Origin of the sequence: Mycobacterium terramassiliense (assembly GCF_900157385.1) — a bacterium.
Classification (GTDB): domain Bacteria; phylum Actinomycetota; class Actinomycetes; order Mycobacteriales; family Mycobacteriaceae; genus Mycobacterium; species Mycobacterium terramassiliense.
The window spans coordinates 1-113,084 of sequence record NZ_LT717698.1; the positions used below are offsets into that span (position 1 = coordinate 1).

Genomic DNA, 113,084 nt, shown 5'->3' on the forward strand with positions numbered 1-113,084 from the left:
CCGTCCGGCGGCACCGCGCCCGGATCGACCGTCGGCGGAGAGATCGCCGACGCGGGCGGTAAACCGGCTAGTGCACCTGAAGCGAGCAGGAGCGCGGCGACGGTCGCGCGCGACGCGCGACCGTGCCACCCCCTGCTTTTAGCGGTAACGGATCGCCGCATAAACATTCATCAGCCAGAATGCCAACGGGAAGATGGGCATCAGGCACAGGTACTCGACGTATTCCACCAACTTACGGAACAGCGGGCTGTAGATGGTGTTGGGCACGACCGCCGCGGCCGTCATGCCCAGCGCCGGCAGCACAACCAGGATCGCCACGCAGATCGACACCGCCAGCGGGGACTGCAGCCCCAGGGCGTAGCGCACCACTACCGCGGCGACGATGAGCACCGCCGTCGCGGCAAGGGTGATGGCCTGCCAGCGGTCGACGTACGAACGGCCACGCAGCATCAGGAAGCCGGCGCTGAATCCGGCCAGCAGGAGCGGCAGCCAGCGCTGGAAGGTGTGCGGGTCGGACAGGGAGGCCAGCGAGACCACCATCAGCACGCCCAGCCCCAGCAGCAGACCCGTCAGGAACGACCGGGCACGCTCGGCCTGCAGCACCACATCCCGGACGGACGCCGGACCCTCCAGGACGGGGGCGCCACCGTCGGGCCGCACCACCGTGGTGGGCAGATCCGGGCGCGCCTCAAACACCCACCGGCTGGTGGCCGACGGGAAGACGGGCAGCCGGATGCCGGCCAACCGGCGCGACAAGGCCGGCGCGGCCTGGTAGGTCAGCACGCAGACCAGCACCACGCAGGTGAAATTCGTGACCGCGCTGGTGTTTGCGACCATGCGCGCCAGGCTGGCGATGGCCGCCACCGCGCTGATGGTGACGATCGCGGTGTAGATGCCCAGCCGGCGACCGGTGAAGCGCAGCGTGAGCGCCGCGGCAGTCGCGAGCACGCCGAAGCCCAGCACCGCCTGCGGGGAGCCGACGCCGCCCGGCGGCGCCGAGGCCGCGGCCACCGTCAGCGGCGCGAGGCCGCTCAGCAGCAGGATGTCGGCGACCAATCGCTCGGAGTGCGTCTTCGCCCGCATCGCCAGCAGGATGGCCACCGTCAACACGAGCGCGGCGATGACCGCGGAGTAGACCGTGGGCAGCCATGAGTTGTGGTGCCAACGCCACCACCCCAGCAAACCGGCCGCCGCGGTCACGCCGATCGCGACCATCGACGCGCCGACCTGGACGGCGACGACCGGGTCGATCGCGGCGAAGCGCTTGCTCAGGTTTGCCGAGACCGCGGTCGAGATGTGCTCGATGACCTGCGACCGGTGCTCGGTGTCCGGCAGGAACCGGATCCACAACCGGTCACCGTCGTAGACGTCCTGCTCGGTCAGGGACTGGGTGGCGCGCAGCGGGGTGCCGTCGACCAGGCACAGCGCCCACCGGCCGCGGCCGGTGGCCTCCAGCGGGGTCTCGCCGAGTTCCCTGAGGCGGCTGTTGACCACCTTCAGCAGCGGATCGGTCATCACCGAGACCGGGGCGTTGGCGTCCAGCAGAACGCCGATTTGCACGCCCTCGCCGGCCATGATGCCGACGACTACCGCGCGAGGCTGCGCGATCCCCTCGATTTCCGCCTGTAAGGCGTCAGATACTCCTGCGGATGTCATCGCCCTGCACCCCCTGCCATGGTGAATGTGTAACCCCGTGTCGCCAGGCGCGCGTGAGCCTCGGTCGCTTCACTCGCCGCGGCGCTGCGGTCCCCTGAGAGGTACAGCTCGACTAATTCGAATTTCATCTGCCTCGCCTTGCGCTAAGGAGTTGTGGTGACAGTGCTTTGGAGATTTGCTGATGATTCTAGAGAAGTATGCCGTCTTCGCATCCCGGCCGCATGTTGTCGGCAAAAGCGTTGGTAAAGTTTGTGTTTCACGCGGATGTCAAACCCTGCTGTGCGTTTTCCACTCGCCGTAGGGCAAGGTGTCCAGCACCGTTTTGATGCCCACCTGCACCAATTGCGGGGTCGCGGGGCAGATCGCCAGCCACGCCTCCCCCGAGCCCGCCGTCCGCGCCTGTTGATAGAGCGCGATGCGGCCACCCGAGCCATCCTTCAGCGACAACACCGAGGCGCTCGGGCCCTTGGCGTCGTCCCGGTACTGGCGCGCGTACACGGCTACCTCGGCGGCCGGGTCCGACAGGGCCTGGCCCAGTGCGGCGACCGTGGCGGCGCTGATGCCCATCCGCCGCAGATCACCGCCGGAAAACACGTTGAACCCGGATTCCTGCCACGACTTCGTCGCTTCCAGCATCTCCTCCAGCGGAACGTTGACCGCGTTGATCGCCGCCGGCTCGGCGTGGTGAATCGACTCCAGGCCGTCCAACACCAGCGACGCGATCGAAGCGCTGTCCGCGACGGCGACGTCGTCGACGGTGATGTCGCTGCCGACCCGCACCGCCGACACCCAGTGCTGGCCGCGGCGGGCCAGCACCACCCGGAACTCGTTGTCGGGGATGTCGCGCGAACCGGGCGGCTGGTTCTCGTCGTCGACGACGCCATAGAGCAGCTTGCCCCGCGACAGCAGGGCGACGACCTCGAGGTCGGGTGCAGCGAGGACCCGCATCCGAGCGGCGACTTGCTCCTGCACCTCGTCGCCGACGACGATGCCCTGCTCGCGCATCACCGCCATGCCCGGATGTTCGTTGAGCCAATCGCTCGAGTCGGTGGACACGAACGGCCGGCACCGCAATTCGGGCGCCACGTGCCGGATATCGAGCAACGCCTGAAGCATCCAGAAGCCGTCGACGTTGACGGTGATGTCGGTGCGGGTGCTCTGTTGATCCATCAATAGCCTCAGAAGTCGAAGTGGTCGAAGTGGTCGAAGTGGTCGAAGTTTACTGAAACCGCAGGACGCGGCAGCACACCGATGTGTGGTGTGCTGCCGCGCCCGAAGTTGCGAGTTAGGCCCAGCTGGACCCGACGGCGCTGTCGGTGCTGGCCATGTTGCTGCCGGCGCTTTGCACCTTCTGGCCGTGGGAGTTGGCCTGCTCGTAGATCACCTGGAAGTTGCGACCCAACTGGGTGATGAACTCCTGGCAGGCCACCGAACCGGAGCCGCCCCAGAAGTCACCAGCGGCCAGCACATCGCGAACGATGGACTGGTGCTCGGCCTCCAACGACGCGGCCTGGGCGCGAATCGTCGCGCCGTGGGCGTCCACATCGCCAAACTGGTAATTGATTGTCATATCGGTGTTCTCCTAACGTCTCAAAGGGTACGCAGCCTGCGCTTTTCGCGCTAGCTGCCGAGGATTTGCTGCGAAGCCTGCTCTTGCTGCTCGTAGTTGTTGGCGTCGCGGATCAGCCCGTCGCGCACACCGTGCAGCATGTTCACGATGTTGCGGAAGGCCTGATTCATCTGACCCATGGTGTCGTAGGAGGTCGCCTGCGCCTGGCCACTCCAGCCGGCACCGGCGATGTTCATCGACGACGCCCACATCTTGCGAGCCTCGTCCTCAACGGTCTGCGCGTGGACCTCAAAACGGCCCGCCATCGCCCGCATCTCGTGCGGGTCGGTCATAAAACGTGTTGCCATGTTGGCTTTCTCCTTAATTCTGAGTGACTTGTTTTCAGTTGTGATGAGCAACGACCCGGCGGTTACGCGCTACCGCACCGCAGAATCGCATACAGAAAGTTGGTCCCCCCGGAAAAGCTGCTTAGGCCCAGCCGTCAGGCCCCGGCGCCATGGACACCGGATGATCGCCGTGGAACCCGCACCGTCGCGGGTTCCGTCGAAGGCGTTAACCGCTGGACCCGATCAGCCCGCCGACGCCGCGTTGGCGACTTCGGTCGCGGCGTAGGACGCCGAACTGATGCCCAGGGTGCTCACGAACTGCTCGTGAATGGCGGCCGCCTGCGCGCTGACGGCCTGGTACATCTGCGCGTGCGCGGCGAACTGGGCCGCGGTCAGCGCCGACACCTCGTCGGCCGCAGCGGGCACCACCCCGGTCGTCGGGGCCGCCGCGGCGGCGTTCTGGGCGCTCAGCGCCGAGCCGATGCCCTGCAGGCTTCCGGCGGCCGCGGCCAGGGCCTCCGGCTGTGTGGTAACGAACGACATAGGTTTTCCCTCCTCGAATTCCTCCGCACCGCTTTGTGCAAGAGAGTAGATGACAACATCCGGTTCAAGCTCGCTCCGAGGCCACCCGTTCTCCATTGTTCACTGGATGGCACGGCAAATTCACTTTTGGTAACGACACAGTAACAGCGCACGGCCCCTACCGCTGGGGTTCACAGGACCGTCACAGCAAACCATCAGAGCCGACGCCCCGTTAGTGCTGTAGAAGGCCTGCTGGCCAGCACGTATGGAGCTTATCACCGACGGGGCTAAAACGCGCGGGAGCAAATTCAGCACGGCGGGCCGGTCCGCCTATCCGGCCGCGGGCGGGCGGGCCATCACGACCGGCTTGAATCCGTAACGCGGCCCCGCGTTGGCCCCGCCGGTCCCCGCGCCCGCCAGCGGCATGCCGCCCAGCAGGTTTCCGGCGCCCGCATCGGGTGCCTCCCTGACGTTGCTGACGGGTATGGCGGTGGCATGGCTCGGCGCCGTGACGGGCCCCGACCACGACGCCGGCACCGACAGCTTGCCGAGCGATGTCGCGCTCCCCAGATGCGCCGCCACGGGTGCGCCTCCGCCGAGCAACCCGCCCAGCCCGGGCAAGCCCTTGGGGACCGCGGCCGCGGCCGCCGGCGCCGCCGCACCCAACGCCCCTGTCGTTTTCGCGATCTGGGTCATGAAGTTGCCCATACCGATGCTGAAGTAGGGCAGGCCCTCGGTGTTGTAGAAAACCCCGGCGTACGGCGAGATCGCGGACATGAATGCCGACAGGCTGCTGCCGGGGAAGGTGGGGCTTCCGAACAACACCTGCCACACCGCGGACAGCGGGCCGGTGCCCGACGCGAAGTACCACCATTCCTGTTGCAATGGCGAGTAGTAGGGCGACGCCAGGCTCGTCAGCTGCGCGGTGATCTGGCTGATGGCGCTGTTGATCTGATTCTGTATCGAGCCGACCGAAGTCGTCGCCGCCGCGGCCCCCTGGGTGGTCGACGCCGCCGGATTGGCGACCGCCGGCGCCTCGGTGAACGGCGTGACGGTGGAGGCCGACGCCGAATTGCCGGCATAGCTGTACATGGTCGCGGCGTCCTGGGCCCAGAATTCGCCGTACTGCGCCTCCAATTGCGCGATGATCCCGGTGTTCTGACCAAGCACGTTGGTCTGCACCGCCTGGGCCAACTCGGCTCGGTTCGCCGCGATGAGCGGCGGAGGCACTATCGCGGCAAACGCCGCCTCGTAGGCGGCCGCCGCCGCGCTGGCCTGGGTGGCGGCCTGCTCAGCCTGGGCTGCCGTCGTACTCACCCAGTCCACGTAGGGTTGCGCCGCCGCGGCCATCGATCCGGAGGCCGGCCCCAGCCACTCCTCGCTGGCGAGCTGGGTCACCACGTTCTCGTAGCCCAGTGCGGCGGCATTCAGCTCGGCGGCCAGCGAATTCCAGGCCGAGGCCGCAGTGACCAGCGGAGTCGAACCCGCACCGGAATACAGGCGCGCCGAGTTGATCTCCGGCGGTAGTGCACCAAAATCGATTGCCATTTCCTGACTCCTTAACCAGTCGCGGCCGCGTTGGCCGCCTCCGTAGCCGACTCGATCGCTTCGAAATCGCTTGCCGCGCTTTGCCATATCGCACTCGTCGGCGCCAACCGGATCGCGTGGGATTCGGTCGGTCGGGTGCGCCCTTGGTGACTGCAGTGGGACATCTGCGTCATCCGGCCGATGGTGGACGGGCGAGCACGCTGCGTCTGAAGCCGTATTCGCGGGGCGGCCAGGCGGAGCCGGCCCGTCGGCCGCCGGTGCCCATCGGCATGCCGCGCAGCAGCCCGTTGGGGCCGGCGCCCTGCGGGTCGGTGGCGTAGTCGACGGCGATCGCCTGGGCGGCTTGCTGCTCCACCGCGGCGGGAGATCCGGTCCACGCCTGCGGCACCGACAGCCCCCCGATCTTGGTGGCCGAGGACAAATTCGCCGCCACGCCGCCATGGCCGCTGAGGCCGCCGGCCACGCTGCCCAGGTGCAGGCCGGCGAACTGGGGCGTCGCATACCAGGCTCCGCCCGCGCCTGCCGTCGCCCCGCCCGGGCCGAAAGTCGACTGCTGCGCGATCGAGCCGAAGAAGCTCATGATCCCGGTCGAGAAGTAGGCGAGCCCCACGGTGGCGCGGGACAACGCCGTCCGGTTCGTCACGTTGAGGTTGGCGAATTGCTGGACGATCCACCAGTTGTAGGGGTTCAGTGGCGACGCCAACGCCCCCGTCGAAAGTTGTTGCAGCGCTTCGTTGATCGACGAGAAGATGGATGTGACGGAGATCGCGTCCGGGGTGAACGACAGTGCAGGGGTCGCGGCGGCCGCTTGCGGTGCGCTGGTTCCCGCGGGCGTGGCGATGGCCTGGCTGACCGCGGCCGCCTGCGCCGCCAGTCCGCTTTGGTCGGTGGTCTGCGCCGGCTCGCTGAAGGCGTTCAACTGCGTGGCGACCGCCGAGGCGCCCGCGTAGCCGTACATCGCGGTGGCGTCTTGGGCCCACATCTCCGCGTACTGGGCCTCGGTCGCGGCGATCGCCGGGAAATTCTGCCCGAAGAAATTGGTCGCCACCAGCGTCATCAACAACACCCGGTTGGCCGTGACGACCGGAGGGGGGACCGTCAGCGCAAACGCGGTTTCGAAGGCCGCCGCGGCCGCCCTGGCTTGGTTGGCGGTCTGTTCTGCCAGCGCCGCCGCGCTACTGAGCCAGGAGATATACGGGGTGGCCGCGGCCACCATGGCCTGCGCCGCCGGGCCCAGCCACGGCGAGCTGGTCAGCTCGGTGACCGCCGACGTGTAGCCGGTCGCGGTCAGGCTCAATTCGGTGGCCAGCCCATCCCAGGCCGACGCCGCGGCCATCATCGACCCGGCACCCGGGCCGGCATACATCCGGCCCGAGTTGATCTCTGGCGGTAGTGCCCCGAAGTCGAGCACTTACGAACCGTCGGACTCAAAGGGCATGTTTTCTCCGCAAGCTCGGATCTAACGTCGCGATTGTTCACGAAGTTGTAATGGATTGAGGCTAAACGGCGCGGCCCCACCTCCGCCGCCACCGGACCTGGCGGGCACCTCGGGACGGTGCCGGCTCGTCTGGTGAGCAGAGAGCGAAGTGGGTCTCGAGCCCGGCGGGTGGTGCCGCGCGGACAGTTCCTCTACCTGCGGGGATGCATCGATATCCCCGCCGTAGCCGTTCGGTGGCGCGCGGTGGCGGGGCCCGTTCGAGGGAGCTTCGGCGGCGCAAACGCCGTCGGGGCAGTTAAAAATCCGGCCGCGGAAAAAACCGCAATCGATCCCGTCTGGAGCGCAGGCCACCGGCCGCGACAAGTCGTCGGCGAGAGGAAGGACCCAGGCCGTAGCAACCTGCGATCGCGAACCGGCCAGCCCGGGCCTTGCGGAGGTTGGGCTTTACGCACAAACGACCGTGGGCGCAGGCATGCTGCCTGCGCCCACGACGCCGAAGCTTCTGAAGCCGGCTACCCGCCGAGGGGCGGCCGCGCCATGACGGTGGGACGGAACCCGTATCGTGGTCCGGCACCGCTGGACGCCCCGGCGCCCGCACCGGCCAGCGGCATGCCGCCGAGCAGGTTGCCGGGTCCCGCTGCGGCCTCCGGAGCGGCGCTGATGCTGCTGACCGGTATGGCCGACGCGTGGGGCGCAACCGCCCCGGTGGCGCCGGTCCAGGAGACCGGGACCGACAGCTTGCCGATCGACGTCGCGCTGCCCAAGTGCGCCGCCGCACCGGCGCCGCCGCCCAGCAGGCCGCCCAGCCCGGGGAGGCCCTTGGGCACCGCGGCCGCGGCCGGGGCCGCGGCCCCACCGATCGCCCCGACGGTCTTGGCCATCTGCACGCCGAAGTTGCCCATACCAACGCTGAAGTACGGCAGACCCTCGGTGTTGTAGAAGAAGCTCGCGTAGTTCGAGTAGCCGCCCAGGAAGGTCCCCATGTTGGTCGGCAACACCGTCTGGCCGCTGACGAGGAACCAGAGTTCCTGCAGCAGCGGGTTGGACGCCTGGAACTGCGACACCAGCGTGCTCGTCCCGGTCGGTGTGGAGAGCAGGCCCAGCGTGCTTTGAATCTGCGTGAGGTAGCTCTGCAGGGTCTGCTGGATCGAGGCGGCCGGCGCCGCGGACTGCGTGACGGCGGCGGCGGCCGGATTGGCGACCGCCGGCGCGTTCTGATACGGCGTCACCTTGGCAGCCGCCGCGGACTGACCGGCGTAGCTGTACATCGCCGCGGCATTCTGCGCCCAGAATTCTTGGTACTGGGCCTCCAACTGCGAAATGATCCCGTTGTTCTGACCCAGCACGTTGGTCGCCATGGCCTGTGACAACTCGGTGCGGTTGAGCGCGATCAGCGGCGGGGGCACCACCGAGGCGAGCACGGTCTCGTAGGCCGCCGCGGCGTTCTGGGCCTGGGCGGCGGCTTCCTCGGCCTGACCGGCGGTGGTCGTCATCCACTGCACGTAGGGCTGCGCCGCCGACGCCATCGAGGCCGAGGCGGGCCCCATCCACTCCTCGCTGGACAGCTGGGTGATGATCTGGTCGTAGCCCAAAGCGGCCGAAGTCAGTTCGGCGGCAATCCCGTTCCAGGCCGCCGCCGCCGCCATCATCGATCCGGAGCCCGGGCCCGCGTAGATCATCGCGGAGGTGACCTCCGGGGGCAACATACCCAACTCGCTCATGATTGACCTCCTAGCCGGCCGCGGCCGCGTTGGCCGCCTCGGTCGCTGCGTACGACCCCGAGCTGATGCCCAGGGTGCTGACGAACTGTTCGTGAATCGCCGCAGCCTGCGCGCTGACGGCCTGGTACATCTGGGCGTGCGCGGCGAACTGGGCCGCGGTCAGCGCCGACACCTCGTCGGCCGCCGCCGGCACCACCCCCGTCGTGGGGGCGGCCGCCGCGGCGTTCTGGGCGCTCAACGCCGAACCGATGCCCTGCAGGCTGCCCGCGGCCGCCGCCAGCGCTTCCGGCTGTGTGGTCACAAAGGACATTTGGTTTCCTCCTCAACTTTCAGGCTCGATGACCTTCGGGGAAAGATTTGCTGCTGAAGTGCACTTCAGACATGGCTTGCTAGCGAGACTATTTGGATCCCTTCGGGTCGCGCCTCCTTAGCGCCAACTGTTCACTGGTGGACAACTGCTGTTCATTTCGGGCAAGCCGTGGCCGGATTGCCGGCTGAAAGGTCAAGGTCGCCGCTCCTCGTCATCCGGCCGACGGCGGGCGGGTCAGCACGCTATATCGGAACCCGTATTTGTTGGTGTAGCCGTAGCCCGCGGTGCGCCGGCCCGCGCCCGTCATCGGAATGCCGCGCAATATGCCGTTCCCGGGCACGGCGTTCGCGCCCGCCTGCACGGGGGTCTCCTCGGAAGCGGCGAGCGTGACGGCCGCCTCGGATGTCGGCGTGCTCCAGTTGGCCGGAACCGACATCATGCCGACCTTGCCCGCCGCGCCGGTGCTCGCCGACACCGCCCCGGCGGGGTGGACGCCGCCAAGCCCGCCCACTGCGCCCAGGTGCAGGCCGCCGAACTGCGGCGTCGGGAACCAGGCACCGCCGGCGCCGGCCGTCGCACCACCGGGGCCGAAGGTCAGCTGCTGGCCGATCGACCAACCGAAGTTTCCGAGGCCGACCCCGAAGTAGGCCTGCAGGAACTGCCTGCCCTCGTTGTACAGCGGACTTATGCCGGTGGCGGGGAACGCCAACCCGTTGTTCCTGATCCCGAACCAGTCGTTGGCCACGGTGGGAAGCCCGTACTTGATCAGGTCCTGCAGCTGGTTCTGGAACATCGAGAACGGCCAGTTCGTGAATTGGAAGCTCGACAGTTGCTGCAGCGCCAGTTGTTGCAAGGTCTGGGGGATCGATGCGGCCTGGATCGCCTGCGCCGCGGTCTGCGCGGAGTTGCCTGCCGGCTGGGCGGTGGCCTGGGCGACGGCGGCGCCCTGCTCGGCCGGCGCGTCCGGCGTGCTGGTGTTGGGCGGCGCCTGGTACGGGGTCAACACCGTGGCGGCCGCCGAGGAGGCTGCGTAGCCGTACATGGCGGCGGCATCCTGGGCCCACATCTCCATGTACTGCGCCTCGGTGGCCATGATCGCCGGCGTGTTCTGCCCGAAGAAATTCGTCGCGACCAGCGTTGTCAACAGCACCCGGTTGGCCACGATCACCGGCGGGGGCACCGTCATCGCGAACGCGGCCTCGAAGGCGCCCGCGGCGGCGCGCGCCTGGCTGGCGCTCTCCTCGGCCAGGCCCGCCGCCGTGCCGAGCCAGCTCACGTAGGGCACGACCGCCGACACCATCGCCGTCGACGAGGGACCAATCCAGGGAGCGCTGGTGAGCTCGGTGATCACCGAGTTGTAGCCGCTCGCCGCCGTGCTCAGCTCCGCAGCCAGCGCGTCCCAGGCCGTCGCGGCAACCATTATCGACTCGGCTCCCGGACCCGCATACATCCGACCGGAATTGATTTCGGGCGGTAACGCTCCGAAGTCGAACACCCCGTGTCCTCCTCAGTCGGCCGTGATCGTGTTGGCGATCGCGGCGGTCAGATTGAAATCGTGGTGAGTGCGGTCACGACTTTGTGGACCAGCAAACTCGGGTCCGCGGGATCCAAGCGCACGGCGACGCACCCGACCCCTGTGTCCAGATAGGTGCTGTGCCACCAGGATTACCGGACTTCCGGTCAGCAATGACATCCACAATGTGTGCCTCGATCAGCCCGCGGTCAGCAACCGAGCGACAGCTCCTCGTGCCCGAACTGCCGCTCGCCAGAGACATTAGCGGCTGATAAAGGGCGCGCCGACCGGCGATGCCAACTGTTCATTCCGAGCCAATTAATGTTCACTCCCAGCCAACCGGAGTTCACCGACGGCCGCCAATCGTTCACCAGCCGTTTGCTTTTGGTTCGGCCGTTGCGCCGCTAATTTTCCTCGAGGATCAGTGCCATTTCCGGGCACGAGGCCACGCCGTCGCGGGTCACCTGTTCGTCCTCGGGCCGCACCTCGTGCTCTTCGAGGGTCGAATAGCCCGAAGCGTCGATGGGGAACAGCTCGGGATCGACGGCGTAGCACTGGGCGTGGCCCACGCATCTGGACTTTTCGAGACGAACCTTCACCGGGTTTCCTTCTTCGACGGTAGGCACATTGGTCGGTCGATAAAGTCTAAGAGATGGTTGCCGATCGGGGCCGCGCCAAATTGGTGCCCTTGTCCCCCACATGCGATATTGGTGTGCCATTGGGATCCGGGCGGGCCCGCTGCGCGGGAACTGTCACCACAACACACGAAAAACACACGGACAAGCGGAGATCGAGCGCATGAGCACTCTTGGCGAAGGCCAGCCAGGCAGCTTCTACCTTCCGCGGCTCGAATACACCAAGTTGCCGATGGCCGACGATCGTGGTGTCGGGTGGAAGACGTTGCGGGACGCCGGGCCGGTGGTGTTCATGAACGGCCACTACTACCTGACCCGGCGGGAGGACGTGCTCGCCGCGCTGCGCAATCCCAAGGTCTTTTCATCGCGGCTGGCGCTGCAGCCCCCGGGCAGCCCGTTACCGGTGATTCCGCTCGCGTTCGACCCGCCGGAGCACACCCGCTACCGCAAGATCCTGCAGCCGTATTTCAGCCCGCAGGGATTGAGTAAGTCGCGGCCGGTGCTGGAGCGCCACGCCGCGGAGATGATCGCCGAGCTGGCCGGGCGCGGCAAGTGCGACGCCATGGCGGATTTCGCGAGGCTGTATCCCTTCCAGGTTTTCCTCGATCTGTACGGTCTGCCGGTGGAGGACCGCGACCGCGTCATCGACTGGAAAGACGCGATCATCGGTGACAAGCCCTACATGACGCAGGACGACTTCGCCAAGGCGCACGAGCTGTTGGCGTACCTCACCGAGGCGATCGCCCAGCGCCGGGAAAACCCGGGCTCGGACATGTTGTCGCAAGTGATGACGGGCGAGGGTGACTTCAGCGATCTCGAGCTGCTGGGTATGAGTCACCTGCTCATTCTGGCGGGCCTGGACACGGTGACCGCGGCGATCGGATTCTCGTTGTTCGAACTCGCGCGCAGGCCGCAGCTCCGCGAGGAGCTGCGCGACAATCCCAGGCAAATCCGGGTTTTCATCGAGGAGATCGTGCGGCTGGAGCCATCGGCACCGGTGGCGCCCCGGGTCACGACGGAGATCGTCACCGTGGGTGGCATGACGCTGCCCGCGGGTACACCGGTGCGGCTGTGCATGGCGGCGGTGAACCGCGACGGCAGCGACGCGATGTCCACCGACGACCTGGTCCTGGACGGTAAGGTGCACCGGCACTGGGGATTTGGCGGTGGACCGCACCGCTGCCTGGGTTCGCACCTGGCGAGAATCGAGCTGACCATCATCGTCGCGGAATGGCTGCGGCAGATACCCGATTTCGAGGTGCCGGTCGATTACAAGCCCGAAATCAAATTCCCGTCAAAGACGTTCGCGCTCAAGGAATTGCCGCTGCACTGGAGTTGATCCCCGGTCGATCGGGGTCAACCCCAGCGCAGCGGTATAACGGTCCCTATTGGCGGAACTCGGTGGCCGCCACCTGCACGAAGATGCCGGTGTCCTCGGCCATCAGCAGGCCTCGGCCACGGGGCAGCGGGCCGCCCTTCATCTTGCCGCGGATGAAGCCCTCGTCGGGGTCGGCGTCCATCACCAGCAGCGGCGCGTTCGCCTGGTGCAGCGCCCGCAGCATCGGGTCGCTGCCCGCCGACGACCACCCACCGAACGTGCGGGTCACGATCACGTGCAAGCCCACGTCGGCGGCCCTGGTCACCCAGGCGGCGGCCTTGTGCAGCGGCGAATCGAAGCCCGCCGGCAGCTGCTGGATGTCGTCGACGATCAAGAAGATCTCCGGGCCGCTCCACCAGGAGTGGGCCAACAGCTCCTGCGCCGACAGGCCGGGCGGTGGCTCGCGACTGGCCAGCAGCGCCGACATCTCGTTCATCATCTCCTGCACGCCGTCGAGGTTGTAGGCGAATTTCTCGACGTACTCGGAGCCCAGCACCGTCAGCAGCTGACGCCGCGGGTCGACCAGCCACACCTGCGCCGACGGCCGTCCCGCCGGTGGCGTGGGTGCGCTGCTGGATCCCGGCGCATACAGCCGGCCGATCTCGGACATGATGGTGGCCAGCGTCGTGGTGCGCCCACACTCGCGCCGGCCCGTCACCATCAGGTGCGCGTTCTCGGCGAAGTTGAGGTACACCGGCGCCAGGTCCAATTCCGAAATGGCCCAGGTGATTCCGCCGGCGCCCACCCCTTGGCGGGTGTCGCGGGCGGCCAGCTCGCGCACCTGCTCCACGCCGAAGCGTGCCGGCAGCCGGCGCACCGGCGGCGCCTGGCCGCTCGCGAGCCTGCTGACGGCCTCGATGATGCTGTCGGAGTGAAACACGTTGTCGGGCGTGCTGGCCAGCGCGGGCCGGGCCACCAGGGTGTGCAGACCGGCCTGTGGGTCGGAGTCCAGGCGGACGTAGTTGACCGCGACCATGCCGCGCCCCGGCTTGACCGGAACCTCCTTGGCGAACCGGGAACGCACCAGCTTGGCGTCCTCCACCGCGGCCAGGCGCAACTCGATCCGAGAACCGAAACCGCTGCGCACAGGTGGCCGCAGCTCCGACTCGCGGTCGGCCGTCACGATCACGTGCACCCCGAACGAGGGGCCCTGGTTGATGATCAGGTTCACCTGCTCGATCAGCACCTCGTTTTCCTCGGCCAGCGCCCGGTAGTTGTCGATCACGAGGTAGACGTCGCCGAACCCGTCGTTGGGCACCGGGCCGGCCTCACCGGCGAACTTGCGCCGCCGGAACACGTCCATCGAGGCGATGCCGTATTCGAGGAAGGTGCGCTTGCGCTCACGCACCAGCGCCAGCAGTTCGGCCACGGTACGGCGCACGCCGTAGGGATCCGTCGGACCGGCCACCTCACCGACGTGCGGCAGGCGCGCGACGGTGGTCAGGGCGGTGCCGCTGTAGGCCAGGCAGTAGAACTGCACCTGCTCGGGCGTGTGCGTCAGCGCCGCCGAGCAGATCAGCGTCTGCAACGCCGTCGTCTTGCCCGAACCGCCGGCGCCCAGGATCAGGACGTTGGCACCGGGCCCCGAGGTGTCGACCGTCCACGGCGGCTGGTCGTGCTTGAAGGGGCGGTCGATGATCCCGATCGGGAACACCAGGTTCTGGGCGGTGCCGTAGTCCTGCTGCCACGGGTGGCCGATGAACCGGTTGACCAGCTCGTCGATCGCGACCGGGTGGCTCAGCGGCGGCTGCCAGAGTCGGTAGGGCTCGAAGTCGATTCTTCGCAGCTGATCGATGATCACCGTGCCGACCTTCGGCACCCGGATCCCTTCCTCGTCCTCCTCGCCCTCGGCTTCGGCCGCCTCGAGCGCCTCACCGTTCGAGTGGACCGCCTCGAGTTCGGGTCCCCCTACGCTCACCTCGAGCGGGGTGAACGAGTTGGTGAACAGTTGCGGGCGAACGTAGTCGATGCTGTGCACCAACGCCGGGGCTTCCTCGCCGTCGATGGTGACGCCCCGCGAGATGTAGTCCCGCCACAGGAACTCGGCCTGGAACCGGACGATGTCCTCGAGGCTGCGACGGAAATAGCCCAGACCGGCCTGGGCGGGCAGGTTCACCGCGTTCGGCACGCCGGCCGCCTGGGCCGCGCCCGCGGTGCGGGCCTTCAGCACCAGCCGGTAACCCATGTTCTCCATGAGCTTTTCGGCCCGGCTCTCAATGGTCTGCGACGCCATCATCAGGTGGATCCAGTAGGCGCGTCCCTGACGTCCGATCGAGTCCAGCACGTCCACCGCGGTCGGCATGATGCGGAACCACTCGTAGAACTCGTCGATGACGACCACCAGCATCGGCAGCGGCGGCATGTCCTGACCGCGCGCCCGCATCCGCAGGCGCACGGAGTTGTACTCCTTGGCGTCGTCGACGCCGGCGCTGTCACAGATCGCCTTCCGGCGGGCGATTTCACCCCACAGCGCATCCAGGAAGCGCTCCATGAGCGCCTGGTCTTCCTCCAGGTCGGTGATGATGCGCGACACGTGCGGCACGCCCGCGAACGGCTTGACCGCCGACCCACCCTTGAGGTCGGCCAGCACAAACTGCAGCTCCTCCGGCGGGTGGCCGAGCATCAGCGATTCGATCACGGTGCGCACCAGGGTCGACTTACCCGAACCGGTCGTTCCCGACATGACCCCGTGCGGGCCGTCGCCGCCTTCGTCCAGCGACTTCATGTCCAAGAACAGCAACTCGCCGTTGTCGGAGCGGTTGCCGAACGGCGCCCGCAGCCGCGACCGGCCCATCGAGTCGGTGCGGCTGCCCCACAGCGCGTCGAAGTCGATGTCGGCGGGATCGTCGATCCCGTAGTACGCCATGATGTCTCGCGCACCGATGTGGGCAACCCGTTGACCGATCTCTTCGTATGCCTCGGCCAGGCGCCAGCGCGCCAGCTTCTGCGAGAACTCCTCTGACTCCGCGACGCTGAGGTGGTCGGTCAGGGCGAAGAACCACGCGTTTTCGTCGATGACCATCCAGGTGTCGCGGTCGCGGGGCAGCGCCTCGATCACACCCCGCTCGTCGAACTTCAGGGTCCGTTCGGGGACGGCCGACCACATCGATCCGCCGGTCAGGTCGAAGAACGTCACGCCATCGATACCCTCGGCGCTGATGACGAACTCCCACTGCGGGTCCGCGACATCGGCGATGATCACCGTGTGCGGGGTCGGGGTCTGCGCCGACGAACTGGCATGCCGGGGCGTGAAAGATCCACGGCCGGCGAACAATTCGGCCTGCTCCGCGGCGAACTCGCGCACCGAGCTGTAGACCATGCGCGCGTTGCCGGCCGCGTCCTGACGGCGCGGGTCGCCAAAGTGCGGCAGCCACTTGACCCAGTCCCATTGCTCCAGCTCGGAGCTGACCACGATCATCTGCACGTGGTCCGGCCCGTGGGAGAACGCCAGCTGGCAGACGATCGCCCGCATCAGGCCCAGCACCTGCTCGCGGTCGCCGATGAGCGAGTACCACGGCTCCACCAGCAGGGAGATCATCTTGGGCAGGTTGTAGACGACGCTCTGGTACCGCCCGAATTCCTGCAACGCCTTGCCCGTCACGGGCTCGAGCTCGATGTCGGTCGGCATGTTCTGCGGCTCGCCCCAGGTCACCTCGGGCCGCGTCATGCCCACCCCGACGCGCACCACACCGAAGTTGAGGTCCTTGCCGTCGGGCTTGCGCTCCCACATCCGCGACGACCCGACGGCCGCGGCCAGGGTGTCGGGCGCCGGGTGGAACCAGCGGTAGTTGGCGTCCATGCTGTCGGCCGACTCGTGGGCCGTCTCGCGCAGCATGTCGAGCATCAACATGAACTGGGCGCGCATCGCGTCCAGCTTCGGCCGGCTCATCTGCTGCTGGCCACCGAACCGGCCGCCGAACATCATCATCGCCATGCCGCCGATCATGAAGATCGGGAAGATAGCGCCGACGCCGCCGAACACGTGCGAGCCGCTGGCGAAGGTCATGGCGACCATGCCGCCCAGCAGGCCGATCACCACGACGCCGACCACCACGATCCACCACGGCTTGCCCTCGGGTGGCGGGATGCTCAGCGGGGTCGGGAGGACAATGTTCTCCGGCTTGATGACCGGGGGCTTCTCCGGCGTTGGCCGGGCAAATCCGCGTTTCACTTAGGTACCACCAAATCTCCAGGGGACATGTCCATCGGTAGCGTGTCGTGCTCCACCAAGGCGTCTGCTCTCGACAGGGTCGGGCCTTGCGGCAGCAGTCGCAGCGCCACCCACGGCGCCAGGCTCGGCGTGGTCTTCAGGCCCAACGCCTCGCGGGCCTCGCGGGTGTCGTCGACGCCGAACCGGGCGCCCGCGTCCGTCAGCCACCACAGCGATTCCGTGGTCTTGGCGCCGGCGTCGTTGCCGGTGACGGCCACGAAGTTCGCGTGGTCGGATGCGAAGTACACCTGGTCGGCCTCGCGGCCGGTGGTGTCGGCCTTCACCAGGGACACGACCTTGTTCATTTCCTTGGTCGGGATGGGCAGGGTCGAGCCGGACACGACCTGGATGCGGGCCCGGTTCTCGCCGGAGGTCTTCTGCCACCACCAGCAGGTCGCCGGGTTCTCCCGCATATCCATCACGTTCAGCGGGTTGTCGGGGTACGACGACAGGTCCAGCTTGTTGACCACCGGCATCTTCGCCAGCGCCGACGGTTCCACCGTGACCGGTTTGGTGTTACCGCCCGGGCCGCCCGCGTTCTGCAGGATCTGGGCCACCAGCGGCGGCAGCGTCTGGACGCCGTCGGCCAACACCAGCGAATACTGTTGCGGCCCGCTGATTTGCGGCGTGACGATCACGGTTCCCACCGGGCCGGGCGCACCGGCGAACGTCGCCGGGGAACCCGCATTCGGTATCTCGGGCACCGTCAGCTCGGGCCCCACCGGCAGCGCGTCGTAGAGGGCGCGGCTCATCGGCTTGGCCATGCTCACCTGCTCGGGAGTCAGGCCCAGCGGCAGCAGTACCGAGCGGTTCGTCGCGTCGATCTTCGACCGGCGGCCCTGCCGGACCACCCAGGCCTCGTCGCCGTACCGCAGCACCACGGCGTCCGACCCGTTGAGCACCTGGCGGTGGCCGCTGAGGTCCGGGGCGCCGTCGATCACCGTCACCGTCACCCCGGACGGAGCGCCCGTCCCGGTGGAACCGGCCACCGTGTCGCACACCAGCCACGACGACGCGGAAGGAGTCTTGGGCGCGAAGTTCGACGGCGCGCCCGGGATGCCCACCAGGGGCCCGCGGGGCAGGTTGGCGATCTGGCTCGACCGGACCAGGTGCGGGTTGTCGGGGCGCCCGGTGATCAGCCGCGCCGAGGCGAGGTTCAGCGCCGGATACAACTTGTCGCCCACGCGGACGTACAGCGCGCCGGAGTCACGGTCGGCGATGATCGGCGACTCGTTGATCTGACCGGACGGGCTGAGGAAGGACCAGAGCAGCGCGCCCAGGCAAATCACCAGCGACGCGGACACGGAGGCCACCACGGCCAGCGTCTGGCGCCGGCCCGGCTCGATCTCCATGCGGACCCGCCAGCGGGTCAGCGCCATCGCGGTCCGGCGAGCCAGGAATTGATAGCCCGTCACCTGGGTGCGGGTCGACAACCCGAGGCCGTACCCCGACCCCCGCTGCCCGCGACTCTCTTCCGCCACGTTATTTCACCATCCGGTCTGCTAGAACGCCCTGGATATTGTCCGTCGAAAATATCCGCTGCGCGAATTGCTTCGTACAACCGTGACAACCGTAAGGGACCGGCGCGGGGCCCGCCACGCGTTGCCCTGCGCTTCACCTTCTATTTACATCTCGCTGAGTGGCCGGTGCCGGCACTCTTGCTGTTCCCCACTCATCCCCCGGCTGGATTGTGCACGTCTTCACTGCGCATGTTAACCGTGGATGGCCAACCAGTCCTGTCGAACGCCCACTTCCAGCAAAAGCCTCCGACCCCGCCCGAGCCGGGTCCCGACATCCTCAAGCAAGATGGGCGGCATGCCTGAGCTCGCGCCCTCGCTGGTCGAACTGGCCCGTCGGTTCGGCATCGCTACCGAATACGAGGACTGGACCGGACGGCCGGTGCTGGTCCCCGCGGAGACGCTGGTGGCGGTGCTTGCCGCGCTGGGCGTCGCGGCCGGCACCGAACAAGAGCGCAACACCGCCCTCACGGCGCAGCGGCGGGCGTATTGGCGGCGTCGAATGCCGGCGACCATCGTCGGGCGCACCGGCGAGCAGATCCGGTTCTGGGCGCATGTCACCCACGGTGACCCCGCCGAGGTGTGGCTGCAGCTCGAGGACGGCACGGTGCGCGGCGGGGTGCAGCAGGTTGACAACTTCACGCCGCCATTCGAGCTGGACGGACGCTGGATCGGCGAGGCCAGCTTCGCCTTGCCCGCGCACCTGCCACTGGGCTACCACCGGGTGCACCTGCGGTCCGGTGACTCCGAGACGAGCACCGCGCTGATCGTGACTCCCGACTGGCTGGGTCTGCCGGAGCAGCTCGGGGCCCGGCGCGCGTGGGGGCTGGCCGCCCAGCTCTACAGCGTGCGGTCCCGCCAGTCCTGGGGCGTAGGCGACCTCACCGACCTGACCGACCTCGCGGTGTGGTCGGCGTCCCGCCACGGCGCCGACTACGTGCTGATCAATCCGCTGCATGCGGCCGGCGTCGGACCGACCGGCCGCATGGAACCATCGCCGTACCTGCCCACCTCGCGCCGCTTCGTCAACCCGATCTATCTCCGCGTCGAGGCAATCCCGGAATACGCCGACCTCACCAAGCGCGGCCGGGTGCGTCGGCTGCGTTCGGACGTGCAGCGGCGGGCCGGCCAGCTCGACGCCATCGACCGCGACGGCGCCTGGGCGGCCAAACGCGCGGCGCTCAAGCTGCTGCACGAGGTGCCGCGGTCGGCGGGCCGCGAGCTGGCCTACGCCGCGTTCCGCGACCGGGAGGGAACCCCACTCGAGAACTTCGCCACCTGGTGCGCGCTGGCCGACGAATACGGCGGCGATTGGCACCGCTGGCCGGATTCGCTGCGGCATCCCGACGCCGCCGGGGTCGCCGGTTTTGCCGAAAGACATTCGGACGCAATCGATTTTCACCGATGGCTGCAGTGGCAACTGGACGAACAGCTCGCCTCGGCGCAGTCCCAGGCGATCCGGGCCGGGATGGCGCTGGGTGTTATGCACGACCTGGCCGTCGGCGTGCACCCCGACGGCGCCGACGCCTGGGCCCTGCAGGATGCGATGGCGCTGGGCGTGACCGCCGGCGCGCCGCCGGACGAGTTCAACCAACTCGGCCAGGACTGGTCGCAGCCGCCGTGGCGCCCGGATCGGCTGGACGAGCTGGAGTACCTGCCCTTTCGCGCACTGATCCGGGCGCAGCTGCGGCACGCCGGCGGTGTCCGCATCGACCACATCATCGGGTTGTTCCGGCTGTGGTGGATCCCGCGGGGCGCACCGCCCACCCAGGGCACCTACGTGCGCTACGACCACGAAGCGATGATCGGCATCGTCGCCCTGGAGGCGCACCGGGCCGGCGCGCTGGTCGTCGGCGAGGACCTCGGCACCGTCGAGCCCTGGGTGCGCGACTACCTCTTGTTGCGCGGTGTGCTGGGCACCTCGATCCTGTGGTTCGAATTGGATCGGGACGGAAACGGCGGCCCACTGCCCGCCGAGCGCTGGCGCGAGTATTGCCTGTCGTCGGTCACCACCCACGATCTGCCGCCGACGGCCGGCTACCTGGCGGGCGAACACGTGCGGCTGCGGGAGTCCCTGGGGTTGCTCACCCGGCCGGTGGAGGCCGAGCTCGAATCCGACCGGGCCGAGCTGGCGGCATGGCTGGCCGAGTTGCGCCGGGTCGGGCTACTGGCCGCCGGCGAGGACGACCCCGAACGCGTCGTCCTGGCGCTGTACCGGTACCTGGGCCGAACGCCGTCACGCCTGCTGGGCGTCGCGCTGACCGATGCGGTCGGCGACCGCCGCACCCAGAATCAGCCGGGCACCACCGATGAATATCCCAACTGGCGGGTCCCGCTGGCCGGCCCCGACGGCCGGCCGGTGACGCTCGAGGACGTCTTCACCGATCCGCGGACCGCAACCCTGGCCGAGGCCGTCCGCGAGGCGATCGCGCCCCCCACGTAGCTGGCCTGTTAGCTTCGGGTCCCATGACGGCTTCCCTGAAAGTCGGGGTGGTGGCCCCGGTCGCCGACGGTGTGACCGCGGATCCCGAGTGGATGGCGAGCTTCGCGGGCCACCTGGAGCGCTGCGGGTTCGAATCGATCGTTGTCGTCGAGCACACCGTCCTGGTCACCCGCTACGACAGCGTCTATCCCTACGACAGCTCCGGACGCGTCGGCCTCACCGCCGACTGCCCCATCCCCGACCCGCTCGACCTGCTGGCCTTCCTGGCCGGCCACACCAGCCGCCTCCGGCTGGCCACCGGGGTGTTGGTGTTGCCCAACCACCACCCGGTGGTGCTGGCCAAACGGGCCGCGACCGTCGATGCGCTGTCGGGCGGGCGCCTGCGGCTGTGCGTGGGCGTGGGCTGGCTCAGGGAGGAGCTGGCTGCGTGCGGCGCGGAGTTCGACAGCCGCGGCCGTCTTGTCGACGAGCAGTTGAGCGTGCTGCGGGCGCTGTGGGCCGACCGCCCGCTAGGGGCCTCGCACCACGGCGAATTCTTCGACTTCGACGACGTCATGTGCTACCCGAAACCCGTTGCAGCCGAGCGGCTTCCGGTTCACATCGGTGGGCACAGCCGGGCGGCCGCCCGCCGTGCGGGCCGGTTGGGCGACGGCTTCCAACCGCTGGGCGTGGCGGGGCCGCAACTCGCATCGCTGATCGCGCTGATGCGTGACGAGGCATCCGCGGCGGGCCGCGATCCCGCGGCCCTCGAAGTGTCGCTGGGCCACGCGGTGAACAAGATCGACGCCGAACGTGCGGGCGGCCTCGTCGATCAGGGCGCCGACCGGATCGTGTTGTCGATGCCGCCGACGGCAGGCATCGAGGAGGCCAAGGACATGCTGTCGGCATGTGCGCAACGGCTGTCCCTGGCCTCATGACCCTTTCCGTCGGCGACCGGATGGCGCTCAGCGATGTGGTGCACCGTTACGCCGCCAACGTCGATGACGGTCAATTCGATTCCGTCGTAACGCTTTTCACCGAAGATGCCGAGCTGGTACTGCCCGAGCCGCCGGCCGCGCTGGAGCCCATCCGCTCGCACCGGGGCCGGGCGGCCATCGCCGGCGCGGTGGCCGCCGTCGCCGCCGTCACCCGCACCGAGCACGCCATCATCGGTGAGGTCTATGACGACGGCCCGGGCCCCGGCGCCGCGAGCGGGCGCGTCGCGTGCGTCGCACACCACTGGAGCCGGCGGGAGGACGAGGTGCTCGACTCGGTGTGGCACCTGCGCTACGACGACGACTACCGACTGACGGACACGGGCTGGCGGATCGCCCGCCGGGCCCTGACCATCAACGCCATTGAGACCCGTACGGCGCGAAAATTGCTGCCTCGAGACCGGGCTTAGCCGATGCCCAGAAGGTTATGCCCAAACTCACAGTGACCACCAAGGAACCGAGGTTGCGGCGAAAACTGCCAATCTGATCGGCAGTTGCGGCTACCGTGATCGGTGCCGGTGCGGATTTTGCCCGCCGGCAACTGTTGCCGACGACCGCGCAACCCAACGGGGCCCACCGGGGCGCCTTTGTTTCCGATCCAGTCCAATTTATCCAAGCCGACTCGGGTATTTTCGGCCGCGTGACGAACACCGAACATCGGGACCCGCCCGTTGACTCCGCCGGGACCGCCGGGGGGCGGGCGGCACCGGACGGCTCTGTATCGACACTGGCAGTAGGCACGCCGCTGACGGAAGCCCCGGACTACCGCAACGAGATACACACCGCCGAGGACACCATCGACGTGGAGGCCTACGGTGGCGGCTTCGACCTCACCAGGCGGGCGACGGCTCCCAAGCTGCGCGTCGGGCGGGACAAGTGGTTCAACCTGCTGTGGCTCATTCCGATCGGCTTTGCCCTGCTGGTCGTGGGGGTCGCGATCGGCAAAGGCCTGCACAACATGCCGGCGGTGCAGTCGTTCATCCAGCGGTACCCGGGGACGGACGCCCATACCGGTGTCAGCCCGGGCCTGCCCGCCTGGATCGGGTGGACCCACTTCTTCAACCTGTTCATGATGATGTTCATCATCCGGACGGGCATCCAGATCCTTTGCGACCATCCCCGGCTTTACTTCAGCCGCAACGCCACGCCGGGCAAGGACGAATGGCTGCGCGTCGGGCCGCCGGTGCCGGACGACGAGCTGTGGACCGCCAACGCCGACACGGTCGCGCTGCCACCGCAATTCGGGTTGCCGGGATTCCGGCACTCCATCGGGCTGGCCCGGTGGTGGCACCTGGGCATCGACGTGCTGTGGCTCGTCAACGGGTTGGTCTTCTACGTGCTGTTGTTCGTCACCGGTCAGTGGCGCCACATCGTGCCCACCAGCTGGGACGTTTTCGGGAACGCCTTGTCGGTCGCGGTGCAGTACCTGTCGCTGGACTGGCCGAAGGACAACGGGTGGGTCGCCTACAACGGCCTGCAGCTGCTCGCGTACTTCACCACGGTCTTCGTCGCCGCGCCCGCGGCGTTGATCACCGGCCTGGGGATGTCGCCGGCGCTGTCGCAGCGCGTCCACTGGCTCAGCAAGCGGCTGAGCATTCAGCACGCGCGGTCCCTGCATTTCGTTGTGCTGGTGTACTTTTTGTTCTTCATCCTGGTGCACGTGACGATGGTTTTGACCACCGGCGCGCTGCGGAACCTCAACCACATGTTCGCGTCGCGCGACGACGACAGCTGGGTGGGTTTCTGGATCTTCGCCGCGGCGATGGTGGTGACGGCCGTCGCGTGGGTGTGGGCCACCCCCTTCACCATTCGGCATCCCCGGGTGATCCAGCGGGTCGGCTATGCGCTGGTCGGCCCTTTCCAGCGCATGCTCGAACAGCTCGACCCCAAGCCCGGTGCGTTCACCGAAAAGGACATCTCGCCGCACCACTGGCGCAACGGCCGCCTGCCGGAGACCGTCGAGTACAAAGAGTTGGAGGCCAACGACTTTCGTGATTGGCGGCTGAAGGTCTATGGGCTCGTCGAGCACCCGATGGAATTCTCGCTGGACGACCTGAAGGCGCTGCCCTACCACGAGCAGATCAGCCAGCACTTCTGCATCCAGGCCTGGTCGGGTGTGGCCAAGTGGGGCGGCGTGCAGATGAAGGCGATCATGGATCTCGTCAAACCGCTGCCCGAGGCGAAATGGGCGGTGTTCTATTCGATGGGCCTCGGCGCCACCGGTGGCATCTACTACAACGCCCACCACATCGGCCAGATGGACCATCACATGACGATGCTGGCCTACAACATGAACGACCAGCCCCTTCCCTACATGCACGGCAAGCCGCTGCGGCTGCGCAACGAGTTGCAACACGGATTCAAGCTGGTGAAGTGGATCAAGGGCATCGAGTTCGTCGCCGACTACCGCGACATCGGCAGCGGTTACGGGGGCTACAGCGAGGATCACAAGTACTTCGGACGACACCAGACGCTGTAGGGCACCGGTCCGGGAGTCGTTTCCTCAGAGGGCGTTTCGCCTAGCCGCCAAAACGCACCGACGACGCGATCACTGCAGCGACGCGAGATTGCCGACCGACTTGCGGATGTCGGATCGCAGCACCCGGGCGACCAGTCCCCCGACCGGCCCGCTGAGCACTCCGCCGTTGAGGTCCGCGGTGAGGTGAAAATTTGAGCCGGGGTGGTCGTCGGAGATGGTCACCCCGACCGCAATCCGAATCCCACCTCGGCCACGGCCTTGCAGCTCGATCGCTTCCGGCGCGTCGTAACAGGTGACTTCCCAGTGGATGACATTGCGGAATCCCTTGACCTTGATGCACGAGGAAACGCAGGTCCCCTTCTCGATGGTCGAGGGAACGGGCCCGCGCCAGCCCCCGAAGATCGTCAGCCACTCGTCGAATCGACGCAGATCGGACGCGAGCTTCCAGGCGGTTTCCGGTTCCACCTCGGAGGACATCGAAACATCTACTCGTGCCACGTTTTCTCGCTCCATCGTGCGGCGGTCGCTGTTGGGACCCGCATACCCGGCTCCGACGAAGGGGTAAACGCGATCGCGGCCTTTTTAGGGCCAGGCCTCCTGCAACTGGTGGGCCACGTCGATGACTTGCGCGGCCTGGGACTGCGGTGAGTCGATTTCCTCGGCGACATAGGCGGCGATGAAGCGGCGGATCTCCCCGTCGACGCCGGCCAGGATGCGCAGCACCTCCCCGCGGAAGGACTTGGACGACACGTTGACCGTGATGTCGGATGGCCGCGGCTTCGCCACGTCGACGATCAGGAGAAGGGGCTCGGCGGCGCGCGCCGTGGCGCGCAACGCGATGTCTCCGGAGACCACAAACCGCTGCTTGTCGAGTCGCAGGTCCAACAGCAGATCGATGGACAACGGGATATGGATGACGAATGTGATGTCGTCACCCAGCCGCCGGGTGACCTTTGGGTCCTGGATCTTGACGTTGGCGCTGACCTTGGCAATACCGCCGGGGCCCTGGGCGATCGGCTCCATGGCGAACTCGTTGCCCGCGATGTCGGCGAAAGCGGCGGCGACACGCTCGGGGGTGACGGCGACCTCGAAGAACCTGCGTCCGAACTCTTCGTAGGTGACATACTCGCGATTTTGCATAGGCTTATACCGTCTCACGTCCCCTGCCGGAACGGTCGCTGATCTGCCCGCGTCGCAGCAATTTCGCGGCGGCGGCGGCCGGGGATCAGGGTTGAGCGGACCCGATGGGTATCACGAGGATGTGATCCGCATCCACCCTGTCTTCTGTGAAGAGCACCACAGGCGTGGCACTTCGATTCGGTGTGAGGGCCGGCGGCCTGGGAGGCTTGAGCCACTGGGAGGTGTTTGGAGCTGATGTGCGCCCAACAAAATGCCGAGGCGTCGACTGAGCCTCGCTCGTTCGCGTCGCGGATCGAGGGGCCGCTCACGTGGCTCGGCGGCGGCCATTGGGGAGAACTGGCCGAGCGCCACGAGCGGTCCACCCATGCGGTGGCCGGCGCGGTCGTGCTGCTCGGGGCCGTGCTGGCGTCGCTGGTCGCCGGCTTGGCCCTGAGTGAGGCGGCCCGGTGGCCGATGCTCGTCGTCGTGCCTCTCGCGCTGGTTTTCGGCCTGCTCGTGGGCGCGGCGGTGCGCGGCACCGCCGGCGGGCCCGACGGGAGTCGCGCCAGCGTCGCCGGACGCGGGGCGGTCGCGGCGGCGGTCGGCGGCGTCGTCGGCGAGCTCGCGGCGCTGGTCATCTTTGCCGGCTCGATCGACCACCGCCTCGACGAACGGGCCCTAGCCGGCGCCGAGTCGTCGCCGCCGGTCGCGCAGGCCGCCGCGGCCCTGCAACAGGCCAAGGAGGCGCGCGGTGCGCTCGACCGGGCCGTCGAGCGGGCCCGCGAACACCAGGACCAGGCCTTGGTCGTCGCGCGCTGCGAATACCATCCGACCCCGACTTGCCCGCAGACCCGGATCACGGGCGTTCCCGGGTCCGGGCCCGAAACGCGAACGGCAAACGAGCTTCTCGCCGACGCGCAGCATGAGCTGGACAACGCGCTGGCGACCCGCGATCGCCAGGCGCCCGAATTGGACGCTCGGATCTCCCGCGGGGAGCTGAGCCTGACCCACGCGCGGCAGGACGCGGTCGCGGACTCCGGTCGGGGTCTGGGGGCGCGCTGGGTGGCGATGAACGAGCTGACGCTGGCCAGCCCGGGGGCTTTGGTGCTGCGGGTGGCGACGATCGCTTTCTTCGCGCTGCTGTGCCTGCTGCCGCTGATCCTGCGGCAGTGGCGTGGCGAGACGACCCACGACCGCCACGTGACGGCGCGCGCGGAGCAGGAGCGCGCCGAACTCGAGGCGGACACCGCGATCGCGATCAAGCGCGCTCAGGTCCGCCGCGAGGCCGAGATCATGTGGGCCGAGCACCAACTCACTCAGGCCCGGCTCGCCATCGAGGCCCAGACCGAGATCGATCGCGAAAACCAGCGCCGGCGGGTGCTGGAGGCTCTCGATCCCCCGGCGCGCACGTCGTCACGACGCGCGTTCGAGCCGGCGGAGGACGACATCTACCTGCCGATTGCCGCGGAGGCCGAGGCCGCCAGCCTGGCGATCGCCCCCCTGCCGCCTGCCGAGACCGCCCCCGAGAACTTGCCGGCGCACGTTGAGGCGCCCGGCGAGGTCGAACCGCGGCATGAGGAGCGTGCGGCGCCCTTGATCCCGTCCATTCCCGACGCCACCAAGGCCGCGGCCCGCTGGATTCGCCCGTTGGTGCCGCCGTTCGTCGCGCGGGTGATCGACAACACGACTGCGCCCCTGCGCACCGCGCGCCAGGTGTTCGAAGAGGTCGAGGAGATCCGGTTTTCGCTGAGGCGCACCCACAGGGTGACGTTCGATGCGGAGAGCACCGACAACAGCGGGCAGTCCTCGCATCAATCGGAGAGCTCCCCCGCGGCGCGGATCGCGTCGTCGCGCCCACAGCGCGGCCCCGCGACCCACGAGCGGTACTCATCGGTGCGGCGGGTGGCCGCAGGGGAGGCCACGACGCTGGGGCCGGCCGAGGACGACCGCAACGCCGAGCTGGTCCAGCGCGACGGCCCGCGCGAATTGCGGTCTCCCGACGGGCCGCGCCAGCTGCCGCCCGGGAAGTGATCGGGCGCGGCGCTGCGAGCGGCGTTGGCGGACAGCGTCATTCGAATCACCCGGATTTCATCGGGTGGTCAGCTTTCGTTAAATTTCCGTTCGGCCGCAAAGGATGCATCCGTACCGTCGCTTTGCAACAATCACCGAACTATGAGACTCCTGCTGTTGATGGCAAGCGCCGCCGTGGTGCTCGGTACGGCCGCCCCGGCCTACGCCGACCCCGCCCCCAACGACCAAGCCTTCCTGACCGCGCTTTCGCAAGCCGGGCTGACCTACCTGAACGCCGACCGCGCGATCACGGCCGGCAAACAGGTGTGCAGCCTGGCCGACGGCGGGATGACGGGCGAGGAGATCGTCAAGAACCTGCAGGACCGCAACCCGGGGTTCCAGGGTCCCGGTGCCGCGAAGTTTGCGGCGATCGCGGCCTCGGCTTACTGCCCCGAGAAGCTGTCGCAAGCCGAGGAGCCCGGCCCGGCGCCGAAGCCCAGCGGCGCCTAGCCAAAAGACCGTCGCCCGCTGAACTGCCGCGCGCATGCGGGGCCGCAGCGGCCGATCCGCGCGAAGGTATGATCCTCCCGACAGGGGGACGGATCGCGTGGATCTCGTGAGGCGGCGGCAATGGCAGGGCAGGATCTTGCGGTGAGCACCGGAAGAGCGATCGTGGCTCCGGCCGGCGCATGAAGATCACCCTGTTCCTCGCGGACGCGGCGCAGGCCGACGCCCAATCGGGAAAGGTCCATGCCCTCGGGCTGGGCTGGCGGCAATGCCAAACGCCCACGCCCCCTTTCGCTTTGGTGCTGTTCCTGGACATCGACTGGGACGAGACCAACAAGCCGCACAAGCTGACCTGCCAGCTGTTGACCACCGACGGCGACCCGGTGGTGGTGATGGGGACGCAGGGGCCCCAGCGCATCTCCTTCGAAGCGTCCGCGGAGGCCGGGCGCCCGCCGGGGGCTATCCACGGCACGTCGGTTCGCATGCCGCTCACGCTTAACATTCCGGCCGGCATACCGTTGGAACCGGGACTCTACGAGTGGCGGGTGGAGGTCGATGGTTTCGAGCAGGCGACCGCGGTCGCCTGCTCGAAACCATCGACCTCCACCCGCCACTCGTNGGTGGAGGTCGATGGTTTCGAGCAGGCGACCGCGGTCGAGGCGTTCGTTGTCATCGGCGCCGCGCCCCCGCCGGCGACACCCGCCTAGGCCCGAGAGTGCGGTTACCGACGCGGCCATCCGGGAAATGCGTCGCCAGTTGCACTTTCGCGTGACCCGCGGCGCGGCGCGCCCTGGCCTGGCAGGGGGCTACTCGCCGCCGAAGGCCGCGTAGAGCTCGGGCAAGAAACCCGCCAGGTGGTTCATCTCCTGGGCGCAGTGCACCAGCAGATTGCGGCCGCTGGCCACCGGGTCGCCCAGTATCCGCGACGCGATGGGGCGTACCGCCTTGGACGCGACGCCGGGCGCCTTGCGCACGGCGATGTGCGGCCCGCCCATCCAGAATCGCGACCGCATCTCGGCGCCGTTCGGCGTCGACCTGATGTGGTGGATGAACCATCCGATATCCACCGGAGCGTCGCTGGATCCCAACCGCGCGCAGATCGCCACCGCGTCCTCGCCGTCGGGTGGACAGCCCAGCTCCTCCGGCGCGACGAATTGGATCGCGCCGTTGAGCATCGTGGAGCCGATGTACTCGCTGATGATCGACCAGCGGCCGATGTAGCGCTGGGCGCCCTGCCGACCGGCATCGTCACCGTCCTTCCACGCGGCCGACAGATGGGCGCGCGGATGCCACAGCTTGTAGCGCCGGCTGTCGCAGCCGTGCCAGCCGAACCACCATGACCACATCGCCGGGGTGACCCCGGGCATGTCGGTGCGCACGGATACCTGGTAGCTGCCGTCCTCGAGAACGCCGTAGCCGTTCTCGGTCTGCTGGTAGCCCTGCTCGGCGACGCGGGCGGCGTCTCCGAACGCCGACAACGCCATCCCCCCTTGCGGGCCATGCTGTAGCGCCTCGACGACATGCGTTGGAAGCGAAGCCATCTCGGGCTTGAAGAACTTGCCGAACGGCGTATTCGCATCGTCGTTGCGGTAGCCGAGGTAAAGGTCGCCGGTCATCTACAGTCGCCCCATCCATGAGTTGAACAGGCCGTCGGGGTCATACGTGGCGCGCGCCTTGTCGAGCCGCGCCATCGCCTCGTCGCTGGCGAACTTCGCCGGGCGCTGGCCGAGGTTCTCGTCGGCGAGCTGGATCCCGGTGGCCAGGCCGGACATGGCGGCCATGTTGGATCCCGCCCAGTTGCCGTACCTGTCGTCGTCGGCGGCGTCCGTCCAGGAGCCGTAGAGGGCCAGGTAGACCTCGTCTTCGATGCTGTAGGCCATGTCCTGGCGCGCCGGCGACGGCCCCCAGTTCAGCCAGAGGAAGTGGGATGGGGCCGGCGGCATCGTGTCGAGGATCTTATGGATGCCCGGCAGCAGCTCGTCCGCCGACGCCGAGGTCCACATGTTGTCCGCCGTGTAGCGGTGGTCGTCCAGATAGTGGGTCATCACCGCGGTGTACCAGGTGGGCAAATCACTTGGCATGTAGGGAACTTTCAGCACCGCGCGATCGACGACCGGGCAGGTTTCGAAGATCGCGAGGGCCTTTTCGGCCTCCGCCTCGGAGTCGGCGAACGCCGGCGAGGCGAACACGATGCCGGGGCCGTCGATGCCCATCTCCGGCAGACTGCGAGTCGCGATGGCCTGCATCTCGACCCGTCGGTCCACCTCGGCGCTGATCCCGCGGGCCCACGTGTAAACCTCATCGGCGACGTCCCAGGGATAGGCGTACACGCTGGTGCCGCAGGCGGCCGGGCGCGGGTACAACTTCAGATAAAACGACGTGACGACGCCGAAAAAGCCAGGACCGGCCCCGCGCGCGGCGAAGTAGAGGTCGGGGTGATTTTCCGCGTCGCAGTGGATCTGTTCCCCGTCGGCGGTGATGACATCGAGCCCGATGACGCTCTCACAGGCCGGGCCGTAGATCCGGCTGTTCCAGCCGTAGCCGCCTTGCAACAGGTAACCGCCGAGGCAGACTCCCTTGCAATGGCCACCCGGGAAGAACAGGTTCTGCGCCTCCAGGTCCGCCATGAGCAGGCTGCCGCCCTTGCCCGGCCCCACGACGGCGGTCTTGTTGTCGGCGTCGATCGTCGCGTGATCGAGGCGGCTGAGGTCCAGCAGCACCGCGCCGTCGCGCAGGTGGCTGGCCGCAAAGCTGTGCCCACCCGACACGATGTTGACCTGGTGGCCGTTGGCCTTGGCGTAGCGCAGGCCCGCGACGATGTCCTCGGCGTCGACGGCCTGCACGATCATCTCGGGATACCGGTCGGGCACCTTTTGGTGCCACACGGTGCCCTGGCGGGCGACCTCGTAGCCGTCATCGCCGCGGAAGAAATGTCGCCCGGCCGGTAGCGCGTCCATGGGAGCTCCTTTGATCCACAATACGGCTCTTGGTAGACCGCAATGCGGAACACTATAGTGTCATCGTGGCTGCCCCGGAAGAAAATTTGCCGACTGGTCGCGACGAAGGCATCCAGGTGTTACGTCGCGCCGCCGCCGCCCTGGACGAAATCGCCGCCGAGCCGGGACGCCTCCGCCTGGTCGACCTCGGCGAGCGGCTTGGACTGGCCAAGTCGACGGCTCGTCGACTGCTGGTGGGCCTGGTTGAGGTCGGATTGGCCAATGTCGACGCGCAGGGCCACTTTTCCCTCGGTGAGCGCCTGCTGGGGTTCGGGAGGGCCGATGGGGCGCAGATCGCCAGGATCTTCCGCCCGACGATCGAGAGAGTGGCGCGGGCGACCGGCGACGAGACCGTCGACCTGTCGGTCCTGCGGGGGCACCGGATGTGGTTCGTCGACCAGATCGAATCGTCGCACCGCCTGCGGGCGGTCTCGGCCGTCGGCGTGCGCTTCCCCCTCGAGTCGACCGCCAACGGAAAGGCGGCCCTCGCCGCGCTCCAGCCGGCCGACGCGGAGGCCGCCCTCTCTCGCTTCGGCCCCGAAGTCGCCGGCTCGCTGCGCGCCGAGGTCGCCGAGATCAGGCGCACCGGGATCGCTTTCGACCGCGACGAACACACCGCTGGGATCTCGGCCGCCGCGATCGCGCGGCGCACGGCGGGCGACAACGTGGTCGCGATCTCGGTTCCGGCTCCCACCGAACGGTTTCGCGAGAAGCAGGGGCGCATCGTCGACGCGTTGCGCGCGGCGGCCGACTCGCCGGCCTGGGCGCGTTGAAGCTCGGTGGATGCTGGCGACGGCCGCGGTACCCCCCAGGACCCCGGCCGCGCCAAGTCCTAACCCTTCCTCAGCAGCTCACCGCGCCCGACCTGGCGAACAGCGAGCCCCATTCCCGACGGGCCGCCGACTGCGCGTCGACGAAGCTGGGTGTCTTCTCCCCTTCGCCGGCCAGGTGGACAAGCGCCCAGGCCATGGCGAACACCGGAACCTTGTGACGCAGTGCCGCACTGTGCAATTCATCGAAAGCCGCTTGCGAAGGGCAGCGACGCAGGCCGATGAGGATGCCGCGCGCGGTGTCGAGAATGCGGCCGGAATTCGGGCCATACGAAGTCTGGGCGGGAACCCAGTTCGCCATCATGCTGTCGATACCTCCTGTTGCGCCCGAACGCAATCCGCTACGCGCATGGCGGAAGAGAATCCGTTCGGTTCGCATCGTCGCGCCAGTGATTCTCGAAAGGCGCCCTGTGCAATGATTTGCGGATTGAACGAGTTTGTGCCAGAGCGCCGTCCGTATCGATATGCGCTTGTGACCCTTTCGGGATCGAGCGAATCAGCCTGCGAGGGCTAATACTTCGTCGAAGCCGGCGACCAGGGCTTCATAGAAGACGTCGTAGTCGGGTATGGCGGCGGTATCGACGTCGATGCCCAGGGCGCACGTGTCGACGTAGGTGAGCAGTGTGACGTTGACCGCCGAGCCGATCGTGGGGCCAAACGCGTACTGCGCGCGCACCGGCGCGCCGCCCAGGAAGACCGGCACCGGCACGCCGGGCACATCGCTGGCGAGGAAATCGACGTGGCGCAGCACGGAACCGATGTACCAGCGCGGCATCAAGTTCAAAGCGCCGGCGATCAGTTGGGTGTACGGCAGGGACCGTTCGGCGCGCACCGCGCCGGCGCGCTCGTGGATCGCCCGAATTCGCGCCGTCGGCTCGATCTCGCCCGCGGGAACGTCGAACCGCATCAGCGTGATCCGGTTGCCGCCCATGCCGTCGGACTCCGTCCGCAAGCTGATGGGCATCGTGAGGTGCAGGTCGCCGATCTCGACGCCGTGCTTTTCGTGGTAGCGCCGTAGGCCGCCGGCGACTCCGGCGACGAACGCATCGTTGAGGGCCCCGCCGGATCGGTGGGCCGCCTCGCGCAGTTGCTGCAGCGGCACCTGGTGCACCAGCAGACGACGGATCAGGCCGCGTTCGGTGAGCAGCGGAGAACCGGTGCGACCTATCGGCCGAACGGTCCGATAGAACGATGCGGCGGTGGCCGCCGCCGACCGGGCCGTCGCGAGGGGCCGGCGCACGCCGCCGTAGAGCAGTCGCGGAGCCGCGGTGATTGCCCCGGCGACGGCGGTCGCAAGCAGCCCGGCGTCGTATCGCCAGGTATCCCGATAGCCCGCGAGCCACGACGGCGTCGACACCTCAGGTTCGGGCGGAAGCGGTTCTCGCCGGCACAACTCCTCGGAGAGGTTGAACAGATGCATCGCGATCTGCACGCCGCCGATCCCGTCGGTGAGGGCATGATGGAACTTGCAAATCACCGCCGCGCCACCGTCTTCCAGACCATCGATGAGGGTCGTCTCCCACAGCGGCCGGGCCCTGTCGAAGTCCTGCATCTCGGCCAGCCGGGCCAGCTCGAGAACGTCGTCGAGCGTGCCGGCCCCCGGGGCGGCGGCCCGCCGGACGTGGTAGTCGAGGTCGAAATCGGGGGCGTACTCCCAGTGCGGCGGGGCCGGCGGCGGCGACGGCGCCACCCGTTGCCGAAACATCGGCAGTTTGCGGCTGATCAAATCGAAGCGTTCGCGCACTTCGTCCCAGTCGGGCGAGCGCTTGAGCATCACGACGCTGACCACGGTCGACCTCAACCGTGGATCGCTTTCCATCGCCCAGGTGAAGGCGTCGCTGTTGCGCAGGAATCCGGTCATCAAATGCTCCGGGCATTAACCTACGACGCGGGGCGGCAAAGGTCAGCAGATCCTTGGCAGCCAATGACTTTGGTCCTTCGATATCGGGTCCTTCGTCGGCGGCACCGCGACTATGACGACTTGGCGGCCTCGGCGTCGGCGAATTCGCAGAACGCCGTGTAGGCGCGCGCGCCGTAAATGGTGGCCGGGCCGCCGTGCATGAGGAAGGTGACGCCGATGGCCTCGGCGGCCTCCTCCCGGGTGGCGCCGGCGCGCGCGGCTCCCTGCGCATGGGAGGCGATGCAGCCGTCGCAACCCTCGACGACCCCGATCGCCAGCGCCATGAGTTCCTTGACCTTGCGGCTCAGCGCACCATCGGTGAGGGCCGCGCCGCTCAGGGCCGCGAACCCTTGGTAAACCTCGGGGATCTGCTTGCGAAGCGCGCGGTGCTGCGGCAACAGGTCCTGCAGTACTTCGTGATGATGCTGCTGATCCGACATTGCCCGGCCCCCTCTCAGCGGTGAACTGCGGGCTTGAGGGAGTCGATGGCCGCCTGCAGCCTGTCCGTGACCTCCTCGGCGACCGGACGCAGTTCCGGCTCACCGGTGACCTCGACCAGCAGGCCGGGATTCATGGCCTCGACGAGCACCGTGCCGGCGTGGTCGGGGTCGGCCCGCACGACGACGTTGCAGGGCAGCAGCAGGCCGATCTGGCGTCGTGCGTCCAGGGCCCGACGCGCCAGCGGTGGGTTGCAGGCGCCGAGGATCAGGTAGTCCTCCATGTCATGGCCGAGTTTCGCCTTCAGCGTGGCCTTCACGTCGATCTCGGTGAGCACACCGAAGCCCTGCTCGGCGAGCGCCTCGCGGGTCTTGGCGACCGCGTCCTCGAACGAGGTCTGCAGCGGTGTCGAAATGGCGAGATTCATCGTGGCTTCCTTTCGTTCGTTCACCGCCCTGGCGCTCAGGCGAGCGCCAGGAACAGCTTCTCCAGCTCGGCCTCGCTCAGCGGCGTCGCGCCGTCCGCGGTGGTTCCCGTGACGCATTCCTTCAACCCGGTCGCGACGATCTTGAAACCGGCGCGGTCGAGGGCACGCGAAACCGCGGCGAGCTGGGTGACGACGTCCTTGCAGTCGCGGCCCTGTTCGATCATCGAGATCACCCCGGCAAGCTGGCCCTGGGCCCGCCGCAGCCGGTTGAGCACCGCGGCGATGCTGTCTTGATCACCAATCACTGGATCCTCCGTCTCGTTGTCGCTACGAACAGGGTACCCGCCGGGGTATCAATCGATCCAGAGTGGAATATACCCCATAGGGTATTAGTTGTCACGCGCGAACATGCGAAAGAGAGGAAGCGGCATGTCCACCTCGGCCGGCACCCGCCAGACCTTCAAATCGACGATCGTCGACAACCCTCTTGTGCTGGTTGATTTTTGGGCCGCGTACTGCCGCCCTTGTCAGGCCTTCGCGCCCGTCTACGACCGCTCGGCGCAGGCACACCCCGACGTCGTGCACGCCAAGGTCGACACTCAGGCCGAGCCGGAGCCGGCCGCCGCGCTCGGCATCCGCTCCGCCCCGACATCATGGCGTTTCGTGACGGCGTCCCGGTCTACAGCCAACCGGCGCGATGCCCGCGGGCATGCTGGAAGACCTGATCAGCCGGGTGAGATCGCTCGACATGAACGCGGTGCGGGCCAAGATCCCGGCTCGCCAGGCCGCGGTGGCCGGCTAATCCGGGAGCCGCGCCGCGGGCCCACCTCAGAGGATCGCCCGGCGATCCTTCGCCCGGGCGATGTCGTCCCAGTCGACGCCGAGCTCCAGCAGAATCTCCTCGGTGTGCTGGCCGTGCTCCGGGGCGCGGGCGGGCGCCGGTGGGGTTTCGTCGAACTGAACGGGCGCCGCGACGATGCGGTACTTCTCCCCGTGGTCGTCGACGTTGGTCACCACGTAACCGTTGGGTTCGACCTGTGGGTCGTTGAGGGTCTCGCGCGGCGTTGCCAGCGCGCCCCACACGCCGGGTTCGTCCGCGAGAACCCGTTGCCAGTGCGCAAGGTCATGGCGGGCAAAGGCGTTCGCCACGAGCTCGGTCGCCGCGGCGGCGTTGGCGATCAGGTTGCTTGACGGCACAAACCGCTCGTCGGTGGCCAACTCGGGCAGCCCCATCCGCGCACAGAAGCCGGCCCAGAATTTGTCGGGCTGCAGGAAAACCAACTGAATCCACCTGCCGTCCTTGGTTTTGTACCGATTCACGAGCGGGTTGATGGCCAGCCCGGGTGGCGCACCGGGAATGCCGTCGATGTCGAAGAAATCGGCCGCCGAGATCGACGGAGCGATCGCCCACATCGCCTGCGCCAGCAGCGAGGAGTCCACGATCGTCGGTTCGCCGGTCCGTTCCCGGTGAAACAGCGCCGCGCACACGCCGCCGGCCAGCGTTGCGCCGCCTTGCAGGTCCCCGAACGCGGGCCCCTGGACCGCGGGCGTGTCGGTGCCGAACGGTGTGAGCGTGTACGCCACCCCGCCGCGCGCCAGGTAGGTGGCGGCGTCGAACCCGCCGCGATCGCGATCGGGGCCCCGGACCCCCAGCCCGGTGCCGCGGGCGATGATGATCTTCGGGTTGAACCGGCGGACGTCGTCCACGGTCAGCCGCGCCCGCTCGAGCGCGCCGGGCAGCCAATTGGTCAGGAACACATCCGCACTGGCCAACAGGCGGCCGAAAAGCTCGCGGCCCAGTTCGGACTTGATGTCGATGGCGATGCTGCGCTTGCCGCGGTTGCCCAATTCGAGGATGAAATCGGCGTCGGGGCGGGCCGCTTCGCGGGTGAAGCCGCCGACGACGAGCGCGCGCCCGGGGTCCCCCGAGGCGACGCCTTCCACCTTGATCACTTCGGCGCCCCAGTCGGCGAGGGCGGCACCGGCCGAGGGCACGTAGGTCCACGACGCCAACTCGACCACCCGGACACCACTGAGCACGCCGGACAAGGCAACCCCCTCGGTCGTCTTTCTTGCTATTTTAAGTATTCTAGCTACTCTAAGGGATATCGAGAGCCCGGCTGCGGCCACGCGCAGTTTTCGTGGAAGCCATGTGAAGGAGCCGACCAGTGGGTCGCTCCGCCTCCGCGATGCGGTGAGTACGCGTATTCCCGGCTCTTTGGCACCCAATAGCTTTGGCCCCCAACGCGGGTCGCTGGTGTAGGCACCGGGGCAAAGGACGGAATATGGGCAGGGTGACGGGCAAGGTGGCCGTGATCAGCGGGGCGGCGCGCGGCCAGGGCCGTTCCCATGCGCGCCTGCTGGCCGCGGAGGGTGCCGACATCATCGCGGTGGACCTGTGCGCGGACATCGAAACGAACGAGTACCCGCTGGCGCGACCCGAGGATCTCGACGAGACGGCGCGGCTGGTCGAAAAGGAGGGGCAGCGCGCCTTCACGGCGATCGCCGACGTCCGCGACCGGGTGGCCTTGGCCGCCGCGATCGATCAGGGTGTGGCCGAGTTCGGCCATCTCGACATCGTGGTGGCCAACGCGGGCATCTGCCCGCTCACCGCGGGCCTTCCGCCGCAGGCGTTCGCCGACGCCGTCGATGTCGACCTGGTCGGCGTGCTGAACCTGGTGCACACGAGCCTGAAGCATCTGCACGCCGGCGCATCGATCATTGTGATCGGGTCGAACGCGGCGTTCATGTCGTCTCTGAACACCACAGGAATCGACGGCGGCCCCGGCGGAGCGGGCTACGCGTTCGCGAAACTCGCTGCCGCGCACTACGTCAACGACTTCGCGTTGGCACTGGCCAAGTTCTCCATCCGGATGAACGCGGTGCACCCGACGAATGTCAACACCGACATGCTGCACAGCGCACCGATGTACCGGGCGTTCCGGCCCGATCTGAAGGAGCCCAAACGCGAGGACGCCGAACCGGTCTTCCCGGTGGTTCAGGCGATGCCCATCCCCTACGTCGAACCCGAGGACATCAGCGAGGCCGTGCTGTTTTTGGCGTCGGACGCGGCGCGCTACATCACCGGGCAGCAGCTCCGCGTGGACGGGGGCGGCTTCCTCAAGGTTAAGCCCTGGTCGGGCGGCTGACGGCGGCGTCACCAAACATGTTGGGGTGCAAAATGACTGGAGGGTATGGGTGAGCGACGGTCAGGCCACCACGGACGTCGAACGTCGCCTCTACGAATTGATGATCCTGATGAAGGCCGCCGACGACCGGCTGTCCAAGGGCATCGGCACCGGCGAATTCATGTGCGTCTATTGGCCTTCACGTGGGCAGGAGGCGATCGCCGCGGCGATGGGGGTGGCGCTGCGGCCCGACGACCAGCTGGTGACGACCTACCGCGGGCTGCACGACCTGATCGGCAAGGGCGTCCCGCTCGAGGAGATCTACGGCGAGATGATGGGCCGCACCGTCGGCGCGAGCCGGGGCAAGGGCGGCACCATGCACATCGCCAAGCCCGACAAGGGCGTCATGCTCTCGACCGGGATCGTTGGGGCCGGACCTCCGGTGGCCGTCGGGTTGGCGATGGCCGGCAAGCGCAAGGGCCTCGACCGGGTCACGGTGGTCAGCTTCGGCGACGGAGCGACCAACACCGGATCCTTCCACGAGGCGGCCAACATGGCCGCGCTGTGGGACCTGCCGCTGGTGTTCGTATGCCAGAACAATCTGTTCGCCGAGATGACGCCGACGTCGGACACGATGAAGCTCGAGCACGTCGCCCAGCGGGCGGCCGGGTACGGCATGCCGGGCGTCCGCGTCGACGGCAATGACCCGCTGGCGGTGAAATCCGCGCTCGACGACGCCCTGAGCCGTGCCCGCGCCGGCCAGGGCCCCACCTTCATCGAGTGCGTGACGTTCCGCTTCCGCGGCCACTACTTCGGTGACCGGATGCCTTACATCCCCAAGGAACAACTGGCCGCGGCGATGGCGGCCGATCCCGTACCGCGGTTCCGCGAGCACCTCGGGCAGGCCGGAATCTGCGGCCCGGGCGAACTCGACCGCATCGACGACGAGGCGCTTGCCAGGGTGGAAGAGGCCCTGGCGACGGTCATGGGCGCGCCGTCGCCCTCGAGCGACGAGCTCGACCACGACGTGTACGCGAGGCCGATCGGGTTTCCGGTATGACGGACGAAAAGGAGATGACGATGCGCGAGGCGCTGAACCTCGCGCTCGACGAGGCGCTGGGCGCCGACGAACGAGTGTTCCTGCTCGGTGAGGACATCGCCGATCCCGGCGCCTCGGGGCCCACGGCGGGGTTGTCCACCAAGTACGGCCACGACCGGGTCGTGGATACGCCCATCTCGGAGGCCGCGATCGTGGGAGCCGCGATCGGTGCCGCGATCGACGGGATGCTGCCCGTGGCCGAGATCATGATCATGGACTTCATCGGCATCGCCGCCGACCAGCTCATCAACAACGCGGCCAAGTTGCGGTTCATGACCGCGGGCCGGACGACGGCCCCGATCACCATCCGCACCCAGGTTTATGCGGGGCTGGCCACCGGGGCCACGCACTCGCAAAGCCTGGAGGCGTGGTTCATGCACATCCCGGGGATGAAGGTCATCGTGCCGTCCACTCCGCGCGACGGCAAAGGCCTTCTGACGGCGGCGATCTTCGATCCCGACCCGTGCCTGTTCATCGAGACGATCCGGCTGCAGGGCAAGAAGGGACCCGTCCCCGTCGAGCCCGGGTTCTCAATCCCCCTGGGACAGGCCGACATCAAGCGGCGCGGCACCGACGTGACGCTGATCGCATACGGTCGGCCCGTGCACGACGCGCTCGCGGCGGCGGACACGCTGGCCGAACAGGGCGTCAGCGCCGAGGTGGTAGATCTGCGCACCCTGGTGCCGCTCGATGTCGAGACCATCGTGGAGTCGGCCCGCCGCACCAAACGGGTCGTGATCGCGCACGACGCGGTCCAATTCGCCGGCCCCGGAGCGGAAATCGCGGCGATCCTGCAATCCGAACTGTTCGGCGTGCTGGCGGCACCGATCGAACGGGTGGGCGCCAGGTTCGTCCCCAACCCGGCCGCGGCCGCGCTCGAGGCGCAGATGTACCCGTCGCCGCCGCGCATCGTTGCGGCCGCCCACCGCACTCTCGAACGCGCGGCGAAGGCCAAAGTGCATGGCTGACTTCATCATCCGCATCCCCCGCGTGTCGGTGGCCGTCTCGGAAGCCGAGCTCACCGATCTTCTCGTGGAGGCGGGTGAGCACGTCGAGGAGGGCACACCGATCTATGTGATCGCCACCGAGAAGGTGGAACAGGAAGTCGAAGCCGGCGCGTCGGGCGTTGTGCAATGGACCGGACAGGTCGGGACGACCTACGACATCGGCGCCGAAATCGGCGTCATCACTGCATAATTCGAGATAATGAAAGGTTAGCCTACATGGATCTCAACGAGACCCGCGAGAGAATCGTCTACGAAAAGGAAGGCCCGATCGCCCGCGTCACGCTCAACTGGCCGGAGAAGGCGAACGCCCAGGACCAGAAGCTGGCCGAGGAAGTCGACGCCGCGCTGCTGGACGCCGATCGCGACTACGACATCAAGGTGCTGATCCTCAAGGCCAACGGCAAGGGCTTCTGCTCCGGGCATGCCATCGGCAACAACGCGGTCGACTATCCGGCATTCGTCGAGGCCGCCAAGGTGATGGGCACGCCGTGGAAGCCACAGACCGACCTGTTCGTCAAGCCGATTCTGAACCTGTGGGAGTTCTCCAAGCCGACCATCGCGGCCGTGCACGGTTACTGCGTCGGCGGGGGCACCCACTACGGGCTGACGACCGACATCGTCATCGCCGCCGAGGATGCGTACTTCTCCTATCCGCCCCTGCAGGGATTCGGGATGCCGTCGGGTGAATGCTCGATCGAGCCGTGGGTTTTCATGAACTGGCGGCGCGCGGCGTACTACCTGTACCTGGCCGAGGTCATCGACGCGAAAAAGGCGCTGGAGGTCGGTCTGGTCAACGAGGTGGTGCCGCGCGACCAATTGGAAGCGCGCGCCGACGCCATCGCCCGCCACATCGCCCAGGCGCCGATGACGACGCTCTTGGCGACCAAGGCCAATCTCAAGCGGGCCTGGGAGTTGATGGGCATGCGGGTGCACTGGCAGAGCTCCAACGACCTCGTCGCGCTCGCGTCGATCAGCAAGGACGTGCAGGAGCTGATCCAGACGGTGTTCAAGGACAAGGTGCTGCCCTCCGAGCAGGCCCGCCGCCAGGCGGCGGCAGCCGCCGCGCAGGACGGCGCTTCGCCGGCGTGACGACGCCACCGCCCGTCACGGCTTGACGGGACGTTAGCCACTCGCACAGGCGACGTTCGGCCCTGGTGACGCCGCGTCGTGGTGAACGACGCTGCTCCAGATGAATCGACGCGCCGCCGCGCTGGTAATTCCCGGCAATCGACACCGGTCGAATTACGATCTGCGTGTGTCCGCCGACACCCGCCGGGGATCGACCATCGGATCGCGGTCGGCTAAGGGGTAGTGAGGTGTTGGATTTCGGGGTGCTCCCACCCGAAATCAATTCCGGTCGAATGTATTCGGGCCCGGGCTCGGAGTCGATGACGGCAGCCGCGACGGCCTGGGACGAGTTGGCGGCCGAATTGGGCGCGGCGGCGAGCGGGTACGGCTCGGTGATCGCTGAACTGACCAGCTCACCCTGGGTGGGGCCCTCGTCGGCCGCGATGGTGTCCGCCGTTGCGCCGCATGTGAGTTGGCTCAGCGCGGCGGCCGCCCAGGCCGAGCAGACCGCGAGCCAGGCCCGCGCGGCCGCGGCCGCCTTCGAGACCGCATTCGTGATGACGGTGCCGCCACCCGTGATCGTGGCCAATCGGCTGTTGCTGATGACGCTGATCGCCACCAATTTCTTCGGGCAGAACACCCCGGCGATCGCCGCCACCGAAGCCCAGTACGCCGAGATGTGGGCCCAGGATGCGACCGCCATGTATGGCTATGCGGCCTCCTCGGCGACGGCCGCCCAGCTGACCCCCTACCAATCTCCGCCCAACATCACCACCCCGGACGCGGTGGCCCGGCAGGGCGCCGCGGTTGCTCAAGCCGTCGTTCCCCAAGCACTGCAACAACTTTCGTCTCCGGCCGCGGGATCGGCCGCGCAGGGGCTCCTTGGGAACACCATCCAAGATTTGCTGATGTACGGGCTGCCGACTCCGGCCAACAACTGGCTCGGGCTCACCCCGCCCAACTACATCACGGTTTTCAAGCAAACCTTGCAGGCGTATTTCGGCATGGGCGTCGCAAACTTCGCTTACAGCATCGGACAGCAGTTGACATTCGGCTCCGGAACAACGGCCGGTTCGGCCGGCGCCTGGTACCCGACGCCACAATTTTTCGGCCTGCACATCGAGGGACTGGGCGGCGCGGGTGCCCACAGCGCCGGAGCGGTGTCGGCGAGCGCGGGCCAGGCCGGCAAGGTCGGGCCGTTGTCCGTCCCGCCGAATTGGACGACGCCGACATCGGAACTGGCACTTGCCGGCACAGCGATGGATGAGAGCGCCGCTTCGCAGGCCGCCGCAAGCGGAACGGGCAATGCGCTGCTGCGCGGAATACCGACCGGGGCCGTGGGACGGCGCACGGCCGCGTACGGACACACCAACGTCTACGGGGCCCGCCACAGCGTGGTCGTCCGCCCGCCCTCGGCCGGATGACGCCCACCAAGGAGCTCAGATGTCACTCGAGAAGACGCAACAAGAGGCCGACCCGGCCAGGCCGACTGAGGAGTCATGATGATTGATTTTGGCGCATTGCCCCCGGAGATCAACTCTGCGCGGATTTATGCGGGTCCCGGCTCGTCGTCGTTGACCGCAGCGGCGTCGGCCTGGAACGGGCTTGCCGCCGAGTTGAATTCGGCTGCGGCGGGTTATGACACGGTGGTCACCACGCTGTCCGGCGAAGAATGGCTGGGGCCGGCCTCGGCGTCCATGGCGGCCGCGGTGCGGCCGTACGTGGAGTGGATGAACACGACTGCCGCGCAAGCCGAACAGGCGGCCGCGCGGGCCCGAGCGGCCGCGGCGGCCTACGAAGCGGCACTCGCCGCCGTCGTGCCCCCGCCGATGATCGCGGCCAACCGCGCCCAGCTCGCCCAGGCGACCGCGGTCAACGTGCTGGGTCAAAACAACGCGATCATCGCGCAACTCGAAGCCCAATACGCCGAATTCTGGGCGCAAGACGCCGCGGCCATGTACGACTACGCGGGTTCCTCGGCCAGCGCCACGAAGGTCGCGCCGTTCACCGCGGCACCCCAGATCGCCAACCCGGCCGCCCAAGCCGCCCAGACGGCCGCGGCCACCTCGGGCGGCGGCCAGTCCACGCTGGCACGGCTGATCGCCAACTTGCCGAGCCAGCTGCAGGGCCTGGCGTCGCCCACCTCGGCGGCCTCGGCCGCCGCCTCGATGCCGGTCCTCACCGAAGTCTGGTTCCTGCTGACCGGCCAGACGGTTTTGCCGACCAACCTGGGCACCTTCCTCAACGGCATCGCCCCCTATACGAGCTTCTTCTACAACACCGAGGGTCTGCCCTACTTCAGTGTCGGCATGGGCAACTTCGGGGTTCAGATATCCAAGACGCTGGGCTGGATCGGTGGGGCGGCAGGACCGGGCGTCGCTACCGTGCCCAAGGGCCTGCCCGGACTGGGCGGGCTGATCGGCGGTGGTGCCGGCGCGGCGGCGCAGCTGGGCAGCGCGACCTCGATCGGCAAGCTGTCGGTACCTGCCGCCTGGGCGGCGGCCGCCCCGGCGGCACAGCATGCTGGGACCGAGCTGGTCAGCGCGATCCGGCCTACCGCGGAGGCCGGCGCCGGACCCGGCAACCTACTCGGCGGCATGCCGCTGGCGGGCATGGGTTCGGGCACCGCCGGCGGCGCCGGACCGCGATACGGCTTCCGGCCGACCGTCATGGCCCGTCCGCCCCTGGGTGGATAGCCGGCCCGCGGTGGCCCGGTATCGTCACGACAGGAGTCCACCGACGGCTAGTAAACACTGACGGCTCAAAGGGGAGCGCGGGTGAACATCGCCGAGCATGCGAGCACAGCCGCGGACTCGCCTGCGTTGATCACCGAAGGCGGCCCGATAACGTTCGGCGAGCTGCACTCCAGGAGCCGGCGCGTCGCCGCCGTGCTGCACGACGCCGGCTTGCGGCGCGGCGACGGCGTGGCGCTGGTGCTTCCGAACCGACCCGAATTCTTCGAAATCACCTGGGGCTGCCAGCTTTCCGGGCTCTACTACACCGCGGTCAACACCCACTTCACCCCCGAGGAGGTCGCCTACGTCATCGACGACTCCGACGCGAAGGCGGTGTTTGTCGACGCGTCGATGGACGACCTCGCCGCGCACGTGCTGAAGGCCAATGCACGCGTCGGTGTCCGCGTGGCCGTCGGGGGGGCGCTGCCGGGCTGGCAGTCGTACGACGACGCCCTGGCCGCGGCGGGCGCCGCACCGCCGGCCTCGGACGGATCGGAAATGCTGTATTCGTCGGGCACCACGGGCCGGCCCAAGGCCGTGCGGCGGTCGCTGCCGGCCGACGGCAACGGGTCGTGGGCCCAGTCGGTGCTGGAGATGGCGCTGATCCACAAGTACGGGATGGACCGGTCCAGCGTGTACCTCTCCCCCGCACCGCTGTATCACGCGGCGGGGGTGAACTACACCATGGCGGTGCACCGCGTCGGTGCCGCCTCGATCCTGATGCGCAAGTTCGACGCCGAGGCCGTGCTGCGCTTGATCGAGACCCACCGCGTCAGCCACGCCCAGTTCGTGCCCACGATGTTCGTGCGAATGCTCAAGCTGCCCGAGGCGGTCCGGCGGAAATACGACGTGTCCAGCCTCCGGTGCGTGATCCACGCGGCCGCCCCGTGCCCGGTGGACGTCAAGCACCGGATGATGGAGTGGTTCGGTCCCATCATTCACGAATATTACGGGGGCACCGAGGGATTCGCGGGCACCACGATCGGACCCGAGGAGTGGCTCGCCCACCCCGGTTCGGTGGGCAAGCCGTTCAGCCCCGTTCACGTGCTCGGCGACGACGGGGTGGAACTTCCGGTGGGCGAGTCCGGCGAGTTGTTCTTCGAAGGCGGGCCCGATTTCGAGTACTTCAAGGACCCGGCCAAGACCGCGTCGGTCGCCAACGACCGGGGCTGGCGGTCGCTGGGCGACATGGGCTACGTCGACGCCGACGGATACCTCTATCTCACCGACCGGTCGACGTTCATGATCGTCTCGGGTGGGGTGAACATTTACCCGCAGGAGGCGGAGAACCTGTTGGTCATGCACCCCAAGCTCGTCGACGCGGCCGTGTTCGGCGTCCCCAACGACGAGTTCGGCGAGGAGGTGAAGGCCGTCGTGCAACCGGTCGACGGCGTGGCGCCCGGTCCCGACCTGGAAGCCGAGCTCATCGCGTACTGCCGGGCTCACCTGGCCGGCTATAAGTGCCCGCGCACAGTCGAATTCGATCCCGAGTTGCCCCGCGACCCTAACGGCAAGCTCTACAAGCGTCGCATCCGCGAACGTTACTGGCAGGGACGCCCGTCACGGATCCTGTGATCGCCGGTGGGTAGTCACGCGCTAAGGGGACCCGGCCCCGCCGGCTCCTCCGGTGCCGCCGCTCCCGCCGCTACCCCCGCCGGAGAGGACGGGGGCGTTGCCCGCGTCGCCCGGGGTGCCACCGCCGCCGCCCGCGCCGGGATTGTCGCTGGAGCCGGCGGCGATGGGGGCACCGGAGGCACCGGCACGGGCGGCAACGTCGGCGGCACCGGAGGCACCGGTGGCGGCGGCNGCACGTCGATGGTGGTGTTGGTCTTCTGGATCGCGGGCACCAGCGCCTCATAGGGCAGGCCGGCCAAAAACCCGTCGACGACGCGCTCGAAGTTGGAGATCAGCCCCTCGATCTGGTCCGACAGCCGCATGAACTCAAACCCCTTGGAGTGCAGCCCTTTCTGCTGCCGCGGCAGGTTGGAGAAATCCTGAGCGGGGATGGGCGGCCAGCGCGGGTCGTCGGGCGCCATCGGCTCCGGCGGCTGCGGCTTTCCCGCGGAGATGTCCGAGGGAAACCGGGTGAGGGACCATATCTCGAACAATGTTTCCTCGGGCCCCATCCGCGCCATTTCCGATCAGCGGACGTCCCAACAAAAGGTCCGTGGGCGCATTGATCACACCCAGCGCTTGTTGCTCGACGGTTTGCAGCGGCGACGCATTTGCCGCCTCCGCCAGCGCGTAGGAGCCGGCCGCCCCGGCCAACGCCGCCACAAACCGGTCATGAAACGCCGTCGCTTGTGCGCTGAGCGCCTGGTACTCCTGCCCATAGCTGCCAAACAACGCCGCGATCGCCGCCGATACCTCGTCGGAGCCCGCGGCCAGTAGTTGCGTCGTCGGCGCCCGCGCCGCGGAGGTGGCCGCGCTCACCGCCGATCCGAGCCCGGCCAAGTCCGCCGACGCCGCGGCGAGCACCTCCGGCGCTGCGATCACATACGATGACACCTTCTGCTCCCGTCGCTCGGGAGGCACCGACCTCACGACAACGCCAAAACACTCGCGCGCGTAGTTAGGTGCTCGGCCGGTTTTCGCTTTGGCGGGACTGTGAGAATTCGGGTAGCGGGCGGTCTGGCCGCTCTCGGCCCGTCGCGACTCGACACGGCCTGGGCATCGAAACCTGTTGTCGCCGCCAGCCTTTGGGAAACGCCGCGGACGGCCCGCGCGCACGCCCGTGCACTCGATCGCACGCCGGCGTCGGTGCTCACACCGCCGCGTCGAACCTGTCCGGTAAACCGCCCGCGACCTGGGGCTGACGAAAAGAATATAGTTCTGGGATTGGGCGGTTTATCGCGACTTCACCGAACGCGCAGGCTGAAAGGTGAGCAGGTTGACCAGCAAATTGAGTGATGCGAAATGGACGCCCCTTCCGGTGCCGTGGGCGGTCCAGACGCCCGATCGCATCCCCAAGCAGCGGTATTACGACGCGGAGTTCTACGCCCTCGAGAACGAGATGTTCTGGCCACGGGTGTGGCAGATGGCCTGTCGCCTCGAGGAGATCCCCAAGGCCGGCGACTTCGTGGAGTACGAGATCCTCGACGAGTCGATCATCGTGGTTCGAGTCGACAGTCAGACGGTGCGGGCCTACCACAACGCCTGCCGCCATCGCGGGGTAAAGCTGGTGGAGGGCAACGGGAATCGGCGTACGTTTGTCTGCCCGTTCCACGGCTGGTGCTGGGGCATCGACGGACGGAACACCTTTGTGCTGAGACCCGAGGCGTTCGCCGGGGACAACCTGTGCCCGGACGATCTGCAGCTCGTGGCGGTCCGGTGCGAGCTGTGGGGCGGGTGCGCGTGGATCAACCTCGACGACGACGCGCCCGCGTTGCGGGACTGCCTCGAGCCGTTCGCGTCGATCTACGACGCGTGGAACGTCGAAGCGCTGCGCACCGAGTGGTGGCAGTCGTGCCGGCTTCCGGTGAACTGGAAGCTGGCCACGGCGGCGTTCATGGAGGGCTATCACGTCCCCCAAACCCATCCCCAGCTGCTGCCGAGCGCGCAGACCGCTAACCCGTCGGAAGCGGTGCATCCCGTGGTCGCGAGCAGCCTGTACTTCATGCGCACGCTCGGAGAAGGCATGGGCGGCATGACCCATGAGAACGACATCCGCATCGCCGAGGGCCTGCAGACCATCGCGCTGCCGACCGACCCGGCCGAGGCGATGGCGGCCTGGCGCAGCGCCCTCAACGACGCGGTGGTCGGCTGGCATAGGGCCCGCGGCAGCACGATCCCCGACCTCAACGACCTGGTGCGCCGCGGGATCACCGACGCGATCGGATTCTGCTTCCCGCACCACTTCATCCTGCCCACTTACAGCAGCGCGTCGTCGTACCGGATTCGCCCACTGGGGCCCGAGGAAACATTGTTCGAGATATGGTCCCTCACCCGGTTTCCCTCGGACATCTCCGCGGGAAAGCCGCAGCCGCCGGAGCCGATGGCGCCCGACGACCCGCGCTGGCCGCCCATCCCCGCTCAGGATTTCTCCAACCTGCCGCGGCAGCAGAAAGGGCTGCACTCCAAGGGGTTTGAGTTCATGCGGCTGTCGGACCAGATCGAGGGGCTGATCTCCAACTTCGAGCGCGTCGTCGACGGGTTTTTGGCCGGCCTGCCCTATGAGGCGCTGGTGCCCGCGATCCAGAAGACCAACACCACCATCGACGTGCCGGTCGCCGACCTGGGATTCGGGGAGGGGCCCCGATGACGACTCAGTGGGACCGCTCGGTCGACCTGCTCATCGCGGGCAGCGGCGGCGGCGGCATGGTGGCCGGGCTGGCCGCACTCGACTGCGGGCTGGAACCGTTGATCATCGAGAAGCAGGCGCTGGTAGGCGGATCGACGGGGCTGTCGGGCGGCATCGTCTGGCTACCCAACAACCCCCTGATGCGCGCCGAGGGCGTCGCGGACTCGCACGAGGACGGCTTGGCCTACCTGGCCGACGTGGTCGGCGACATCGGTGCGGCGTCGTCGCCCGCGCGCCGCGAGATGTTCCTGACCGCCGGCTACGAAATGGTCAATTTCCTTGTTCGCAAGGGCATCCGGTTGATCCGCTGCGCCGGATGGAGCGATTACTACCCGAATCACAAGGGCGGCAACGAGGCCGGGCGCGCGATCGAGGGCATTCCCTTCGACGCCGCGGAGCTGGGCGCCTGGAGCGGCAAAGTGCAGCCTCCGCTGGCCAAGAACTACGGATTCGTGGTGCTGACGAACGAACTGCGCTCGGTTCAGTACTACAACCGTTCGCCGCGCGCGTTCGCCGTTGCGACCCGCGTGTTCCTGCGCACCGCGGCGGCGCGGGCGCGCCGCCGCCAGATCCTCACCAACGGAGCGTCGCTCATCGGTCAAATGCTCAAGGCGCTCATCGATCTCAGCGACGGACAGCCGCCGCTGTGGACCGACGCGGCGATGGACGATCTCATCGTGGAGGACGGCCGCGTCGTCGGCGCTCGCGTCCGCAGGGGCGAGGAATCTCTGAACGTGGAGGCCCGGCGCGGCGTGCTGCTGGCGGCGGGCGGGTTCGGCCACAACAAGGAGATGCGCCGCCAGTACAGCGGCGATCAACCCAATGAGGCGCAGTGGTCGATCGCCAACGCCGGGGACACCGGCGAGGTGCTGCAGGCGGCGATGCGGCTGGGGGCCAAAACCGACCTGCTTGACGAAGCCTGGTGGTTGCCTTCCGTTTTCATCGCCAACGGCGGTGCGGTGGCGGCCTCGCTCGGCTCCGGCCGGCAGCGCCCCGGCGCCATTTACGTCGACTCGACCGGCCGGCGATTCTGCAACGAGTCGAACTCCTACGTCGAGGTCGGCAAGGCGATGTACGCCAACAAGGCGGTGCCGTGCTGGATGATCTTCGACGAGGGTTATCTGCACCGATACGTCACCAGCAGCAACCCGCTCAAGCGAAACCAGCACCTGCCACCGGAGCTCATCGAGAGCGGCGCGGTCAAGCGCGGCGACACCATCGCCCACCTCGCCCACCAGATCGACCTTCCCGCAGACGAATTGGCGCGGACGATCCAGCGGTTCAACCGATTCGCCGCCAAGGGCCTGGACCCCGACTTCGGGCGCGGGCAGTCGGCTTACAACGACTGCCTCGGCGATCCCGGCTACCGGCCGAACGCCGCCGTCGGCCCGCTCGACCGCGCACCGTACTACGCCACGCGGGTGCTGCCCGCGGACGTCGGGACGTGTGGCGGGGTGGTCACCAACGAGCACGCGCAGGTCCTCGACGAGCAGGACCTGGTGATCGAGGGACTCTACGCGACCGGAAACACCACGGCGACGGTGATGGGCCGCACGTATCCGGGCGCCGGCGCGAGCATCGCCAGCTCGATGGTGTTCGGCTATGTCGCCGCCCGGCACGCCGCCGGACGCAGGATCGCCGGCGAAAAAACCCGTTGAGGCCGGCCTCTTCTCGGCGAGCGTGACGCTGCGGTCACGCTCGGCTTCGAATGTGACCGCAGCGTCACGCTGGCGGCGGATCTGATTGGTCGACGAAATCGCGTGGCTTCATGCCGGATTGGATGAGTTCGGCCCGTCGCGCCTGCACATCGGTGGCGGCGCCCACCATGTTGGTCAGGATGTGGCTGACCTGGAGGTGGACCCGCATGCCCATCAATTCCCAGGCCCGCTTCACGTTGTTCTTCACCGCCATCAGCGTGGTCAAGGGGATTTGGGAGATCTTGCGGGCCATCTCCTCCACGGTGTCTTCCAGGTCGTCACGCGGCACGACCTTGTTGAGCAGACCCCAGTCGAGCGCCTGTTGCGCGGACAGGGTGGGCGCCAGCAACAACCAGTCCATGGTGCGGTGCCAGTTCATCAACAACCACGGTTCGATCATGGTGTGCCCGCCGGGTTCCCCGAGGCTTTGGGCAAGCGGCATTTGGAAATACGCGTCGTCGGACGCCACGCAGAAATCGGTCAGCAGACCGAGGTAGATCCCGCCGCCCATGCAGTAGCCATGGATCTGCGAGATAGTCGGCTTGGGAAATTCCCACAGATACAGGGTGGGCCACAAAAACAGGTCCGCGGTCCCCTTGTACAGCTCCTCGAAGGTATTTCCGAAGTCGGGGTAAGGGTTTTCGTCTGGGCCCCAGCGCGCCACGTGTCCGCCGCAGAAGCCGTTGCCGTTGGCCTTGAGGATCACGACCTTGATCTCGTTGTCGCGGTCGGCCTCGTGCAGGCAGTTGTCGACTTCGGTGACCAACACCGCGTCCTTGGTGTTGGCCTTGTCGACCCGGTTGAGGATGATCCGCGCAATCGGCGGTTCGCGTTCATAGATGATCGCTTCGAGCACGCGCCGCTCCATCGTCGTGACATTACCCGGTTTCCAATCCGCGCCAACCCCGCTCGACCGGTCATCGGGCGCGCCGCGCCAGCAGCCACGCGTGGCCGTCGCCCTCGCCGCCGGCGATCCGTTCGAGCGGGGCGAACGCGGCCGGCAGCTCGCCGGGCGCTGCGCGGAACGGCCCCGGCGTCGCCCCCACTTCGCTCAGCGCCGCGATCGCGAGCAGCCCGCCCGGCGCCAGCCGGTCGATGATCGCGCCGTCGAGGCGGCGGTCCCGGAATTTGTGGCAGAGAATGACGTCCACGGGCGGGCCGGGCGGCAGACCGTCGTCGAGGTCGTACACCTCGAAATGGCAGCGCTCGGCGACGCCGGCGAGCCGGGCCACCTCGCGGGCCTGGTCGATGGCGACCGCGGAGACGTCGAACCCCCGGACGTCCAGGCCGCGCCGGGCCAGCCACACCGCGCCGGCCCCCTGACCGCAGGCCAGGTCGAGGGCGCGCCCCGCCGCCGGAAACTCCTTCGCATGGCGCGCCAGGAGGTCGGGCGGGTCGACCGCGCTCACCGGCGGCGCTCCCCGGGCGGTGTATCGCTCGTCCCAGCGGCGCCGGTCGCCCTCGGCCATAGGCGCCACCCTAGAGCGCTCGCAAGCGCGGCGTAGCCGGGCGCTGCGGGACGCGACCGTCCGAGCAGGCCGCGCGGGCCGTTTCTACACTGGACCGGTGTCTAGGGAAGCGGTTTCTCCGGCCGCCACCACACCGCGCCGCTCGGACCGGCGGCCGGCGCAGACGATTCGCAAGGTCCTCGACGCCGGGCTGGAAGAGCTGCACAAATCGTCGTACGCGAACCTGACCATGCGGGCGGTCGCGACCCGTGCCGGGGTCTCCCCGGCCAGCGCATACACCTACTTTCCGTCGAAGAGCGCGCTGGTGGCGGCGGTCTACCTCCGCTTTCTGCGCGACCTCCCCCTGCACACCGACGCCAACGACACCACCGCGGCCCGGGTCGGCGCGACGCTGCGCGACATGGCGCTGATGGTTGCCGACGAGCCCGAACTGATGACGGCCTGCGGGGCCGCCCTGATGGCCGACGATCCCGCGGTCAAGCCGCTGCGCGAGGAGATCGGCGCCGAGGTGTCGAGGCGGATCGGTGCCGCGCTGGGCCCGGGTTGGCCGCGCGCGGTGAAATCTGCGCTGCAGATGACGTTCGCGGGGGCGCTCCTGACGGCACGGTTCGTCAGCTACCAGGAGATCGCGGGGCAGCTGGACGAGGCCGTCGAGCTGATCCTTGGCGCCTCCCGCACGTAAAGGGTTGCGGTGGAACGGGATCCAGCGAGCCGGGCGTTCCGCGCGTGCGACCCACGATAGAGGTTATGATCCAGCGATGGGGATGACCGCCCGCTAAGCATGCGCAGTCACGGCTGGGCAGGGAACACGCCCGCCTCCGACGAGGAGGCGATCGAGCGCATCCTGGATGCCGCGGAGAAGATCATCGACGAACGCGGCCCGGCGACGCGGATCGCCGACGTGGCGCGCGCCCTCGGCGTGACCCGGCAGACCGTTTACCGGTACTTCCCCGGAACCCAGGCGTTGCTGGTAGCAACCGCGATGCGATCGGCCGACGGCTTCCTGGACCGTCTGGCGGCCCATCTCGACGGCGTGACCGACCCGGTGGTGGCGATGACCGGGGGAATGGCATTCGCCATCGAACAACTGGCGTCGGACAAGCAGGTCGAATTCGTGTTGAATCGGCGCCATCGCGGCGGCCAGGCCGCCTCCATCATCTCCGATACCGCTTTGGCGTTCGGGCGCTCGATGTTGCATCGCTACGACATCGATTGGGAGCACTACGGTTTCGACGAGGCGGCCCTGGACGAACTGAACGAATTCTGCCTGCGGGTGCTGCACTCCTTCCTCGCCGACCCCGGTCGTCCGGCCCGCGGTGGCGACGATCTCCGGCGCTATCTCATCCGCTGGATCGGGCCCGCGATCGCCTATCCGCAAATGGTGCGGGCGATGGACGCGCTGCGGGGCCCGGATGCGGTGCCGGTCCGGGGACGCCCCTCCAAGGCGTCCTGACGCCCCCGGCCGACCGCCCCCGGCCGGGTGGTTGATCCGTTCGGCGAGTTCGGCGATCCTCAACGAACCGACGTTGACGACGGCAGAGGAGCGGACGTGGTGGGTCTGGGACAAGTCGCGCTCAACAGCGCACCGGTGTTTGGTGGTGTGATGCTGGCCGTTGCGGCCGGCCAATTCAGGGGCCCGAACTATCGCGAGCTGATCAAACAGGACATGGATTTGCTGGATCGCCTCCCGCCGGAGGCCAGCGCGCGGCGCGCCGACCTGCAACGCACCATCGATGACCGCATCGATGACCTCGTCGATGTCGCCGACAGGAACCGCGCGCTGCGCAAGGCCGCGCTGTCGTACCGGGGTAACTGGCGCGACGTGGTGCTGTTGCTGTGCGTGGTGTTGTTCACCATCATCTGGTGGGAAGTCGATCACAGCCGCGGCAACTGGCTGCCGATGTTCATCCTGCTGATCGTGCTGTCGGTGGTGACCGCGGCGTACGCATTTCGGGGAGCGCTGCGCGCGGCCACCTCCCTCCTGCGCGGGCGGGACACCGCGGAGTAGCGCCGCCGTTACTGGCCCTGAACTGCGCTTTTGCCGGTCGCGGGGGCACCGGGCGCCTCCGGGCCGGGACGCTCGCCGAGCATCCGCTCCCGCGTTATGCCAAAATTTTGACGTGAAGTACCCTCCCCTCCTCAAACTGATTTGTGCTGCGCTGGCGCCGATTTGGGTGTCGGCGATCGCGCCCGTTCCCGCGGCATCGGCGGACCCGTGCCCGGACGTCGAGGTGGTCTTCGCCCGGGGCACCAGCGAGCCCCCCGGCGTCGGCGGCATCGGCCAGAATTTCGTCGACACGCTGCGCTCGCGGGTTGGCGGCAAATCGCTGGGCGTGTATCCGGTCAACTACCCCGCCACCACGGACTTCCCCACCGCCATTGACGGCATCAACGACGCCGGCCACCACGTCGAGTCCATGGCGGCGAGCTGTCCCAGAACCAAAATGGTGCTGGGCGGATATTCCCAGGGCGCGGCCGTGATGGGTTTCGTCACCGCGAACAAGGTGCCGGACGGAGCGAATCTGGCGCAACCACCCCAGCCGATGCCCCCCGACGTCGCCAACCACGTCGCCGCGGTCGCGCTGTTCGGCAAGCCGTCGGGCCAGTTCATGAGCATCATCAACGAGCCGCCGGTCACGGTCGGCCCGCTGTATGCGCCCAAAACCATCGACCTGTGCGTCCCCAACGATCCGGTCTGTTCGGGATCGGGATTCCCGGCCGCGCACCGGCAATACGTCGACGCCGGGATGGTGGATCAGGCGGCCGATTTCGCCGCGAGCCGCCTCTAGGCGCGCCCGAACGGGCCGACGGTGACCGAGGAGGTCCAGTGGCGATGAACGGGCCGCTCGAGGATGTCGGGAGCGTCGCGTTCGACGTCGCGGACAGGCTGGCCATCATCAACTTGTTGGGCGCCTACGCCTACACCTACGACGAGAATCGGCTCGACGACTTTCGTGCGTTGTTCACCGAGTCACCCGAGCTCGTCCTGTGGCATGAGGGACGCCCGCTCTCGGCGGACATCGATACGGTCATGAGCCTGCTCGCGGTCCGGAAGACGGGGTTCAAGGCCGAAAACAATCAGCGACGCCACGCGCTGAATTCGTTTTGGTTCTCCAGCCAGGGCGACACCAAGGCGACGGGGCACTGCTACGTCCAGGTTTTTGCCGTCAAAGACGGCGGCCCGCCCGTCCCCGATCTGACCGGACGCTACGAGTTCACGGCGACCAAACAAGACGGCGCCTGGCGGTTCAGCCGGTGGGTGGTGGCGATCGATCAGACTCAACACGGCAACGGCGAGTGAGAGTCGGTCAGAAACGGGGCGTGCTCTCGAGAACTTCAAGGGCCGCATCGATGTTCGGAACGATCGTCGGGCCGTAACCGCTCACCAATTGTCCGAGCGCGCGGGCGACGTGCGGACCGACGGCGCCGGCGGCCAGCACCTCCTCGGCCAGCACGATGCCGTTCACCACGTGAGCGGCGCTGAGCCGGCCGTCAGCGGTGAGTTCGTAGCGCCAGTCGCCGATTTGGATCCGCTCGGGCTGGGAGCGGAAAAAGCCCCGCCGCGCCGGCACCAGGACCACTCCGGGAACACCGCAGAACACCTTGACCACCAACGCGACTCCCCCGGGCCCGGCCAGGGCCGACCCGATGGCGTGACTGACCCGCTCGTGATCGAACGCCGCCATCAATCACTCATCGACAGGACGAACGACGGCGTCAGGGTTTGCGCCTCGCCGCTACGACGCACGGCCGTACCCGCCACGTAAAACTCCACCGTGTGGTGGCCCCACGCATAGTTGGAGATGGCGAAGTGCACACCGACGACGCCGTTTGCGCCGTCCCGCTCGGCCTCGCCCTGCATGCGCGACATCGCCAGCTCCCGGGCTTGGTAGCTGCCCTGCGTCCACTGCGGCATCTCCGTGTTGCGGCCGGCCTGCTTCATCATCGCCAAAAACCCTTGCACGGCAACGTGGAACACGCAGTTACCCATCACGAAGGCAACCGGGGTGTAGCCGGACCGCAGCAGGGTCGTCAGGTCTTGGCCGGACAGGTGGCTGGTGAACGCCTGCCCGCTGGGACGCCGGTATGCCCCGGGCTTGGCCGTGTACCGGACGGCGGTGCCGACCGCGATGAACTCGAGGTGCTCGCCCTCCCCCTGATGACGCCATTCGAGGCGAACCCCGACCACCCCGTCGGCGCCGAGTGAATCGGCCTCGGCCTGCATCCGTGACATCGCGTTCCACCGCGCGCGGTAGGTCGCCTCGGTGAGCACGGGCAACTCGGATTGCTGTCTGATGCCGGTGAACTGATAACCCACGTGATAGACCGAGACGCCCATGACGAGTTCGATCGGTTCGAACCCGGCACCGTGCAGCAGGGCGAATTCGTTGATCGACAGGTCGGAGGTGAAGACCTTGCCTGCGTGCGACAGGCGTTCGCTGGCGACTGGGTCGAGCGGATTCGGTTGCATTGGCAAGTACCTTCCTGCGGTCCGGAGGACAGCGTAGGACGCGGATCGGCGTTTCACATCCAGAACGTGCCGGGCGCCCTCTCGAGGGCCTCGATGAACCGTGCGCCGCGCGGCACCGTGTCTGAAGTACCAGCGCTATTCGGGATGTGGCAGGCGCGCGGGAGGATCATGTTCGGACGGATCGACACCGGCGGTACTCCGCAGCGCAAAGCGCTGACGATCGAGCTCCGCGACGTGGTGCGCGAATACCGGGTCGGCGGTCAATCGGTGCGGGCCCTCGACCAGATCAGCCTGCGCCTCGAGGGCGGGCAGTTCATTTCGGTGGTCGGGCCGTCGGGGGCGGGCAAGAGCACCCTGCTGCATTTGCTGGGTGCCCTCGACTCACCCGATTCCGGCTCGATCGAATTCGACGGCGACGAGATCGGCCGGCTCGGCGATGAACAGCAGTCCGAGTTTCGCCACCATCGCGTCGGCTTCATATTTCAGTTCTTCAACCTGCTGCCGACGTTGTCGGCGTGGGAGAACGTCGCGGTGCCGAAGCTGCTCGACGGCGTCCGGCTGGGCAAGGCCAAACCCGACGCGATTCGGCTGTTGGACCGCGTCGGGCTCGGCAACCGGACCGAGCACCGGCCCGCCGAGTTATCCGGCGGCCAGATGCAGCGGGTCGCCGTCGCGCGCGCATTGATGATGGACCCCCCGCTGATTCTCGCCGACGAACCGACCGGGAACCTCGATTCCGCGACGGGTGGGTCGATCCTGGCGCTGCTCGCCGAGGTGGCCCGCGACCCGGGCCGCGGCCGGCTGGTGGTGATGGTGACCCACAATTCGGAGGCCGCGGCGGCGACCGGCCGGGTGATCACGCTGCAGGACGGTCGGGTCGGCTCCGACCAGCGCTCGCAGGTCATGGTGTGACAGCGGGCTCGGGGATCGGCGCCGCGGCCAGCCGGCTGCGCCTGTTTTGCCTGCGCGAACTGGCGGTGCATCGCCGGCGCACCAGCGCTTCCGTCGCCGTAATGGCGGTGTCGGCAATGTATCTGGTCGCGGTGTTCGGCATCTTCGGTTCGATCAGCGGCTCGGTCGATCGGCTCGCCGACGGCATCGCGGGCATCGCCTCCGTCGAGGTGTCGGGCATCACCGACGCGGGCTTTCCCGAGACGATCACCGCCGACGTGGCCGCGGTTCCCGGCGTCGCGACGGCGGCACCCATGATCCGGACGCCGGCGTCCACGTCGTCGGGCCCGGTCCTGCTGTTCGGCGCCGACGAGCGCCTGGGCGCCCTGGGCGGCGCCCTCAAGGACGCGCTGGACAAATCATCGCCCGCGGCGCTCCCCGACCCCGCCGGCCCGATGGGCCCGGCGGACGCCGTGCGCGTCGGACCGGGTGTGGGCCACACCAAGGGCGAGCGGTTCCAGCTGGGGTCGAGGTCGGTGACCGTCGGCGAGGTCCTCGCGGGCAAGCAGGTCGCCGCGCTCAATGGTGGGCACTACGTGCTTGCCCCACTTGCCTTGGCGCAGAACATCACCGGGCGCCAGGGCCAGCTCGACTCCATCCTGATCACCGTCAAACCTGGCGCCGATCCCGCACGGGTTCGCGCCGCGATCACCAGCGCCGTGAACGGCCGGGCGATCGTCGCCGAACCCAGCATGCGGGCCACCCGCGCCGGCGAAGGCGTCAAGCTGATGAACTACATGGCGTTGATGGGGGCGATGGTTGCCCTGATGGTCGGCGCGTTCCTGATCTACACCACCATGACCATGGCGATCACCCAGCGGCGACCGGTCATTTCGATGCTGCGGGCGATCGGCGGCCGCCGCGCAACCATCGTCCGGGACATGCTCGCGGAGGCGGCGGCCCTCGGCATTATCGGCGGCGCACTCGGCTCGGCCCTCGGGATTCTCCTGGGCCGCATCGCGATCGGCCGATTGCCGCCGGCCATGACCCAGGGCCTGGAGGCTCGCATCGAGTACTGGCTGCCCGGCTACGCGATACCGGCCGCCGTCGCGGCGACCGCCATCACGTGCGTCGCGGCATCGGCGATGGCCGCCCGGCAGGTGTACAAGGTCGCACCCATCGAGGCGCTGGCGCCCGTAGGGGTTTCGGCCGCCGACCGCGTGCCGCGGTGGCTGCGTGTCGCGAGCGGGGTCGGTGCGCTCGCGGTCTTCGCCGGGTCCGTCGCGGTCGTCGTCACCCAGCGCGGCGTCTGGGCGTTTGTCGCGATGGCGGCGGTGTTCTCCGCCGAGATAGCGCTCGGCTTCGCGCTCACCGCGCCCATCGTCAAAGCCACCGCCGCGGCGGCCCGGGTGTTCGGCTCCGTCGGGGCCCTTGCGGCGGCGACCGTCGAGCGTGCGCCGCGTCGGGTGTGGGCCACGGTAATGACGGTGCTCATCGCGGTGGTCACCACCGTCACCATCACCGGCACCAATGCCGACATGATCGATTCGGCGCGGGGCATCTTCGCGCCGGTCGCCGGCGTGCCGATCTGGGTGAGCGCGAACTCGCCGGACAGCTACCCCACTGATCCTCTGCCGCAAGGCCTTTCGGAGAAGCTGGCCGCGTTGCCGGGGGTCGGGCGAGTCACCGCGGGTGCGCTCGGGTTCGCCGAAGTGGGCGGCACCCGCGTGATGCTCGACGGCTTTTCCGCCGGCACGGCCGATCCGCTGTACCGCGCGCTCGACCGACGGGTCCGCGACCAGGTGCTCGCCGGCCGCGGCGTGGTGCTCTCCCAGAACCTGGGCACGGCGCTGCACGTTCGGGTCGGCGGGCCGTTGCGGATGCAAACACCGCACGGCGTGCGGGAGACGACGGTGCTGGCCCTGGTGCCGTACTTCTCGACCGTGATCGGCACCGTCGGGATGGGCCTCGATCAACTGCGCGCGTGGTTCGACCGCCCGGTCACGACCACGCTGGAGATCGCGGCCGCACCTGGCGCGGACGCCGGTCGCCTCCTCGCCGACGTGCGCCGCGCGGTGCCCGCGCCGAATTACGTGTATGACGGCCGCGCCAAGCTGGAAGGGCTCGAGGCCCCGATGCACCAGAGCATGTTCATCGCAAACGCCGTGTGGATCATCGTCGTGCTGGTGGCCGCGGTCGCCCTGCTCAACACGCTGACGCTGTCGGTGCTGGAGCGGCGCCGCGAAATCGGCGTGCTGCGGGCGATGGGATCCAGCCGGCGATTCACGCTGCGGATGGTGCTCGCCGAGGCGACCGCCATCGGCGTGCTGGGCGGGGCGCTGGGCCTGGCGGTCGGGATGGCGGACCAATGGCTGTTCAGCCTGGTCAGCGGGGACATGATGAACTTCCAGGTGACCTTCCGGCCCAGCTGGATGGCGTGCGCGTTCACGCTCGGCGCGTTGGCGATCAGCCTGCTCGGCTCGGTGCCGCCCGCCCGGCGCGCGGCCCGGCTCAACATCATCGAGGCCGTCAGCGTCCAGTAGGGATTCGCGTCAAGGGGCACAGGTGGCTGAGTGCGGCGGCGACCGGAGCGACGAGGGCGGCCGGGCAGGCCCGGGCGGTGGCCGGCGCGTTCGGGGCCGCGCGGGCCGCGAAGGTGCATCCGCTGCAGGTGGCATACGGGGCCGCCGCGGCCGCCATCGCCGCCGACGCCGGACCCTGCCACGCCAGGCCCATCAGGCCCGACGTGACCGAGGAAAAGGACGACGACGCGGACCCCAACTCGGAGGTCAACGCGTCCCAAGCGGCGGCCGCTCCCAACATAGGAGCAGAACCGACCCCGGCGAACATCCGCGCCGATCTCGGGCGCCAACACCGAAAAATTCATCACCATGGTCCCTTCCCTCAGGGCGGCGACGATCGTGCCGGCGCAGTCGTCACCGACAACAGGCCGCGTGTACCCATACACGAGTGGAAACCCGGACAGTTCAATGCGTCACGCGCCGTCCTCCAGGGCGGTGGCGAAGCCCTGCAGGTGCGGTTTGCACGGGAACGGCACCGGGGTACGGACGCGGCGCAGCGCCGTCGTATCGAAGCCGGCCGCGGCGATGGCGTCGACGGTTCGGCGGTTTGGATGGCAGCCGGAGGCAAACCACGACCACGGCCCCGCCACCAGGTCCTGAAACCGGCCCGTCGCGCCCTCTCCGCGAACATGCTCGAGCACGACCAACCTGCCCCGCGGGACCAACACCCGCCGGATCTCCCCCAGCGTCGCGGCCACGTCGTCGACCGAGCACAGCACCAGCCCGACGTGGACCGAGTCAAAACTGCTGTCCGGGAAGGGGATCCGCTCGCCTGTGCCGCCGACGATGTCGACGGCGACGCCGTGGCGCTCGGCGAGACGCGACGCCGTTCGCCGGAACGCGGCCACCGGTTCCACGGCCGCGACCGACGTCACCGCCGGCGGCACGAACTTGAGGTCGGTCCCCGGGCCCAGGCCGACCATCAGCAGCCGGCCGGTCGCGTGTGCCATCGCCGCGCGCCGGTACCGGTTATAGAAGAGCCGGTCGAAAACCGGCTGTCCAAACCGATAAATGCATGGGAACAAGGGATTTTCGCGCGTCACCGACCACCTAGATCCAGTCGGAACGGTGGATATTCGTCCGACATCAACGAGACGTAGACCGCCACCCGGTAACGCCACCGAACGATTCCCATCAGGAGGTCGAACATGCCGGGATGGACGGACCCCGTGCACAGCAACCACGCCGCCGAGATGACGCACAGCGCCTGCAGCAGGGGCTCCATCGCCCAACACAGCACTATCTGCGGGAATCCCAGCAGCCACCACTTCACCAGCACGCCCCACTTGGTCAGCCGCTCCGGGTAGTCGACCCCCAGATCGCCGGGATACCCGGGCCGGGGCGCCAGCGTGAACGGGGGGTACTTGTCGGTGCTGTTCATCGGAAATCGGTAGTTCATCACCCGCCACGACCAGCGCAGCACCCCCACGTTGAAGTCGAAGATCGGGCGCGGATAGCGCCCGGTGAACAGGATCGCAACACCCGCCACGATCGTCAGCAGCGGATACACCGCATACAGAAATATCAATATGGGGTAGTGCGGAACGGCGAGCACGCACCATTTGACGAGCCATCGCCAGCGCGACGGTGCGTCGAGATCGCCGCGCACCCGCACGGGCCCGTCGGCTTCGGGCGCATTCACGGCCGCGCCAACGCGATGGGGGTTGCGGCGGCGAGGCCCCGCTCGATCTCCGCCGACATCCGGCGGTGACTCGTCCAGGCCAAAAAAGTGGTCAGGATCCGGGTATGTAGCCGATCCGGCAGCAACCCCGCCGGCCGCAGCACGGACTCGCCGTGAGCCAGCTGCAGCGCCGCCACCCGAGATACGGCCGAGACGCGGCGCCGCCGGGTCTTCTCGTATCGGCGCAGCGCGCGGGAAATCTCCGTTGCTTCGTTGCGGACCCCCGACAGCGCGTTGCACAACACCATGGTGTCGAGCAGCGCCTGGTTGGTTCCCTGGGCCAGGGTGGGCGGCATGGTGTGCGCGGCGTCGCCGAGCAGCGTCAGCGGCGCGGCAGGCAGGGCGGCGGCAATGGGATGCCGGAAGTGCGGATACGGCGAGCCCGCCAGGTCGTCGTTGGTCAGCCTCGCCAGGACGAGGTCGACCGTCTCGGACCAGCCGGTGAAGTTGGACCGAAGCACGTCGAGCGGGCGCGGCGGCCTGGCGAAGTCGCAGGACCACGGCAAGTCGAACCACCACTGCACTTCGCAACCGCCCGCGGGCCACACGCCGGCGTTTCCCACCGCACCGACGGCGATCATCGCCACGCGCGAGTCGGCGAGCTCGGGAATGGCGACGAGTCCCTGCCAGCTGCACCAGCCGGTCGGTTTGGCGGCGGGAGCACCGACCACGTTTCGCAGGATCGAGTGCAGACCATCGGCACCGATCACCACGTCGCCTCGGGCCACGCTGCCGTCCTCGAATTCGACCGCCGCGCCGCGGCCGGTGGCGACCACCCCTACCGCTCGCGCGTTGCACCGGATGCGCTCGATCGGAAAACCTTCCAGCAATCGTTCCAGCAGGAGGCGACGGGGAACCATGCGAACCGGAGCCCCCAGCCGGTCCGCCATCGCGGTGACGTTCAAGGTCGCGAGCCGCCGCCCTCGGGAGGTCACGACGCGCACGCGGGAAAGCAGTTGGCCGGCCCCGTTCATGTCGACGCCGAGCTGCCGCAGCACCGCGGCACCGTTGGACCAGATGGTCACCGCGCCGCCGCCGGCGCGGTTGTCGTCGCGCTGCTCGAAGACCGTGACGTCATGCCCGTCCCGCAGCAGTCCCCGCGCAACCGCGATGCCGCTCACTCCGGCGCCGATCACCAGGATGCGAAGCGGCGGTGGCGTTCCCAAGGCCCGCCCCGGGCGCTGCGGACCCCCATAACCGGACGCACTGGCTTCGCCGCTCGTCACACCAGTGGATACGTAGCCGTCGGCCAATCGGTTCAGGCGGCGCGCGGGTCAGGTAGGGGCGGGCGAGCCGAGCATCTTGTGCAGGTCCTCGACCGACCAGGGCTCGGCGTCGTGGTGGTCGCGATACGCCAGCACGCGCGGCGTCGGGCGATCGAAGCTACCGACGAAACCGCCCGCGGTGACAAGGATCTGACCGGTCACGTCGTGCGACAAGTCGCTGGCGAGATAGGCATAGAGCGGCGCCACAAACGCGGCCGGAGCGCTGTCGAGGGAGGCCCGCATTGTCATCTCGTCGAGCAATCCGCGGCGGTGGAGGTCCTCGATGTGGCGTTCGTACTCGCTGCCGGTGGATAGTCGCGTCCGCGCGCCGGGACACACCACGTTGGCCCGCACACCATAGGGCTTCAGCTCCGCCGCGATAGCCATCGTCAGCGCGTTGACGGCGCCCTTGCCCGCCGGGTAGCCGGTTCCGCCGTAGTCCCCGAGGAACGCCACAGAGCCGGTGTTGACGATCGCCCCGTGCCCTTGCGCGGCCATGACACGGGAGGCCACCCGGCAGGTGTGAAAAGTCGTACCGAGGTGCGCGCCGATCAGGCGGTCGAATTCAGCAGGTGAGACGTTCAGGATCGACGAGCCGGCAGGCTCGGCGATCCCGGCGCAGTTGACCAGGGCGTCTAACCGCCCGAACGAACTCATGCATTGGTCGACGAGCGCGGCGGCCACACGTTCGTTGTCCGCGGCGCCGATCACGGCCGTGGCGCGGCCCCCCGATCCGGTGATCGCCGCGACGGTCTCCTCCACGGCGTCGGCGTCGCGCCCGTTGACGACCACACCGGCGCCGAGAGCGCACATCAGTTCGGTAACCGCCCGCCCGATACCGCGGCTGCCCCCGGATACCACCACTCCGCGGCCGCCCAGAAGGCGCGGGCTACGCATCGGCAGGTGCCGCGGTGGTCAGACACATGAGGCGAACAGTACTCAGCGCGACACCGGAGCAAGAATGCCTTGCCGGAACCAGCCGTCCGCCTTCGTACCGTGCCGCAAGCGGGATCGCGGGTTCGCGCAATCGAGGGTATAGTCGCTAGTGAAGTCCGTTCTGGACATGTCGCCGTTTAGCTCAAAGCGGTCAATCAGCCCGCACGGTTGTTGGGCTTGACGGGGCGCCGGCGATATCCGCACCGTCATCCCTCCCGTTGTTGCTGCGTGCGCTGATCATCGACGCGTCCACGGATAAAGGTGCGGGAGGCGGCTGCGCACACAGCTGCGGTGCTTCGCCGCACGTGACCCATAGGAAGTGGGCCAAATGCAAACCTGTTCGTACGCTTACCTTTTGACTGCGAGTTTGGTCGGCAAGACGCGCGTCAGCCTATGAGCAACGTCGCGACTCCACCCCGGCCTGCCCGGTCGGCGAACGCGAAATCGGACGACTCATACGACGACGTTGTCGAGATGTTCGTCGCGCTGCGCCAGATGCCGGGCGAATCCCATGAGTACTACCGGCAGCGCGAACGCATCGTCGCGCGATGCCTGCCCCTGGCGGACCATGTGGCCAGCCACTTCGCCCGTCGCGGCGAAGGTCTCGACGACCTGATTCAGGTCGCCCGCCTGGGGCTGATGAACGCCATCAACCGATTCGACCCCGACAAAGGACCCAGCTTCATCGGGTTCGCGGTCCCCACGATGATGGGCGAAGTTCGACGTTACTTCCGCGACTACAGCTGGGGCATGCGGGTGCCGCGCCGGTTGCGCGAGCTGCACGTCCAAATCAGCAGGACGACAAGCGATTTGGCGCAGAAGCTGGGCCGCGCGCCCACGGCCGGCGAGCTGTCTCAGGTGCTGGAGGTGCCGCGGGAGGAAATCATCGAATGCCTCGTCGCGGGCGACGCCTATCGCCTCGACTCGCTGGACGCGCCCCTCGGCGCCGACGACTCGGGCAAACCCCGATTGGTGGCCGACGCGGTGGGCGGCATCGATCCGCAAATCGAGCACATCACCAACCGCGAGGCGGTGCGCGCCCTGGTGGGCGCGCTCCCCGAGCGCGAACGCCAGGTGTTGTACATGCGGTTCTTCGAATCGATGACCCAAAGCCAGATCGCCGAGCGAATCGGCGTGTCGCAGATGCAAGTCTCTCGCATCCTGGCCAACACCCTGCGCTGCCTGCGCGACCAGCTGGAGTAGTGGCGATCGCCAGCGCGGGGTAGCCGGGCGCTGCGGGTCGCCACCATCGACCCCCGTGGCGATCGCCAGCGCGGGGTAGCCGGGCGCTGCGGGTCGCCACCATCGACCCCCGTGGCGATCGCCAGCGCGGGGTAGCCGGGCGCTGCGGGTCGCCACCATCGACCCCCGTGGCGATCGCCAGCGCGGCGTAGCCGGGCGCTGCCTTCGGCGGCGCCCGGCGATGTACTGTGCGATTCGGAAACGAGTCGACGGTATCGCCGGAGTCAGCCTGGAAGGAGCGCGATGCGATGAGGGTTTCTCGGACGGTGATCGCGAGCCTCGCGGCGGCGACGGCGCTGACGCTATCGGTGGCCGGTTGCGGCCATAAGCCGGCTCCCTCGACCTCTCAGACGTCGCAGTCGACCTCGTCCAGCCCGGCGGCGAAACCGTCGGCGCCCGCGCAAGCGGGCGACTACGCCTCGCTGTTGATCCAGGCCACCGACATCGACGCACCGATCCAGTTCGCGGGCAGCCCGCCGACGAATAACCCCAACGGACAGCCGGGCGTCGCGACGATATTCAGCACCCAGGACAACAGCCACGCCATCAAGGACACGATCCAGGTCCTCCCGGACCCGGCGGCGGCCACGAACGCGCTGAACGCGGCGAAGGGCAATCAGGGCGACAACGTCAAGAATCCGAAGACCGAACCCTTCAACGTCGGAACCGGCGGGACGACGCTGACCGGCAACTCGCCGGACAACTCCAAGGGTGTCCTGATACTGATGTTCACCGAGGGCAGGGCGTTCGTCACGCTGGAGTTCGACGGACCGGTCGACTCGCTGCCACCGCAGGACTTCGTCACCGACGTGGCGCAGAAGCAGGACGCGGCCGTGAAGAAGGGCCTCGGCGGCTGAGCCGCGTGCCTGACGCGAGCAGCCGAGGGGATTTATGAACGTTGTCAACGGCCTGCCGGCCCACGCGCTGTGGCTGCATCTGGTGGTGGTGTTCGTGCCGCTCACGGCCGCGCTGGAAATCGTCTGCGGCCTGTGGCCGGCCGCCCGGCGTGGCCACCTGCTGTGGCTCACGCTGTTGATGGCCACCGCCACGATGGTGATAACGCCCATCACCATCAACGCCGGCGAGTGGCTCTACGACCTGAGGAAAACGCCCAGCCCCATCCTGCAAGAACACGCCGAACGCGGCAGCACGATGGTGTACTTCGCCGCCGCCCTGCTGGTGGTCGCGATCGGGCTGGTCGCGCTGCGCTTCGTCGAACGCCGGTCCGACAAGCGCCGGGCGACCAGCCGCGTCGTCGTCGCGATAATCGTTCTCGCCGTGAGCGTCTCGTCGATGGTGCAGGTCTACCGCACCGGTGATGCAGGGGCCCAATCGGTATGGGGAGGCGAGATCGCCCGCCTCAAGAAGTCCAACGGGACCTAGCCAACGCGCGTCATTGCACGTTCAATGCGACGCGCGCCCATGCGTTGTTCCCGTAGCCCCGCGGGTTCCACAGCGACGCCGCGGATTCCGGCTGCGCGGCACCGGCCTCGTCCCAGGCGCGGGCGGTGATGCGCAACGGTCCGGGCGCGACGTCGACGACCAGCGACCACGGTCGCCATGACCATTTGCTGGGGGCCGGATGCAAATGGGCTTGCCGCCAGGTAAGCCCGTCATCGAGCGACACGTCGACGCGCTCGACGCCGCGGCCGTCACCGGCGATGCCGTAGCCGCGGATGGTCAACCGACCGGGTGGAACCCGGTCGTCGTCGGTGGGGTCCAGGATGTCGCAGTTGAGCGCCAGGGACGACAGCGAGATGCCCTCCCCCGCGGCGACGGCGTCGGGGTCGGCGTCCGCCGGCAGGATGCGGTAGTCGCGCGACTGGAAGTAGTTCTCCGAGGGGCCCGCCTGCACGGTAATCGCGGAGATCCACTTGACGCTGCGCGCGCCGATGTAGCCGGGCACTACCACCCGCACCGGACCGCCGTGGACGCGCGGGAGGGGTTCGGAGTTCATCTGCCAGGCGAGCAGGACTTCCTGCGACATGGCCTTGGTCAGCGGGATGGAGCCGCCATAGGGCTGCGCCGGCGTCGCCTCCTCGGCGATGTCCGATCCTTCGAAGGCGACGTGCAGCCCGTCGTCGTGATGCGCTCCCGCGGCCGCGAGGACGTCGGCCAGCCGGACGCCTCGCCACTGCGCGGTGGAGATCGCCCCGTGCGCCCAGGCCTCTTTCCCGGGTATGGGCCGCACCCGCAGCAGTTCGGCGCGCCGATTGCCGGCGCATGCCAGCGTCGCGACCACCTCGTGCTGATCGAACTCGGTGGTCAGCTGGTCATACGTCAAGGTGAGCGGCCTTTTCACCCGTCCGTTCACCGCTAGTCGCCAGTGTTGCGGCGCCGTGTCGGGGAACCGCCCGTGATTGCGGGCGTAGAACGCGTCGATCGGGGTGATGCCGCCGTCGGCCAGCACCGCGGGCGGCGGTTCGGCGTTGTAGGGAAGGTGGGCACGCACGATCATGTCGTCGCGCTTACCCCACAATGCCGCGGTCGGCGTCATCGCGCTTATTGTCACGCTTCCTCCTCTGCCTGCGATATCAGCAATCGTTCCTCCGGTGCGGGGCTACGGCTAGAGGGGTGAGTTTTGTGGGGCCACAAGCTTTACTTGTGAGTAGCCCCAAGGCCGCCTTGTACCCGAAGGATCGTCATGCCGCTGAGCAGTCACATACCGCAGCTGTCCGCGTTCGAGATTTTCTTGGCGATCGCCCGAACCGGCAGCCTCGCCGCCGCAGGCCGGGAATACGGGCTGACACAGCAAGCGGTTTCGGCGCGGCTTGCCTCGATCGAGGCCCAGACCGGGATCGCGCTGGTCATTCGGACACCACGCGGTTCGCAACTCACACCCGCGGGAGTCGTCGTCGCGGAGTGGGCGGATCGCTTGCTCGACGTCGCCCAGTACGTGGATGCCGGGTTGGCCTCACTGCGAGCCGAAAGGCGCAAGCGGGTCAGGGTGGCGGCCAGCCTCACGATCGCCGAACAACTCATGCCGCGCTGGCTGGTATCCCTGCAGGTCGCGGCCCGCCGGCTCGGAGCCACAACTCCCGAGGTCATCATGACCGCCACAAACAGCGATCAGGCGATCACCGCCGTGCGCGACGGGAAAGCCGATCTCGGCTTCATCGAGACGCCCCACCTGCCCAAGGAGTTACGCAGCAAGGTGGTCGCGCACGACGAGCTCGTGCTGATCGTGCCCCCGGACCACAAATGGGCAGCCCGCCATCGATCGATAACCGCGGTCGAACTGAGTCAGACGCCGTTGGTGACTCGCGAGCAGGGATCGGGGACGCGCGATGCGCTGACCGCCGCGCTGCGCCAAGCGCTGGGCGAGTCCGCCCAGCAGGCGCATCCGGTTCTCGAGCTGTCCTCCGCCGCCGCGGTGCGCGCCGCGGTCGCGGCGGGAGCGGGCCCCGCGGTAATGAGCAGGCTGGCGGTCGCCGACGACCTGGCAATCGGACGGCTGCGGACGGCGCCGATCACCCAATTGGACCTGAGACGCCAGCTGCGGGCCATCTGGGTCGGTGGGCGCACACCGTCCGCCGGAGTCGCGCGGGACCTGCTCACGCACATTGCCGGCCACGCGGCTCGTTAGCTCCCTTGCCCGCCGCCCGTTCGTCCCCTATGTTTCGCTCGTGGTGACGGACGTCACATCGGGGGCGCACGGCGAAACGGAGCTGATCAGGTGGACGTCATTGGACACTGCGACGCGCGTTTCGACGGGGTCCGGGCGGCATTGGCCGAAAACCTCGCCTCCGGCGAAGAGGTGGGCGCGTGCATCGCCATCGACATCGGCGGCGAAAGCGTCGTCGACATCTGGGGCGGGTATTCGGACGCCGCGTGCACCAGGCCCTGGGCCGAGGACACCATCGTCAACGTGTGGTCGTCCACGAAGACGGTCACCAGCCTGGCCGCGCTGATGCTCATCGACCGCGGCCTGGTCGAACCCAACGCGCCGGTGGCCGCTTACTGGCCCGAATTTGCTGCTAATGGCAAGCAGGACATCCAGATTCGCCACATTTTGTCGCATACGTCCGGGGTGTCCGGCTGGGACTTACCGTTCGCCACCGAGGACATGTACGACTGGGACAGGGCCACCGCGGCCCTGGCGGCCCAAGCGCCGTGGTGGGAACCGGGTACCGCCTCGGGCTATCACGCGCACAATCAGGGCCACCTCATCGGCGAGGTGATACGCCGCGTCACCGGGCGTTCGCTCAAGGAGTTCGTCCGTGACGAAATAGCCGGACCGTTGGGCGCCGACTTCCAAATCGGTGCGGTGCCCGCCGATTACGACCGCATCGCCGAAATCGTCCCGCCACCTCCCCTCGAGCTGCCCGTTGACCAGCTTCCCGAGGACAGCCCGATGCGCAAAACTTTCAGCGGTCCACCGCCCAACGCCGACGCCGCGAACACGCCGGCCTGGCGCGACGCCGACATGGGCGCGCTGAACGGCCACGGCAACGCCCGTTCCCTGGCGGCGATCCTGTCGGTGGTTTCGTTGGGCGGCAAGGCTCGTGGAGTTCGACTGCTCGAACCCGAGACCGTCGAGAAGATCTTCGAGGAACAGGCATGCGGCGTCGACCTCGTGCTGCCCGCACCGCTGCGCTGGGGCCTCGGATATGGCCTTCCGCAGAAGGAGGCGCTCCCCTATGTCCCCGACGAGAGGATCTGCTTCTGGGGTGGCTGGGGCGGATCGATGGTGTTGGCGTGGCCCGACCGCCGAACCACCGTCTCCTACGTGATGAACAAGATGGGGCCCGGTGTCCTCGGTTCGGACCGGATGGCGACCTACGGCGAACTGATCTTCGACGCGCTCGGATCGGCCCCCTGATGGCATCCGCCGCCGCCCGGCGTCTTCCGGCCGTCATCGCGGCGGTCGGTCTGACGCTGTCGGTGGCGTCGCCGGGGGCCCTCGCCCAGCCGCCCGACTACACCGAATTGTTGATCCGGGCAACCGATCTCGCGGCTCCGCAGACCTTCATGGCCGCGCCCCCGATCAACAACCCGAACGGTCAGCCCGGCGCCACGGCGACATTCCGCGACCGGGACCGCACCCATGTCATCGTCGACAGCGTCCAGATCCTGCCGGACCCCACCGCGGCGGCCCGCGCGCTGGAATCGGCGAAGGCGACAACCGACGGTTACGTCCACGGCATACCCGAAGCGAACGCCGTCGGCACCGGCGGCACCACGATCTCGGGACCCTCGCCCGACGGATCCAAGTCGGTCACCGTGCTGATGTTCACGGAGGGCAGGGCGTTCGCCGAGCTGGAATTCGACGGCCCGCCTGATGACCTCGTGGCGCCGGACTTCGTGGCCGACGTCGGCACAAAGCAGGACGCGGCGATCAAAAGGGGCCTCACCGGCTGAGCGCTTACGAATTCGGTATGAGAAGGAACAGCCGAAACGTGCGGCCGCCGGCGCGGTCCTGGGCGATCTGATAATTGGGCCAGTGCCTGAGCACTGTGGCCCAGGCCGTGGCGCGTTCTTCACCGGTGAGCAGGCGCACCTTCGCGGTGAATCGGTGGCCACGCCTGCGAACGGTGACCCGTTCTGCCGCTTTGAGATTGGCGGACCACGACGGGTGGCGGGGCAGACCCCAGTTGGAGCCGACTACCAGCAGCCCGTCCTCGGTGGGCACACATTGCACGGTGGCGGTGCGGGCAAGACCCGTTTTGCGCCCCGACGTGGTGACTTGCACGTTGGGCACCCCGGTCAGGTCCAGGACACCGAGGCGTCCGTTGCTTGCGAAGCGGAGCAGCGCTTCGGCCCCTTGGGTGACCGGTCGGCCCCGGAGCACCAACCAGCGGTAGGCGGTCGGGTTGCGCGCCACCCGCTGCAGCGGATTCACAGCCGTACTCTATTCCCGACCGGTCCGCCCGGGCATCCCAACCGCGTAATGATCCCGCCCAGTAGGGATTTCGCCTGCGGCGGCGCGTCCGGTCTGCGCCCTCGGGCGGCCCCTCTGGTCGCGGTTAAATAAATTGTTTGATTTAATCTCGTCGGCAGTGTTCACTGAGGCGATGACCGCCGAGCGGATGGCTCGCTCCGAGAGGTCGACGGGCACCCGAGAGGCGATCTTGTCGGCCGCCGAGGTGCTGTTCGCCGAGCGTGGCATGTACGCGGTGTCCAACCGGCAGATCAGCGAGGCGGCCGGGCAAGGTAACAACGCCGCGGCTTGCTACCACTTCGGTACGAGGACCGACCTGCTCAGGGCCATCGAAAGCAAGCATCGCGAGCCGATCGAGGAACTGCGCGCGCAAATGCTCGCCGACGTGGGCGATTCGACCGAGCTTCGGGATTGGGTGGGCACCTTGGTGCGCCCCCTCACCGATCACCTGGCCGCGCTGGGCACCCCGAGCTGGTACGCACGGTTTGCCGCCCAGGCGATGGCGGATCCCACCTATCGCCAGGTCGTCACCAAGGACGCGCTCACGTCGCCGCGGTTGGTGCAGACGATCGACGGGATCACCCGGTGCCTGCCCGAGCTGCCCAAGCGCGTGCGTTTCGAGCGAATCGTGATGGTCCGCAACCTCCTGATGCATACCTGCGCCGAGCACGAGGGCGCCCTGGCCGAACACGGGCCGCGGTCGCGGTCCAGCTGGCCGGTTGCCGGCGAGGGACTGATCGACGCGATCGTCGGTCTGTGGCGCGCGCCGGTCCATGTCGGCGCGGCAGATGAGAACCGAGGAGGACGATGACCGAGATCTCGACCGCCACCGATGTTCCCGATTTTCCGATGACGCGGGCGCCGGGTTGCCCCTTCGCGCCCCCGCCGGAGGCGTTGGCGCTCAACGCCGACAAGCAGCTGAGCCGGGTGCGGATCTGGGACGGCAGCACGCCCTGGCTGATCCACGGCTACGACGCGATACGGGCGTTGTTCACCGACTCGCGCACCAGCGTCGACGACCGCCTGCCGGGTTATCCGCACTGGAACGAAGGAATGGTCGCGACGGTCCACAAAAGGCCGCGCTCGGTGTTCACGTCCGACGCCGAAGAGCACACCCGGTTCCGCCGGATGCTGTCCAAGCCGTTCACCTTCAAGCGCGTCGAAGGGCTGCGGCCGGCGGTGCAGAAAATCGCCGACGATCGCATCGACGCCCTGTTGGCCGGCCCCAACCCCGGCGACGTGGTGAGCACCGTTGCGCTGCCGGTCCCCTCGCTCGTCATCAGCCAACTGCTGGGCGTGCCCTACGAGGACGCGGATTTCTTCCAGGAACAGGCGCAACGCGGCACCGGGCGCTACGCGACCGAGGAGGACACCGCCCAGGGCGCCGCCTCGTTGGCGAAATACATCGCCAAGCTGATCCGCGCCAAGATGGAAGACCCCTCGGAGGACTTGGTGTCCGATCTGGCGGAGCGGGTCAACGCCGAAGAGCTCAGCGTGCGCGAGGCCACCCAGCTGGCCCTCGGCGTGCTGATCGCCGGGCACGAAACCACCGCGAACATGCTCAGCCTGAGCGTGGCGGCACTGCTCGAGCACCCCGATCAGGCGGCGGTGCTGCGTGACGCCGAGGACCCGAAGACGGTCGCCACCGCGGTCGAGGAATTGATGCGCTACCTGAGCATCATCCAGACCGGCCAGCGTCGCATCGCCGTCGAGGACATCGAGGTCGGCGGGGAGACCATCCGGGCCGGCGAGGGCATCATCCTCGACGTCGCACCGGCGAACTGGGATCCCCGCCAGTTCCCCGACCCGGATCGGCTGGACTTGGGCCGCGAGGATGGCGCGCACGTCGGTTTCGGCTACGGCCGCCACCAATGCGTGGGTCAGCAACTGGCCCGGATGGAACTGCAGATCGTGCTGCCCACCCTGCTGCGCCGCGTCCCGACGCTGCGTCTGGCGGTCCCGCTCGAGGAGCTGCCGTTCAAACACGACTCGTTGGCGTACGGCGTCTACGAGCTTCCCGTCGCATGGTGAAGCCCGATCTGAGCCTCGAGGTGCCGGACCTGTCCGGCAGGTTCGCGGTCGTGACCGGAGCCAACAGCGGTCTGGGACTGGGTCTGGCGAAACGGCTGGCGGCCGCGGGCGCCGACGTCGTCCTCGCGATCCGCTGCCGGACGAAGGGCGAGGCCGCGATCGCCGAGATCCGCCGGCAGGCACCGGCGGCCAAGCTGGCCATCAGGCATCTGGACCTGTCGTCCCTGAAGAGCGTGGCGGCGTTCGCCGAGGAGCTGACGGCGGAGGGCCGCCCGATCGACATCCTGATCAACAACGCCGGCGTCATGACACCGCCAGAGCGCCAAGAAACACACGACGGCTTCGAATTGCAATTCGGCACAAACCATCTGGGCCATTTCGCGCTGACCGGGCACCTGCTGCCCCTGCTGCGCGCGGCGACCTCCGCGCGCGTGGTCACCGTCAGCAGCATCGCCGCAACGCAGCGCGGCCTCGACTTCAACGATCCCAACGCGCAGCATGGCTACAGACCGATGCGCTCCTACGGCATGGCCAAGCTGGCGCAACTCATGTTCGCGGTCGAGTTGGATCGGCGCAGCCGCCTCGGCGGCTGGGGGGTGATGTCCAACGCCGCGCACCCGGGGTTGAGCAAGACCAATTTGTTGAGCGGCGCGTCCTACGGCCGAGACAAGCCGACGCTGCAGGCGCGGCTGACCAGGCTGACCTGGCGCCTGCTGCCCTTCATGTGGCTCGACGTCGACGAGGGCATCAAGCCGTCGCTGTACGCCGCGGTTTCGCACGGCGCCGAAGGTGGCAGGTATTACGGCCCGCGCGGCTTCTACGAAACCGCCGGGGGCGGAGTCACCTTCGCCGCGATCCCCAGCTTGGCGCGCAGCGCGGTGGACAGGGATCGCCTGTGGCAGCTTTCCGAACAGTCCACCGGGGTCAGGTACTCGCAATGAAGGGACGATGATGTCAGGTCAAGCCCGCACGCTGTACCCGGAGGGCGTGATCGGGGCGCCCAAGCACCGCCGCGGTCACGCCATGGACAACCCCGCGCCGGCAACGCGCCTGCCGGCCGGCACGGAGGTGTTCTCGGCCGATAACCACATCTCGGTGGCCGACGATATCTTCTACGAGCACTTCCCGGACGACCTGAAGGACTACGCGCCGCGGATCTGGTACGAGGACGGCGCCTACCTGCTCGGCCGTCCGGGACAATCGATGGTGGTCGGCGATTTCAGCGCCGTGCTCATGCAATACGACGACCTGGCCGGGGCGGTCTCCAACAACATCGACGCCCGCGTCCGCGAACTCGCCGAAGACGGGGTCGACAAGGAATTGGTGTTCCCCAACGCGGTGCTGGCCTTGTTCCACTATCCCGATAAGGACCTGCGCGAACGGATTCTACGCATCTACAACGAACACATCGCCGCGGTACAGGAGCGCTCGAACGGCCACTCCTATGGAGTCGGCCTGATCAACTGGTGGGACCCGCGCGGCGCCCGCCGCACCCTGGCCGAGCTGAAGTTGCTGGGGCTCAAGACTTTTCTGATGCCGTTGAACCCCGGCAACGACGACAGCGGACACGTCATCGACTACTCGAGCGCGGCGATGAGCGCCGTGTGGGACGAGGTCGAGGAGGCGGGCCTGCCGGTCACCCACCACATCGGCGAAAGCCAGCCCAAGTGCCCGAGCGAGGTCAACAGCGTGGCGGTCGCCATGATGGTCAACATCGACTCCTTCCGGGAGATGTTCTCCAAGTACATCTTCGGCGGCATCCTGGACCGGCATCCCTCGCTGCGCGTCGGCTGGTTCGAAGGCGGAATCGCCTGGGTGCCGCCGGCTCTGCAGGACGCCGAGCACGTGCTGGCCTCCTACCGGCACATGCTCACACAGCATCCCGAGCACGACATACGCTACTACTGGGACCAGCACATGTGCGCGTCGTTCATGGTCGACGGGCTGGGCCTCGCCCAAATCGAGGAGATCGGAATCGACAAAGTGATGTGGTCATCGGATTACCCGCACAACGAAAGCACTTTCGGCTACTCGGAGCGGTCGCTGGCCGCGGTGGTCGACGCCGTCGGCCCCGAGGACGCCGTCCGCGTCGTCAGCGGCAACGTCAAGGCGTTTCTGGGCGTTTAGGATGACGAACTCACTCACCGCCCGCGGCTCGGTCTTCGACATTCCCGACGAGCCGAACTGGGAGCGCATGCGCGCCGAGACCGGCGCGCGCCTGCGGGCCGCGATGTCTGACCACGGCGTCGACGCGCTCATCCTGCTGATGAACGGATACGTCGGGTACGCGACGGGCACCAGCTGGCCGCTGCTCGACGCGGGCCTCTCGCACGTTGAGCGCCCGGTGGCCGTCGTGCTGGCCGACGACGAATACCCGCACCTGTTCCTGCCATTGGGTGGCGGGGCGTTCCCCGAATCATCCGGTCGACCGGTTCCCGAGGACCACCTGCACGGGCCGGTGTATCTCGAATTCGACCAGGGAGTGCGGGATTTCGCGCGCGAGCTGGCCAACCTGATCCCGCCGGGCGCGACCGTGGCCGTCGACGAGCTCACGGGCGCGATGCGGCGGGCGGGCGACGCGCTGTTTCCCTCCGGCCCGCCATCGGACGCGGCGATCGTGCTCGGCGCGGCGCAGCTGGTTAAGACGCGCGACGAAATCTCCTGCCTGCGGCGCGCCTGCCGCATCACCGAGCGGGCCATGGCCGACGTGCAGACGGCATTGGCACCCGGCGTTCGGCAGATCGACCTGTCGGCCAGGCTGGTCCGGCGCGCCTTCGAGCTGGGCGCCACCACCAACATGCTCGAGGCCATCTGGCAGGTGATGCCCAGTTCCCGGGAAGCCGGGGTGTGGACCACGCACGGTGATCTCGCGTTGCCCTTGCTTCCCACCGCGCGGGAGCTGGCCGCGGGCGACGTGCTGTGGACCGACATCAGCATCAGCTACGCCGGATACTGCTCGGACTTCGGGCGAACCTGGCTCGTCGGCGACAAGCCCTCGCCGCGGCAACAGGAGCAATTCCGCCGGTGGCGAGCCATCCTCGACGAAGTGCTCGCCGTGACCAAAGCCGGCGTCACGTCGGGGGATCTGGCGCGGGCGGCGATCGCCGCCAACGGCGGCCGCAAGCCGTGGCTACCGCACTTTTATCTCGGACACGGCATCGGCACCTACCCCGCCGAAGCCCCGATGATCGGAACGGATCTCGGCGAGGAATTCGACGACAACTTTGTCTTTCCACCCGGCATGGTGCTCGTGCTCGAACCGGTGGTGTGGGAGGACGGAACCGGCGGCTACCGCAGTGAGGAGATCGTGGTGATCACCGAAGACGGCTACACGCCGATCACCGACTACCCCTACTCCCCCTATGGCGACTGAAGTTTTGCCCGACCCCCCGTCGTTGCGCACGGGGCGTCGCGAGCGGGCGCTGGCGCAAATGGAGGCGCACGACCTCGACATCCTGGTGCTGGGACGGCAGGCCAACATTCGCTACGTCACCGGCGCCCCGCAACTGTGGATAGCCGGGACGCGACCGTTCGGTCCGATGTGCGTCGTGGTGCGCGCCACCGGGGCGATCTACCTCAACAGCACCGACGACGAGGGGGTCCCTGACGAGATCGGCCGCGATCACCTGTATGGCCTGGCCTGGAACCCGATGACCCTCGTCGAGGTGCTCAAGCACATCGACGGCGCCGCGACGGCGCGCCGCGTCGGAACGGATGCCATCACACCGACTTTCGCGGCGTTGCTGCCCGAGGCCTTCCCCCGCGCCGAACTCGTCGACGGCGAGCCGGCCATGCGAACCGCGCGCCGCGTCAAGACAGCCGATGAGATCGCAGCTATGGGCCCGGCGCTGCGCGTGGCGGACAGGGGACTCGCCGCCGCCCTGGCGGAGTTGCGGCCGGGAGTGTCCGAGCGGACGCTGGCCGGGGCCGCGCTGGAGGCCATGGCCGCCGGCGGGGTGAGCACGCCGGCCACCCAGGACGTCGCCTGGGTGACTTCGCGGGAGCACCCGTGGCGGCGCTGCCACGGCGACGTTCGGGCCGGTGACCTGGTGGCGTTGGCCGTCGGCGCGCTAGCTGACGGGTATGTCGCCGAGGTGGCCAGGACTTTCCAGGTCGGCGACCCCGCGAACGGCGCGGCCCGGCAGCTCTTCGGGCGCTCGGAGGCGTTGTGCGACAAGATGATTGCCGCCTGCCGCCCCGGCGCGCCCACCGTCGGGCTGCTCGCCGCCTACGAGGCGGTCGGCGAGCCGCTCCCGCCCATTCCCGTTGCGCACGGCTTGGGACTCGGTTTCGACCCACCCGTCGTGTCCGAAACACTCTCGGCCGCAGGCGAATTCGACCGGCTCGAAGCCGGGATGGTGCTGGCCGTCAGCGGCTACGTGTGGCAGGAGGGCATCGGCGGGGTGTTCCGCCGCGACACCGTCCACATCACCGACGGCGGCGCCGAGGTGCTGACCGGCGATCCCAGCTGACACTAGGACGCTGCCCGCTCTCTCTCGCCGTCTTCGTCGTCGTCTTCGTGGTGGAGGAGTTTTTCGGGGTGATGGAACGTGTTGGTTCTGGGTTGCCCGCGGTCCAGGTGGGGTGGGGGTATCCATTCGGTTTCGCCGCGGGCGTTGGTGCGGGTGGTCCAGCCTTGTTCGGCGAGTCGGTTGTCGGGGCCGCACGCCAGCGTTAGGTCGTCGATGTCGGTACGGCGGGTGGCCGCCCATCCCCGGATGTGGTGGACCTGGCTGTGGTAGGCGGGGGCGTCGCAGCCGGGCTTGGTGCAGCCGCGATCCCTCGCGTAGAGCACAATTCGCTGCGCGGGTGAGGCCAGCCGCTTGGTGTGATGCAGCGCCAGGGCCTTGCCGTTGTCGAAAATCGCCAGGTAGTGGTGGGCGTGGCCGGCCCAGCGGATCACATCGGAGATGGGGACCAGGGTGCCGCCGGCGGTGAGGGCTTTGCCGGCGGCGGCCTCCAACTCTTTGAGCGTTGTGGTCACCACGATCGACACCGGTAACCCATTGTGTTGGCCGAGCCGGCCCGAAGCGAACAGGCCGCGCAGGCCGGCCAGGAATCCGTCATGGTTGCGCTGGGCTTGGGATCGCCTGTCGCGCCGCACGGCGTCCTCGTCGGGCGCCTCATCGACCACGGGTGTCTCGTCTTCGGGATTGCAGGCCCCGGGGGCGGCCAGCTTGGCCAAACAGGCTTCGATGGCGGCGCGCAATTCCGGCGTCACCAGGCCGCTGATGCGCGACATCCCGTCGAATTGCTGCTCGCCCAGCGTGATGCCGCGCTGTCGGGCCCGCTCGGCGTCACTGAATTCCCCGTCGGGGTCGAGGCAGGCCATGATTCGCCTGGCGTATTTGGCCAACTCGTCGGGGCGGTATTCGCGGGCCTTCTCGGCCAGGTCTGCTTCGGCGGCTTGCCGGGTGAACAGGTCCACCTCGGTGGGCAGATGGGCGAAAAAGCTGCGGATCACCTTCACATGGCCATCGCCGATCAACCCCTCACGCTGGCCGGCCGCGGTCGCGCTCAGTTGCGGCGCCAGCGGCTCACCGGTCAGCGAGCGGCGCTCGCCTAAATCTTCGGCTTCATCGACGCGCCGCCCCGCCTCGGCCCTGGTGATGCGCAACCGGTCGGCCAGCGCCGAGCGCAGGGTGCCGCCCAACTCTTCCTTGCTGGCCCGCGCCCCGAGTTCGTTGATCAACGCGTGCTCGGGTGTGCGCAGCCGGCGTGCCACGCGCTCCAGGTGCTCCAGGGCCCGTAACCGTTCCGGTGTGGTGAACACGTCAAAGGACAACGCGCACAGGCGCTCCGCATCGTGGTCGAGCGCGCGAAAGACCTCGACGATCTCCTCACGACTGCTCGTACCCATGCCCCAAACTTTACGAACACCCACCGACAACAATGCCCGCTTTGTGACCACTGAAACAGCTGTGACACAAGGGATCTCCGAACTTCCGCGACTTACCGCGCCGCCGGCCGCATGGTGAGGCGATGTGCTGACCAAAGTTTCGGAATTGGGATCGGTAGCGAAGCAGACGGCAAGAATTTCGCAAGTGATCGGCCGTAGGTTTCGGCCTGACGTAGCGCAAGGAACCACGATGGACGATTCGCTGTTCGATCCAGCTCGGGCGAGCAGGACCTGGCGTGGACCCCAGTGGCAACAGCGTGTACGTCACCGATCACGTCGGTTCCCGGGCGACCGGGGGCGGCCTCCCCTGGATGGGGGATGACGCGCAGGGATTCGGGCTCAAGCTGCCGGCGGGCTGACGGAACCGTCCTCGGCCAGGGCCTCATCGAGCAGGTTGCCGATGCCGTGCCGTTCCCAGAGGTTCAGCAGGTTGGACAGCATCTGCAGCGGCGCGCGCACGCTTTCGTCGTTCCTGACCCGCGGATCGGTGCGGCCTCCGGGGGCGGCGGCTCCAAATCGCTTGTGCACCAACGCCGGCACGTCCAGCAACCAGGCGACGCCCATCACCGCCGCATAGAGCAGCGTGTGCCGGCGCAATCGGTCGGGATCGAGTCGCGGCCCGCCGCACCGCCGCGTTTCCGCGACGAACAGTTCGAGCAATTCGCCGAAATGACCGTCCCATAAGCCGGTTTCGGCGCCGGACATGGCCCCCCAGAGCGCCATGCCCATGTTCATCTGCCCGACGCATCCCCAGTCCAGCAGGCCGCAGCGCAGGGCGCCGCTGGCATCCCGCCAAAACCAGGCGTTGTCGACGTTGGCGTTCCAGTGGCACAGCGCGACGTAGTCAGCGTCGGCGGCCAGCTGTCGCATGATTGTGTGCTCGTGGCCTGCGACCCGCGGGACGTCTTCGCGCAAGCGCGCCAAGAACTCCGGTGAGCGGACGTTGGCGGGCACCAGCCCGGGCCGGGTTTCGACGAAGTGGAGGAGCTGGGCCAGGCGCCGCTCCGAGCTCGCGGCGTCGTGCGGGGCTCGTTTTCCCACGGTCGCGCCCTGCACGTTGAGCGGGAAATACGCGGCCAGCGCGCCCGGCAGGGATGCCGATCCGTAGCTGCCCGCGAGGCGGCCCAGCGCGGTCAGCAGAGCACGGTAGTGCTCGACGGGATCGGGCATTTCGTAGTCGAGGCATTTGTGATATTGCCGCTCGATTCCGTCGCGGCCGAACGGGATTCGCTCGGTGATCAGGATGCCGGTCCCGCTTGGGCGATCGTAGTCGGCGAATTGCACGACGGGTACCGCGATAGGAAATCCGGGCATGCGCGACAGCGTGGCGAACCGGACCTCCGGCTCCATCTGGGTCTTGCCCCTGTCGCGTAGCGGATCCTCGAGGTCGCGGGAGAACTTGACGAACAGCTCGGTGTGCACGCCGGGCTGCGGCCTGCCGTATTCGACCGACAGGACGAGCTTGCGCCCGGTGCTGCCTCCGGCGACCTCGCGGCACTCGGTGATGCTCGTGACGGCGTTGTCGACCGAGAGCGCGCCGGACGCCCGGAAGGCCTCGGTGAGAAACCGCTCACCGCCGCCGCGTAGCGCCGCCGGGTCGGCCGGGATGGGAAGGCCGAACTGGGCGCCGGTCACCATGTCTGCTCGGCCGCACGCACCAGCATGTGGTTGACCGCAACCCGGCGGTCCCGCGTCACCATGTAGAGCACCGCGTCGGCAATGTCTTCCGGCCGCAACTTGACCATGCCGGCGGTCTGTCGCTCGACCGCCGCTCGCGCGGGTTCGGCCAGATGGGCAAAGATTTCGGTGTCGACGGTGCCGGGGCTGACGACGCCGACGCGCACCCGCTTGCCCAGCATCTCCTGGCGGATGCCCTCGCTGAACGCGTTCACGCCGAATTTCGTCAGCGAGTAGACCGCGGTGTTCGGTCGCGCTACCCAGCCGCCGGTGGATCCGATCGTGACCAGGTCGGCGACGCCGCGTGGCGAGCTGGTGGCCGCGTCGACTAGGTGAGGAAGCGCTGCGCGGGCGACATACAGCACCCCGCGCACGTTGACCGCGACCATGTCGTCCCAGTCCTGCAGGCTGGCCTCGGCCGCCGGCCCCGAGCGCATCAGCCCGGCATTGTTCACCACGGCGTCCAGCCGGCCCAGCTCGTCGACGACTCGTTGCACCGCCGCCGCCACCTCCCCGGCATCGGTGACATCGGCGGTCACGGCCAGCGCTATGCCCCCGTCGGATTCGATCTCGCTTTTCAGATCGGCCAGTCGGTCGGCGCGGCGCGCGAGTAGGGCCACCGCTGCGCCTTCGGCGGCCAGCGCTTTCGCCGTTGCCGCTCCGATGCCGCTGCTGGCGCCGGTCACCAGCGCCGCCGTGCCCGCCAGCCGATCCGTCAAGGTTGGCCTCCCGTCCGTGTTGCGGTGCCCAGGATCTCACGCAGAACGTACTCGGTGTCCTCGCCCAGATCCGGTGCGCCGCGCTCGATCCAAGTCGGGGCGCGCGACATCCGCCACGACGGCCCCAGTATCGGGCGCTGGCCCTCCCGGTGATCGGAAACGAACCGATACAACTCGCGATCCCACAATCGTTGATCGGCAATCACGTCGAGCGCGGTGGCGCTCTTGCTTGCCGGCACGCCCACCGCGCGCAGCCGGTGCGCGAGCTGCTCGGCATCGTGGTTTCGGGTAAGCCGCGCGAGCTCGGCGTCGAGCGCCTCGGCGTGCCGGTGTCGTTCGTTCATGGTCGCGTACCGTGCGTCGTCACAGAGCGCCGCGGCGCCGAGCGCTGCGCACACGCCGCGCCATTCGGCGTCGCTGGCCACGGCCAGCGTGACCCAGGACTCGTTCAAGCAGGGGTAGCAGCCGTGCGGACACAGGTCGGGATGCCCGTTGCCGTTGGGGCCCAGGCCTTTCCCGGTGAGGCTTTGCTCCAGCAGGCAGTCCCCGATCATCGACGAGAGGGTTTCCACCGCCGACACGTCGACGAATTGTCCCTCGCCGCTGAGCTCCCGGTGCAGCAACGCCACCACGGCTGCGTAGGCGGCGGCCGCGCCGACCGTGGAATCCCCATAGCGCATGCTCGTCCCGAGCGGCGGGCCACCCGGGTAGCCGACCAGCGAGGCGAGCCCGGCCAGCGCGGCGAAGCATGGCGCGTACCCGGTTTGATGGCCGAGCGGTCCGTCGTTGCCCCACATCTTGATCGACACCGAAATGATGTCCGGCTTGATCGCCGTCATTTGTTCATAGCCCAAGCCCTGGCGCTCCATGGCGCCCGGTCGCAAATTGTTGATCACGACGTCGCTGCGGGCGATCAGCTCCCGCAGCCGCGCCATGCCTTCAGCCGACTTGATATCGAGGTCCACGCTGAGGATTTCGGGGTTGATGCTGAGGAAGTAGGGCGCGTGGTTGATGTCGGTGCCGCCGTAGGCCCGCATCTCCTCTGGCGCGGTCGCCGTCTCGATCTTGATCACCTCGGCGCCCAGCATCGCCAGCAGCTTGCCCGCGTACGGGCCGGCCCATACCTTGGTGAGCGCGACGACGCGCACGCCTTCCAGCGGGCCCCCGCGGGGGCTTTTGGGCGGCTTGAGTTGCGGCGTCTTGACCGGCGGTGGTGTGCGCGGCCCCTCGGCCCGGCCCAGGATTTCGGCGGTGTGCTGGCCGAGAGTGGGTGCGGCGGAAGCGATTCGGGCCGGTGAAGCGCTGAGCGCGTACGGGACGGTGGGGTATGCCGCGTCGCCCAGCACGGGGTGGTGGATGCGCTGGAAGAAGCCGCGGTGGCGGTACTGCGGCGAGCGGTGCAGATCGGCGACATCGTTGACGGGAACCAGCGGCACCCCCAACCGCTGCGCCCGGTCGGCGGTGGACTCCTTGTCGAGGTCCCTGACCCATGCGGCGAATCCGCGTTGAAACGCGGCGACCTTCTCCGCCGTGACGGAGAACTCCAGCCAGTCGTCATCGAAGGCGGTCAGCCAGTCCGGATGCCCCATGAGTTCCCGCACGCCAAGCCAGTGGGCGCGGCTGGTCATGTAGAGGTAGACGAACCCGTCGGCGCAGGCGAAAAACGCCGCCGGGCCCGCCTGGTCGTAATCGCCGCGGTGACCCTCGGCGGGAACCTCCCCGGTGACCAATCGGCCCAGGATGCAGTCGGCCCGGGCGACCAGCACGGCGTGCTGCGACACGTCGATGAATTCGCCCTGCCCGGTGTGCAGGCGCCGGAACAGCGCTGACGCGACACACAGGGCCGCGTCGAGTCCCGCCTCGTAATCGACCAGGAACCGGCCCGGGCCCTGCAGCGGCGGCCTGCCGGGATCGGCGTGGCTGGGCGTGTGATACCCCCAGCCGCTGGCGTGGAACACGTTGATGCTCTTCGCATTGTCGAACTCCGCTGACGCGCCGTGGCCGAAAGGCGTGATCGAGCAGAACACGACGGACGGATGCCTTTCGGACCAGCCCGAGGCGCGGTCTTCGATGACCGCGTCGGCCGTCCCGATCAGCTCGTGCAGGCGCTCGATGCCGGACGCCGAGGCGACGTCGAGGGCCACGGACCGCTTGTTCGTGTTGAGGTAGGCGAACAGCGCGCCGCCTTCGCGCCCCTCGGCGAGCAGGGGCGCCATCGTGCGGGTGGGGCTGCCGCGTTCCGGCGCCTCGACCTTGATCACCTCGGCGCCGAAATCGGCCAGCAGCTTCCCGCAGTACTCCCCCGCGACGGTTCCGGCCAATTCGAGCACCCGGATGCCCGTCAGTGCCGGCATGGGCGCCCTCTCAAAGCCGTCAGGGCTTCTTTCGGCCCGAGCGGCTGAGGCGCCATTCCGGCGGGAAGTTCAGGTCGTTGTCCTTGACCACGTTGTTGAGCCCCTTCTCGAAGGTGCCCTCGGTGAGGTCGACCTCCTGCGCGTCGTTTTGGATCAGCGGCAACATGCCCTCCACCATGCCGGTGAGCAGGCTGCCGAAGTATTCGCCCTTGTGCTGTTTGTACAGCTCCAGGAACGTCTTTTGCACCGCGACGGTGTCCGTCGGACGAGACCGGGAACAGGCCATCGCGTACTTCAGCGTCTCGTCCTCGAGCTTCTCGCGGGGCACCACGCTGTTGACGAAGCCGCAGTCGTACATTTCCTTTGCGCTGAACGGTCGCCCGGTGAACAGCATTTCGGAGAACTTCCGCAGGCCCATCGTCTCCGCCCACCACCACAGGCGTGGGCCCCAGCCCACATAGCGGAACGCCGGGTGCCCGAACAGGGCGTCATCGGAGGAGACCACCAGATCGGCGTCGCCTGCCTGATAGAAATGCCACCCGTAGCAGTACCCCTTGGCCTCGATGATGCTGATCTTCCGAAGCTCCTGCAGCGGACGGTTTCCCGCGCGGGCCTTGGCGTAGAAGTCCGTGACGGTGGACAGGTAGCGGTACGACCCGCCCGGCGGGTACTTGACGTCGTCGTCGTTGATCGCGAGCTCGTGCAGCAGCGGCAGGCCGGGGTTCTCCAGCATCGGGCGCTGCTCGGGGAGGTCCCCGCCGCTGCCGAAATCCTCGCCCTCGCCGCGGATCACGACGACCTTGACGTCGTCGTCGACGTTGCACTTGTGGATCAGGTCGGCGTAGTTCTGTCGCATGCCCAAAGTGGTGGCATTTTGCGCGTCGGGACGGTCGAAGGTGATGTAGGCGATCCGGTTCTTCTTGTCCTTCTCGAACTTGATGTACTGCTCGGCTTCCTTCTTCAGCTTCTCGTAGTCGTACTCGGGCATCGGTTCTTCTCCACTTCTCTACTTGAGCAAGGCACCCGCGTCGACGGGCAGGGAAACGCCGGTGACATAACGGGATTCGTCAGAGGCGAGGAACAGGACGGCGTTGCTGATGTCGGCGGCTTCCACCCAGGGCACCGGCAGCGTGTGGGTCATCTGCGAGAAGGGCGCGAAGTCGTCGGGTCCGGGATTCTCCAGGTCCGGTCGGAACAGGCGAAACGTCACGTCGTTCATCGTCATCGGCGTGTTCACCTGGCTCGGGTGCACCGAATTCACCCGGATCATGTGCTGGCCCAGCTCGACCGCGAACGCGCGCATCAGCCCCATCACCCCGTGCTTCGCGGCGATGTAGTGGCCGGTGTACGCCATCGCCTTGTGCGATCCGACCGAGCCGGTGAGCACGATCGAGCCGCCTCGCTGGCCGGCGATGATATGCGGCACACCGGCTTTCACGGTGTGCCAGACGCCGGACAGGTTCACGTCGATCATGTCCTGCCAGACGTCCTCGCGAATCTTGTGCAGCTTGTTGCCGAACGTGCCGATGCCCGCGTTCGCGACGATGATGTCGAGGCGGCCGAGCTGTTCGACGCCGCCGTCCACCGCGGCCTTGAGCGCGTCGTAGTCACGCACGTCCACCTGTGCGGTCACGATGCGGCGGTTGTGGCCCTTCACCAGGTCGGCCGTTTCGGCGAGATCCTCGGGGGTCGAGTGCGGGTAGGCGAGGTTCTCGATGGGTCCGCAGACGTCGACCGCGATGATGTCGGCCCCCTCCTGCGCCAGGCGCACCGCGTGACTGCGGCCCTGCCCCCGGGCCGCGCCGGTGATGAAGGCGACCTTCCCTGATACCCGCCCATTCACCCGACTTGTCATCAGGGCACCGTGGTGGGCAGGGTTTCCCAGCCGCGCACCGACGACGTCGGGCTGAGCGTGGCGTTGGCCAGGTCGGGCTCCCACTCGGGGAAGCGCTTGAGGATTTCCTCCAGGGCGACCCGGCCCTCCAGCCGGGCCAGCGCCGAACCCAGGCAGAAGTGGGTGCCCACGCTGAACGTGAGGTGCGGCCGCGGCTCGCGGTGGATGTCGAATTGCCCGGCGTCGGGACCGAACTGGCGCTCGTCGCGGCACGCCGACCCGAGCAGCATCATCATCACGCTGCCTTCGGGCACCGTTTGGTCGTACAGGCTGACGTCGCGGGTCACGTAGCGCGCCATGTGCGGGGCGGGCGGCTCGTAGCGCAGCAGCTCCTCGATCGCCTGCGGGATGAGCGCGGGGTTCTCGACAAGTTCGCGACGCTGATCGGGGTGCTCCGCGAGCACCTTGCCCGCCCAACCGATCAACCGCGTCGTGGTTTCGTTTCCCGCGCCGGCGACGACGTTGAGGTACACGAGGATCTCCTCGCGGGTGAGGCGCCGGGTCGTGCCCTTTTCGTCGACGAATTCGACGTTGAGCAGTTCGGTCATGATGTCGTCCGACGGATGCTCGGCGCGCCAGTCGATGTAGGCCGCGAATTGTTCGCCCACCGACAGGCCGTGCTCGGCGGCGCTCATCGGCTTGCCGGGCTCGGTGCGCAGTTGGGCGTTGCCCCGATCGCGGATGTACTCCTGATCTTCTTCGGGAATCCCGAGCAGCATGCTGATGACCTTCATCGGCATGATTGCGCCCAGGTCGGTCACGAAGTCGAACCGCCCCGACCCCACCAGGGGATCGAGGAGTTGGGCGCAGAAGTCCCGGATCATCGGCTCCAGCGCGTTGATCTTGCGCGGCGTGAACATTCGCGACAACAGTTTGCGGTGCACGTCGTGGATCGGCGGGTCCTCGAAGATCAGCATCCCCGAAGGAATTTCGAGGTTGGCCTTGATCAACTCGAGGATCACGCCGCGGGCGGAGCTGTAGGTGCCGTGGTCGACCAGGGCCTTGTTGACGTCGGCGTAGCGGCTCAGCGCGTAGAAGTCGTATTCGGCGTTGTAGTAAAGCGGCGCCTCGTCGCGCAGGCGGGCGAACATCGGATACGGGTCGGCGATCAGCTCGACATCGTACGGGTCGAAATGAACATCGCTGTCCGTGCTCGCCGTCACGAAATCTCTCCTGCCGCTGCCATTTCCGGAATCGGTCCGGACGATTTATACATTCCGCTTAATTGCGCCCTGGCACCCTCGCGAGCGATTGGCCATAAAGCCTCTCTATTCTCGTAGAGAACCATACGGCGGGTGCCCTGGCAAGAGTCGGCGGGGCGAAACATCGTCGGCGCGCTCAACCCGACGCGACCGCCCGCCGGCGGCCCACCGGGGCGTTGCCGGTCCGGGTGAGCCCCCCTTTGCCCGAACTCTTCAGAACGCCGGTCGAGATCGCCGTCAGGATCCCGTCGAGTTGCTCGGGACTGTCGATGATGCGGTCGCCGTGGGCGAACCGCAGCAGCAGGCCGTTGATGAAGGTGAGCGTGATGTTGCTCAGGTCCTCGACCACGGCCGGCTCCAGTTCCCCGCCTCGCGGCATGAGCTGCACCAGGATCTCCCGGTGGAGCTTGGTGAAGGCGTCCGTGGCCTGTTGCAGGATCGCGGCCAGCGCGGGATCGCGGGCGGCCTGCATCGTCAGCTCGTATCGGGCCTTCGTCCGCGACAATTGCGGCTCGGTGCCGGCCTGGATCACCACCTGCGACAAGCGCGACGGCGACGGCTGGTGCGGGCGTGCGGTGGAGCCGTCGTCGGCGACCGACTGCAGGGTGGCGAGGTCCAGCTCGGCCAGCCGCTCGGCCACCGCGCGCAGCAGCGCCGAGCGGGTCCGGAAGTAGAACGACGTGGTGCCGTCCGGCACACCGGCCCGGCGGTCGACCTTGAGATGACTCAAGCCCTTGGCCCCGTCGTGGGCCAACAGGTGGATCGCCGCATCGCACAGGTCGCGGCGGCGCTCGGCGGGGTTGGGCTTTCGTCGTTTGTCCATGCGTTTTTCTCAGACGGTGAGGCTACTCTATATTCGTAGTGCCCGTACAGGGATGACCGCCTCTGGCCCGGCACCGTCCGCGAATCGCGCGCGGGTCAACCTTTTCTGCGATAAATGTGTGGTGGAATGGCGTGATGGGCACCCGCAGGCTCACGAGCGTCCTTTTGCTCGGCGCGGTGATGTGTGGCTGCCACTCAACGCAACACCGGCCACCGCCGAGCAACCCGACCGGCGGCGCGTCGCCCAGGAGCGCATCCCCCACGACGACCCCGTCGGCGGCACCCGCGGCGAACATCCAGCCGTTACCGGTTCGACCCGTGCAGAAGTCCCAGCCGGCATCGCCCACCAAGTGCCCCGCGACGGATCCGGCCGCGCCCGCCGCACCGGCCAGCGTTCTGGTCACCTGCGACCTCGCCAAAACCACCGTGTATACGTTGGGCCCCGAGACGATGCGTCTGACGCTCACACGCGTGGACCGGCCCGAGTCGCTGACGTCGGGTTTCTATGAGGTGAGTCTGACGATGGACTCGTCGTCGGCGGCGGCGTGGGCGGCATACACCGCCGCGCACCTGAAAGACCACGTGGCCTTCGTTCGCGACGACATCGTTCTGGAAGCGCCGATCATTGAAGAACAGGTGACCTCCGGCAAGATCGCGCTGACCACCCAAACCGCCCAGGCCGCCGACCAGTTGGCCCAGCTGGCGGGCCGGGGCGCCTGACGTGGAGCGGCTCGGCATCGGCTTCCTGTGCGGATTCGGCCTTCCCCCAGTGGAATTCGTCGACCTGACCGCGGACCTCGGCTGCCGGTACATGTCGGCGGTGGTGCGGGGGCTGCCTTTGGTGCAGCTCGGCTACCCGCCCTTCTCCTTGAAGGACGCGAGCCTGCGGCGAGAGGTGATCGCCGCCATGGATCACCGAGGCGTGGCGATCTCGCTCGGCGACGGATTCCTGATCACGCCCGACACACAGATACATTCGTTCGCAACCGATCTCGACGCGCTGGCCGAGCTTGCCGTTCCCCGGATCAACGTCGTCAGCCTCGACCCCGACCTCGGCCGCACCTTCGACCAGTTCGCGATGCTGACCGAACTGGCCGCGCAACGCGGCATCCAGACGGTCGTCGAACCGGTGCCGGGGCTGACCGTCGGCGACGTGCCGACCGCGCTGGCCGCCCGACAGCACGTTGGCCGGCCCGACTTCGGCTTGTTGATCGACACCATGCACCTGGTGCGATCCGGCTCCGGTGCGGCCGACGTCGCCGCCATCGATCCGGGGCACATCGGCTATGCCCAGCTCAACGACGCGACGCTGCGGCCGCGTGCCGACAACTACATGGAGGAGGCCATGTTTGAGCGCCTGGTTCCCGGAGAAGGCGAATTGCCGCTGCGCGATATCCTGGCAGCGCTTCCGCCCGACATCGTGATCGAGATCGAAGTGCCACGACGATCGCTGGCGCTGGAAGGCGTCAGCCCGATCGATCGCCTCCGCCCGTGTGTCGAGGCGGCGCGGCGGTTGTTGTCCGCGTAAGCGCCCGGGCCAACGGCTTAGCGCCTCAGCTCGGTTCGCGCAGGGGAAGGCCGGCGGCGCGATAGATCGCGTCGATGACGGTCATGTTCTCGATCGCGTCCTCAGGGGTCGTCTCGAACGGCTCGCCGCGTAGCACCGCCGCGGCGAAAGCGTCGAGCTGATAGGCGTAGGAGGGGCGGCGCGGAAACCGCTCCACGCGTTTGCCGGAGGGCGTTCGGACGCTCAGCCGGTTGATGAGGTGGGGCAGCACCGGATTCAGCACCCGCACCTCACCGCGTTCGCCGACCACGCGGGCACTGATCTGCAGCAACCGCGACGACCACATCGAGCAGCGCACCCGGCCGGTGTGCCCGCCGGCGAATTTCACCTCGGCCGTCATGGCCCGGTCGACGCGCGGGTCTCTCAATTTCGCCTGCGCCGAAACGACTTCGGGGGTGGAACCGCCGAAAGTGCGGACCATGTGCACGGCGTAGCAGCCGGCGTCCATCGTCGCCCCGCCGGCCAGCGAGTAGTTGTAGCGGATGTCGGCGAATTTCGGCAGCGGAAAGCACAGTGCGGCCTCCACCCGCTGGAGCTCGCCGAGCTCGCCCGAGGCGATGATCTCCTCGACGCGCCGACTCAGCGGGTGATAGCGATAGTGGAAGGCCTCCATCACCACCCGATCCGAATTCGCGGCCACGGAGGCGATTTCGCGCGCCTCGGCGGTGTTGGCGGTGAAAGGCTTTTCACACAAGACATGCTTACCGGCGGCCACGGCGGCCCGGGTCCACTTGCCGTGCAGCCCGTTCGGCAGCGGGATGTAGATCGCGTCGAGGTTCGGGTCGGCGATCAGTGAGTCGTAGCTCTCGTGCACGCGGGCGATGCCGTGTTTAGCGGCGAAGGCCCGCCCACGCGCAGCATCGCGCGCCGCGACGGCGGCCACCTCGACCTCGCCGTTGCCCTTCGCCGGGTTGACGAGCGCCAGGGGCGCGATGCTGGCCGCGCCCAGGATCCCGAACCGGATCGGCTTTGCGTGTCCAGACACGGCCCTGACGCTAGCACCCGGCCACGCCCGCTTCCGCGTTTAGCGACGGGCGAAAGCCGGTGCGTGCTCGGGACGAACCCCGACGCCGATGAAGTACGCGGGCACCACCGACAACCACGGAAGCCGCTCCACCAGGCCGAACAGCGCCGCTGGCGGCGTGGGGTCCGCGCCGCGCAGCAGCGGGCCGAGCAGCCTGCTGGCCAATACCCGTTGCACCGCCTGGGTCACCGCCGTGGGAACCACACGGCGTCGGCGGACGGCCGCCAGGTCGCGATCGGTGACGCGGTGCCGCCGGAGCGGCTCGGCCAAGATGGTCGCGGCCGCCACGGCGTCTTGGATCGCCAGGTTAATGCCGACACCGCCCAGTGGGGACATCGCGTGCGCGGCATCGCCGATGCACAGCAGCCCGTCAACGTGCCAGCGGCGCAACCGATTCACGTGGACGTCGAGATGCTTGACGTCGTCCATGGAATTCAGCGTCGCCACCGAGGCGGCCGCTTCGGGCATCAGCGCGCTCACGTCGCGCCGGAACGCCTCGATGCCCCGCGCGCGCAGCTGGGCGTCCGTGCCCTTGGGTCCCAGGTACGCGATCTGGTTGTAGCCCTCGCGCGGGATCACGCCGAGACCCTTGCCGGGCGCGAAGCGGGGCAGGAAGGAGAATTCCTCGTCGCCTTCGCGCGGCAACCTGAACCACCACACGTCGAAGTTCACCGGGAACTCGCGCGTCGTCAGTCCGGCCTCGCGACGGGCGATCGACCAACGGCCATCGCAAGCGATCGTCAGCTCGGCCCGCAATTCACCGGGGCCGTCGGGCCCCAGGTAGCGAACTCCGTTGACCCGGTCGCCGTCGCGCAGCAGCCCGGTGACCTCGGTCCGCATCCGCAAGGTGAAGCTGGGCTCGGCTTTGGTGGCCTCGGCGAGCAGGTTCAGCAGATCCCACTGCGGAACCATGGCGATGTAGGGATGCGGCTGCCCGAGACGCCCGAGCCGCTCGAAGTCGATGTAGGTGACCGAGTGCCCATCCGCTTCGAATTGCGCCTTGCGGACTTCGCTGTAGCGCAACGTCGTGAACCGCTCCCACAAGCCCAGCTCGTCGAGCAGCCGCATGGTGGTCGGATGCACCGTGTCACCGCGAAAGTCGCGCAGGAAGTCACCGTGCTTCTCGAGCAGGGTGACCTCGACACCGGCCCGCGCCAGGAGCAGCCCGAGAACCATTCCGGCGGGGCCACCGCCGACGACGGCGCACGTGGTTGTCTTAACCATCAGCGCTCAAGCATACGGCGGCGTTCCACCATGGGCGCAGGACGTGATCACCCACTCCGAGTCACAAATACGCGCCGGAGATAGCCGACGTATCTTGCGGTTTCCTGGGAGCTGCCTCACGCCTCCAAGTCGGCCTCGAACACCGAGACGGGGCCGAGTATCACGCCCGTCTCCTCGACGTAGCGGTCCCACAGCGCCAGCAGCTCGGCCAGCTTGTCCGGCCGCGCGGCGGCGAGGTCGTCAATCTCACCGGGGTCGCCGGAGAGGTCGTAGAGCTGCCAGGCTCCCGGACCGTACGGCGCGGGCAAATAAACGGCCTTCCAATCGCCCTGTCGAATCGCGCGGCGGCCGAACAACTCCCAGCCCGTGCCGGTTGCGTCGCCGTGGACCTGCTCGCTGTCACCCGACAGATACGGCAGCAGCGAGCGGCCCCGCATGGATTCGATCTCACGGCCCCGGTAAGTGGTACCGGGATGTGTGATGCCGGCGAGCTCGAGCACGGTCGGGGCGATGTCCATCACGGTGGTGAACGCAGTGCCGATCTCGGCCTGCCGGGCGAAGCCGGGCCAGGTCATAAAGCCCACCACCCTAATCCCGCCTTCGGTGGTAAACGCCTTGTGCAGGCGCGATGGCGCCGTGGCGGCCTGTGCCCAGCGCGGGCCGTACCAGATGAACGAGGTGGGTCCGCCGAGGTTGTCGAGGCTGTTGTCGCAGTACTTTTCGATCTGCGCAACGATCTCGGCGCCCCGAAGCGGCATCGCCTCCACCATCGCGCCCTCTGCGCCGTTGTCGGACAAGAAGATCACCACGGTGTCGTCCAGCTCGCCCGTGCCGGCCAGGTAGTCGATCACCCGCCCGATGTTGTGATCCATCCGGTCGACCATCGCGGCGTAGACCTCCATGCTGCGGGCCGAACGCGCGCGCTCGTCGTCGGTCATGTCGTCCCATTCGGGAGCGCCGTCGGCCACGACCGGATGCGCCACCACATCGGGCGTGCACAGGCCGAGCTTCTTGAGCGCCTCGAGGCGGGCCTCGCGCAACGCGTCCGGGCCGTCGTCGTAGCGGCCGCGATACCGCGCAATGGATTCGTCCGGCGCTTGCAACGGCCAGTGCGGCGCCTGAAAGGGCAGGTAGGCGAAAAACGGCCGGTCGTCCTCCGGGGGACGCTCGCGCAAGTAACGCAGTAGGGTGTCGGCGTAGAAGTCGGACGAATAAAAGTCGTCGCCGACGCTGACGAAGCGGTCGTCCTCGGTGTAAAGCGTTGCCACCGGCGAGAACCCGCCGCCCGCGCCCGGACCGTAATGGCTGGCGCCGGCCGGCAGCAACGCGAAGGACCGCTCGAAGCCGCGGGCCCACGGGGAGGTCTCGATGGACCCACCGAGGTGCCACTTGCCCGACATCAGCGTCAGGTACCCGGCGTCGCGCAGCAGCTCGGGCAAGGCCACGACCCGGTCGTTCAGGTAGCCCTCGTAGCCGGGCGCGCCCTGAAATCCAGGCATGGCGACCTCGAGCATCGTGCCGATACCGGCGATGTGGTGGTCGGTGCCGGTCAGCAGCATCGCCCTAGTGGGCGAGCACGCCGGCGCGGAGTGAAAATCGGTGAACCGCACGCCGGCGTAGGCCAGCCGATCCAGGTTGGGGGTGTTGATCTCGCCGCCGAATGCGCCGATATCGGAAAACCCGAGGTCGTCCGCCACGATCACTAAAAAGTTGGGTCGCTTCACGGTGAAGCATCCTGTCAGGTCCGGCGCCGCGAGGAAACGCCGCGGCGGCGCGGATATTGTCGTTGAATGCTGGCAGAGTTCGGGATGTCCATTCCCCTGGTCGCCGCCCCGATGTCGGGCGGTCCCACCACCCCGGCTATGGTGTCGGCCGCCACCCGGGCCGGTGCCCTGGGCATGCTGGCGGCCGGCTACAAGACCGTGGAGGCCGTCGAAGCCGAGCTCGAGAAGGTCCGCGCCGAGGGAATCCCGTTCGGCATCAACCTGTTTGCGCCCAACCCGCTGCCGGTCGATCCCGACAGCTACCGCACCTACGCGGCAATCGTGCAGAAGGATGCCGACCAGTTTGGCCTCACCCTGCCGGCGGAACCGATCGAGGACACCGACAGGTTCGACGAGAAAATCACGCTGTTGCTCGACGACCCGGTGCCGATGGTGTCGTTCACCTTCGGGATACCGTCGCGCGAAGTCATCGCGGCCTTGCGACGCGCCGGCACCGTCGTGGTCCAGACGGTGACGACTCCCGACGAGGCGGCGCTGGCCCACGAAGCCGGGGTCGACATGCTCACCGTGCAGGCGGCCGCGGCCGGCGGGCATTCGGGCACGCTGTCGCCGCGCCAGCCGTTGCGGCCGGTGCCGATCGTCGACCTCGTCAAGCAGGTGGCGGCGACCGTTCCGTTGCCGATCATGGCCGCCGGGGGGCTCGCCACCCCCGCCGCGGTGGCCGAGGTGATCCGCGCGGGCGCCACCGCGGCCGCGGTCGGGACCGTCCTGCTGCGCGCCACCGAGAGCGGCGCGTCGGCCACCCACCAAGCGGCCCTGACCGATCCCGCGTACACCGAGACGGTGATCACCCGGGCGTTCACCGGCCGCCCGGCGCGCGGCTTGCGGAACGCGTTCATCGACGCCCACGAAGCGCAGGCGCCGCTGGGCTATCCGGCGATTCACTATCTGACCACCGGGATGCGCAAAGCGGCCGCCGCGGCGGGCAAGCCCGACTACGTCCATCTGTGGGCGGGCACCGGATATCGGCACGCCACCGCCGGGCCTGCGACCGACATCCTGGCGCGGCTGGCATCCGAACTCTGATCGGTAGCTCTCATTCTGGGTTGGCTTCCCGCGGGGCGGCCGGTGTTGCAGCCTTCGTTTAGTATGTACTTAACGAACTAATCGAGGGCTATGTCACCGGAAGAATCCGAGTTCGTCGACCGCCTTGGGTTGTTCTTCGAACTCCTCGGCGCCACCCGCACCATGGGGCGGGTATACGGGTGGCTGCTCATCTGTGATCCGCCGCAGCAGTCGTTGACCCAGTTGGCCGACGCACTGTCGGTGAGCAAGGCATCGATCAGCACCGTCGCCCGCCAGCTGCTGGAGGGCGGCATGGTGCAGCGGTTGCCGAGCCAGAACCGCCAACACCTCTACCGGGTCACGCCGGGCGGGTTCACCAGCGTCCTGGAAACGCAGCTGTCGCTGATGCGGCTGGGCATCGAGCCCGCCGACCTCGCCCTGTCGGTGCTGGGTGAGGACCGCGCCGAGCAGCGGCAGCGCGTCGAGGACTTTCGCGATTTCTGCGAATTCTGCACCCGGGACTATCGCGACCAGTTGATGCGGATGTGGACCGAATATCGGGAGGGAAAAAGGCAGCCATGACGATGACGGACAAAGTCGACTTCAGCGGCGTGGCGTGGGGATCGGTGGAGTGGACGAACCTGTGCACGCTGTACCTGCGGGCGTACGAAAGCGGTTCGCCGGCACCGATTCTGGGCGACACGGCCGCGGCCGAGGCGGTGGACCGCATCGACTACGACTGGGCCCGGATGCGGCGCGCCATGCGGCCGGGATCCAACCAATACCTGGTCACGATGCGCGCCAAACAGCTTGACGACTGGAGCGCCGGCTTCCTGCGCCGCCATCCGGACGCCACCGTGTTGCACCTCGGATGCGGCATGGACACCCGGGCGTTGCGCCTGGCTCCGCCGAAGACCGTCCAGTGGTTCGACGTCGATCAACCCGACGTGATCGCGTTGCGCCGCAGGCTGTATGAGGACCGCGACGGGTACCGGATGATCGGCTCCACGGTGACCGATGAGGCGTGGCTGGATCAGCTACCCACCGATCGCCCGACGCTGATGGTCGCCGAGGGACTCGTCATGTATCTCACCGAGCCGCAGGTGCGGGCGCTCCTGCGCGGCATCACCGATCGATTCGGCAGCGGCGAGCTCGCCTTCGACACCGTGTCGCCGATGGGGCCCCGGCTGTCGAAGATCTTCACCAAGGGAATCATCAAGTGGGGCATCCGCGACGCGCGCGAACTGGAGCGTTGGAACCCGCGGCTGCGACTCCTCGAGCAGTCCTTCGTGGGGGCGCTCTGCGAGCGCATACCGTCGGCGCCGGTGCGGCTGTTGTGGCGGGTGGTGAACGCCACGCCGATGCGCAACTACGACGTGCTCAATCGCTTCGCGTTCTGACACCCGGCACATAGCCGCGGCGCGTGGTCAGCTGGCCAGGCCCCGATCGGACACCGCCGGTATCGCCAGGACCCGGTCGACCGCCGTACTGACACACCGCGGATGCTCGCCCAGCAGCATGTGGCCGGCGCCTGGCCGGTGCAGGTGGGTGGCGTCCGGGATGGCCGCGACGATGTCACGCGCGTGCTCGGCCGGGGTCGTTTTGTCCGCTCCCCCGCCGATGACGACGGTGTTGGCGACGACGGAAGGAAGCGCCGCGTACTGGTCATAACGCTTCAGGCTGGGCAGGAATCCGGCCGCGGTCGCCAACGACACCGAGCGGATGGCGGACGCCGTGAGCGCGGCGGCCCCGCGCCGGTCGGCGCCGGAATACTTGATCACGCCGTCGAAGACGGGCCGCACAAAACCCCGGACCGCCTTGTCCATCGCGCGCCGGGGCACGTGCGCTCGACACAGCCCTCGCGCTTGGCGTCGAGAAACTGTAAGCAGCCCTCGGCGGTCGCGCGATACGCGTTTGTTCCCTTAGTCAGTTCTGGCTGTGTGAACACGGCGGACTCCTGCTCGGTGCGATGTCGAGCGGCTCCCGACACCTTGTTGCACTCGAAGCTACGGATCGGCACCGGCGCTGACTCGCTTGTGCGCAATAGCCACGCAACAAGGGATTTTGAGCTTTTGCGCATTGTGCTCGGCTGGCCGGGCCCGGCCCGTTGCCATCCGATCGCGGCTCTGATCCGAAGCACTATCGAGCGAAAGTTTCGTCTGGTAAGGCCGTTAGGTCGACGAGGGAGGCCCATCTTGAGGGGTACAGCAACATTCATGGTTGCCGCCGGCGATGGTTCACCGCAATCTCCTGCTGGCTACCGCTACTACTTGCTGGCCCATGCGATCGCGACGGCGCTACTGCTCATCGTTTTGGTAGTCGGCATATGGCAGTTCATGGACTGGGTCGATACGCCGTCCTGTTTGAGAGGCGCTTCGACGGATCCCGCTATTTCCACAGCCGCACAGCGCCATTCGGCGCGCCTCGAGTCGGCAGTGGATGTCGGCGAGTGCCCGTGCCCCGGTTCCGTGGGGCGCGACAACCGCGTCAGAACGCCTCGGGATCCCGTTGGACCTCGACCGGCACCGGGTGGCGATACAGCCGAGACGCGTTCTCCCAGCTGAATTTCCGGATCACCTCCGACGGCAAGTCGCCGATTTGGTCATGAATGGTCTGCTGGGTGTGCGGCCAGGTGGAGTCGCAGTGTGGATAGTCGGCTTCCAACATGATGTTGTCCACCCCGATCCGGTCACGCTGCACGAACGACGACTTGTCCTCCACCGCGCAGAACCAGAAGTTCCGGGTGAATACCTCCGCGGGAGTCAGGCTTTCGCCCAGCGCCTGCCAGGTGCCGTACATCGCGTGATAGCTGAGCATGTGGTCGAGGCGGTCGAGCAACCCCGCCACCCAGCCGATCCCGCCTTCCGACAAGCAGATTTTCAGGTCGGGGAACCTGCTGGGCAGACCGGAGTACAACCAGTCGACGGCGGCCGAGATGGCGTAGGCGAAGAACAGCACGCCCTGTACATCCGGTGGCGCATCGTCGGTGGTGGACGGTGACGACCCCGAGGAGCCGATGTGTAGGTTGACGACGGTGCCCGTCTCGGCACACGCCGCGATCATCGGGTCCCAGTGCCCGGAGTGAATGCTCGGCAGACCGAGCATCGCCGGGTTCTCGCTGAAAGTGACGGCGTGAAAGCCGCGTTCGGCGTTCTCGTAGATCATCTTGGCGCCGAGCTCGGGGTCCAGCAGCCACGGCAACTGGCAGGCGATGATGCGGTCGGGGTATGACCCCGCCCAGACCTCGAGGTGCCAGTCGTTCCATGCGCGCACGGAGGCCAGCGCCAGGTCGCGGTCCGTGGTCACCTGCTGCAGCCGCTGGCCGGCGAACCCCGGGAGGAAGGAGGGGAAGTTCAGCGATGCATAGATGCCGTTGAGATCCATGTCCATGACGCGCTCGTGGATATCCCATGCGCCCCTGCGCATCTCGTCGAAGCGGACCGGCTCGAATCCGTACTCAGCGACGGGCCGCCCGACCACCGCGTTGAATCCGACGTTGGGCAACTCCCGGCCGTCGTAGACCCACGTCTGTCCCCCATCGGCGGTCTCGACGACCTTGGGGGCCCGGTCGGCGAACTTTCGCGGCAACCGCCCGGTGAACGTGTCCGGCGGTTCGACGATGTGGTCGTCGACCGAGATCACCGTGTAGCGCCGCGGCGCCCTGGGTGGATCCGGCAGGAACGTGACCGAGCGTTGCTCACCCGTCTTGGCCGTGGTGAAGTTCAGGTCACCGGCCAGCTCATCGATCGATTTCACTCGTCAATCTCCTTGTGGGGCGGGCGCTTCAGTGTGCGATGGTGGCTTCGAGCGTGCGCTCAGGGCGGCAATCACGCCCGAAAGGCGCCCTGAGCGCACATTCGGCGCCGTGGCCGCACACCCGACGCTCTCACGTAAGCACATTGGGGTCCGCCTTGATGGTCATCCGTGCCGCCCCCGCCCAATACACGTCGGCGGCGCGTTCGATCAGCGACCTCTGCATGCCCGCCATGTCGGACCAATTCATTCTCACCGGGTCCTTGCCGGTGAGCATGACGTCGTAGGCCAGCTTGCACACCCGCTCGATCGATGCCGCCCGGTAGACGGCTTCCGGCAGGTTGCGGCCGGTCGCGATCACGCCGTGGTTGGCCATAATGGTGAGGTTGGCGCCGCCGATGCGAGCGGCGAGGTCCGCGGCGCGGGCGGGGCTGTCGATCTCCCCGTCGTACGTGTCGACGAGGCAGAGGTCGTCGAGGTACAGCGAGCCGGTCTGGTGCACCAGTTCGGGGAGCCTGCCCAGCGCGGCCAGAACGCATACGTAATAGGGGTGGTTGTGGATGACCACGCGGGCGTCGTCGCGGACCCGGTGCAGTTCCGTGTGGATGTGGATGGCTGGGGTGACATCCCAGCGACCGCGGACCACCCGCGCGTCACCGTCCACGACGCAGATGTCCGACGCGGTGAGCTCCTGCCACCACAGCCCCCACGGGTTGACGAGCATGTCGGTTTGACCGTCGAGTTGCCAGGTGATGTGCCCGGCCATGTTCTCCGCGAACCCGATGGCGGCCAGGTGGCGAAACGCGATGGCGAGCGCCTGTTCATCGGACAGCTCGACGCCGATCGGCGGCACCACCGATGGCGCCCAGACCTCGAGGCCACCCCGCCGTGCGTCAGGAGTGTTCATGATCGGCCTCCATCCTGGTTCGAATATCCTCGCGGAGCGCGCCTTTGGCGACCTTGCCCCCGGACGATCGGGGAAGTTCATCGACCACGACGAGCCGTTCGGGCAGCAGCTCCTTGGAGACTCCCAGCGCCAACAAGTGGTCGACGAGGCCGGGCAGGTCGATGGTCTGAGAGTCGACGAGTTCGGCATAGACACAGACTTTTTCGCCGAACACCGGATCGGGCATGGCGACCGCCGCCGCCACGGCGATCGCGGGGTGGGTCGCGACGGTGTCCTCGACCTGGGTCGCGCTGATGTTCTTCCCGCCGCGCAGGATGAAGTCGGAGGTGCGTCCGGTCACGGTCAGGTAGCCGTCCGCGTCGACCTCGCAGAGGTCGCCCATGCGCATCCAGCCGTCGGCGGTGAACAGCGTGTCGTGGTCGGCGCCGCCGAGGTAGCCGAGGCTGGTCGCCGGACCCCGGCACGCGGGCTGGCCGCGCCCGGTCTCGGTGACGTCCCGATCTCCGTCGAACAGCCGGACCGCCATCTCCGGAACGATCCGGCCGCCCGTGCGCAGGCGGCGTTCGCGTGGGTCATCGAGCGTGGTGGCGCTGAGCAACCCGGTCTCATTGGAGCCGTAGAATTGCAGGATCTTTGCGCCGGTGAGTTCCTCGAATTCGGCGGCCGGCCGGTACGGCAACGCCTCGCCGCCGGCGAAAACGACCCGCAGCGAACTCAGGTCATGCTCGCGGCACGCCGGGTCCGCCATCAGCATCGTCAATTGCGTGCTGACACAACACAACACGGTCACCCCGTGTCGCGCGATAGCCTCACATGCCCCACGCGCGGTGAACCGCCGCATGATCACCGCGGTGGCGCCGAGATAGATCGGGGTGGTGTGGCTGGTCCAGATCCCGAAGCCGAACGGCGTGGGTATCACCGGCAAGAAGACGTCATCCGGGGTCAGCGATCCGTTGGCGACGGCCTTCTGGTGGAAATAGTGCCAACGGTTTTGTGTGTGCACGACGCATTTGGGCAGGCCGGTCGTCCCGGAGGTGGAGTTGATGAGAAAGACGTCGTCGGGTCCCAGCTGTGCGTCCCCCTCCAACGCCCGGGGCTGCGTGCGCACGTTGAACCGCAGCGCGCCGGGGCCACCGTCAACGATCAGGGTGGATACCGAGGCTTCGCCGGCCGCCTGCGCCGCGGTCGGGCCGCGCTCAGGGTCGCTGATCAGGATCTTTGGTTGCGAATTCCGCAATATCGCGGCCACCTCCCGGGTCCCGGCGCGTGCGCCGATGCCGACCACGACGGCGCCGCACCGTTCGATCGCGACGAAAAGCACATGGATCGCGGCGGAATCGCCGTGCCACACCGCGATCCGATCGCCACGCCGCACACCGATGCCGGCCAGTTGTTGGGCCAGATTGCTTGCCGCATGGTCGAATTCACGCCAACTCAGCGACGTGCCGAGATGGTCGACATAGGCGCGGCGATCCGGTGCGAATTCGGCGTTGCGACACACCGCGTCCGACAGGGTCGCATCGGACCACCACCCGGCGGCGCGGAACAGGGCCGCGTCCTCGTCGGCGAATGCCGGCGAGCCCACGGTATCCAGCCCACCGGCGCTCATCCCCAAATGATAGGAACCGCTCGCCGTTTAGTCAGGAAGTCTAAGGATTCGGCGGGGCCGGCGCGTTGTGCTGGTCGGCGCCGGCGGTGCCCTGACGAGGGTGCGGCGTCGGACAGGTGCGGCGCGGAAGGCAGCCACAGTTGAGGCCGATGATGCAGGCGCCCCCGCCGACCGGCTGCACGGTGATGGCGCCGCCCCCGTCGCCGCCGGTGGGCGCCACGCCGGACGAAGAGCTCGTTGCGCTGTTCCGCGGCTCGGCGGCACCAGCCTGCGCGCCGACCGTGCCCAACGTGACCGCAAAGATCAGGGCGGCGCCGCCGCACACCGCGGCCGCCCTGGCTTTGCGATTCGTCATGTTTACCAACTGTAATTGGCGGTTGCGGGATGCGCACTGCGACACAGGGTGCTTTAGTCAAACCCGACGCAAGCTGCCAGCACAGGAAGCGGTCGCGAATGACGATCACGCGCGATGCCCGGCTTTGGCCGGGGCTGCTCAGCGGCGCCGCCGCCGGGGCGGCGGGCACTACCGCGCTGAACGTGATCGCCTACCTGGACATCGCGATACGGGGCCGACCGACCAGCACGACCCCCGAACGAACCGTCGAAGCAATAGCGAGGCTGTTGGGCCTGACGGTGCCCGGGACCGGTGACGTCTTGGCCAACCGGCTGCTCGGCCTCGGCGCGCTGACCGGGTACGCCGCGGGCATCGGGATGGGCCTGGTCCTCGGGCTGGCGTACGCGCTGGGCTGGCGCCCGGGCCTGCTGGTGGCCACGCTGGTCGCGGCGGCGATCGCCCTGATCGGCACCAACGGGCCGATGACCGTGCTCGGGGTCACCGACCCGCGGACCTGGGGCGTCGTCGGGTGGATCAGCGATCTGATCCCGCACCTGGGATACGGGGTGGTCACCGCGCTGGTGCTGCACTACCTCTACCGCAATTGGGATCGGTAGCGGGATTCGCGTCGTCCACTTGCGAGACGAACTCTGCGATCGCAAGGAGGAACCCGCGAATGAAGACCAAGGCCGCAGTCCTGACGTCCGGGGCGCTGGTCGCCGCGTTGCTGCTGGCGCGCTATTTCGCGTTGAGTCGAGCCGGCCTTCCGCTGGGGTGGATGATCTATCTCGGGCTGCCGATCACCGCGGCCGGTGTGCTGTTTGCGCTGCGGCTCATCAACCTCGGCGCGGGCTGGGGCGCCAGGGACACCAGGCAGCCCGCGCATCCCATAGCGCTGTCGTATCCCCAACCGCCGGTGCCGGTTTCCGAGCGCTTCAGGGAACTCGAGGTGCTGCGTGCCACCGGCGGCATCTCGGACGCCGAGTACATCGCGCGCCGGCGGCACCTCATCTCCGAGATCTCCGAGCGCTGAGGCCCCTGCCGCTCCTCGCCGACTGGTGCGACGACTCCGGCAGCTCATCACTCGAGCCGGCCGAGGTAGCCCCTAGCCCTGAACCGTAGGGCGAATGACGATCTCGCCGATCTCGACATCGTCGGGTTGCTCGATCGCGAAAGCGATGGCTCGCGCGACCGCCGCCGGGGGTAGCCCGACGACGCTCATGGTGCTTCGGATTGGTCGCGCAACGCGGTGTCGTCGATGGAGCTGTCGAGTTCCGTGTCGACGAAGCCCGGCGATACAGAGGTCGTTCGGATAACACCGTCGGTCGACTCTTGGCGCAGGCCTTCCATGACGGTCCGGACGGCGTTCTTCGTGGCCGCGTACACCGCCATGGTGGGCACGATCTTCAGCCCGGCCGTCGATACGGTCGTCACGAAGTGGCCGCGTCCCTGGCGGCGGAAGACAGGCAGGGCGGCGGCGATGCCGTGCAGCACCCCGCGCAGGTTGACGTCGATCATCGCCGACCAGCCGTCGGCGTCCAGGTCCGCCACGGGACCGATCTTGCTGATCCCGGCGTTGCCGACCAGGACGTCGAGGGAACCGAAGCGCTCGGTCGCGGCTCCGACCAGCCGCTCGAGGTCCTCTCGGCGCGTGACATCGGTTGGACGGCTGACCACGTCTCCCCCATTGGCGCGGATCTCGCGAGCGATGTCGTCGAGGCGCTCGACGCGGCGCGCGCCGAGGACCACGCTGGCTCCTCGCTCGGCCAGCAGCCGCGCGGTCGCCTCGCCGATCCCGCTGCTCGCGCCGGTGATCGCGACGACCTTCCCCTCGACGTTGTTCATCGGAGAAATGCCTTCCTAGCGGTCATGGGCGGGGCAAATCGGTGGATGTCTCGTATTGTCTCCTCTGTGCTGATCGGGTTCCTGCTCGCGCTGGGTTGCTCGGTGTGTTACGGCACGGCCTCGGTCTTGCAGGCCGTCGCGACGCGGTCGGTCGAAGCCGCGAGCAAATCGGGCGTTGACGCCGTCCTGCTGATGCGCGCCGCCCGGCAGTGGCGCTATCTCGCCGGCATCGGTCTCGACGGCCTCGGGTTCCTGCTCCAGGTGTTGGCGTTGCGTTTGGTGCCAATCTATGTCGTCGCCGCGGCGCTCGCCGCCTCCATCGCGGTCACCGGCATCGTGTCCGCGTGGGTGCTCTCCGCGCGGCTGTCACGGGCCGAGTGGACGGCCGTCGGCGTGGTCTGCGTGAGCCTGGCCGCGCTCGCCTGCGCCGCCGGGCCGGGACACTTTCGTCACGCGCCGGCCGGGCTCGGCTGGGCGCTCATCGGCGTGGTCGCCGCGATCTTCGTCGCCGGTGCCGCCGCGGGCCGGCTGCGCGACCGCGAGCGCGCGCTTGCCCTGGGGTTGGGCGCCGGAAGCGGCTTCGGCGTCGTCGAGGTCGGCGTGCGCCTCATCGACGTGATCGATCCGACGAAGGCGGCCTTCTACACCAACCCGGCGCTGTACGCGGCGGCCGGAGGCGGTGCGGCGGGGTTCCTCTTGCTCACGTCCGCCTTGCATCGCGGATCGGTGACCACGACAGTGGCCGCCATGGTGGTCGGCGAAACGATCGCCCCCGCGCTCGTGGGAGTGGTGTGGCTGGGCGACAGCGCCCGCGACGGTCTCGGCTGGCTGGTCGTCCTCGGATTCGTGGTGGCGGTGTCGGGGACGTTGGTGCTGGCCCGATTCGGCGAGGCCCCCACTCCCGCCGAGGCCGATTAGGGCGACTCGACCGCGTAGGTGGTGCCACGCTGGTGGCGCGTCCACAGCGCGCCGCCTTGCGCGTCGATGCCGGCGGCGATCAGCTCCCGCTTGAGGATTTTGTTGGTAGCCGTTGCCGGCAGGTCGTCGTTGATGCGGACATACCGCGGCCACGCCTTCGGCGACAGGTCGGGCTGCGCGGCGAGGAACTTCTCCAAATCCTCGGGCTGGAAGTCTGTCCCGTCGCGCAGCACCAGGGCCGCCATCACCTGATCGCCGACGCGTTCGTCGGGTACGGCGTAGACGGCGACCTGGCTGATTTGCGGCAGCCGTTCCAGGATCCGCTCGATCGGCGCCGCGGCCAGGTTTTCGCCGTCGACTCGCATCCAATCGGCCGTGCGACCGGCCAGATAGATCCAACCGTCGGCATCGCGGTAGGCCAGGTCGCCGGACCAGTACATGCCGTGCCGCATGCGCTGCGCCGTCGCTGACGGATCGTTGTAGTAACCGGTGAACGGGCCCGCGCCCTGGGTGTTGACGAGTTCGCCAACCGCGTCGTCGAAGTTGATCAGCGCGCCGTGTTCGTCGAATTTCGCGACCGCGCACTCGGTCAGGGTGCCGGGGTTGTAGATGCTGACCCCGGGATAGGGCTTGCCGATCGATCCCGGCGGGGCGCCGTCCTCGCGGACGACGATCACCGCGAACTCGCTCGAGCCGAAGCTGTCGATGACTCGGCATCCGAAACGCCTTGCGAATTCGTCGATGTCGCGATCGGTGGCCTCGTTGCCGAACGCGACCCGCAGGGTGGTGTCGGCGTCGTCGGGACGTTCCGGGGTGGCCAGGATCAGCGCCAGGGGCTTGCCGACGTAGTTCAGGTAGGTCACCTGGTGGCGGCGCACGTCGTCGATGAAGCGTGACGGCGAGAACTTGGCCGGCACCATGGTGGCGCCGCTGCCGATGGCGACGGCCCACCCGGCGGCGATGCCATTGGAGTGGAACAGGGGCATTGCCAGGTAGCAGACGTCGTCGGCGGTGACGTCGTACTGGAAGATCAGGCTGGCGCCGCACATGATCGCCATGCCGTGCGCGAACCGGACGGCCTTGGGGTCCCCGCTGGTGCCGGAGGTGAAGATCATCATCAGGGTGTCGGCGGCGGTGACCTCGCGGTGGGCCACCAGCGGCGGCGCCGCGGCCAGCATTTCGGCGTAGCGCCGTGACCCGACGTCGATGACCTGAATTCCGTTGAGGTCCAACCCGTCCAGCAGTGCCACGTGCTCGCCGTCGACGAGGAGGAGCTGGCAGTCGGAGCGCCGGATGTCGGCGAGCAGGCCGCCGCCCCGGCGGGTGGTATTGATGCCGCACAACACGTAGCCGCCCAGCGCGGCGGCCGCCATGGCGCGCAGCATCTCGGGGGAGTTGGTGAGCAGGGCCCCGACATGCAGCGGGTGGGCGGGGTCGGCAAGGCGGATCAGCGCGGCGGCCTCGGCCTCGGCCTCGGCCAGGTGCTGCCGCCAGGTCCAGGTGCGCTCGCCGTGTGCGATCGCGGTGGTGTCGTCGTTTCGGCGCAGCCGCAACAGCTGCTGAACCGTTTCGGGTCCCGGTTCGCTCATCGGGTGGTCAGGACCAATCCGGCGTAGTTCTGATCGGCCACCGCTTCGCAATGCCGGCGGTAGGTGCCGAATCCCCCGGCGTAGGGCATGAAGATCCGTTTCTTGCCCTCGATGTTGGCGCCCAGGTACCACGAGGATGACGCTTTCGGAAACAGCGTCTGCTCGGCCGCTTTCGCGACATGCTCGGTCCAGGCGTCGGCGGCATCGCGGCGGGGTTCGACCTCGTGCACACCGAGGCGACGGGCCGTCAACATCAGCTCGATGACCCAGTCGACCTGAACCTCGGCGTGCAGCACCATGTTGGCCAGCACGGACGGGCTGCCGGGCCCGCTGATGGTGAACAGGTTGGGCAGGCCGGGAACCATGAGGCCGAGAAAAGTCACGGGGCCGTCGGCCCAGATGTCGCGTAGCCGGGCTCCCCTGGGCCCACTCGGGTCGATGCGGGTGAGCGCTCCGGTCAGCGCGTCGAATCCGGTCGCAAAGACCAGGACGTCGCAGGGATAGGTCGCGGCGCCCGTTCGCACCCCCTCGGGGACGATCGCGTCGATGGGCTCGCGGCGCAGGTTCACCAGCCGCACGTTGTCGCGGTTGAACGTCGCGTAATAACCGGCGTCGGTGCAGATCCGCTTCGTCCCGATCGGGTGATCGACCGGGATGAGGTCCGCGGCGACGACGGGGTCGTGGACGATCTCGCGGATGCGCTCCTCCGCGAACTCCCTCGCGACATCGTTGGCGGCCGGGTCGGAATTCTGGTCGGGGAAGGTCTTGGCGAACAGCACGCCGCCCTCACGCCAGCGGCGCCACAGTGCTTCGATTCGCTCGTCGGGATCGGCTTCGAGCGCCTTCTTGTGATAGGTGCCGTGCGGAGTGCCCGCCGACGCGTAGGCCGACATCCGGCGTCGCTCGGGGTACTCCTCCCGGATCCGTCGCTGTTCTTCCGCCGACCACGGACGGTTGGGCATCGGGATGCTGTAATTCGCCGATCGCTGGAATACCACGAGCCGCTCTGCCTGGCCCGCGATGATCGGAACCGCTTGAATGCCAGACGAACCCGTGCCGATCAACCCCACCCGCTTGCCCCGCAGGTCGGGATCCTCGCGAGGCCACGCGGCCGTGAAGTACACGTCGCCGGCAAAATCGTCGGCACCGGGGATGTCGGGGCGGTTGACCGCAGACAGGCAGCCCGTCGCGCATACGAAAAACTGCGCGGCGTGCGACGACTCGCCGCCCTGCGAGATATCACGCGTGCGGACGCGCCAGCCTCCCGCCTCCTGGTCGAATTCCGCCCCGATCACGTCGACGCCGAAGCGGTAGTGGCGGCGCAGATCGAAGCGGTCGGCCACGTGGCGCAGATAGGCCAGGATCTCCGGCTGCGCGGCGAATCGTTCGCTCCACGTCCAGCTCTGCTGCAGCGCTTCGTCGAATGAGTAGGAGTAGTCGACGCTTTCGACGTCGCACCGCGCACCCGGGTACCGGTTCCAATACCAGGTGCCGCCCACGTCGGGAGCCGCCTCGATACCGAGCACCGACAGGCCCGTCGAGACGGCCCGGCGTACGGCGTAGAGCCCGGCGAATCCCGCTCCGATGACGATGACGTCAGCGGTCATTGCGACCCGCACCGGGCGAGGTCAAGCAACTCCCGCAGGTCGCCGCACACCAACTCGCGCGCCGAGGTGGCCGGCGCGAAGGATTGAATCGTCATGAAGCCGTGGAACAGTCCGGGGAAATCGCGATGCACGACTCGTACGCCCGCGTTGCGCAAGCGGCGCGCGTAATCGCATCCCTCGCTGTGTAAGGGATCCAGGCCGGCGGTCACGACCACCGCGGCCGGCAGGTCCGCGAAACTATCCGCCCGGGCCGGCGCAACCAGCCAGGGAGGGTCGAAAAGCCGCTCATCGCCAAGGTATTGACGCCAATACCACTGCATCGCGGCCCGCGTGTTGAAAGTCCCCGTGCCGTGGCGGTGATAGCTGTCCGTGTCGAACGACGGATCGACCGCCGGGTACAGCAACAGCTGGGCGGCGGGCCGGGCGACGCCTCGTTCGCGGCACAGGATCGCGGTGACCGCAGCCAGGTTCCCGCCGGCGCTGTCGCCGGCGACGGCGGTCCGTGTCGCGTCGATGCCGAGGCCGGCCGCGTGTTCGATCACCCAACGGAAGGCGGCGAATGCGTCGAGGGCGGCCGCGGGTGCGGGATGCTCGGGCGCCAGCCGATACCCGACGGACACCACGACGGCTTGGCTACCGCGCGCCAGGGACCGGCAGAAGCCGTCATGGGATTCGATGTCGCAGAAGACGAATCCGCCGCCGTGATAGAACACGATGCCGGGGCGGTGGCCGAGCTCGCCGTGCGGGTGGTAGATCCGCACGGGGATGGCGCCGGCGGGGCCGGGGACGTAGTGGTCGATGGTGTTGCGGACGTCGTCGATGTTGTTGGGAGGCACCCGCCGCGCGGCGACGGCGGCCCGCGCCTGCGCGCCGGTCATCGACTCGACATGGGGGAATCCGGCGTTCAACTCGCGCAACATGGCCTGCACCGTGTCGTCGATGGCATCGATGCCATGGTCCATGTGCGCCTCCGCCCGCACCGCTGCGCCGGTCAAGCCGGCCGGTACTTCAGCAAGGTGATTCCGCTGTCAAGATCGTAGAACACCGGCCGCACCCGCATTCCGATTCGGATGTCGGCCGCGTCGACCTCCACCAACTCGGTGCTGATCCGTGGCCCGGCATCCCATTGCACCACCGCGAGCAACTGCGGCACCGCGTCCGCCCAGGGCGGTCCGGTGGGTCTGCGGGCCACGGTGTAGGTGTACAACGTTCCCGCGCCATCGATTTCGCGCCACTGAAGGTCGTCGGCGAGCGAACCCGGCGCGAGGGTGCGGGAATAGAAGACGTAGCGCCCCAGCGATGGCGAATACTGCACGACGACGCGGTGCCGCGCGAGGCCGTCCCAGAAAGGCCGGGAGACCGGGGTGGGCTCGGGAACGGGATATTCGGCGGTCACTTGCGCCGCTCCTCTCCCCCGCGAGCGGGAGGTACCCCCACATCGCTTCGTCCCCCGCGAGCGGGAGGTACCCCCGCATCGCTTCGTCCCCCGCAAGCGGGAGGTGCCCCCGCTGCAGCGCCGCCGGCGCGGGCCACCGCTAATCCCCCCGCATCAGCAGCGCGACCTGCTCGCTCATGATGCCGCCGTTGCCGGTGACGAACCCGGTGTGGCAGTCGCGCACCTGCGCGTCGCCGGCGCGCCCCATGATCTGGCGCGCCGCGTCGACCACGTGGTGCATGCCGCCCGCCATCCCGGCCTGGCCGAAGGACAGTTGGCCGCCGGCGGTGTTGAGCGGGAAGTCGCCGCGGTGGGTCAGGTCGTGTTCGGTAACCCATGACATGCCGTCGCCTTTGGCGCAGAAGCCGGCGTCTTCCAGGCTCATCAACACCGTGATGGTGTAGCAGTCGTAAATCGACGCGATATCGACGTCGGTGCGGCCCAGCCCGGCCATCGCGAACGCCCGGTCGGCGGCGCGGGCGATCGGCGTCCGCAACAGGTCTTCGGCGTAGGTAGGCGTCTTGAACGCGATGCGCTCACCGAATCCCTTGATCCACACCGGGCGATGGCGGCTTTGCCGCGCGATGTCGGCGCTGGCGATCAACACCCCGGCTCCCCCGTGCACCCGCATTACCGTCTCGAGCATGTGGATGGGATCGGCGATCATCGGGCTGGCGAGAACGTCGTCCACCGTGATCGGGGTGCCGTGAAAGACCGCGCCCGGATGCGCGCACGCGTTGGTGCGCTGGTCGACCGCGATCTTGGCGACGGCGGCGGGATCGTAGCCGAACTCGGCGGCATAGCGCTGCGCGATTTGGGCGTAGGGCGCGTTTTGGCCCACGTTGCCGTACGGGATCTCGAATTCGGCCTGCGGTGACCCGTAGTTGTTCGACGATGCCCCATACCAATTGGGGGCGGGTGGCGGCCTCTTGTCGGATTGCGGCTGCGCGGCCGAACCGGGGACCACCGCCAGCACCGCGTCGCAGATGCCGAGCTCCACGGCGGCAGCGGCCCGCCAGACCATCCCCGCCGAGGTGGCTCCGCCAAGGTCGACGCGTTCTCCGAAATCCAGGGCCAGGCCCAGGTATTCGCACAGCGTGGCGGGCGCGAACATCGCGGATTCGGCGATGCCGTGGGTGAGCAGGCCGTTGACATACGCGGGGTCGACGCCGGCGTCCTCGATGACCAGCTTGGCCAGCAGCGCGTACTGGTCGAGGGTGAACCGCGCGGGCCCGGTGGGGCGCCGTTGGGCGGGCAGCTCGGCGATGCCGATGATGGCCGCCTCGCCGCGCAGTCCCGTCACGACGGCGCTCCGCGTCGGGGCAGCTCGACCGTCGCGGTCCCGGGCATCAGCACGGTGGCGTCGCGGCGGCCGGAGATCTCGAGATCCACCAGCCCCGCGCCGGTTTCGCCGAGGCGCTTGCCGGTGACTTCGCCACCGAAGCTGAGCGACTGGCCGGGATAGGCGACCGCCCGGTTCTGCACCGAGAAGGACACCAGGCGGCCGCGCCCACCGATCCAGTCACCGATGGCGCGGGCCAGCAGCGCCGCCTGCAGCGGGCCCTGGACCAACACGTCGTCGTAGCCTTCCACCGAGCGGGCCCACTCCTTGTCGTAGTGGATGCGGTGGCCGTTGTAGGTGGCGGCGCTGAAGAAGAAGAGCTGCGTCTCGTCGACGGTGACGGTCAGCGTCGGCATGTGGTCGCCGACGGCGATGTCGTCATAGAACACCTGCGGATCGGTCGTAGGGGTCACGCGTGCTCCTAGGGACGGGCGATCATCGAGGTCGAGGCTTCGGCAAGCAATTCGCGGTTCTGGTTGCGGTACACCGTGTGCCAGGTGACCAGGACGAATCTGCCCGAGCGGCCTTGCTTTTCGACGATGGACTCGATGGTGCGGATCATCTCGATCTCGTCGCGGTGGTAGGCCGGCAGGTGGAAGGCGAAGCTCTCCCCGCCGGCCATCCGCTTGGGGGCGCGGGGAAACGCGAGGCTGCCGGAGACCGCGCCGGAGGATCCGTCGGGCCGCAGCGCCTCGAGGTGCGTGACGCCGAGCACGGCGTATTGCAGGAACAGAGGGGGACAGATGATGTCGCGAAACCCGTTGGCGCGCGCATACTCCGGGTCGAACCACAGCGGGTTGTGGTCACCGACGGCGGCCGCCCAGCGCTGCCAATCGCGCCGGTTCACCTCCCCCGTGGCCGATGCGGCGACGGTGCCCACCCGCAACGCCGATTCGGCGTCGATCAGGGAGTGCTCACCCACGCGCGTCCTCCTTCAAAGTCTCTTCCAGCGTCTGTTCCAGCCAAGCCGCGGCGACGTCGGCGCCGCCGCCGAGCGTCGCACCCAGCCGTGACCGTTCGCTCCAGAGGTGCAGGTCGGTCTCGGTGACGTAGCCCATCCCGCCGTGCAATTGGTGGGCGTCCTGGGTGATCAGCCTCGCCGCGGCCGCGGCATGCATGCGTGCGATCGCCGTCTCCCTGCTCGCCAGGTGGCCGCGTCCCAACCAGAAGACCGCCGAATGCGCCGCCAATCGCGCGGCGGCCAGGGCGATGTGCATGTTGGCGATCAGGTGCTGCGCCGCCTGGAATGACGCGATGGGGCGGCCGAACTGGTGACGCAGCTTGGTGTAATCGACCGTGCGGTCCAGCACCGCCTCTCCGACGCCGACCAGGTCGAGCGAGCCCATCGCCACCGCCGTGTTCGCGACGCGCCGCAGCACCGCCTGGTCGGCCTCACCGAGCAGCGCGTCGGCGTCGGCGACCACGTCATCGAAGCGCACGGTGAACGCCCGGTGACCGCCCGCCATGGCCAGCGGCTCCGCGGCCACCCCGGCCGCGTGCGCGTCCGCGGCGAAGGCCAGGGTGCGCCCGGAAGCGGCCGCCGACACCACGATGAGGTCGGCGACGTCGGCGTCGGCGACGTAGTCCGCGCTTCCGGTGAGGCGCCAGGCGCCGCTGGAGTCGAGCTGGGCCGACACCGCGGGCGAAACGACGGCGGCATCGCGCGCGCTCCACAGCGCCGTCGTTCCGCGGACACCGCCGCTTGTCAGCGGCGGCAGCCACCTGGCCTTCGCCTCCGGCGGCGCCAGCCGATCGATCGCCAGCGCTGCCGCGACGGAGCTGTGCACCGTCGTGGGGCACAGCGCGCGACCCGCCTCGGTGTAGAAGACGGCGAGATCCTGCAGCGAGCCACCGGAGCCGCCGTATCGCTCGGCAATGGCGAGCCCGAAAACACCGGCGTCCGACAATGCCTTCCACAGGGCCGGGGTGGTACGGTCGGCGCCGGGTTCACGCAGCCCGCGCACCAGCCCGACGGTGCTCTCCGCCGCCAGCAGCGCGCGCAGCATCGAGGCGAACTCGCGCCGCTCGGCGCTGGGCCTAACGTCCATACGAGGGCATTCCGTGGCCGCGCTGGGCGATGATGTCGCGCAGGACCTCGTTGGTGCCGCCGCCGAAACGCATCAACGGGGCGACCCGGTACAGCCGTTCGAACGTGCCGGCCAGCGGCGCGTCCTGGCCGCGATGCGCGAGCAGTCCGTCGGGCCCCAACAGATCCAGCGCCAGGTCGGCGATGCGCTGACGCAGTTCGCTGGTGAAGACCTTCTCCACGCTGACCTCCACGGTGGGGATGACACCGCCGTCCAGGATCGACGCGGCCTCGTAACCCATCAGCGCGGCCACCTCCACGTCGGCTTCGGCGAGCGCCAGGCGACGCCGCAGCGCCGGGTCGTGCGCGGGCACCGTGCCGTCACGGCGTGGGCTGCGCGCCAGCCGATGCAAGTCGTCGACGGCGCGGCGCAGGTCGCCCGCGTTGGTCAGCGCGCCACGTTCGAGATCGAGGGCGCCGGTGATGTACGTCCACCCCCGATTGACTTCGCCGATCAGGTTGGTAACCGGGACCCGCACGTCGCGGAAGTGCACCTCGTTGGTGCGATAGCCAGACCACGCGTAGAGCGGGCGGATCTCGACGCCCGGGCTGTCGATCGGCACGATGATGACCGAAATCCCCCCGTGCCGCGCCGCATCGGGATCTGTTCGCACACACAGCCATTCGTGGGTGGCGCGCTGCGCCCCGCTGTTCCATATCTTGGTGCCGTTGATCACCCATTCCCGGCCGTCGAGCGTCGCCCGGGTGCGCAGGTTCGCCAGATCGGTTCCCGCATCGGGTTCGGAATAGCCCACGGCGCAGATCATTTCGCCCTTGGCGATCGGCGGCAGCCATTCGTTCTTGTTCTGCTCGGTGCCGTGGCGCATGATCATCGGCGCCACCGAGGTGACCGTGAGGTCGGGTCCGGGCACACCCCAGTACTCGAACTCGCTCATCAGCAGGTGCTGATGAACGGCGCCCAACCCGAGGCCGCCGTACTCGCGCGGCCAGTTCAGCCCGAACCAGCCTTTCTCCCCGATCTTGCGGCGAAACCGTGTTACCTCGCCGTCGGGCAGCTCCAGATCATGCTGGGCGAGCTCGGCGCGCAATCCGGCGGTGACGTTCTGCCGGAGGAAACCCCGAACCTCGGCCAGCCAAGCCCGTTGCCCGGCGTCGAGTTCGAAATCCATCCCGGCCCACCTCACCCTTCCATCAGGCGGCGTCAGCGTAACGCCACGGCGAAATTCCGTGCGCCATTTCGGCCCGACGTTACGCCCGGCGCGCCGGTAGGGACCGGCGGCCCATTTCGCTGACACTCGTCATTGACAGGTGGCAGCGAATCTCGATAGGTTTGCTGACGTGGGCACGCAGGTTCTCAATGCCCGGGAGGCCCAGCGGCTGCAGACCCGGGCCCGCCTGTTCGAGGCAGCGGTCGCCGAGATCGGCCGGACCGGACTGGCGGGCACGGACGTCGCCGCCATCGCCGCGGCCGTGGGCGTCGCGCGGGGCACGTTTTATTTCCATTTCCCCACCAAGGAGCACGTCCTGGTCGAGCTGGAGCGCAACGAGGAAGCCAAGATCGTGGCGCGGCTCGCCAGCCAGACAGACCACCGCGGCGACCTGATGTCGATGCTCACTTCGCTGGTGCGCCAAGTGCTCGCAGCCGAGAAGCGGCTGGGCCCCGTCGTTTTCAGGGACATGTTGGGGCTGCACTTCTCCGCGACGCGCCCGGTCGAGGACGGGCCCGGCGAGCATCCGCTGGCCGGGTTCGTCATCGCCGCGATCACCCAAGCCCAAGGCGCGCGGCGGCTGCCCCGGGATGCGGACGCACGCGAGCTCGGCGTGATCTTCCTGACCGGGCTGTTCGCGTTGCTGGCCACGGGCGGAACGGAGCTCGGGGACCGCGCGGCGCTCTTGGACCGCTACGTGAAGACCATCGTCCACGGAATGGAGGCATCATGACCGGCACGGGTATCGAGGGTTACCGGGAGTACCTCGCGAATCGGGACGGCGACGCCGATCTGCTGCATCGCCGACTCGCCAACCGCGAGGAGTTTTTCGCATCGCTGGAGGCCGACCCCGTTCGCTCCGACCGGCCGATCGATCGGCAGGTGTTCCTGCGCAATCTGCGCCGCCGCCGCCCCGAGCCGGGGCTTCCCCGCGAGATGCTGTTCCTGCTCGCCACCGCGAAACTGAACCAGGCGGAGCGATTCGGCGTGGACCTGGGCGATACCTACGGGCGCATCGGCGGCGAGGACAAGCCGCCCGAGGGCGTGTACCTCGCGCTCGAGGAGCACTATCACACCCGCCTGCTGGCCTACGTGCTCGACGCGTTCGGCCTGCCGTTCCACGTTGTGGTGCCGCCGTTCGTGATGCGGCAGTTCGTGAAGATGGAGGTGTTTCTGCCCGAGCGTTTCGGCTTCCCCTTTGTGGGCGCCGCGGAAATGGCCGGCTGCATCATGTTCGACGAGCTGCGCCGCGTCGGCGTCGAATTGTTCGCCGACGAGCCGGAGGTGGCCGCGCGGATCGACCGGCTCTACGCCGAGATCCTCACCGACGAACTGGGCCACGTCGGGTACTGCGCGGCGCGCTGCAGCC

Annotated in this window: 108 protein-coding genes and 5 pseudogenes (1 of these 113 running past the window's edge); 50 read left to right on the plus strand and 63 right to left on the minus strand. The window is 68.2% G+C overall.

Translation table 11 applies throughout. The annotated features are described in order from the left end of the window. From MTAB308_RS29570 to MTAB308_RS02130, 12 genes are all read right to left on the minus strand, one after another. A partial coding sequence (locus MTAB308_RS29570; RefSeq protein ID WP_245831249.1) for a hypothetical protein occupies window positions 1–161 on the minus strand: 161 nt, incomplete at its 3' end. Further along, window positions 139–1,656 (minus strand): type VII secretion integral membrane protein EccD, encoded by a 1,518-nt coding sequence (eccD, locus tag MTAB308_RS02080; RefSeq protein WP_077097456.1) that lies wholly within the window; start codon window positions 1,654–1,656, stop codon window positions 139–141. The genes MTAB308_RS29570 and eccD, both read right to left, overlap by 23 nt. A gap of 267 nt (window positions 1,657–1,923) precedes the next feature. After that, window positions 1,924–2,826 (minus strand): ESX secretion-associated protein EspG, encoded by a 903-nt coding sequence (locus MTAB308_RS02085; RefSeq protein WP_066912460.1) that lies wholly within the window; start codon window positions 2,824–2,826, stop codon window positions 1,924–1,926. 115 nt (window positions 2,827–2,941) lie between these two features. Then, window positions 2,942–3,226 (minus strand): WXG100 family type VII secretion target, encoded by a 285-nt coding sequence (locus MTAB308_RS02090; RefSeq protein ID WP_077097458.1) that lies wholly within the window; start codon window positions 3,224–3,226, stop codon window positions 2,942–2,944. A 50-nt stretch (window positions 3,227–3,276) separates the two neighbouring features. After that, window positions 3,277–3,573, minus strand: a complete 297-nt coding sequence (locus tag MTAB308_RS02095) for a WXG100 family type VII secretion target (RefSeq protein WP_066914021.1) — start codon at window positions 3,571–3,573, stop codon at window positions 3,277–3,279. A gap of 222 nt (window positions 3,574–3,795) precedes the next feature. Continuing rightward, window positions 3,796–4,095, minus strand: a complete 300-nt coding sequence (locus MTAB308_RS02100) for a PE family protein (RefSeq protein WP_066912446.1) — start codon at window positions 4,093–4,095, stop codon at window positions 3,796–3,798. A gap of 309 nt (window positions 4,096–4,404) precedes the next feature. Further along, on the minus strand, window positions 4,405–5,616 hold the full coding sequence (locus MTAB308_RS02105; RefSeq protein ID WP_108637183.1) for a PPE family protein: 1,212 nt from the start codon (window positions 5,614–5,616) through the stop codon (window positions 4,405–4,407). Window positions 5,617–5,791: 175 nt separating this feature from the next. Beyond that, window positions 5,792–7,033: a PPE family protein, SVP subgroup gene (locus tag MTAB308_RS02110; protein WP_077097462.1), complete on the minus strand. Its 1,242-nt coding sequence runs from the start codon at window positions 7,031–7,033 to the stop codon at window positions 5,792–5,794. Window positions 7,034–7,572: 539 nt separating this feature from the next. Beyond that, complete coding sequence (locus MTAB308_RS02115; RefSeq protein WP_077097464.1) at window positions 7,573–8,781, minus strand: PPE family protein; 1,209 nt, start codon at window positions 8,779–8,781, stop codon at window positions 7,573–7,575. Between the two features lie 10 nt (window positions 8,782–8,791). Further along, window positions 8,792–9,091: a PE family protein gene (locus tag MTAB308_RS02120; RefSeq protein WP_066912455.1), complete on the minus strand. Its 300-nt coding sequence runs from the start codon at window positions 9,089–9,091 to the stop codon at window positions 8,792–8,794. A gap of 211 nt (window positions 9,092–9,302) precedes the next feature. Next, window positions 9,303–10,586: a PPE family protein gene (locus MTAB308_RS02125; RefSeq protein WP_077097466.1), complete on the minus strand. Its 1,284-nt coding sequence runs from the start codon at window positions 10,584–10,586 to the stop codon at window positions 9,303–9,305. Between the two features lie 422 nt (window positions 10,587–11,008). Next, window positions 11,009–11,203 carry a ferredoxin gene (locus tag MTAB308_RS02130; RefSeq protein ID WP_077098106.1) on the minus strand — a complete coding sequence of 65 codons (195 nt, stop codon included), beginning with the start codon at window positions 11,201–11,203 and terminating at the stop codon, window positions 11,009–11,011. Between the two features lie 199 nt (window positions 11,204–11,402). On the opposite strand from MTAB308_RS02130, the gene MTAB308_RS02135 reads away from it, so the two are divergent. Further along, entirely contained in the window at window positions 11,403–12,578 is a 1,176-nt protein-coding gene (locus MTAB308_RS02135) for a cytochrome P450 (RefSeq protein ID WP_077097468.1), read from the plus strand. A gap of 46 nt (window positions 12,579–12,624) precedes the next feature. On the opposite strand, the gene eccCa is transcribed toward MTAB308_RS02135, so the two are convergent. Both eccCa and eccB read right to left on the minus strand, forming a co-directional pair. After that, window positions 12,625–16,788, minus strand: a complete 4,164-nt coding sequence (gene eccCa, locus MTAB308_RS02140) for a type VII secretion protein EccCa (protein ID WP_077097470.1) — start codon at window positions 16,786–16,788, stop codon at window positions 12,625–12,627. Beyond that, window positions 16,785–18,308, minus strand: coding sequence for a type VII secretion protein EccB (gene eccB, locus MTAB308_RS02145; RefSeq protein ID WP_077097472.1), 1,524 nt, complete (start codon window positions 18,306–18,308; stop codon window positions 16,785–16,787). Before eccB ends, eccCa begins: the two co-directional genes overlap by 4 nt. A gap of 334 nt (window positions 18,309–18,642) precedes the next feature. Here eccB and malQ point away from each other — a divergent pair, with 334 nt between their 5' ends. The 4 genes from malQ to MTAB308_RS02165 all read left to right on the plus strand — a co-directional run bounded on the left by malQ (window position 18,643) and on the right by MTAB308_RS02165 (window position 24,240). After that, window positions 18,643–20,787, plus strand: a complete 2,145-nt coding sequence (gene malQ / locus MTAB308_RS02150; RefSeq protein ID WP_077098108.1) for a 4-alpha-glucanotransferase — start codon at window positions 18,643–18,645, stop codon at window positions 20,785–20,787. Window positions 20,788–20,822: 35 nt separating this feature from the next. Further along, a complete protein-coding gene (locus MTAB308_RS02155; protein ID WP_077098110.1) occupies window positions 20,823–21,704 on the plus strand; it encodes an LLM class F420-dependent oxidoreductase in 882 nt (293 codons plus the stop codon). Beyond that, window positions 21,701–22,171 carry a nuclear transport factor 2 family protein gene (locus MTAB308_RS02160; RefSeq protein ID WP_077097474.1) on the plus strand — a complete coding sequence of 157 codons (471 nt, stop codon included), beginning with the start codon at window positions 21,701–21,703 and terminating at the stop codon, window positions 22,169–22,171. Before MTAB308_RS02155 ends, MTAB308_RS02160 begins: the two co-directional genes overlap by 4 nt. A 317-nt stretch (window positions 22,172–22,488) precedes the next feature. Next, entirely contained in the window at window positions 22,489–24,240 is a 1,752-nt protein-coding gene (locus tag MTAB308_RS02165) for a molybdopterin-dependent oxidoreductase (protein ID WP_077098112.1), read from the plus strand. A gap of 69 nt (window positions 24,241–24,309) precedes the next feature. Here MTAB308_RS02165 and MTAB308_RS02170 read toward each other — a convergent pair whose 3' ends face one another. Both MTAB308_RS02170 and MTAB308_RS02175 read right to left on the minus strand, forming a co-directional pair. Next, entirely contained in the window at window positions 24,310–24,738 is a 429-nt protein-coding gene (locus tag MTAB308_RS02170) for a type II toxin-antitoxin system Rv0910 family toxin (protein ID WP_216823638.1), read from the minus strand. An 84-nt stretch (window positions 24,739–24,822) separates the two neighbouring features. Then, entirely contained in the window at window positions 24,823–25,380 is a 558-nt protein-coding gene (locus MTAB308_RS02175; protein WP_077097478.1) for a hypothetical protein, read from the minus strand. A 234-nt stretch (window positions 25,381–25,614) separates the two neighbouring features. Between MTAB308_RS02175 and MTAB308_RS02180 the strand changes: the two genes are divergently transcribed. The 3 genes from MTAB308_RS02180 to MTAB308_RS02190 all read left to right on the plus strand — a co-directional run bounded on the left by MTAB308_RS02180 (window position 25,615) and on the right by MTAB308_RS02190 (window position 28,583). Then, window positions 25,615–27,390 carry a DUF4407 domain-containing protein gene (locus MTAB308_RS02180; protein ID WP_077097480.1) on the plus strand — a complete coding sequence of 592 codons (1,776 nt, stop codon included), beginning with the start codon at window positions 25,615–25,617 and terminating at the stop codon, window positions 27,388–27,390. A gap of 141 nt (window positions 27,391–27,531) precedes the next feature. Continuing rightward, the gene (locus MTAB308_RS02185) at window positions 27,532–27,879 is read left to right on the plus strand and encodes a DUF732 domain-containing protein (protein ID WP_077097482.1); all 348 of its coding nucleotides are present in this window, start codon (window positions 27,532–27,534) and stop codon (window positions 27,877–27,879) included. A gap of 179 nt (window positions 27,880–28,058) precedes the next feature. Then, window positions 28,059–28,583 (plus strand): DUF6941 family protein, encoded by a 525-nt coding sequence (locus tag MTAB308_RS02190; protein ID WP_077097484.1) that lies wholly within the window; start codon window positions 28,059–28,061, stop codon window positions 28,581–28,583. Between the two features lie 99 nt (window positions 28,584–28,682). On the opposite strand, the gene MTAB308_RS02195 is transcribed toward MTAB308_RS02190, so the two are convergent. After that, window positions 28,683–29,492 (minus strand): DAPG hydrolase family protein, encoded by an 810-nt coding sequence (locus MTAB308_RS02195; protein WP_077097486.1) that lies wholly within the window; start codon window positions 29,490–29,492, stop codon window positions 28,683–28,685. Continuing rightward, window positions 29,493–30,833, minus strand: a complete 1,341-nt coding sequence (locus MTAB308_RS02200) for an FAD-binding oxidoreductase (protein ID WP_077097488.1) — start codon at window positions 30,831–30,833, stop codon at window positions 29,493–29,495. Window positions 30,834–30,898: 65 nt separating this feature from the next. Between MTAB308_RS02200 and MTAB308_RS02205 the strand changes: the two genes are divergently transcribed. Next, window positions 30,899–31,645: an IclR family transcriptional regulator gene (locus MTAB308_RS02205; RefSeq protein WP_077098114.1), complete on the plus strand. Its 747-nt coding sequence runs from the start codon at window positions 30,899–30,901 to the stop codon at window positions 31,643–31,645. Between the two features lie 70 nt (window positions 31,646–31,715). Here the strand turns inward: MTAB308_RS02205 and MTAB308_RS02210 are convergent, their stop codons facing one another. From MTAB308_RS02210 to MTAB308_RS02230, 5 genes are all read right to left on the minus strand, one after another. Next, window positions 31,716–32,006, minus strand: a complete 291-nt coding sequence (locus tag MTAB308_RS02210; RefSeq protein WP_077097490.1) for an ANTAR domain-containing protein — start codon at window positions 32,004–32,006, stop codon at window positions 31,716–31,718. A gap of 192 nt (window positions 32,007–32,198) precedes the next feature. Further along, a complete protein-coding gene (locus tag MTAB308_RS02215) occupies window positions 32,199–33,563 on the minus strand; it encodes a wax ester/triacylglycerol synthase domain-containing protein (RefSeq protein ID WP_077097492.1) in 1,365 nt (454 codons plus the stop codon). A gap of 110 nt (window positions 33,564–33,673) precedes the next feature. Then, on the minus strand, window positions 33,674–34,042 hold the full coding sequence (locus MTAB308_RS02220) for a carboxymuconolactone decarboxylase family protein (RefSeq protein WP_077097495.1): 369 nt from the start codon (window positions 34,040–34,042) through the stop codon (window positions 33,674–33,676). A 14-nt stretch (window positions 34,043–34,056) separates the two neighbouring features. Next, entirely contained in the window at window positions 34,057–34,467 is a 411-nt protein-coding gene (locus MTAB308_RS02225; protein WP_077097497.1) for a DUF302 domain-containing protein, read from the minus strand. A gap of 35 nt (window positions 34,468–34,502) precedes the next feature. Further along, entirely contained in the window at window positions 34,503–34,772 is a 270-nt protein-coding gene (locus MTAB308_RS02230) for a metal-sensitive transcriptional regulator (RefSeq protein WP_066970524.1), read from the minus strand. 124 nt (window positions 34,773–34,896) lie between these two features. On the opposite strand from MTAB308_RS02230, the pseudogene MTAB308_RS02235 reads away from it, so the two are divergent. Then, window positions 34,897–35,269 (plus strand): annotated as a pseudogene (locus tag MTAB308_RS02235) (thioredoxin family protein). A gap of 26 nt (window positions 35,270–35,295) precedes the next feature. On the opposite strand, the gene MTAB308_RS02240 reads toward MTAB308_RS02235, so the two are convergent. Further along, window positions 35,296–36,516 (minus strand): CaiB/BaiF CoA transferase family protein, encoded by a 1,221-nt coding sequence (locus tag MTAB308_RS02240; protein ID WP_077097499.1) that lies wholly within the window; start codon window positions 36,514–36,516, stop codon window positions 35,296–35,298. A 236-nt stretch (window positions 36,517–36,752) separates the two neighbouring features. Between MTAB308_RS02240 and MTAB308_RS02245 the strand changes: the two genes are divergently transcribed. The 8 genes from MTAB308_RS02245 to MTAB308_RS02280 all read left to right on the plus strand — a co-directional run bounded on the left by MTAB308_RS02245 (window position 36,753) and on the right by MTAB308_RS02280 (window position 45,079). After that, the gene (locus MTAB308_RS02245; RefSeq protein WP_077097501.1) at window positions 36,753–37,616 is read left to right on the plus strand and encodes a mycofactocin-coupled SDR family oxidoreductase; all 864 of its coding nucleotides are present in this window, start codon (window positions 36,753–36,755) and stop codon (window positions 37,614–37,616) included. A 100-nt stretch (window positions 37,617–37,716) separates the two neighbouring features. After that, complete coding sequence (locus MTAB308_RS02250; protein WP_083746424.1) at window positions 37,717–38,655, plus strand: thiamine pyrophosphate-dependent dehydrogenase E1 component subunit alpha; 939 nt, start codon at window positions 37,717–37,719, stop codon at window positions 38,653–38,655. Beyond that, entirely contained in the window at window positions 38,652–39,662 is a 1,011-nt protein-coding gene (locus MTAB308_RS02255) for an alpha-ketoacid dehydrogenase subunit beta (protein ID WP_077097505.1), read from the plus strand. The genes MTAB308_RS02250 and MTAB308_RS02255 overlap by 4 nt, the downstream gene beginning before the upstream one ends. Continuing rightward, window positions 39,655–39,891, plus strand: coding sequence for a biotin/lipoyl-containing protein (locus MTAB308_RS02260; RefSeq protein ID WP_077097507.1), 237 nt, complete (start codon window positions 39,655–39,657; stop codon window positions 39,889–39,891). The genes MTAB308_RS02255 and MTAB308_RS02260 overlap by 8 nt, the downstream gene beginning before the upstream one ends. A gap of 26 nt (window positions 39,892–39,917) precedes the next feature. Further along, the gene (locus MTAB308_RS02265; protein ID WP_077097509.1) at window positions 39,918–40,790 is read left to right on the plus strand and encodes an enoyl-CoA hydratase/isomerase family protein; all 873 of its coding nucleotides are present in this window, start codon (window positions 39,918–39,920) and stop codon (window positions 40,788–40,790) included. A gap of 227 nt (window positions 40,791–41,017) precedes the next feature. After that, complete coding sequence (locus MTAB308_RS02270) at window positions 41,018–42,193, plus strand: PPE family protein (protein WP_077097511.1); 1,176 nt, start codon at window positions 41,018–41,020, stop codon at window positions 42,191–42,193. A gap of 75 nt (window positions 42,194–42,268) precedes the next feature. Further along, window positions 42,269–43,465: a PPE family protein gene (locus MTAB308_RS02275; protein ID WP_077097513.1), complete on the plus strand. Its 1,197-nt coding sequence runs from the start codon at window positions 42,269–42,271 to the stop codon at window positions 43,463–43,465. Window positions 43,466–43,546: 81 nt separating this feature from the next. Continuing rightward, window positions 43,547–45,079: an acyl-CoA synthetase gene (locus tag MTAB308_RS02280; protein ID WP_077097515.1), complete on the plus strand. Its 1,533-nt coding sequence runs from the start codon at window positions 43,547–43,549 to the stop codon at window positions 45,077–45,079. A gap of 233 nt (window positions 45,080–45,312) precedes the next feature. On the opposite strand, the pseudogene MTAB308_RS02285 reads toward MTAB308_RS02280, so the two are convergent. Beyond that, window positions 45,313–45,630 (minus strand): annotated as a pseudogene (locus tag MTAB308_RS02285) (aromatic ring-hydroxylating oxygenase subunit alpha); the annotation flags it as partial. Further along, window positions 45,617–46,012: pseudogene (locus MTAB308_RS30540) on the minus strand (PE family protein); the annotation flags it as partial. The pseudogenes MTAB308_RS02285 and MTAB308_RS30540, both read right to left, overlap by 14 nt. 394 nt (window positions 46,013–46,406) lie before the next feature. On the opposite strand from MTAB308_RS30540, the gene MTAB308_RS02295 reads away from it, so the two are divergent. Further along, window positions 46,407–47,765 carry an aromatic ring-hydroxylating oxygenase subunit alpha gene (locus MTAB308_RS02295; protein ID WP_077098116.1) on the plus strand — a complete coding sequence of 453 codons (1,359 nt, stop codon included), beginning with the start codon at window positions 46,407–46,409 and terminating at the stop codon, window positions 47,763–47,765. Further along, complete coding sequence (locus MTAB308_RS02300; RefSeq protein ID WP_077097519.1) at window positions 47,762–49,462, plus strand: FAD-binding protein; 1,701 nt, start codon at window positions 47,762–47,764, stop codon at window positions 49,460–49,462. The genes MTAB308_RS02295 and MTAB308_RS02300 overlap by 4 nt, the downstream gene beginning before the upstream one ends. Window positions 49,463–49,526: 64 nt before the next feature. Here MTAB308_RS02300 and MTAB308_RS02305 read toward each other — a convergent pair whose 3' ends face one another. Both MTAB308_RS02305 and MTAB308_RS02310 read right to left on the minus strand, forming a co-directional pair. After that, window positions 49,527–50,369 (minus strand): enoyl-CoA hydratase-related protein, encoded by an 843-nt coding sequence (locus tag MTAB308_RS02305; RefSeq protein ID WP_077097521.1) that lies wholly within the window; start codon window positions 50,367–50,369, stop codon window positions 49,527–49,529. 49 nt (window positions 50,370–50,418) lie between these two features. Next, entirely contained in the window at window positions 50,419–50,970 is a 552-nt protein-coding gene (locus tag MTAB308_RS02310) for an SAM-dependent methyltransferase (RefSeq protein ID WP_077097523.1), read from the minus strand. Window positions 50,971–51,067: 97 nt separating this feature from the next. On the opposite strand from MTAB308_RS02310, the gene MTAB308_RS02315 reads away from it, so the two are divergent. From MTAB308_RS02315 to MTAB308_RS02335, 5 genes are all read left to right on the plus strand, one after another. Then, window positions 51,068–51,652: a TetR/AcrR family transcriptional regulator gene (locus MTAB308_RS02315; RefSeq protein ID WP_077097525.1), complete on the plus strand. Its 585-nt coding sequence runs from the start codon at window positions 51,068–51,070 to the stop codon at window positions 51,650–51,652. Window positions 51,653–51,751: 99 nt separating this feature from the next. Further along, on the plus strand, window positions 51,752–52,423 hold the full coding sequence (locus MTAB308_RS02320; RefSeq protein ID WP_077097527.1) for a TetR/AcrR family transcriptional regulator: 672 nt from the start codon (window positions 51,752–51,754) through the stop codon (window positions 52,421–52,423). 150 nt (window positions 52,424–52,573) lie between these two features. Continuing rightward, on the plus strand, window positions 52,574–52,978 hold the full coding sequence (locus MTAB308_RS02325) for a hypothetical protein (protein WP_173842111.1): 405 nt from the start codon (window positions 52,574–52,576) through the stop codon (window positions 52,976–52,978). Window positions 52,979–53,114: 136 nt separating this feature from the next. Beyond that, a complete protein-coding gene (locus MTAB308_RS02330) occupies window positions 53,115–53,759 on the plus strand; it encodes a cutinase family protein (protein WP_077098120.1) in 645 nt (214 codons plus the stop codon). 44 nt (window positions 53,760–53,803) lie between these two features. Next, window positions 53,804–54,271, plus strand: a complete 468-nt coding sequence (locus MTAB308_RS02335; protein WP_077097529.1) for a nuclear transport factor 2 family protein — start codon at window positions 53,804–53,806, stop codon at window positions 54,269–54,271. A 7-nt stretch (window positions 54,272–54,278) separates the two neighbouring features. On the opposite strand, the gene MTAB308_RS02340 is transcribed toward MTAB308_RS02335, so the two are convergent. Together MTAB308_RS02340 and MTAB308_RS02345 are read right to left on the minus strand one after the other, a co-directional pair. Then, on the minus strand, window positions 54,279–54,656 hold the full coding sequence (locus MTAB308_RS02340; RefSeq protein ID WP_077097531.1) for a DUF5073 family protein: 378 nt from the start codon (window positions 54,654–54,656) through the stop codon (window positions 54,279–54,281). Further along, a complete protein-coding gene (locus tag MTAB308_RS02345; protein ID WP_077097533.1) occupies window positions 54,656–55,441 on the minus strand; it encodes a heavy metal-binding domain-containing protein in 786 nt (261 codons plus the stop codon). Before MTAB308_RS02345 ends, MTAB308_RS02340 begins: the two co-directional genes overlap by 1 nt. A gap of 213 nt (window positions 55,442–55,654) precedes the next feature. Here MTAB308_RS02345 and MTAB308_RS02350 point away from each other — a divergent pair, with 213 nt between their 5' ends. After that, window positions 55,655–56,353, plus strand: a complete 699-nt coding sequence (locus MTAB308_RS02350; protein ID WP_077098121.1) for an ABC transporter ATP-binding protein — start codon at window positions 55,655–55,657, stop codon at window positions 56,351–56,353. Continuing rightward, window positions 56,350–58,875, plus strand: coding sequence for an FtsX-like permease family protein (locus MTAB308_RS02355; protein WP_077097535.1), 2,526 nt, complete (start codon window positions 56,350–56,352; stop codon window positions 58,873–58,875). Before MTAB308_RS02350 ends, MTAB308_RS02355 begins: the two co-directional genes overlap by 4 nt. A 31-nt stretch (window positions 58,876–58,906) precedes the next feature. Here MTAB308_RS02355 and MTAB308_RS02360 read toward each other — a convergent pair. From MTAB308_RS02360 to MTAB308_RS02380, 5 genes and pseudogenes are all read right to left on the minus strand, one after another. Beyond that, window positions 58,907–59,219 (minus strand): annotated as a pseudogene (locus MTAB308_RS02360) (PPE domain-containing protein); the annotation flags it as partial. A gap of 108 nt (window positions 59,220–59,327) precedes the next feature. After that, window positions 59,328–59,864 (minus strand): class I SAM-dependent methyltransferase, encoded by a 537-nt coding sequence (locus tag MTAB308_RS02365; RefSeq protein WP_245831211.1) that lies wholly within the window; start codon window positions 59,862–59,864, stop codon window positions 59,328–59,330. An 89-nt stretch (window positions 59,865–59,953) separates the two neighbouring features. Next, on the minus strand, window positions 59,954–60,523 hold the full coding sequence (locus MTAB308_RS02370) for a DUF4389 domain-containing protein (protein ID WP_077098123.1): 570 nt from the start codon (window positions 60,521–60,523) through the stop codon (window positions 59,954–59,956). Window positions 60,524–60,552: 29 nt separating this feature from the next. Then, window positions 60,553–61,761, minus strand: a complete 1,209-nt coding sequence (locus tag MTAB308_RS02375) for an FAD-dependent oxidoreductase (RefSeq protein WP_245831213.1) — start codon at window positions 61,759–61,761, stop codon at window positions 60,553–60,555. A 108-nt stretch (window positions 61,762–61,869) separates the two neighbouring features. Continuing rightward, a complete protein-coding gene (locus MTAB308_RS02380) occupies window positions 61,870–62,757 on the minus strand; it encodes an SDR family NAD(P)-dependent oxidoreductase (protein ID WP_077097541.1) in 888 nt (295 codons plus the stop codon). A gap of 432 nt (window positions 62,758–63,189) precedes the next feature. On the opposite strand from MTAB308_RS02380, the gene MTAB308_RS02385 reads away from it, so the two are divergent. The 3 genes from MTAB308_RS02385 (at window position 63,190) to MTAB308_RS02395 (ending at window position 65,421) form a co-directional block, all read left to right on the plus strand. Continuing rightward, window positions 63,190–63,999 (plus strand): SigB/SigF/SigG family RNA polymerase sigma factor, encoded by an 810-nt coding sequence (locus MTAB308_RS02385; protein ID WP_077097543.1) that lies wholly within the window; start codon window positions 63,190–63,192, stop codon window positions 63,997–63,999. Window positions 64,000–64,286: 287 nt separating this feature from the next. Next, window positions 64,287–64,895: a hypothetical protein gene (locus MTAB308_RS02390; protein ID WP_077097545.1), complete on the plus strand. Its 609-nt coding sequence runs from the start codon at window positions 64,287–64,289 to the stop codon at window positions 64,893–64,895. A 34-nt stretch (window positions 64,896–64,929) separates the two neighbouring features. Next, window positions 64,930–65,421, plus strand: a complete 492-nt coding sequence (locus tag MTAB308_RS02395) for a DUF2231 domain-containing protein (RefSeq protein ID WP_077097547.1) — start codon at window positions 64,930–64,932, stop codon at window positions 65,419–65,421. Between the two features lie 10 nt (window positions 65,422–65,431). Here the strand turns inward: MTAB308_RS02395 and MTAB308_RS02400 are convergent, their stop codons facing one another. Further along, a complete protein-coding gene (locus MTAB308_RS02400) occupies window positions 65,432–66,535 on the minus strand; it encodes a sulfite oxidase (RefSeq protein ID WP_077097549.1) in 1,104 nt (367 codons plus the stop codon). Between the two features lie 147 nt (window positions 66,536–66,682). Between MTAB308_RS02400 and MTAB308_RS02405 the strand changes: the two genes are divergently transcribed. The 3 genes from MTAB308_RS02405 (at window position 66,683) to MTAB308_RS02415 (ending at window position 69,399) form a co-directional block, all read left to right on the plus strand. Continuing rightward, window positions 66,683–67,624: a LysR family transcriptional regulator gene (locus MTAB308_RS02405; protein ID WP_077097551.1), complete on the plus strand. Its 942-nt coding sequence runs from the start codon at window positions 66,683–66,685 to the stop codon at window positions 67,622–67,624. 90 nt (window positions 67,625–67,714) lie between these two features. Then, complete coding sequence (locus tag MTAB308_RS02410) at window positions 67,715–68,860, plus strand: serine hydrolase domain-containing protein (protein WP_077097553.1); 1,146 nt, start codon at window positions 67,715–67,717, stop codon at window positions 68,858–68,860. Further along, entirely contained in the window at window positions 68,860–69,399 is a 540-nt protein-coding gene (locus tag MTAB308_RS02415) for a hypothetical protein (RefSeq protein ID WP_216823639.1), read from the plus strand. Before MTAB308_RS02410 ends, MTAB308_RS02415 begins: the two co-directional genes overlap by 1 nt. A gap of 4 nt (window positions 69,400–69,403) precedes the next feature. Here MTAB308_RS02415 and MTAB308_RS02420 read toward each other — a convergent pair whose 3' ends face one another. Next, window positions 69,404–69,880 (minus strand): nitroreductase family deazaflavin-dependent oxidoreductase, encoded by a 477-nt coding sequence (locus MTAB308_RS02420; protein ID WP_077097555.1) that lies wholly within the window; start codon window positions 69,878–69,880, stop codon window positions 69,404–69,406. A gap of 157 nt (window positions 69,881–70,037) precedes the next feature. Between MTAB308_RS02420 and MTAB308_RS02425 the strand changes: the two genes are divergently transcribed. Genes MTAB308_RS02425 through MTAB308_RS02450 form a run of 6 tightly spaced genes read left to right on the plus strand, consistent with a single transcriptional unit; the run spans window position 70,038 to window position 76,422 of the window. Continuing rightward, window positions 70,038–70,730: a TetR/AcrR family transcriptional regulator gene (locus MTAB308_RS02425; RefSeq protein WP_077097557.1), complete on the plus strand. Its 693-nt coding sequence runs from the start codon at window positions 70,038–70,040 to the stop codon at window positions 70,728–70,730. Beyond that, on the plus strand, window positions 70,727–71,950 hold the full coding sequence (locus tag MTAB308_RS02430; RefSeq protein ID WP_077097559.1) for a cytochrome P450: 1,224 nt from the start codon (window positions 70,727–70,729) through the stop codon (window positions 71,948–71,950). Before MTAB308_RS02425 ends, MTAB308_RS02430 begins: the two co-directional genes overlap by 4 nt. Next, window positions 71,944–72,891, plus strand: coding sequence for an SDR family oxidoreductase (locus MTAB308_RS02435; protein WP_077097562.1), 948 nt, complete (start codon window positions 71,944–71,946; stop codon window positions 72,889–72,891). The genes MTAB308_RS02430 and MTAB308_RS02435 overlap by 7 nt, the downstream gene beginning before the upstream one ends. 10 nt (window positions 72,892–72,901) lie before the next feature. Further along, on the plus strand, window positions 72,902–74,077 hold the full coding sequence (locus MTAB308_RS02440) for an amidohydrolase family protein (protein ID WP_077098129.1): 1,176 nt from the start codon (window positions 72,902–72,904) through the stop codon (window positions 74,075–74,077). Window position 74,078: 1 nt separating this feature from the next. Next, window positions 74,079–75,323 (plus strand): M24 family metallopeptidase, encoded by a 1,245-nt coding sequence (locus tag MTAB308_RS02445; RefSeq protein WP_077097564.1) that lies wholly within the window; start codon window positions 74,079–74,081, stop codon window positions 75,321–75,323. Continuing rightward, window positions 75,313–76,422 carry a M24 family metallopeptidase gene (locus MTAB308_RS02450; RefSeq protein WP_077097566.1) on the plus strand — a complete coding sequence of 370 codons (1,110 nt, stop codon included), beginning with the start codon at window positions 75,313–75,315 and terminating at the stop codon, window positions 76,420–76,422. The genes MTAB308_RS02445 and MTAB308_RS02450 overlap by 11 nt, the downstream gene beginning before the upstream one ends. Before the next feature lie 2 nt (window positions 76,423–76,424). Here the strand turns inward: MTAB308_RS02450 and MTAB308_RS02455 are convergent, their stop codons facing one another. Continuing rightward, window positions 76,425–77,810, minus strand: a complete 1,386-nt coding sequence (locus tag MTAB308_RS02455; protein WP_077097568.1) for an HNH endonuclease signature motif containing protein — start codon at window positions 77,808–77,810, stop codon at window positions 76,425–76,427. A 275-nt stretch (window positions 77,811–78,085) separates the two neighbouring features. Here MTAB308_RS02455 and MTAB308_RS30200 point away from each other — a divergent pair, with 275 nt between their 5' ends. Then, complete coding sequence (locus MTAB308_RS30200; RefSeq protein ID WP_281253061.1) at window positions 78,086–78,208, plus strand: hypothetical protein; 123 nt, start codon at window positions 78,086–78,088, stop codon at window positions 78,206–78,208. Here the strand turns inward: MTAB308_RS30200 and MTAB308_RS02460 are convergent. The 7 genes from MTAB308_RS02460 to MTAB308_RS02490 all read right to left on the minus strand — a co-directional run bounded on the left by MTAB308_RS02460 (window position 78,189) and on the right by MTAB308_RS02490 (window position 86,518). Next, the gene (locus MTAB308_RS02460; protein ID WP_083746426.1) at window positions 78,189–79,484 is read right to left on the minus strand and encodes a hypothetical protein; all 1,296 of its coding nucleotides are present in this window, start codon (window positions 79,482–79,484) and stop codon (window positions 78,189–78,191) included. The two genes, MTAB308_RS30200 and MTAB308_RS02460, sit on opposite strands and share 20 nt — an antisense overlap. After that, complete coding sequence (locus MTAB308_RS02465; RefSeq protein WP_077097572.1) at window positions 79,481–80,245, minus strand: SDR family NAD(P)-dependent oxidoreductase; 765 nt, start codon at window positions 80,243–80,245, stop codon at window positions 79,481–79,483. Before MTAB308_RS02465 ends, MTAB308_RS02460 begins: the two co-directional genes overlap by 4 nt. Continuing rightward, window positions 80,242–82,599 carry a CaiB/BaiF CoA transferase family protein gene (locus MTAB308_RS02470; protein WP_077097574.1) on the minus strand — a complete coding sequence of 786 codons (2,358 nt, stop codon included), beginning with the start codon at window positions 82,597–82,599 and terminating at the stop codon, window positions 80,242–80,244. The genes MTAB308_RS02465 and MTAB308_RS02470 overlap by 4 nt, the downstream gene beginning before the upstream one ends. A 19-nt stretch (window positions 82,600–82,618) precedes the next feature. Next, on the minus strand, window positions 82,619–83,587 hold the full coding sequence (locus MTAB308_RS02475; protein ID WP_077097576.1) for an enoyl-CoA hydratase/isomerase family protein: 969 nt from the start codon (window positions 83,585–83,587) through the stop codon (window positions 82,619–82,621). A gap of 18 nt (window positions 83,588–83,605) precedes the next feature. Beyond that, a complete protein-coding gene (locus MTAB308_RS02480) occupies window positions 83,606–84,442 on the minus strand; it encodes a mycofactocin-coupled SDR family oxidoreductase (protein WP_281253067.1) in 837 nt (278 codons plus the stop codon). 11 nt (window positions 84,443–84,453) lie between these two features. Further along, entirely contained in the window at window positions 84,454–85,656 is a 1,203-nt protein-coding gene (locus MTAB308_RS02485) for a cytochrome P450 (RefSeq protein ID WP_077097580.1), read from the minus strand. Between the two features lie 175 nt (window positions 85,657–85,831). Then, window positions 85,832–86,518, minus strand: a complete 687-nt coding sequence (locus MTAB308_RS02490; RefSeq protein WP_077097582.1) for a TetR/AcrR family transcriptional regulator — start codon at window positions 86,516–86,518, stop codon at window positions 85,832–85,834. 317 nt (window positions 86,519–86,835) lie between these two features. On the opposite strand from MTAB308_RS02490, the gene MTAB308_RS02495 reads away from it, so the two are divergent. Both MTAB308_RS02495 and MTAB308_RS02500 read left to right on the plus strand, forming a co-directional pair. Continuing rightward, window positions 86,836–87,237: a SecDF P1 head subdomain-containing protein gene (locus MTAB308_RS02495; protein ID WP_245831215.1), complete on the plus strand. Its 402-nt coding sequence runs from the start codon at window positions 86,836–86,838 to the stop codon at window positions 87,235–87,237. A gap of 1 nt (window position 87,238) precedes the next feature. Continuing rightward, a complete protein-coding gene (locus MTAB308_RS02500) occupies window positions 87,239–88,045 on the plus strand; it encodes a sugar phosphate isomerase/epimerase family protein (RefSeq protein WP_077097586.1) in 807 nt (268 codons plus the stop codon). 25 nt (window positions 88,046–88,070) lie between these two features. Here the strand turns inward: MTAB308_RS02500 and MTAB308_RS02505 are convergent, their stop codons facing one another. The 3 genes from MTAB308_RS02505 to MTAB308_RS02515 form a co-directional block, all read right to left on the minus strand. Next, a complete protein-coding gene (locus MTAB308_RS02505; RefSeq protein WP_077097588.1) occupies window positions 88,071–89,069 on the minus strand; it encodes a Gfo/Idh/MocA family protein in 999 nt (332 codons plus the stop codon). A gap of 39 nt (window positions 89,070–89,108) precedes the next feature. Then, window positions 89,109–90,332 carry an FAD-dependent oxidoreductase gene (locus MTAB308_RS02510; protein WP_077097591.1) on the minus strand — a complete coding sequence of 408 codons (1,224 nt, stop codon included), beginning with the start codon at window positions 90,330–90,332 and terminating at the stop codon, window positions 89,109–89,111. Window positions 90,333–90,448: 116 nt separating this feature from the next. Further along, on the minus strand, window positions 90,449–92,056 hold the full coding sequence (locus MTAB308_RS02515) for an arylsulfatase (protein ID WP_077097593.1): 1,608 nt from the start codon (window positions 92,054–92,056) through the stop codon (window positions 90,449–90,451). Between the two features lie 66 nt (window positions 92,057–92,122). Here MTAB308_RS02515 and MTAB308_RS02520 point away from each other — a divergent pair, with 66 nt between their 5' ends. The 3 genes from MTAB308_RS02520 to MTAB308_RS02530 all read left to right on the plus strand — a co-directional run bounded on the left by MTAB308_RS02520 (window position 92,123) and on the right by MTAB308_RS02530 (window position 94,521). Continuing rightward, a complete protein-coding gene (locus tag MTAB308_RS02520) occupies window positions 92,123–93,142 on the plus strand; it encodes a nitronate monooxygenase (RefSeq protein ID WP_077097595.1) in 1,020 nt (339 codons plus the stop codon). A 90-nt stretch (window positions 93,143–93,232) separates the two neighbouring features. Next, window positions 93,233–93,703 carry a GbsR/MarR family transcriptional regulator gene (locus MTAB308_RS02525; protein ID WP_077097597.1) on the plus strand — a complete coding sequence of 157 codons (471 nt, stop codon included), beginning with the start codon at window positions 93,233–93,235 and terminating at the stop codon, window positions 93,701–93,703. A gap of 2 nt (window positions 93,704–93,705) precedes the next feature. Continuing rightward, window positions 93,706–94,521 carry a class I SAM-dependent methyltransferase gene (locus MTAB308_RS02530; RefSeq protein ID WP_173842105.1) on the plus strand — a complete coding sequence of 272 codons (816 nt, stop codon included), beginning with the start codon at window positions 93,706–93,708 and terminating at the stop codon, window positions 94,519–94,521. A gap of 27 nt (window positions 94,522–94,548) precedes the next feature. On the opposite strand, the gene MTAB308_RS02535 is transcribed toward MTAB308_RS02530, so the two are convergent. From MTAB308_RS02535 to MTAB308_RS02555, 5 genes are all read right to left on the minus strand, one after another. Beyond that, window positions 94,549–94,962 carry an alpha/beta fold hydrolase gene (locus MTAB308_RS02535; RefSeq protein WP_245831217.1) on the minus strand — a complete coding sequence of 138 codons (414 nt, stop codon included), beginning with the start codon at window positions 94,960–94,962 and terminating at the stop codon, window positions 94,549–94,551. 646 nt (window positions 94,963–95,608) lie between these two features. Then, the gene (locus MTAB308_RS02540; protein ID WP_077097602.1) at window positions 95,609–96,877 is read right to left on the minus strand and encodes an amidohydrolase family protein; all 1,269 of its coding nucleotides are present in this window, start codon (window positions 96,875–96,877) and stop codon (window positions 95,609–95,611) included. 130 nt (window positions 96,878–97,007) lie between these two features. Next, on the minus strand, window positions 97,008–97,781 hold the full coding sequence (locus MTAB308_RS02545; RefSeq protein ID WP_077097604.1) for a class II aldolase/adducin family protein: 774 nt from the start codon (window positions 97,779–97,781) through the stop codon (window positions 97,008–97,010). Beyond that, the gene (locus MTAB308_RS02550) at window positions 97,768–99,390 is read right to left on the minus strand and encodes a class I adenylate-forming enzyme family protein (RefSeq protein WP_077097606.1); all 1,623 of its coding nucleotides are present in this window, start codon (window positions 99,388–99,390) and stop codon (window positions 97,768–97,770) included. The genes MTAB308_RS02545 and MTAB308_RS02550 overlap by 14 nt, the downstream gene beginning before the upstream one ends. A gap of 40 nt (window positions 99,391–99,430) precedes the next feature. Next, the gene (locus tag MTAB308_RS02555) at window positions 99,431–99,745 is read right to left on the minus strand and encodes a hypothetical protein (protein WP_077097608.1); all 315 of its coding nucleotides are present in this window, start codon (window positions 99,743–99,745) and stop codon (window positions 99,431–99,433) included. A 98-nt stretch (window positions 99,746–99,843) separates the two neighbouring features. Here MTAB308_RS02555 and MTAB308_RS02560 point away from each other — a divergent pair, with 98 nt between their 5' ends. Together MTAB308_RS02560 and MTAB308_RS02565 are read left to right on the plus strand one after the other, a co-directional pair. Beyond that, complete coding sequence (locus tag MTAB308_RS02560; protein ID WP_077097611.1) at window positions 99,844–100,341, plus strand: hypothetical protein; 498 nt, start codon at window positions 99,844–99,846, stop codon at window positions 100,339–100,341. Window positions 100,342–100,400: 59 nt separating this feature from the next. Then, window positions 100,401–100,757, plus strand: coding sequence for a hypothetical protein (locus tag MTAB308_RS02565; RefSeq protein ID WP_077097613.1), 357 nt, complete (start codon window positions 100,401–100,403; stop codon window positions 100,755–100,757). 72 nt (window positions 100,758–100,829) lie between these two features. On the opposite strand, the pseudogene MTAB308_RS02570 reads toward MTAB308_RS02565, so the two are convergent. Next, window positions 100,830–101,569, minus strand: a pseudogene (locus tag MTAB308_RS02570) (SDR family oxidoreductase). Between the two features lie 54 nt (window positions 101,570–101,623). Between MTAB308_RS02570 and MTAB308_RS02575 the strand changes: the two are divergent. Beyond that, the gene (locus MTAB308_RS02575) at window positions 101,624–102,487 is read left to right on the plus strand and encodes a DMT family transporter (protein WP_108637187.1); all 864 of its coding nucleotides are present in this window, start codon (window positions 101,624–101,626) and stop codon (window positions 102,485–102,487) included. Here the strand turns inward: MTAB308_RS02575 and fadD1 are convergent. The 9 genes from fadD1 to MTAB308_RS02620 form a co-directional block, all read right to left on the minus strand. Then, a complete protein-coding gene (gene fadD1 / locus MTAB308_RS02580) occupies window positions 102,484–104,076 on the minus strand; it encodes a fatty-acid--CoA ligase FadD1 (protein WP_077097617.1) in 1,593 nt (530 codons plus the stop codon). The genes MTAB308_RS02575 and fadD1 overlap by 4 nt on opposite strands. Next, window positions 104,073–105,683, minus strand: a complete 1,611-nt coding sequence (locus tag MTAB308_RS02585) for a flavin-containing monooxygenase (RefSeq protein ID WP_077097619.1) — start codon at window positions 105,681–105,683, stop codon at window positions 104,073–104,075. The genes fadD1 and MTAB308_RS02585 overlap by 4 nt, the downstream gene beginning before the upstream one ends. Next, window positions 105,680–106,645 carry an alpha/beta hydrolase gene (locus MTAB308_RS02590; protein ID WP_077097622.1) on the minus strand — a complete coding sequence of 322 codons (966 nt, stop codon included), beginning with the start codon at window positions 106,643–106,645 and terminating at the stop codon, window positions 105,680–105,682. Before MTAB308_RS02590 ends, MTAB308_RS02585 begins: the two co-directional genes overlap by 4 nt. 29 nt (window positions 106,646–106,674) lie before the next feature. Then, window positions 106,675–107,079 carry a Zn-ribbon domain-containing OB-fold protein gene (locus MTAB308_RS02595; RefSeq protein WP_077097624.1) on the minus strand — a complete coding sequence of 135 codons (405 nt, stop codon included), beginning with the start codon at window positions 107,077–107,079 and terminating at the stop codon, window positions 106,675–106,677. A 139-nt stretch (window positions 107,080–107,218) separates the two neighbouring features. Further along, entirely contained in the window at window positions 107,219–108,421 is a 1,203-nt protein-coding gene (locus MTAB308_RS02600) for a thiolase family protein (protein WP_077097626.1), read from the minus strand. After that, entirely contained in the window at window positions 108,418–108,816 is a 399-nt protein-coding gene (locus MTAB308_RS02605; protein WP_077098131.1) for a MaoC family dehydratase, read from the minus strand. Before MTAB308_RS02605 ends, MTAB308_RS02600 begins: the two co-directional genes overlap by 4 nt. A gap of 65 nt (window positions 108,817–108,881) precedes the next feature. Next, window positions 108,882–109,382 carry a MaoC family dehydratase gene (locus MTAB308_RS02610; RefSeq protein ID WP_077097628.1) on the minus strand — a complete coding sequence of 167 codons (501 nt, stop codon included), beginning with the start codon at window positions 109,380–109,382 and terminating at the stop codon, window positions 108,882–108,884. After that, window positions 109,375–110,508 carry an acyl-CoA dehydrogenase family protein gene (locus MTAB308_RS02615; protein WP_077097630.1) on the minus strand — a complete coding sequence of 378 codons (1,134 nt, stop codon included), beginning with the start codon at window positions 110,506–110,508 and terminating at the stop codon, window positions 109,375–109,377. The genes MTAB308_RS02610 and MTAB308_RS02615 overlap by 8 nt, the downstream gene beginning before the upstream one ends. Beyond that, complete coding sequence (locus tag MTAB308_RS02620; RefSeq protein WP_077097632.1) at window positions 110,498–111,676, minus strand: acyl-CoA dehydrogenase family protein; 1,179 nt, start codon at window positions 111,674–111,676, stop codon at window positions 110,498–110,500. The genes MTAB308_RS02615 and MTAB308_RS02620 overlap by 11 nt, the downstream gene beginning before the upstream one ends. A 169-nt stretch (window positions 111,677–111,845) precedes the next feature. Between MTAB308_RS02620 and MTAB308_RS02625 the strand changes: the two genes are divergently transcribed. Both MTAB308_RS02625 and MTAB308_RS02630 read left to right on the plus strand, forming a co-directional pair. Next, the gene (locus MTAB308_RS02625) at window positions 111,846–112,448 is read left to right on the plus strand and encodes a TetR/AcrR family transcriptional regulator (protein WP_077097634.1); all 603 of its coding nucleotides are present in this window, start codon (window positions 111,846–111,848) and stop codon (window positions 112,446–112,448) included. Continuing rightward, a protein-coding gene (locus MTAB308_RS02630) for a hypothetical protein (protein WP_077097636.1) crosses the window boundary here: on the plus strand, window positions 112,445–113,084 show its 5' portion. It continues 185 nt past the right edge of the window; only the first 640 of its 825 coding nucleotides appear in the window; its start codon is at window positions 112,445–112,447; the stop codon falls past the right edge of the window. The genes MTAB308_RS02625 and MTAB308_RS02630 overlap by 4 nt, the downstream gene beginning before the upstream one ends.

Excerpts from the sequence above, each read along its gene's own strand:
- MTAB308_RS02340 (WP_077097531.1), bottom strand. The coding sequence starts at position 54,656 with ATGGCGGCGTTCGATCACGAGCGGGTCAGTCACGCCATCGGGTCGGCC.
- MTAB308_RS02545 (WP_077097604.1), bottom strand. The coding sequence starts at position 97,781 with ATGAACACTCCTGACGCACGGCGGGGTGGCCTCGAGGTCTGGGCGCCA.
- MTAB308_RS02395 (WP_077097547.1), top strand. The coding sequence starts at position 64,930 with ATGAACGTTGTCAACGGCCTGCCGGCCCACGCGCTGTGGCTGCATCTG.
- MTAB308_RS02510 (WP_077097591.1), bottom strand. The coding sequence starts at position 90,332 with ATGGTTAAGACAACCACGTGCGCCGTCGTCGGCGGTGGCCCCGCCGGA.
- MTAB308_RS02215 (WP_077097492.1), bottom strand. The coding sequence starts at position 33,563 with ATGACCGGATTCCTGCGCAACAGCGACGCCTTCACCTGGGCGATGGAA.
- MTAB308_RS02100 (WP_066912446.1), bottom strand. The coding sequence starts at position 4,095 with ATGTCGTTCGTTACCACACAGCCGGAGGCCCTGGCCGCGGCCGCCGGA.
- MTAB308_RS02450 (WP_077097566.1), top strand. The coding sequence starts at position 75,313 with ATGGCGACTGAAGTTTTGCCCGACCCCCCGTCGTTGCGCACGGGGCGT.
- MTAB308_RS02415 (WP_216823639.1), top strand. The coding sequence starts at position 68,860 with ATGGCATCCGCCGCCGCCCGGCGTCTTCCGGCCGTCATCGCGGCGGTC.
- malQ (WP_077098108.1), top strand. The coding sequence starts at position 18,643 with ATGCCTGAGCTCGCGCCCTCGCTGGTCGAACTGGCCCGTCGGTTCGGC.
- MTAB308_RS02475 (WP_077097576.1), bottom strand. The coding sequence starts at position 83,587 with ATGCCCGAGTACGACTACGAGAAGCTGAAGAAGGAAGCCGAGCAGTAC.
- MTAB308_RS02090 (WP_077097458.1), bottom strand. The coding sequence starts at position 3,226 with ATGACAATCAATTACCAGTTTGGCGATGTGGACGCCCACGGCGCGACG.
- MTAB308_RS02180 (WP_077097480.1), top strand. The coding sequence starts at position 25,615 with ATGTGCGCCCAACAAAATGCCGAGGCGTCGACTGAGCCTCGCTCGTTC.
- MTAB308_RS02120 (WP_066912455.1), bottom strand. The coding sequence starts at position 9,091 with ATGTCCTTTGTGACCACACAGCCGGAAGCGCTGGCGGCGGCCGCGGGC.
- MTAB308_RS02435 (WP_077097562.1), top strand. The coding sequence starts at position 71,944 with ATGGTGAAGCCCGATCTGAGCCTCGAGGTGCCGGACCTGTCCGGCAGG.
- eccD (WP_077097456.1), bottom strand. The coding sequence starts at position 1,656 with ATGACATCCGCAGGAGTATCTGACGCCTTACAGGCGGAAATCGAGGGG.
- MTAB308_RS02305 (WP_077097521.1), bottom strand. The coding sequence starts at position 50,369 with ATGGAGCGGCGCGTGCTCGAAGCGATCATCTATGAACGCGAACCGCCG.
- MTAB308_RS02550 (WP_077097606.1), bottom strand. The coding sequence starts at position 99,390 with ATGAGCGCCGGTGGGCTGGATACCGTGGGCTCGCCGGCATTCGCCGAC.
- MTAB308_RS02115 (WP_077097464.1), bottom strand. The coding sequence starts at position 8,781 with ATGAGCGAGTTGGGTATGTTGCCCCCGGAGGTCACCTCCGCGATGATC.
- MTAB308_RS02135 (WP_077097468.1), top strand. The coding sequence starts at position 11,403 with ATGAGCACTCTTGGCGAAGGCCAGCCAGGCAGCTTCTACCTTCCGCGG.
- MTAB308_RS02525 (WP_077097597.1), top strand. The coding sequence starts at position 93,233 with ATGTCACCGGAAGAATCCGAGTTCGTCGACCGCCTTGGGTTGTTCTTC.
- MTAB308_RS02175 (WP_077097478.1), bottom strand. The coding sequence starts at position 25,380 with ATGCAAAATCGCGAGTATGTCACCTACGAAGAGTTCGGACGCAGGTTC.
- MTAB308_RS02275 (WP_077097513.1), top strand. The coding sequence starts at position 42,269 with ATGATGATTGATTTTGGCGCATTGCCCCCGGAGATCAACTCTGCGCGG.
- MTAB308_RS02210 (WP_077097490.1), bottom strand. The coding sequence starts at position 32,006 with ATGATGGCGAACTGGGTTCCCGCCCAGACTTCGTATGGCCCGAATTCC.
- MTAB308_RS02245 (WP_077097501.1), top strand. The coding sequence starts at position 36,753 with ATGGGCAGGGTGACGGGCAAGGTGGCCGTGATCAGCGGGGCGGCGCGC.
- MTAB308_RS02310 (WP_077097523.1), bottom strand. The coding sequence starts at position 50,970 with ATGGCCGAGGGCGACCGGCGCCGCTGGGACGAGCGATACACCGCCCGG.
- MTAB308_RS02385 (WP_077097543.1), top strand. The coding sequence starts at position 63,190 with ATGAGCAACGTCGCGACTCCACCCCGGCCTGCCCGGTCGGCGAACGCG.
- MTAB308_RS02490 (WP_077097582.1), bottom strand. The coding sequence starts at position 86,518 with ATGGACAAACGACGAAAGCCCAACCCCGCCGAGCGCCGCCGCGACCTG.
- MTAB308_RS02390 (WP_077097545.1), top strand. The coding sequence starts at position 64,287 with ATGAGGGTTTCTCGGACGGTGATCGCGAGCCTCGCGGCGGCGACGGCG.
- MTAB308_RS02250 (WP_083746424.1), top strand. The coding sequence starts at position 37,717 with ATGATCCTGATGAAGGCCGCCGACGACCGGCTGTCCAAGGGCATCGGC.
- MTAB308_RS02615 (WP_077097630.1), bottom strand. The coding sequence starts at position 110,508 with ATGGACGTTAGGCCCAGCGCCGAGCGGCGCGAGTTCGCCTCGATGCTG.
- MTAB308_RS02590 (WP_077097622.1), bottom strand. The coding sequence starts at position 106,645 with ATGGACCATGGCATCGATGCCATCGACGACACGGTGCAGGCCATGTTG.
- MTAB308_RS02195 (WP_077097486.1), bottom strand. The coding sequence starts at position 29,492 with ATGACCGGCGACCTTTACCTCGGCTACCGCAACGACGATGCGAATACG.
- MTAB308_RS02560 (WP_077097611.1), top strand. The coding sequence starts at position 99,844 with ATGACGATCACGCGCGATGCCCGGCTTTGGCCGGGGCTGCTCAGCGGC.
- MTAB308_RS02445 (WP_077097564.1), top strand. The coding sequence starts at position 74,079 with ATGACGAACTCACTCACCGCCCGCGGCTCGGTCTTCGACATTCCCGAC.
- MTAB308_RS02380 (WP_077097541.1), bottom strand. The coding sequence starts at position 62,757 with ATGCGTAGCCCGCGCCTTCTGGGCGGCCGCGGAGTGGTGGTATCCGGG.
- MTAB308_RS02345 (WP_077097533.1), bottom strand. The coding sequence starts at position 55,441 with ATGCAACCGAATCCGCTCGACCCAGTCGCCAGCGAACGCCTGTCGCAC.
- MTAB308_RS02430 (WP_077097559.1), top strand. The coding sequence starts at position 70,727 with ATGACCGAGATCTCGACCGCCACCGATGTTCCCGATTTTCCGATGACG.
- MTAB308_RS02335 (WP_077097529.1), top strand. The coding sequence starts at position 53,804 with ATGAACGGGCCGCTCGAGGATGTCGGGAGCGTCGCGTTCGACGTCGCG.
- MTAB308_RS02365 (WP_245831211.1), bottom strand. The coding sequence starts at position 59,864 with ATGGCACACGCGACCGGCCGGCTGCTGATGGTCGGCCTGGGCCCGGGG.
- MTAB308_RS02470 (WP_077097574.1), bottom strand. The coding sequence starts at position 82,599 with ATGCCGGCACTGACGGGCATCCGGGTGCTCGAATTGGCCGGAACCGTC.
- fadD1 (WP_077097617.1), bottom strand. The coding sequence starts at position 104,076 with ATGAGCGAACCGGGACCCGAAACGGTTCAGCAGCTGTTGCGGCTGCGC.
- MTAB308_RS02325 (WP_173842111.1), top strand. The coding sequence starts at position 52,574 with ATGCTGGCCGTTGCGGCCGGCCAATTCAGGGGCCCGAACTATCGCGAG.
- MTAB308_RS02085 (WP_066912460.1), bottom strand. The coding sequence starts at position 2,826 with ATGGATCAACAGAGCACCCGCACCGACATCACCGTCAACGTCGACGGC.
- MTAB308_RS02200 (WP_077097488.1), bottom strand. The coding sequence starts at position 30,833 with ATGGACGCGCTACCGGCCGGGCGACATTTCTTCCGCGGCGATGACGGC.
- MTAB308_RS02440 (WP_077098129.1), top strand. The coding sequence starts at position 72,902 with ATGTCAGGTCAAGCCCGCACGCTGTACCCGGAGGGCGTGATCGGGGCG.
- MTAB308_RS02265 (WP_077097509.1), top strand. The coding sequence starts at position 39,918 with ATGGATCTCAACGAGACCCGCGAGAGAATCGTCTACGAAAAGGAAGGC.
- MTAB308_RS02620 (WP_077097632.1), bottom strand. The coding sequence starts at position 111,676 with ATGGATTTCGAACTCGACGCCGGGCAACGGGCTTGGCTGGCCGAGGTT.
- MTAB308_RS02520 (WP_077097595.1), top strand. The coding sequence starts at position 92,123 with ATGCTGGCAGAGTTCGGGATGTCCATTCCCCTGGTCGCCGCCCCGATG.
- MTAB308_RS02565 (WP_077097613.1), top strand. The coding sequence starts at position 100,401 with ATGAAGACCAAGGCCGCAGTCCTGACGTCCGGGGCGCTGGTCGCCGCG.
- MTAB308_RS02095 (WP_066914021.1), bottom strand. The coding sequence starts at position 3,573 with ATGGCAACACGTTTTATGACCGACCCGCACGAGATGCGGGCGATGGCG.
- MTAB308_RS02455 (WP_077097568.1), bottom strand. The coding sequence starts at position 77,810 with ATGGGTACGAGCAGTCGTGAGGAGATCGTCGAGGTCTTTCGCGCGCTC.
- MTAB308_RS02555 (WP_077097608.1), bottom strand. The coding sequence starts at position 99,745 with ATGACGAATCGCAAAGCCAGGGCGGCCGCGGTGTGCGGCGGCGCCGCC.
- MTAB308_RS02320 (WP_077097527.1), top strand. The coding sequence starts at position 51,752 with ATGCGCAGTCACGGCTGGGCAGGGAACACGCCCGCCTCCGACGAGGAG.
- MTAB308_RS02220 (WP_077097495.1), bottom strand. The coding sequence starts at position 34,042 with ATGTCGGATCAGCAGCATCATCACGAAGTACTGCAGGACCTGTTGCCG.
- MTAB308_RS02400 (WP_077097549.1), bottom strand. The coding sequence starts at position 66,535 with ATGACGCCGACCGCGGCATTGTGGGGTAAGCGCGACGACATGATCGTG.
- MTAB308_RS02605 (WP_077098131.1), bottom strand. The coding sequence starts at position 108,816 with ATGCCGACGCTGACCGTCACCGTCGACGAGACGCAGCTCTTCTTCTTC.
- MTAB308_RS02585 (WP_077097619.1), bottom strand. The coding sequence starts at position 105,683 with ATGACCGCTGACGTCATCGTCATCGGAGCGGGATTCGCCGGGCTCTAC.
- MTAB308_RS02225 (WP_077097497.1), bottom strand. The coding sequence starts at position 34,467 with ATGAATCTCGCCATTTCGACACCGCTGCAGACCTCGTTCGAGGACGCG.
- MTAB308_RS02255 (WP_077097505.1), top strand. The coding sequence starts at position 38,652 with ATGACGGACGAAAAGGAGATGACGATGCGCGAGGCGCTGAACCTCGCG.
- MTAB308_RS02530 (WP_173842105.1), top strand. The coding sequence starts at position 93,706 with ATGACGGACAAAGTCGACTTCAGCGGCGTGGCGTGGGGATCGGTGGAG.
- MTAB308_RS02160 (WP_077097474.1), top strand. The coding sequence starts at position 21,701 with ATGACCCTTTCCGTCGGCGACCGGATGGCGCTCAGCGATGTGGTGCAC.
- MTAB308_RS02405 (WP_077097551.1), top strand. The coding sequence starts at position 66,683 with ATGCCGCTGAGCAGTCACATACCGCAGCTGTCCGCGTTCGAGATTTTC.
- MTAB308_RS02185 (WP_077097482.1), top strand. The coding sequence starts at position 27,532 with ATGAGACTCCTGCTGTTGATGGCAAGCGCCGCCGTGGTGCTCGGTACG.
- MTAB308_RS02300 (WP_077097519.1), top strand. The coding sequence starts at position 47,762 with ATGACGACTCAGTGGGACCGCTCGGTCGACCTGCTCATCGCGGGCAGC.
- MTAB308_RS02260 (WP_077097507.1), top strand. The coding sequence starts at position 39,655 with ATGGCTGACTTCATCATCCGCATCCCCCGCGTGTCGGTGGCCGTCTCG.